General features: G+C 52.0%; 106 protein-coding genes (1 of these 106 running past the window's edge). 53 read left to right on the top strand and 53 right to left on the bottom strand.

Annotation, left to right across the window (positions count from 1 at the left end):
- The 4 genes from napF to DHN43_RS12840 all read right to left on the bottom strand — a co-directional run.
- Positions 1 to 487, bottom strand: partial view of a ferredoxin-type protein NapF gene (napF, locus tag DHN43_RS12855; protein ID WP_108818851.1) — the 5' portion only. It extends 23 nt beyond the left edge of the window; only the first 487 of its 510 coding nucleotides appear in the window; its start codon is at positions 485 to 487; its stop codon lies beyond the left edge, outside the window.
- 9 nt (positions 488 to 496) lie between these two features.
- On the bottom strand, positions 497 to 676 hold the full coding sequence (gene napE / locus DHN43_RS12850; protein WP_057462105.1) for a periplasmic nitrate reductase, NapE protein: 180 nt from the start codon (positions 674 to 676) through the stop codon (positions 497 to 499).
- A 372-nt stretch (positions 677 to 1048) separates the two neighbouring features.
- Complete coding sequence (locus DHN43_RS12845; protein ID WP_108818850.1) at positions 1049 to 4279, bottom strand: efflux RND transporter permease subunit; 3231 nt, start codon at positions 4277 to 4279, stop codon at positions 1049 to 1051.
- 3 nt (positions 4280 to 4282) lie between these two features.
- The gene (locus DHN43_RS12840) at positions 4283 to 5413 is read right to left on the bottom strand and encodes an efflux RND transporter periplasmic adaptor subunit (protein WP_108818849.1); all 1131 of its coding nucleotides are present in this window, start codon (positions 5411 to 5413) and stop codon (positions 4283 to 4285) included.
- Between the two features lie 180 nt (positions 5414 to 5593).
- Here DHN43_RS12840 and DHN43_RS12835 point away from each other — a divergent pair, with 180 nt between their 5' ends.
- Complete coding sequence (locus tag DHN43_RS12835; RefSeq protein ID WP_063318143.1) at positions 5594 to 6178, top strand: TetR/AcrR family transcriptional regulator; 585 nt, start codon at positions 5594 to 5596, stop codon at positions 6176 to 6178.
- Here DHN43_RS12835 and DHN43_RS12830 read toward each other — a convergent pair.
- The 8 genes from DHN43_RS12830 to DHN43_RS12795 form a co-directional block, all read right to left on the bottom strand.
- Positions 6169 to 6624: a PaaI family thioesterase gene (locus DHN43_RS12830; protein WP_208995357.1), complete on the bottom strand. Its 456-nt coding sequence runs from the start codon at positions 6622 to 6624 to the stop codon at positions 6169 to 6171. The two genes, DHN43_RS12835 and DHN43_RS12830, sit on opposite strands and share 10 nt — an antisense overlap.
- A gap of 68 nt (positions 6625 to 6692) precedes the next feature.
- Complete coding sequence (locus DHN43_RS12825; protein WP_208995349.1) at positions 6693 to 7190, bottom strand: invasion associated locus B family protein; 498 nt, start codon at positions 7188 to 7190, stop codon at positions 6693 to 6695.
- Between the two features lie 18 nt (positions 7191 to 7208).
- Complete coding sequence (locus DHN43_RS12820) at positions 7209 to 8414, bottom strand: YadA C-terminal domain-containing protein (RefSeq protein ID WP_108818848.1); 1206 nt, start codon at positions 8412 to 8414, stop codon at positions 7209 to 7211.
- A gap of 559 nt (positions 8415 to 8973) precedes the next feature.
- On the bottom strand, positions 8974 to 9867 hold the full coding sequence (locus DHN43_RS12815) for a sugar kinase (protein WP_063292963.1): 894 nt from the start codon (positions 9865 to 9867) through the stop codon (positions 8974 to 8976).
- Between the two features lie 57 nt (positions 9868 to 9924).
- Entirely contained in the window at positions 9925 to 10995 is a 1071-nt protein-coding gene (fbaA, locus tag DHN43_RS12810) for a class II fructose-bisphosphate aldolase (protein WP_063287890.1), read from the bottom strand.
- 586 nt (positions 10996 to 11581) lie between these two features.
- Positions 11582 to 12349: a hypothetical protein gene (locus DHN43_RS12805; RefSeq protein WP_108818847.1), complete on the bottom strand. Its 768-nt coding sequence runs from the start codon at positions 12347 to 12349 to the stop codon at positions 11582 to 11584.
- Positions 12350 to 12360: 11 nt separating this feature from the next.
- Positions 12361 to 13086: a HupE/UreJ family protein gene (locus tag DHN43_RS12800; RefSeq protein ID WP_108818846.1), complete on the bottom strand. Its 726-nt coding sequence runs from the start codon at positions 13084 to 13086 to the stop codon at positions 12361 to 12363.
- 32 nt (positions 13087 to 13118) lie between these two features.
- Positions 13119 to 13505 carry a hypothetical protein gene (locus DHN43_RS12795; RefSeq protein ID WP_208995347.1) on the bottom strand — a complete coding sequence of 129 codons (387 nt, stop codon included), beginning with the start codon at positions 13503 to 13505 and terminating at the stop codon, positions 13119 to 13121.
- A gap of 286 nt (positions 13506 to 13791) precedes the next feature.
- Here DHN43_RS12795 and betC point away from each other — a divergent pair, with 286 nt between their 5' ends.
- Positions 13792 to 15300 carry a choline-sulfatase gene (gene betC / locus DHN43_RS12790; RefSeq protein ID WP_108818845.1) on the top strand — a complete coding sequence of 503 codons (1509 nt, stop codon included), beginning with the start codon at positions 13792 to 13794 and terminating at the stop codon, positions 15298 to 15300.
- Between the two features lie 41 nt (positions 15301 to 15341).
- On the opposite strand, the gene DHN43_RS12785 is transcribed toward betC, so the two are convergent.
- A complete protein-coding gene (locus tag DHN43_RS12785) occupies positions 15342 to 16538 on the bottom strand; it encodes an MFS transporter (RefSeq protein WP_108818844.1) in 1197 nt (398 codons plus the stop codon).
- Between the two features lie 214 nt (positions 16539 to 16752).
- On the opposite strand from DHN43_RS12785, the gene DHN43_RS12780 reads away from it, so the two are divergent.
- On the top strand, positions 16753 to 17661 hold the full coding sequence (locus tag DHN43_RS12780) for a DMT family transporter (protein ID WP_057462075.1): 909 nt from the start codon (positions 16753 to 16755) through the stop codon (positions 17659 to 17661).
- 6 nt (positions 17662 to 17667) lie between these two features.
- Here the strand turns inward: DHN43_RS12780 and DHN43_RS12775 are convergent, their stop codons facing one another.
- Positions 17668 to 18633 carry a D-2-hydroxyacid dehydrogenase gene (locus DHN43_RS12775; protein ID WP_108818843.1) on the bottom strand — a complete coding sequence of 322 codons (966 nt, stop codon included), beginning with the start codon at positions 18631 to 18633 and terminating at the stop codon, positions 17668 to 17670.
- Positions 18634 to 18637: 4 nt separating this feature from the next.
- Entirely contained in the window at positions 18638 to 19027 is a 390-nt protein-coding gene (locus tag DHN43_RS12770) for a winged helix-turn-helix transcriptional regulator (RefSeq protein WP_057462073.1), read from the bottom strand.
- Positions 19028 to 19287: 260 nt separating this feature from the next.
- Here DHN43_RS12770 and DHN43_RS12765 point away from each other — a divergent pair, with 260 nt between their 5' ends.
- Positions 19288 to 19827, top strand: coding sequence for a histidine phosphatase family protein (locus tag DHN43_RS12765; protein WP_208995345.1), 540 nt, complete (start codon positions 19288 to 19290; stop codon positions 19825 to 19827).
- 11 nt (positions 19828 to 19838) lie between these two features.
- Here DHN43_RS12765 and DHN43_RS12760 read toward each other — a convergent pair whose 3' ends face one another.
- The 3 genes from DHN43_RS12760 to DHN43_RS12750 form a co-directional block, all read right to left on the bottom strand.
- The gene (locus tag DHN43_RS12760) at positions 19839 to 20687 is read right to left on the bottom strand and encodes an NAD-dependent epimerase/dehydratase family protein (protein ID WP_108818842.1); all 849 of its coding nucleotides are present in this window, start codon (positions 20685 to 20687) and stop codon (positions 19839 to 19841) included.
- Between the two features lie 18 nt (positions 20688 to 20705).
- On the bottom strand, positions 20706 to 21143 hold the full coding sequence (locus DHN43_RS12755) for a DMT family transporter (RefSeq protein WP_082596634.1): 438 nt from the start codon (positions 21141 to 21143) through the stop codon (positions 20706 to 20708).
- 94 nt (positions 21144 to 21237) lie between these two features.
- Positions 21238 to 22056, bottom strand: a complete 819-nt coding sequence (locus DHN43_RS12750) for a TerC family protein (protein ID WP_108818841.1) — start codon at positions 22054 to 22056, stop codon at positions 21238 to 21240.
- Positions 22057 to 22404: 348 nt separating this feature from the next.
- Here DHN43_RS12750 and DHN43_RS12745 point away from each other — a divergent pair, with 348 nt between their 5' ends.
- The gene (locus DHN43_RS12745) at positions 22405 to 22905 is read left to right on the top strand and encodes an AAA family ATPase (protein ID WP_057462069.1); all 501 of its coding nucleotides are present in this window, start codon (positions 22405 to 22407) and stop codon (positions 22903 to 22905) included.
- A gap of 115 nt (positions 22906 to 23020) precedes the next feature.
- Here the strand turns inward: DHN43_RS12745 and DHN43_RS12740 are convergent, their stop codons facing one another.
- Entirely contained in the window at positions 23021 to 23638 is a 618-nt protein-coding gene (locus DHN43_RS12740) for a flavodoxin family protein (RefSeq protein WP_108818840.1), read from the bottom strand.
- A gap of 99 nt (positions 23639 to 23737) precedes the next feature.
- Here DHN43_RS12740 and DHN43_RS12735 point away from each other — a divergent pair, with 99 nt between their 5' ends.
- Positions 23738 to 24640, top strand: coding sequence for a LysR family transcriptional regulator (locus DHN43_RS12735; protein ID WP_208995343.1), 903 nt, complete (start codon positions 23738 to 23740; stop codon positions 24638 to 24640).
- Positions 24641 to 24801: 161 nt separating this feature from the next.
- Positions 24802 to 25239, top strand: a complete 438-nt coding sequence (locus DHN43_RS12730) for a DUF488 domain-containing protein (RefSeq protein ID WP_108819032.1) — start codon at positions 24802 to 24804, stop codon at positions 25237 to 25239.
- A 41-nt stretch (positions 25240 to 25280) separates the two neighbouring features.
- On the opposite strand, the gene DHN43_RS12725 is transcribed toward DHN43_RS12730, so the two are convergent.
- The 3 genes from DHN43_RS12725 to DHN43_RS12715 all read right to left on the bottom strand — a co-directional run bounded on the left by DHN43_RS12725 (position 25281) and on the right by DHN43_RS12715 (position 30292).
- On the bottom strand, positions 25281 to 27482 hold the full coding sequence (locus DHN43_RS12725; protein WP_108818838.1) for a TonB-dependent receptor domain-containing protein: 2202 nt from the start codon (positions 27480 to 27482) through the stop codon (positions 25281 to 25283).
- Positions 27483 to 27620: 138 nt separating this feature from the next.
- Positions 27621 to 29216, bottom strand: a complete 1596-nt coding sequence (locus DHN43_RS12720; RefSeq protein WP_108818837.1) for an ABC-F family ATP-binding cassette domain-containing protein — start codon at positions 29214 to 29216, stop codon at positions 27621 to 27623.
- A gap of 137 nt (positions 29217 to 29353) precedes the next feature.
- Positions 29354 to 30292: an MFS transporter gene (locus DHN43_RS12715; protein WP_108818836.1), complete on the bottom strand. Its 939-nt coding sequence runs from the start codon at positions 30290 to 30292 to the stop codon at positions 29354 to 29356.
- Positions 30293 to 30600: 308 nt separating this feature from the next.
- Here DHN43_RS12715 and cysD point away from each other — a divergent pair, with 308 nt between their 5' ends.
- The 5 genes from cysD to DHN43_RS12690 all read left to right on the top strand — a co-directional run bounded on the left by cysD (position 30601) and on the right by DHN43_RS12690 (position 38593).
- A complete protein-coding gene (gene cysD / locus DHN43_RS12710) occupies positions 30601 to 31506 on the top strand; it encodes a sulfate adenylyltransferase subunit CysD (protein WP_063304675.1) in 906 nt (301 codons plus the stop codon).
- Positions 31506 to 33404 carry a sulfate adenylyltransferase subunit CysN gene (cysN, locus tag DHN43_RS12705; RefSeq protein WP_108818835.1) on the top strand — a complete coding sequence of 633 codons (1899 nt, stop codon included), beginning with the start codon at positions 31506 to 31508 and terminating at the stop codon, positions 33402 to 33404. The genes cysD and cysN overlap by 1 nt, the downstream gene beginning before the upstream one ends.
- A 207-nt stretch (positions 33405 to 33611) precedes the next feature.
- Entirely contained in the window at positions 33612 to 36977 is a 3366-nt protein-coding gene (locus DHN43_RS12700; protein ID WP_108818834.1) for an HAD family hydrolase, read from the top strand.
- A 12-nt stretch (positions 36978 to 36989) separates the two neighbouring features.
- Positions 36990 to 37724: a CatB-related O-acetyltransferase gene (locus DHN43_RS12695; RefSeq protein ID WP_108818833.1), complete on the top strand. Its 735-nt coding sequence runs from the start codon at positions 36990 to 36992 to the stop codon at positions 37722 to 37724.
- A gap of 218 nt (positions 37725 to 37942) precedes the next feature.
- Entirely contained in the window at positions 37943 to 38593 is a 651-nt protein-coding gene (locus DHN43_RS12690; protein ID WP_108818832.1) for a sulfotransferase family 2 domain-containing protein, read from the top strand.
- 65 nt (positions 38594 to 38658) lie between these two features.
- Here DHN43_RS12690 and DHN43_RS12685 read toward each other — a convergent pair whose 3' ends face one another.
- Entirely contained in the window at positions 38659 to 38979 is a 321-nt protein-coding gene (locus tag DHN43_RS12685) for a DUF1330 domain-containing protein (RefSeq protein WP_108818831.1), read from the bottom strand.
- Between the two features lie 236 nt (positions 38980 to 39215).
- Between DHN43_RS12685 and DHN43_RS12680 the strand changes: the two genes are divergently transcribed.
- From DHN43_RS12680 to DHN43_RS12670, 3 genes are all read left to right on the top strand, one after another.
- Positions 39216 to 39569 carry a hypothetical protein gene (locus tag DHN43_RS12680; RefSeq protein ID WP_063287908.1) on the top strand — a complete coding sequence of 118 codons (354 nt, stop codon included), beginning with the start codon at positions 39216 to 39218 and terminating at the stop codon, positions 39567 to 39569.
- A gap of 52 nt (positions 39570 to 39621) precedes the next feature.
- Positions 39622 to 40095 (top strand): DUF411 domain-containing protein, encoded by a 474-nt coding sequence (locus tag DHN43_RS12675; RefSeq protein WP_108818830.1) that lies wholly within the window; start codon positions 39622 to 39624, stop codon positions 40093 to 40095.
- Positions 40096 to 40243: 148 nt separating this feature from the next.
- The gene (locus tag DHN43_RS12670) at positions 40244 to 40471 is read left to right on the top strand and encodes a hexameric tyrosine-coordinated heme protein (RefSeq protein ID WP_057462294.1); all 228 of its coding nucleotides are present in this window, start codon (positions 40244 to 40246) and stop codon (positions 40469 to 40471) included.
- A gap of 63 nt (positions 40472 to 40534) precedes the next feature.
- Here DHN43_RS12670 and DHN43_RS12665 read toward each other — a convergent pair whose 3' ends face one another.
- The 6 genes from DHN43_RS12665 to DHN43_RS12640 all read right to left on the bottom strand — a co-directional run bounded on the left by DHN43_RS12665 (position 40535) and on the right by DHN43_RS12640 (position 44712).
- Complete coding sequence (locus tag DHN43_RS12665; protein ID WP_108819031.1) at positions 40535 to 40921, bottom strand: VOC family protein; 387 nt, start codon at positions 40919 to 40921, stop codon at positions 40535 to 40537.
- 169 nt (positions 40922 to 41090) lie between these two features.
- On the bottom strand, positions 41091 to 42005 hold the full coding sequence (locus DHN43_RS12660) for an MBL fold metallo-hydrolase (RefSeq protein WP_208995341.1): 915 nt from the start codon (positions 42003 to 42005) through the stop codon (positions 41091 to 41093).
- 40 nt (positions 42006 to 42045) lie between these two features.
- Positions 42046 to 42621, bottom strand: a complete 576-nt coding sequence (locus tag DHN43_RS12655) for a hypothetical protein (RefSeq protein WP_108818829.1) — start codon at positions 42619 to 42621, stop codon at positions 42046 to 42048.
- Positions 42622 to 42695: 74 nt separating this feature from the next.
- On the bottom strand, positions 42696 to 43466 hold the full coding sequence (locus DHN43_RS12650) for an SDR family oxidoreductase (RefSeq protein ID WP_063318164.1): 771 nt from the start codon (positions 43464 to 43466) through the stop codon (positions 42696 to 42698).
- 156 nt (positions 43467 to 43622) lie between these two features.
- Positions 43623 to 44024 (bottom strand): nuclear transport factor 2 family protein, encoded by a 402-nt coding sequence (locus tag DHN43_RS12645; RefSeq protein WP_108818828.1) that lies wholly within the window; start codon positions 44022 to 44024, stop codon positions 43623 to 43625.
- Between the two features lie 154 nt (positions 44025 to 44178).
- Complete coding sequence (locus tag DHN43_RS12640) at positions 44179 to 44712, bottom strand: redoxin domain-containing protein (RefSeq protein ID WP_108818827.1); 534 nt, start codon at positions 44710 to 44712, stop codon at positions 44179 to 44181.
- An 87-nt stretch (positions 44713 to 44799) separates the two neighbouring features.
- Between DHN43_RS12640 and DHN43_RS12635 the strand changes: the two genes are divergently transcribed.
- On the top strand, positions 44800 to 45390 hold the full coding sequence (locus DHN43_RS12635) for a TetR/AcrR family transcriptional regulator (protein WP_108818826.1): 591 nt from the start codon (positions 44800 to 44802) through the stop codon (positions 45388 to 45390).
- Between the two features lie 19 nt (positions 45391 to 45409).
- Here the strand turns inward: DHN43_RS12635 and DHN43_RS12630 are convergent, their stop codons facing one another.
- Positions 45410 to 46099, bottom strand: coding sequence for a hypothetical protein (locus DHN43_RS12630; protein ID WP_208995339.1), 690 nt, complete (start codon positions 46097 to 46099; stop codon positions 45410 to 45412).
- A gap of 376 nt (positions 46100 to 46475) precedes the next feature.
- Here DHN43_RS12630 and DHN43_RS12625 point away from each other — a divergent pair, with 376 nt between their 5' ends.
- Positions 46476 to 47843: a hypothetical protein gene (locus DHN43_RS12625; protein ID WP_108818824.1), complete on the top strand. Its 1368-nt coding sequence runs from the start codon at positions 46476 to 46478 to the stop codon at positions 47841 to 47843.
- A 1-nt stretch (position 47844) separates the two neighbouring features.
- On the opposite strand, the gene DHN43_RS12620 is transcribed toward DHN43_RS12625, so the two are convergent.
- Positions 47845 to 48708, bottom strand: coding sequence for a LysR family transcriptional regulator (locus DHN43_RS12620; RefSeq protein WP_108818823.1), 864 nt, complete (start codon positions 48706 to 48708; stop codon positions 47845 to 47847).
- Between the two features lie 122 nt (positions 48709 to 48830).
- Here DHN43_RS12620 and DHN43_RS12615 point away from each other — a divergent pair, with 122 nt between their 5' ends.
- The 3 genes from DHN43_RS12615 to DHN43_RS12605 all read left to right on the top strand — a co-directional run bounded on the left by DHN43_RS12615 (position 48831) and on the right by DHN43_RS12605 (position 55640).
- Entirely contained in the window at positions 48831 to 49256 is a 426-nt protein-coding gene (locus DHN43_RS12615) for a cupin domain-containing protein (protein WP_063306787.1), read from the top strand.
- Positions 49257 to 49594: 338 nt separating this feature from the next.
- Positions 49595 to 53047, top strand: a complete 3453-nt coding sequence (locus tag DHN43_RS12610; RefSeq protein ID WP_108818822.1) for an indolepyruvate ferredoxin oxidoreductase family protein — start codon at positions 49595 to 49597, stop codon at positions 53045 to 53047.
- Between the two features lie 562 nt (positions 53048 to 53609).
- Entirely contained in the window at positions 53610 to 55640 is a 2031-nt protein-coding gene (locus tag DHN43_RS12605) for a methyl-accepting chemotaxis protein (RefSeq protein WP_208995337.1), read from the top strand.
- A 111-nt stretch (positions 55641 to 55751) separates the two neighbouring features.
- On the opposite strand, the gene DHN43_RS12600 is transcribed toward DHN43_RS12605, so the two are convergent.
- Together DHN43_RS12600 and DHN43_RS12595 are read right to left on the bottom strand one after the other, a co-directional pair.
- Positions 55752 to 56078 carry a DUF1330 domain-containing protein gene (locus tag DHN43_RS12600; RefSeq protein WP_108818820.1) on the bottom strand — a complete coding sequence of 109 codons (327 nt, stop codon included), beginning with the start codon at positions 56076 to 56078 and terminating at the stop codon, positions 55752 to 55754.
- 70 nt (positions 56079 to 56148) lie between these two features.
- Complete coding sequence (locus DHN43_RS12595) at positions 56149 to 56718, bottom strand: TetR/AcrR family transcriptional regulator (protein ID WP_208995328.1); 570 nt, start codon at positions 56716 to 56718, stop codon at positions 56149 to 56151.
- Between the two features lie 142 nt (positions 56719 to 56860).
- Here DHN43_RS12595 and DHN43_RS12590 point away from each other — a divergent pair, with 142 nt between their 5' ends.
- Entirely contained in the window at positions 56861 to 57361 is a 501-nt protein-coding gene (locus DHN43_RS12590; RefSeq protein ID WP_057462307.1) for a DUF417 family protein, read from the top strand.
- An 86-nt stretch (positions 57362 to 57447) separates the two neighbouring features.
- On the opposite strand, the gene DHN43_RS12585 is transcribed toward DHN43_RS12590, so the two are convergent.
- Positions 57448 to 58068: a TetR/AcrR family transcriptional regulator gene (locus tag DHN43_RS12585; RefSeq protein WP_063292928.1), complete on the bottom strand. Its 621-nt coding sequence runs from the start codon at positions 58066 to 58068 to the stop codon at positions 57448 to 57450.
- Positions 58069 to 58482: 414 nt separating this feature from the next.
- Between DHN43_RS12585 and DHN43_RS12580 the strand changes: the two genes are divergently transcribed.
- From DHN43_RS12580 to DHN43_RS12560, 5 genes are all read left to right on the top strand, one after another.
- Entirely contained in the window at positions 58483 to 59313 is an 831-nt protein-coding gene (locus DHN43_RS12580; RefSeq protein WP_108818818.1) for a universal stress protein, read from the top strand.
- 235 nt (positions 59314 to 59548) lie between these two features.
- A complete protein-coding gene (locus tag DHN43_RS12575; RefSeq protein WP_108818817.1) occupies positions 59549 to 60145 on the top strand; it encodes a HupE/UreJ family protein in 597 nt (198 codons plus the stop codon).
- A 146-nt stretch (positions 60146 to 60291) separates the two neighbouring features.
- Positions 60292 to 61200, top strand: coding sequence for an aminoglycoside phosphotransferase family protein (locus DHN43_RS12570; RefSeq protein ID WP_108818816.1), 909 nt, complete (start codon positions 60292 to 60294; stop codon positions 61198 to 61200).
- A gap of 54 nt (positions 61201 to 61254) precedes the next feature.
- On the top strand, positions 61255 to 61590 hold the full coding sequence (locus tag DHN43_RS12565; RefSeq protein ID WP_108818815.1) for a hypothetical protein: 336 nt from the start codon (positions 61255 to 61257) through the stop codon (positions 61588 to 61590).
- Positions 61587 to 61958, top strand: coding sequence for a nitrile hydratase subunit alpha (locus tag DHN43_RS12560; protein WP_108818814.1), 372 nt, complete (start codon positions 61587 to 61589; stop codon positions 61956 to 61958). Before DHN43_RS12565 ends, DHN43_RS12560 begins: the two co-directional genes overlap by 4 nt.
- A 19-nt stretch (positions 61959 to 61977) precedes the next feature.
- Here DHN43_RS12560 and DHN43_RS12555 read toward each other — a convergent pair whose 3' ends face one another.
- Positions 61978 to 62721: a DUF4344 domain-containing metallopeptidase gene (locus tag DHN43_RS12555; protein ID WP_108818813.1), complete on the bottom strand. Its 744-nt coding sequence runs from the start codon at positions 62719 to 62721 to the stop codon at positions 61978 to 61980.
- Positions 62722 to 62827: 106 nt separating this feature from the next.
- Entirely contained in the window at positions 62828 to 63190 is a 363-nt protein-coding gene (locus tag DHN43_RS12550) for a VOC family protein (protein ID WP_063287930.1), read from the bottom strand.
- Between the two features lie 225 nt (positions 63191 to 63415).
- On the opposite strand from DHN43_RS12550, the gene DHN43_RS12545 reads away from it, so the two are divergent.
- The 3 genes from DHN43_RS12545 to DHN43_RS12535 all read left to right on the top strand — a co-directional run bounded on the left by DHN43_RS12545 (position 63416) and on the right by DHN43_RS12535 (position 66637).
- On the top strand, positions 63416 to 65245 hold the full coding sequence (locus DHN43_RS12545; RefSeq protein WP_108818812.1) for a sensor histidine kinase: 1830 nt from the start codon (positions 63416 to 63418) through the stop codon (positions 65243 to 65245).
- The gene (locus DHN43_RS12540) at positions 65226 to 65906 is read left to right on the top strand and encodes a response regulator transcription factor (RefSeq protein ID WP_108818811.1); all 681 of its coding nucleotides are present in this window, start codon (positions 65226 to 65228) and stop codon (positions 65904 to 65906) included. Before DHN43_RS12545 ends, DHN43_RS12540 begins: the two co-directional genes overlap by 20 nt.
- A 173-nt stretch (positions 65907 to 66079) precedes the next feature.
- Entirely contained in the window at positions 66080 to 66637 is a 558-nt protein-coding gene (locus DHN43_RS12535; protein WP_108818810.1) for a cytochrome b, read from the top strand.
- Between the two features lie 29 nt (positions 66638 to 66666).
- Here DHN43_RS12535 and DHN43_RS12530 read toward each other — a convergent pair whose 3' ends face one another.
- Positions 66667 to 68274, bottom strand: a complete 1608-nt coding sequence (locus tag DHN43_RS12530; RefSeq protein ID WP_108818809.1) for a hypothetical protein — start codon at positions 68272 to 68274, stop codon at positions 66667 to 66669.
- Between the two features lie 134 nt (positions 68275 to 68408).
- Here DHN43_RS12530 and DHN43_RS12525 point away from each other — a divergent pair, with 134 nt between their 5' ends.
- Positions 68409 to 68705: a phosphotransferase-like protein gene (locus DHN43_RS12525; RefSeq protein ID WP_108819029.1), complete on the top strand. Its 297-nt coding sequence runs from the start codon at positions 68409 to 68411 to the stop codon at positions 68703 to 68705.
- On the opposite strand, the gene DHN43_RS12520 is transcribed toward DHN43_RS12525, so the two are convergent.
- The 4 genes from DHN43_RS12520 to DHN43_RS12505 all read right to left on the bottom strand — a co-directional run bounded on the left by DHN43_RS12520 (position 68686) and on the right by DHN43_RS12505 (position 71184).
- Complete coding sequence (locus DHN43_RS12520) at positions 68686 to 69315, bottom strand: LpxA family transferase (RefSeq protein WP_108818808.1); 630 nt, start codon at positions 69313 to 69315, stop codon at positions 68686 to 68688. The two genes, DHN43_RS12525 and DHN43_RS12520, sit on opposite strands and share 20 nt — an antisense overlap.
- Positions 69312 to 70004: a ceramidase domain-containing protein gene (locus DHN43_RS12515; protein WP_108818807.1), complete on the bottom strand. Its 693-nt coding sequence runs from the start codon at positions 70002 to 70004 to the stop codon at positions 69312 to 69314. Before DHN43_RS12515 ends, DHN43_RS12520 begins: the two co-directional genes overlap by 4 nt.
- An 87-nt stretch (positions 70005 to 70091) precedes the next feature.
- Complete coding sequence (locus DHN43_RS12510) at positions 70092 to 70805, bottom strand: sulfite exporter TauE/SafE family protein (protein ID WP_159096844.1); 714 nt, start codon at positions 70803 to 70805, stop codon at positions 70092 to 70094.
- Between the two features lie 127 nt (positions 70806 to 70932).
- Positions 70933 to 71184: a hypothetical protein gene (locus DHN43_RS12505; protein ID WP_063292918.1), complete on the bottom strand. Its 252-nt coding sequence runs from the start codon at positions 71182 to 71184 to the stop codon at positions 70933 to 70935.
- Between the two features lie 231 nt (positions 71185 to 71415).
- Here DHN43_RS12505 and dsrO point away from each other — a divergent pair, with 231 nt between their 5' ends.
- The 5 genes from dsrO (at position 71416) to DHN43_RS12470 (ending at position 81739) form a co-directional block, all read left to right on the top strand.
- A complete protein-coding gene (gene dsrO / locus DHN43_RS12495; protein WP_108818804.1) occupies positions 71416 to 72135 on the top strand; it encodes a sulfate reduction electron transfer complex DsrMKJOP subunit DsrO in 720 nt (239 codons plus the stop codon).
- Between the two features lie 3 nt (positions 72136 to 72138).
- Positions 72139 to 73122 (top strand): NrfD/PsrC family molybdoenzyme membrane anchor subunit, encoded by a 984-nt coding sequence (gene nrfD, locus DHN43_RS12490; protein WP_108818803.1) that lies wholly within the window; start codon positions 72139 to 72141, stop codon positions 73120 to 73122.
- A 12-nt stretch (positions 73123 to 73134) separates the two neighbouring features.
- Positions 73135 to 76215 carry a molybdopterin-dependent oxidoreductase gene (locus tag DHN43_RS12485; protein WP_108818802.1) on the top strand — a complete coding sequence of 1027 codons (3081 nt, stop codon included), beginning with the start codon at positions 73135 to 73137 and terminating at the stop codon, positions 76213 to 76215.
- 454 nt (positions 76216 to 76669) lie between these two features.
- The gene (locus tag DHN43_RS12475) at positions 76670 to 77773 is read left to right on the top strand and encodes a DUF1217 domain-containing protein (protein WP_199914806.1); all 1104 of its coding nucleotides are present in this window, start codon (positions 76670 to 76672) and stop codon (positions 77771 to 77773) included.
- A gap of 573 nt (positions 77774 to 78346) precedes the next feature.
- Positions 78347 to 81739, top strand: a complete 3393-nt coding sequence (locus tag DHN43_RS12470) for a hypothetical protein (protein WP_108818800.1) — start codon at positions 78347 to 78349, stop codon at positions 81737 to 81739.
- 33 nt (positions 81740 to 81772) lie between these two features.
- Here the strand turns inward: DHN43_RS12470 and DHN43_RS12465 are convergent, their stop codons facing one another.
- Positions 81773 to 82864 (bottom strand): glycosyltransferase family 2 protein, encoded by a 1092-nt coding sequence (locus DHN43_RS12465; protein WP_108818799.1) that lies wholly within the window; start codon positions 82862 to 82864, stop codon positions 81773 to 81775.
- 262 nt (positions 82865 to 83126) lie between these two features.
- Here DHN43_RS12465 and DHN43_RS12460 point away from each other — a divergent pair, with 262 nt between their 5' ends.
- A complete protein-coding gene (locus tag DHN43_RS12460) occupies positions 83127 to 84341 on the top strand; it encodes a serine hydrolase (protein WP_108818798.1) in 1215 nt (404 codons plus the stop codon).
- Here DHN43_RS12460 and DHN43_RS12455 read toward each other — a convergent pair.
- The 4 genes from DHN43_RS12455 to DHN43_RS12440 form a co-directional block, all read right to left on the bottom strand.
- Positions 84336 to 84719 (bottom strand): VOC family protein, encoded by a 384-nt coding sequence (locus DHN43_RS12455; protein ID WP_057462329.1) that lies wholly within the window; start codon positions 84717 to 84719, stop codon positions 84336 to 84338. The genes DHN43_RS12460 and DHN43_RS12455 overlap by 6 nt on opposite strands.
- 158 nt (positions 84720 to 84877) lie before the next feature.
- On the bottom strand, positions 84878 to 85243 hold the full coding sequence (locus tag DHN43_RS12450; RefSeq protein WP_108818797.1) for a VOC family protein: 366 nt from the start codon (positions 85241 to 85243) through the stop codon (positions 84878 to 84880).
- A 58-nt stretch (positions 85244 to 85301) separates the two neighbouring features.
- Positions 85302 to 86087, bottom strand: coding sequence for an enoyl-CoA hydratase-related protein (locus DHN43_RS12445; RefSeq protein ID WP_108818796.1), 786 nt, complete (start codon positions 86085 to 86087; stop codon positions 85302 to 85304).
- An 86-nt stretch (positions 86088 to 86173) separates the two neighbouring features.
- Positions 86174 to 87019: a LysR family transcriptional regulator gene (locus DHN43_RS12440; protein WP_108818795.1), complete on the bottom strand. Its 846-nt coding sequence runs from the start codon at positions 87017 to 87019 to the stop codon at positions 86174 to 86176.
- A 97-nt stretch (positions 87020 to 87116) separates the two neighbouring features.
- Here DHN43_RS12440 and DHN43_RS12435 point away from each other — a divergent pair, with 97 nt between their 5' ends.
- From DHN43_RS12435 to DHN43_RS12425, 3 genes are all read left to right on the top strand, one after another.
- A complete protein-coding gene (locus DHN43_RS12435; RefSeq protein WP_208995326.1) occupies positions 87117 to 88034 on the top strand; it encodes an MBL fold metallo-hydrolase in 918 nt (305 codons plus the stop codon).
- Positions 88035 to 88238: 204 nt separating this feature from the next.
- Positions 88239 to 89081, top strand: a complete 843-nt coding sequence (locus DHN43_RS12430) for a transporter substrate-binding domain-containing protein (RefSeq protein WP_108818793.1) — start codon at positions 88239 to 88241, stop codon at positions 89079 to 89081.
- Between the two features lie 13 nt (positions 89082 to 89094).
- Entirely contained in the window at positions 89095 to 90051 is a 957-nt protein-coding gene (locus tag DHN43_RS12425; RefSeq protein ID WP_108818792.1) for an amino acid ABC transporter permease, read from the top strand.
- Positions 90052 to 90071: 20 nt separating this feature from the next.
- Here DHN43_RS12425 and DHN43_RS12420 read toward each other — a convergent pair whose 3' ends face one another.
- Together DHN43_RS12420 and DHN43_RS12415 are read right to left on the bottom strand one after the other, a co-directional pair.
- A complete protein-coding gene (locus tag DHN43_RS12420; RefSeq protein ID WP_108818791.1) occupies positions 90072 to 90737 on the bottom strand; it encodes a hypothetical protein in 666 nt (221 codons plus the stop codon).
- 25 nt (positions 90738 to 90762) lie between these two features.
- Entirely contained in the window at positions 90763 to 92343 is a 1581-nt protein-coding gene (locus DHN43_RS12415) for a multicopper oxidase family protein (protein ID WP_063304716.1), read from the bottom strand.
- Between the two features lie 493 nt (positions 92344 to 92836).
- On the opposite strand from DHN43_RS12415, the gene DHN43_RS12410 reads away from it, so the two are divergent.
- From DHN43_RS12410 to DHN43_RS12365, 10 genes are read left to right on the top strand one after another with little or no spacing between them, the layout of a single operon-like run.
- Positions 92837 to 93100 (top strand): hypothetical protein, encoded by a 264-nt coding sequence (locus tag DHN43_RS12410; RefSeq protein ID WP_159096837.1) that lies wholly within the window; start codon positions 92837 to 92839, stop codon positions 93098 to 93100.
- Between the two features lie 10 nt (positions 93101 to 93110).
- Positions 93111 to 93914, top strand: a complete 804-nt coding sequence (gene cobA / locus DHN43_RS12405) for a uroporphyrinogen-III C-methyltransferase (protein ID WP_057463311.1) — start codon at positions 93111 to 93113, stop codon at positions 93912 to 93914.
- Positions 93907 to 94278, top strand: coding sequence for a c-type cytochrome (locus DHN43_RS12400; protein WP_108818789.1), 372 nt, complete (start codon positions 93907 to 93909; stop codon positions 94276 to 94278). Before cobA ends, DHN43_RS12400 begins: the two co-directional genes overlap by 8 nt.
- Positions 94275 to 95456: a cytochrome D1 domain-containing protein gene (locus DHN43_RS12395; RefSeq protein ID WP_108818788.1), complete on the top strand. Its 1182-nt coding sequence runs from the start codon at positions 94275 to 94277 to the stop codon at positions 95454 to 95456. Before DHN43_RS12400 ends, DHN43_RS12395 begins: the two co-directional genes overlap by 4 nt.
- 55 nt (positions 95457 to 95511) lie before the next feature.
- Positions 95512 to 96510 (top strand): siroheme decarboxylase subunit beta, encoded by a 999-nt coding sequence (gene ahbB / locus DHN43_RS12390; RefSeq protein ID WP_108818787.1) that lies wholly within the window; start codon positions 95512 to 95514, stop codon positions 96508 to 96510.
- A complete protein-coding gene (locus DHN43_RS12385; protein WP_108818786.1) occupies positions 96507 to 96995 on the top strand; it encodes an AsnC family transcriptional regulator in 489 nt (162 codons plus the stop codon). The genes ahbB (DHN43_RS12390) and DHN43_RS12385 overlap by 4 nt, the downstream gene beginning before the upstream one ends.
- Positions 96992 to 97567 (top strand): siroheme decarboxylase subunit beta, encoded by a 576-nt coding sequence (gene ahbB, locus DHN43_RS12380; protein ID WP_108818785.1) that lies wholly within the window; start codon positions 96992 to 96994, stop codon positions 97565 to 97567. The genes DHN43_RS12385 and ahbB (DHN43_RS12380) overlap by 4 nt, the downstream gene beginning before the upstream one ends.
- Positions 97503 to 98717, top strand: a complete 1215-nt coding sequence (nirJ, locus tag DHN43_RS12375; RefSeq protein ID WP_108818784.1) for a heme d1 biosynthesis radical SAM protein NirJ — start codon at positions 97503 to 97505, stop codon at positions 98715 to 98717. Before ahbB (DHN43_RS12380) ends, nirJ begins: the two co-directional genes overlap by 65 nt.
- Positions 98692 to 100293 (top strand): nitrite reductase, encoded by a 1602-nt coding sequence (locus DHN43_RS12370; RefSeq protein WP_244272095.1) that lies wholly within the window; start codon positions 98692 to 98694, stop codon positions 100291 to 100293. The genes nirJ and DHN43_RS12370 overlap by 26 nt, the downstream gene beginning before the upstream one ends.
- A complete protein-coding gene (locus tag DHN43_RS12365; protein ID WP_082831168.1) occupies positions 100250 to 101140 on the top strand; it encodes a CbiX/SirB N-terminal domain-containing protein in 891 nt (296 codons plus the stop codon). Before DHN43_RS12370 ends, DHN43_RS12365 begins: the two co-directional genes overlap by 44 nt.
- Positions 101141 to 101203: 63 nt before the next feature.
- Here DHN43_RS12365 and DHN43_RS12360 read toward each other — a convergent pair whose 3' ends face one another.
- A complete protein-coding gene (locus DHN43_RS12360) occupies positions 101204 to 101854 on the bottom strand; it encodes a peroxiredoxin (RefSeq protein ID WP_063304719.1) in 651 nt (216 codons plus the stop codon).
- Between the two features lie 98 nt (positions 101855 to 101952).
- Between DHN43_RS12360 and DHN43_RS12355 the strand changes: the two genes are divergently transcribed.
- Positions 101953 to 102852 (top strand): LysR substrate-binding domain-containing protein, encoded by a 900-nt coding sequence (locus DHN43_RS12355; RefSeq protein WP_108818783.1) that lies wholly within the window; start codon positions 101953 to 101955, stop codon positions 102850 to 102852.
- 46 nt (positions 102853 to 102898) lie between these two features.
- Here the strand turns inward: DHN43_RS12355 and DHN43_RS12350 are convergent, their stop codons facing one another.
- The gene (locus DHN43_RS12350) at positions 102899 to 103618 is read right to left on the bottom strand and encodes a Crp/Fnr family transcriptional regulator (protein WP_208995324.1); all 720 of its coding nucleotides are present in this window, start codon (positions 103616 to 103618) and stop codon (positions 102899 to 102901) included.
- Positions 103619 to 104267: 649 nt separating this feature from the next.
- On the opposite strand from DHN43_RS12350, the gene DHN43_RS12340 reads away from it, so the two are divergent.
- Entirely contained in the window at positions 104268 to 104699 is a 432-nt protein-coding gene (locus DHN43_RS12340) for a GNAT family N-acetyltransferase (protein WP_063318236.1), read from the top strand.
- A 47-nt stretch (positions 104700 to 104746) separates the two neighbouring features.
- Here the strand turns inward: DHN43_RS12340 and DHN43_RS12335 are convergent, their stop codons facing one another.
- Positions 104747 to 105232 (bottom strand): hypothetical protein, encoded by a 486-nt coding sequence (locus DHN43_RS12335; RefSeq protein WP_108818781.1) that lies wholly within the window; start codon positions 105230 to 105232, stop codon positions 104747 to 104749.
- 502 nt (positions 105233 to 105734) lie between these two features.
- On the opposite strand from DHN43_RS12335, the gene DHN43_RS12330 reads away from it, so the two are divergent.
- Positions 105735 to 106673, top strand: coding sequence for a helix-turn-helix domain-containing protein (locus DHN43_RS12330; protein ID WP_208995322.1), 939 nt, complete (start codon positions 105735 to 105737; stop codon positions 106671 to 106673).
- 43 nt (positions 106674 to 106716) lie between these two features.
- Here DHN43_RS12330 and DHN43_RS12325 read toward each other — a convergent pair whose 3' ends face one another.
- Positions 106717 to 108381 (bottom strand): aminotransferase class V-fold PLP-dependent enzyme, encoded by a 1665-nt coding sequence (locus DHN43_RS12325; protein ID WP_108818779.1) that lies wholly within the window; start codon positions 108379 to 108381, stop codon positions 106717 to 106719.
- 601 nt (positions 108382 to 108982) lie between these two features.
- Between DHN43_RS12325 and DHN43_RS12320 the strand changes: the two genes are divergently transcribed.
- Complete coding sequence (locus DHN43_RS12320; RefSeq protein WP_108818778.1) at positions 108983 to 113644, top strand: ExeM/NucH family extracellular endonuclease; 4662 nt, start codon at positions 108983 to 108985, stop codon at positions 113642 to 113644.
- A 440-nt stretch (positions 113645 to 114084) separates the two neighbouring features.
- On the opposite strand, the gene DHN43_RS12315 is transcribed toward DHN43_RS12320, so the two are convergent.
- A partial coding sequence (locus DHN43_RS12315; protein WP_208995320.1) for an HlyD family type I secretion periplasmic adaptor subunit occupies positions 114085 to 115343 on the bottom strand: 1259 nt, incomplete at its 5' end.

The raw sequence follows: 115343 nt of genomic DNA, 5'->3' as shown, positions 1-115343 counted from the left end.
GGCTCTGGTCGTTCATGGCGATCGCATCTACGGGGCAGGAAATGAGACAAGCTCCGCAGCCATTGCATTGGTCTGCATCCAGTTGAATCTTTCCTGTAGGTGCGACACGCATATCGAACCGGAGGGCTCTTGGGTCACAGCTGTCGGTGCAGGTCTGGCAGGAAACGCCCTTTCCAAGCAGACATGCCTCTTGCTGAATTTCTGCTGTGAGCCTCCAGGGTGCCGCAGTCAGATCAAACAGATCTTCCTCTGGGCACGCTTTTGCGCACTCTTCGCAGAACGTGCATTCTCCAACGCCGGTTTTGAGGTAAGGCCGATTATCCGCGCTGAACAAAATGGCTTCCGGGCAGGCTTTGACGCATTCAAAACAGCCGGTGCATTTGTCTTCAATCCGCTGTTCCGTTGTCCAAGGCGGACGAACCGGAGACACCACCTCTGGGGTAGCGCTTAAGCGGGTAAAGAATGCTCTGCGGGATAAGTTGGCCACGACTACCTCTTAGAAGGACGGTGGGCCAAACAGGATCTGCGACATCCAGATAAGGAAGCCGTATCCGCCAACAGCTGCAGTCATCAGAACTGGCGCAAGAACAACTGCCAGAAACAGGAATGCTACTCTCTCGCGGCCTTTGCTCACTGCTGGAGTGGTGGTCTGGGTATTTTGGCTTAAGCCAGCCATGTGCGTACTCCGTACTAACAGCCGCCTCTTGCAGCTATTTGATTGGAGCAGACACCGTAACGTTATACGTGCCCGCTCGTACGCGCAGGAACCTAGAGTAAATGTAAAAAGCACAAATTGAGTGCAATCAATTCCGGATTAGTAGATTTTTTCTCTTTGATATTCCGCAATATATAAGTGCATGCTGTATTTCTAATATATAATCTATATTAGAATATTCAAATATTACGAAATTCAATACTTAAGTGATTTCTTATATATATTTAGTGCTGGAATTCTGCGGATTCACAGTGGGTTAACTAGCAGATTTCGTTAGGGCAGTCCTCAACAAAAAACGGCCTCCGCAAGGGGAGACCGTGTCGTAAGGTCCGTTTAGGCCTTTTCTAGAGGAAAACCCTCAGGTTTTGTATCTTTGTCATTCTCTGGGGATTTTTCTGAAATCGCGTGTTTTTCCTCTGCTTCCAGGGCCTCTTTTCGCTCCATTTGCGCATATTCCAATGCCTTATCGCGTTTACCGAAGAGAAAGACGCGAATATCTTCCGCAATTGCGACCAGTACTGGAATCAGGATTAAAGTAATAAGTGTCCCGAAAATCTCCCCGTATGCCAGAGAGACGGCTGCTGGTATCAGGTACATGGCCTGCTCGGAAGTTTCGCTCATGAGCGGCATCAAGCCGGCGACCGTTGTTGCCGTTGTCAGGAAGATCGCCTGGAAGCGATCCACGCCGCTGCGCTCCGTTGCGTCAATATGCTCTACATCGTCCTCACGCAGGTGAAGGTAGTGCGTGACCATGACGAGAGAGTCATTGACGATCACGCCGATCAAAGCCAACAAGCCGAAGATCGACATCATGCTGAACGGGATGCCCATGATGGCATGGCCTAGGATTGCCCCGACCACTCCAAACGGAACCACGGACATGATGATCAGCGGCTTGAAGTAGGACTTCAGCGGGATCGCCAATAGAACAAAGATGAGGAAACAGGTGATGAGAAGGGCGCGGTTCATATTGCCCTTAACTTCACCCATTTCCTCCAGCTCGCCACCCTGCTTGATTTTAACACCGGGATACTTCTGTTGTAGTTGGGGCACAACGGAGGTGAAGATATCCTGACCCAGCTCAGCAGGAGCAACGATCTGTTTATTGATGTCAGCTTCGATTGTGGCGACCTGATCGCCGTTTCTGCGGTGCACGTATCCGGGCACATAACGCGCTTCGATGTTGGCAACTGATTGCAGCGTGACCCAGTTGTCGTTGGCCCCGCGCAGACGGGACTGCAACAGGTCCTCAATGGCATCACGAGCATCCAGTGTATTGCGAACAATCACGCGAACCTCTGAATCTCCACGTTGGATGCGCTGTGCCTCCCCGCCACCAAACTGGTGCGCCACCTGACTTGCCAGTCGCTCTGGTGTGAAACCGAGATGACGTGCTTCCGGTTTTAGGGTCAGGCGAAGTTCTGGCTGGCCGGCTTTGAACGTGTCGCGCAGGTTGCTGACGCCCGCTCGTTTGCCAAGCTCTGCCATGAGCTCTTCACTTGCCAGCTGCAACTGCTCAGAGTTTTCACCGAACAAACGGATCTTGAACCCACCACCGATCTCTTCAAAGCCCGAGAAGGTGAGTTTGGAAACACCTTCCAAAGTACCGGTGCGGTTCTGCCAGTCGCGCAAAATGTCACTTGTCTTTGCATCCCCGCGCTCGTCCAACGGGCGCAGCTCAGCATAAATGGTGGCATTTGTGCTGTCGGATACGATGCGGAAGATGTTTTGGAACACACCGCCCACGTCCGGCTGCTGCTCGGCATATTGCCGGTCAACAGCATTTGCGATGTTTTCAATCGTGGAGATGTTGTTCTGTGTCAGATCGAACGGTGCGCGTGGATCCATCTCCATGTTCACCACGATGTACTGACCGGGAATCTCCGGAAAGAAGACAGAGTGGATTTTACCCTTCCACATCAGGCCAAACACGAGCACTGCCACAGAAATGAAGCCAACCAGAACCGCATAGCGCTGTCGGATGGCCCATCTAAGCACCGGGAAATAGATGGTGTCGCGGAACCAGAACAAGCCACCGCGCGCCACACCCTGCACCTTGCCCCAGCTCCGTGAGAAGATGTTCTGCTTCTTCTCTTCCAACGAGATGTAAGCGAGGTGAGCGGGCAGAATGAACTTGCTCTCGAACAGAGAGAACAGCAGCGCCAGAATAACAATGCCTGAGAAGCTGCCGAGGATCTTACCCAGCTCACTGTTCATCAGAAGCATAGGGAAGAATGCTGCCGTGGTTGTCAGCACGCCAAATATCGTGGCAACGGCCACTTTATGCACGCCTGCCGCCGTACATTTGCGCGGGTCTGCATAGCGTTTGCGCTGCTCAAAGACGCTTTCACCGACCACCACGGCATCATCAACGAGAATACCGAGTGCGATGATGAGACCGAACGTGGTGATGTCGTTGAGTGAATAATCGACCCAGCCAGTCGTCGCCACAGCAAACGCACCGGCCAATGAAATTGGAATGCCCATGGCGACCCAGAAGGCCAGCTTGATGTTGAGGAACAGCGACAGGATCAACACCACCAGAGCCAGACCCTGAAACGCGTTGGAGCTGAGCAGGCTCAGGCGATCCTCGATGTAATCACTGGAGTTGCCCCAAATCCCCACCTGTACACCAGTCGGCAGAGTTGTGCGGAAGTCAGCTATGATGGCCTGCACATCCTCTGAGACATGAATAAGGTTGTCTTTGCGGCCAATCAGCACTTCCAGTCCAACGGACTCTTTGCCGTTGAAGCGTGCTTCCATATCAATGTCAGCAAAGGCGTCTTCCACCTTGGCAATATCGCCAAGAGTGGTTGTGGTGCCGTCGTCCCACTCAATGATCGGAATGCGCTCAAAGTCGGCTTTATAATAGGCCTGAGTATCTGCGCGCAAAGAGATATAGCCGCCTTCGGTCTTCAGCGTTCCGCCCTGATAGTAAAGAGAAGACTCGCGGATACGGTTCATGACCTGCTCAGGGGTCAGGTTCAGACGTTCCAGCGTATATGGTTCTAAACCGATCTTGATCTGTTCGGTCTGCAAACCCCATTGTTTGAGGCGAGAAACCTCCGGGCTGGCCAGCAGCTTGTTGCGCAGTTGACGAGCGATACGCTGTAGGGTTTTGAAATCCGCATCTCCGTAGACCTGCACAAACATGGCAGGCATATCCATGCTCTGTTTTTCAATGACAGGTCGTTCCGCTTTCTTCGGCAGATTGTAAATGCCATCGATCTTCAAGCGGATGTCATCGAGCAAGGTGGAGAGTTTGGTGTCGCTTGTCTTTTGAACGGAGACAACAGACGAACCCGGTTGTGAAATTGAGCTGATGTTTTTGACACCGCTCAGACCTTCCAGCGCCTTTTCCACCTTGCGGGTGATTTGCTTATCAACCTGCTCCGTGTAGCCGTTGGGCAGTTCGGTCGTGATTGTCACGGTATCCGCAGGCAGCTTGGGAAAGCCCTCAATGCGGATGTTCATGAGAGAGGACACCCCAACAATCAGGATGAACGCCATGATGAGGTTTGCTGCGACCGGGTTTCGAATAAACCAGTTTGTGAGCCACGCCATGTGTTAGTGCCCCGCTGGAGTTGGGGCGACGTGCTGACCCGGTAAGAACGCGGCCATCGGCAGCTGAACAACGCGCTTCTCATCCATCTCTTGCAGCTCATTCGGCATCTTCATGATGATGTCTGTGTCATTGCGGAACACGACAGAAGCTTCAAAGCGCTGCAGCTCGTCCTTGTTGTTTAAGAACCAGATGAACCCTTCTTGAGTGAGCACAGTCGCAGGCAATTTCAGGCTGTCGTTGACAGTTCTACTCTGCAGTTCAACTTTCACGAACTCGCCCGGTAAAACAGTGGTTTCCGGTGATTTTACGATCTCGAGGAAGAGCTGATAACGTCGCGATTTAGGGTCAAGGAAGCCGCCACCGCGCTGGATTCTGGCAAGCCCGACCAGCTCCTTGTCAGCATTATAGATCTTCGCCGGAAATTCCTGCCACGCCTTTTCCAGCAGGTTCCATTGGGCTTGGTCCAGAGAGACGGTGATGTCCAACTGCTCAGCGTCCAACAGGGTGAACAAGGTATCGCCTACAGAGATGCTTTGGCCGATGCTCACATGGCGTTTTGTCACAAACCCGCTGAAGGGGGCCTTGATGGTGGTCGCGTTCACATCATACTGCGCGACTTTTACCTTCTGGACAGCAGCTTCCAGCGCTTTTTCTGCAACGCGCAGCTCCGGAATATGGACGGCCATTTCCGGTGGGGCTTCCTTCGGGTTCACTGCACGCCAGTTTTTCAGCGCAAGCACATGCTTGTTCTGCTTTTTCTTCAGATTGAATTCTGCAGTCGACTGCTGGTATTTGGCATCTTCCAGCTGGGCTTCGTAAGTGTGCTTTTCCAGCTGCGCCATCACCTCATTCTTGGAGACTTTCTTACCTTCAAGGGCCTGAGGAGCCACGGATAGTAGTTTGCCAGAGACCTGCGCTTTTAGATCCGCAGTCCAACGTGGGCGCACTTCGGCAAAAACAGAAATATGTCCGGCGTTATCGGCTGCTTGCGAGGTCACATAGCTGACCACAGGCAGAACAACGTCCTTTTCTCCGATGTCGACATCACTTGTGTCTTCAAGCGAAAGAACATAGGTACCGACAGTTCCCAGTAGCACCAATGCTGCTGATAACCACACAATCCGTTTGGACATTCAGTGCTCCTGAGCAATATGTTTTATTGAGGCAGGTTTCAGAGTTTGGTTTAGGCCTACGGAATGCCCGATTATCGCTGAGTGAACGCCTCTAGATCATCTCAGATCTTGATTTATGAGACGATTGTGTATCATAATAATCATATGTGAGACAAGTGCGTCTCATAAAATGAGGGTGAAATGTTATTGCGTGATAAAAGGGCTGTTAAGTCCCGCAGGGCCCTGATTGAAGCTGGCTTGGCAGAATTGCCAGTAAATCCAATGGCTTCACTAACGGAGATCGCTGAGATCGCCGGGATTGGGCGCGCCACGCTGTATCGACACTTCGCGTCTCGCGAAGCGTTGATTGAGGAGGTCCTGAAGGTCAGCTTTGAGGATATTATTCAAGCGCTGACGCCTATGGAGAAAGAAAACCTTCGCGGGAAGCAAGCGATGATGCGGGCTGTTGAGCTGATGCTCCCGCTCGCTGACCGGCTGCGTTTCCTCTCATCCTTCTGGCTGGATGGGGAACGCGTTTTGAGCAAAGATCCACGCTATGCCTTTATGGAAAAAGAGACAATCATTACGGTTGAGCAGGCGAAAGAAGATGGTGACATTCGCAAGGAACTGCCGACGCGGTGGGTGATGAACACCTACGACGCACTGCTTTTTTCTGCCTGGGATATGATTGTGAAAGAAGAGGCGGATATCCGCGACGTCACGGCATTGCTCATGACGACCTTTTTTGACGGTGTCGGACCAAAGCCTCGCGAGACTCAGGAGTGATCAAGCCGCATCTCGCGTTGTGGTGCGCGTTTGAAAGGGCCGGTGGCCGTTGCGATTAGTTGATCGTTTTCGTCAAACAACTGTGCCTCTGCAAAGAGTGTTGATTTGCCGCCCCCAACAACTTTGCCCTTCGCAACCAACCGCTTGCAGATGGCAGGTGCGATGAAGTTGACTGTCAGTGACAGCGTCACAAACGGTTGCTTCCCGGTGGGATCCACCGTTGCGCTGCAAGATCCACCGCAGGCATTGTCCAGCAACATGGTCACAATCGCCCCATGCACAACCCCGCTGCGATTGGCAAACCTGGCATCAATATCCAACGCACATGTCGCCGTGCCATCCTTAGGGAAAAGCTCCAGCTCATACCCAATAAACCGCTGAAATTCGGTCTCATCACGAATGGATATGGAGTTGTCGGTATTGGATGAGTACGTCACAGCGGCCATGTTCCTCCCTACAGGTGCAAGGCATATCAGTAACTTACTCCTCCCAAGAAATCTATTTGGCCTTCTGGCTACGGTGTCAGCATTTCCATACGCTTATGGAAGGCGTTCCAGTTGCGGGTGAAGCCAATCAGAGAATAGTTGAGGGCCAGCTGTTTTCTATCGCCTGCTTTGCGGACGAGGATCGACATTTTGTCTCCCCGCTTCAGAAAATCCACCACCGTTTGATTTGCTGTAAAGGCAGCTTCGCACCCATCAGGATTGCAGGTGATCAACTTGGCCTGAATGATTGCCGCTTCATCAATGCCGATGTTGATGCCGCTTGGGATGTGAATACCGAGGGGCAGATTAAGGATGCCCGCGTATGTGGTGGCATTGAGTTTGCGAAATGCGATGTTGTTAAACAAGGTGCCGTTTTGTAGCCGGATCTCGGCGTACATCTGGCATTGTTGCCGGCTGCATTGAACGGACCATTCCTCTTTTGCCTGAGCAGAAGTAGGTGCGAGAACACCCCCGCCATGGAAAACCATGGCGAAGGCTACGAAGAAAAATGAAAGAAGTCGGCTCATGTGCCTCTCCTTGAAAACTTAGAATGAGAAACCGAGACCCGCGCCAGCGGCGACGTTGTCGTCAAAGTCGGTCGCGACGGAGGCGGTGATCGCCATGTTGTCCATTGGCATGAAGGCGGCTTTCATAGAACCAGCAGACTTGCCTTTGAAGTGCCCGAAACCACCAGAGAGGGAGAGGCCGTTGTAACCGCCCTGAATGATCGGCGCGTTGGCAATCGCGATTGCCATGGCAACACCGGACTGCAGCTCATCAACGTCCTCTTCCAATGAAACGATGCGGGAGCTGTTGTCGGAAATGGCTGCGCTGTTGGCGGTAATGCGCTCAGCATTGCTGTTGACTGCTGCCACAACACTGTTGCGGGCAGTGCCGGTAAAGGTGGAGTTCAGATCAGCCAGAGAGCCGACCTTCTCGTTGAGCTTGGTCACAGCCGAAACAACGGTGGTGTCTGCTGGAGTTGGTGCCTGCAGATCGCTTGGCAGTGTGCTGATGTCGCCAATCTTAGCATCTACCGCGTTGAAGGATGCCAGAATGCCATTCGCCAGACCTTCGCCGCTTTCCAGTGCCTGAGCTGTTGCACGGCCAGATGCATTGGCGCCATTGGCCGTGGTGAAAGTGCTGTAGTTCTCGTGTGGCAACTGCTCCGCCGCGTAGTTGTCTACCGCAGTATCAAGCGTACCCAGATCTGCCGCCATGTTCGCAGGCAGAGCGCCGCTCGTGAAGTCGCCCGCCACTGGATCTGTCGGAGCATCCATAGTAATCTCTTCGCCAGCAGCAGCTTTTGCCTCTACGTGGTCCAGGTAAGCTTTCCACTCGGTTTTGGCTGTTGTGCCATCTTTGAGCGCAGCTTCAATATCGCGGACTTCCTCCAGAGGCGTGCCTGTGTTGTTCTTCAGCGGATCTTTAACACCATCAGAGATTGCCGCTGGTGCTGTTGTCTGCACTGTTCCAAACAGGGTCTCAAAGTCGGAAATAGTTTGGCTGTTACTAGCAATATCTGCGGCGTTGCCATTGATCTCACTTGCAAAAATGCGGTCGACTTTTTGGTGTTGTGTGAGGCCTGCCGCAGTGCTTTCATCAAAGGCTGTTGTAGCGTTGTCTGAGGAGCCTGTGTAATGAGTCACCACATCGCTGCCATCTGTGGAGATGGTGATGGTGCCTGCGTGTGCCATGCCTGCACTCGCCAGCAAGGCGACCAGAGCACATGAATATTTGAGATGAGTCATAGTATAAACCCTGTTTTAAACAATAGAAACTGAGCTAAATACTGCTGCCGGAAACTGTGTAATTGGCATGCAGAAATTGTTCTGTCGCGTCAGGCGAGCAGTTGTTTGTATGCAATTTGTGTTTGTGTGAAAGAAGCCTGCGATCAGTTGGCTTCATCATGTGCTTACTTATATTCTCTAGAACTCGTGAAGAATATTAGTGAAACTGAGCCCGTAATATTCAAAGTTATTAAAAATCGGGAATGAGAAGCCAGAGATATCTTGGTTTTCACTAGTGTGATCCTGCAGAAAATATCTGCAGACTGGGGCTTTCCGCCTTTTCTAATCCGCCTGAATCAAGGGGGTATAGCTGACAATAACTAAGGGAAGCTGGTCCGGATCTTTGGCGCTACATATGAAAAAGACAAAATAAAAACCCCGCCTCATTAAGAGACGGGGCTTTTTGAGTGTGCGAGCGCCACATGAACATGTGCCCGTGTGGGGCCTATTATTGTTATTGTTCGTTCTTATTGTTTTTATTTGGCTCTAAATGGCTTCACCCATGGCAAAGCCGCTTAGATTAGTCGCTCGCAGGAAAGTTTTTCTGCACGTTGTCCAAGTCCAGGACGGTTGGCAGAGAGGCCTCGTTGCCGAGGAACTGAATGGCGTGTGCGGAAGCCGCACGAGCCAGTTTGAAATGGTCTTCCCAGGTTCCCTGAGGGTCTGCCAGGTAGCCGTAAACATAAGCGCCGTGGAAGGTATCACCCGCACCGTTGGTGTCGATGACGCGTTCTTTTGGCACTTTCAGAGCTGGCAAACGCTTGATCGGGCACTTGTCTTCGTACCACAGCAGGCCTTTTTCGCCCTGAGTGACACCGCCAACCTTCACGCCCTTGGCACGCAGGTATTCCAGTGTGTCTTCCGGGGATTTTTCCAGCTGCTCACAGAACAACTCAGAAACGATCGCTACATCAATGTAGTCGAGCAGCTCCTCGGTGTTCTCACGAACGGCACCGCCATCCAGTGATGTCAGAATACCGTGCTTGCGGCACAGCTTTGCGTAATGCAGAGCAGCGTGTGGGATGTGACCATCTACGTGCAGCGCCTGACAACCTGCAAGGTTGAGTTCAGGAACCGGATGCAGGAAGTCGTTGTCACGGCAACGCACGATGGCACGCTTGCCATCCTTTGGCATGATGAAAGAGAGGGAGCTTTCCTTCACTTTAGCGCCGTGGATCGGAATGGAATACTTGGCCGCCATGTCGCGGAACATGCGAGACAGCCAGTCGTCTGCCATGGAGCACAGCAGGTCTGGTGAGATGCCCAGCTTTGCGCAGACGAAAGCCGCGGTGACAGCGTTGCCACCAAAGCTGACAGCGTAATCCTGCGCAATTGCCTTCTCATCACCTTCCGGCATGGTCTCTGACAAAAAGGTCACGTCAATATAGGACTGGCCAATAAATAGCGCTTTCATCCTGTACTCCATTAAAGTCCAGGCCACACCCCCAACGTGTGGCCTGTGAGGTCATTCTTACTGCGCCAGGGATTTACCAGTGCTGCGAAGGTCTTCAAAGGCTTCTGTCAAACGAGTAACGATTCCTTTTTCACCTTCACGCAGCAACTTGCGCGGATCGTAGACCTTCTTATAAGGGACACCGGTCTCTGGGTCGATCTGGTGTTTGAACGCATTTGGCGTTTCGAACACATAAGCGCCCGCCTGTTCGGAGAATGCGAACTGGGTGTCGGTGTCGATGTTCATTTTGAACACGCCGTAGCCCAGGCTTTCTGCGATTTTTGCTTTTTCAGAGCCGGAACCACCGTGGAACACGAGTGGCAGTGGGTTTTCACCCAGACCGTGGGTTTCGCGAACCAGTTTCTGGCTTTCACGAAGAATCTCAGGGCGCAGCTTCACGTTGCCTGGCTTGTACACGCCGTGCACGTTGCCGAAGGATGCTGCCACAGAGAAGTGGCCCAGTGGGTCGAGGCGGTTGTACGCTTCCAGCACGTCTTCTGGCTGGGTGTACAGCTTTGGATTGTCAGATCCGATGTCGTCGTCGGAACCAACGCCATCTTCTTCACCACCGGTGCAGCCGAGTTCAATCTCAAGGCTCATCTGCAGTGGAGCCATGCGCTTCAGCAGGCGTTCACTTTCAGACAGGTTGTCTTCCAGAGTTTCCTCAGAAAGGTCCAGCATGTGAGACGTGAAGAGTGGACGACCATTTGCACGGAAGTAGTCTTCACCGTGCGAGATAAGAGCTTCCAGCCAAGGCACTAGCTTACGGTTTGCGTGGTCTGTGTGGAGCACAACGCAAACACCGTAGTGTTTTGCCAGCAGGTGCACGTGTTGGGCTGCGGAAACCGCGCCAAGAACACGGGCCTGGAAGCTATCCGGCATGGCTGCTCCAGCATAGAACTGTGCGCCGCCGTTTGAGAGCTGTACGATTACGTCGGACTTGTTGGCTGCTGCAGCTTCGAGCACTGCGTTGATTGAGTTGGAGCCAACTACGTTTACTGCTGGAAGAGCGTACTGCCCTTCGCGTGCTGCCTGAATGAGGGTTTTGTATTCTTCGCCAAAAATGACGCCTGGACGCAGCTTCGTCACCTTAAAGGTCTCCCGATCGCATGTTGAGTGAGTAAAAAGCGAAGCCCGGGAGGAGGGAATGCTGTCTATAACAGCAGGGAACGGACTTCGCTTTTACTCATGTGGTTCGGTTGTTACGCACCAGCTAAAAGGGGGGATAGCTGGCAGTAAGGCCCCGAATTAGGCTTGCCGAGGGTGGCGGCAAACCTTGCAGGTGAAAAACTTTTCACCGGGTGCAAAAAGATTTGAAGGGAAAGTGCATCGAAACGCGTTGGAATGAAATAAGTAGGAATACGTAGTTGATGCAATCGCACGAAAGCGTGGTTTGACCACGTTATAACGATTTAAAATTCCCTCAAATGACAAATCACAAACTAACTGAGGGGAACGTGCGGGTTAGTTGCAATATTATTTGTACCAAAGCGCTTTGGCGAGACATATATCAGTATTACCTCGAGTAATAGGTATTGAACCCCATGACAGATTGTCGCCGAATATTGTGCGCTTAAGGGGAAAACCCGGGTGATTTTTCGGTTTTGCAGGCATTTTGCCGGGACACTACAGAAAAACCACCCGAATTGACGATTAGGTTAACTTGATGAGTCGCTTACTTTACTCGTTTAAACGACTCGTATTCTCCGCGTGTTTGCAGTGATAAAGTAACAGGGCTGTTAGTTCTGTTACGCCAGAACCAACCATGGTTGCCATCAAATGCCGCTGTAATCTGTCCTTCATCCTGCGGCACGCCGCGTCCTTTCACATAGGAGATGGAGCGACCACCCCCATCTCCATGTGTGTCGAAGTTCAATGTGCCTCCGTTTGCCGTCCAGCGAAACGCTGCACTCTTGCCGGCCTTCATCACCAGCTTCACCTCAACACCCTGACCGGGATCAAGTTGAATGGTGGTCTGATCGCTTTTGATGGCAGGTGTCGGGGCAACAGGTTGAGCCGCGGGTACTGCAGCAACAGTTTTCGCTGGTGCAACAGTCTTTGTGTCAACTCGGCGGGAGGTGGCAGTCACACGCTCGCGCAACTGCTGTTTCAGCATCACCTCAGCCAGCTTGCGTTCAATCTCGTCAACGCGGTTGGTCAGTTCCGGTGAAGCGGTTGCTGCTGGCTGAGTGAAGGCTGTCGGTGCAGAAGCCGCAGTAGCCGCTGCATCGGTTGCACTTTCCTCTGCCAGCTGGGTTTTAATCTCACCCATCTCTGTCAGGCCCAGAACGCGGCCCATGCCGGTGGCATCTACCCCATATTCAGAGGGCAGGATAACCACGATGAGGAGGGCCAGAGCAGACAAAGCTGCAATGATGGTGGAGCGTTTCAGTTGTGCGGAAGACGGCAGCTCAGAGCGTTTTGGTGGAGTTGTATTGTGCATGGGGCCTCGCATTACAAAGATAGGATGAGGCCCGTGAGCTGGTATCCTACCAGCGCAAAGCCTGCTGTCATCATGGTGGTGTTCATGGAATAGGCGTAGCGCCAGAAGGTCTGCGTGCGCCGCCAGTAGCCCATAACAATGAGAATGCCGCTCAAGGCCAGCAGTTGGCCAAGTTCGACACCCACGTTAAAGGCGAGAAGGTTTGGCACCAGCCCATCCGGTGAGATCTCGTATTCGAGGATCTTGGTGGACAGGCCAAAGCCATGAAAGAACCCGAAGACCAGTGTGGTGAGGCGGGTGTTGGGCTGATACTTAAACCAGACCCGGAAGGCGCCCATATTATCAAGCGCTTTATAGACCACCGAGAAGCCAATGATGGCGTCAATGATGTAGGCGTTGATGCCAATGTTGAAGTAGACCCCAAGCAGCATCGTGGTGGAATGGCCGATCGCGAACAGGCTCACATAAACGCCGATGTCTTTGGTCTTGTAGAGGAAGAACACGATCCCAAGCAGGAACAGGATGTGGTCGTACCCCGTGACCATGTGCTTGGCCCCCAGATACATGAAGGGGATGATGTTGATCCCGGAGATCTCTTGAATATAGCCCTTGTCACCGGTCGCGATGCCATGGGCTGCCGCAGGCAACGTGAGTGCCAGCAGCAGGATGCAGGAAAGCAGCAGCAAACGCGCGGGCGTCCACCGCTCAGCGCCTGAGCGCTGAAGAGGAAATGTCATGGAAAATCCATCTGTAGTTTATAGGATTGGTGCTACAGAAGGAATGGTCGGGGAGGGCGCTCCAGCCTTGAAGCAAGGTCATATCGCAAGCTTTTGACAGGCTGCGCCACGTGCTTGCCGACCTCAGCGGAAATCACAGGACGCGTGAAATGTGCTTCAGCTGGTGCTTCATGAGAATGATCAGCAGAATTATGTCCGTGCAGATGTCCGGAGATTTGCAGGTCATCTTCAAGCACGTCGTGGCTGTGGCCTGCTTCCTGATCATGCGTGTCCGCAACCACATGCTGCTGATAGGTGGTTTGCGCCAGAGCACCCAGATCATGCGAAGGCGTTGGCCGGCCCATGACAGAAAACACGAGCATCAGAGTGATGCACGTGAGCAGGGCAGATCTCAGCAATGTCACAACACGAAACGGCATGCAGCTGTCGGTCAACTCTCAAACATGGAATGCGCTGAATAGTCAGAGGACTATGGCAATACCATGGACCTTGGCAGAGAAAAAGACAGGAAAGTTGAGTGCCTTGGAAAACCCCTGTTGTCGCTGCAGCTTACCAACGTTTCCCGTATTCATCGCCTGACTGACGTTGTATGCATAGGGGGTATTACTGACTCGTGTTTCAGTTCTTGCGCTTTGCGATGATGCCAGAGCGCAGGTGATTGAGCGTGCAGGTCACTCCTTCTCACCAGATTTCAGCCGGTACCCAATGAGCAAACCAAACATTCTGATATTTATGGTCGATCAGTTGAACGGAACTCTGTTTCCTGATGGTCCGGCTGATTGGCTGCATGCGCCGAACCTTAAGAAGCTGGCGGAACGTTCGACACGCTTCAAGAATGCCTATACGGCGTCTCCGCTGTGTGCGCCGGGACGGGCCTCGTTTATGTCAGGTCAGTTGCCAAGTGCGACTGGTGTTTATGATAATGCGGCAGAGTTTGCATCCTCCTTGCCGACGTATGCGCATCACCTGCGCCGGGCAGGGTATCAGACCTGTTTGTCGGGCAAGATGCACTTTGTTGGCCCCGATCAGCTTCATGGATTTGAAGAGCGGTTGACCACAGATGTTTATCCGCCTGACTTTGGTTGGACGCCGGACTACCGCAAGCCAGGTGAGCGGATTGACTGGTGGTATCACAACATGGGGTCTGTGACTGGATCTGGCACCGCCGAGATCACCAATCAGCTGGAATATGATGATGAGGTCGCCTACAACGCCACGCGTAAGGTCTACGATCTGGCGCGGGGCAATGATGAGCGGCCATGGTGCCTGACGGTATCATTCACTCATCCGCATGACCCTTATGTGGCGCGGAAGAAATATTGGGATCTCTATGAGGATTGTGAGCATCTTCTGCCAGAGGTTCCTGCAATGCCTTACGAGGAGCACGATGCGCATTCAAAGCGTATCTTTGATGCCAATGACTGGCGTTCCTTTGATATCAAAGAGGAAGACATCCGCCGGTCCCGCCGCGCTTATTTTGCGAATATCTCGTATATCGACGATAAAATCGGTGAGGTGATGACTGCGCTGGAGAGCACACGGCAAGAAGCGATCATCCTGTTTGTTTCAGACCATGGCGATATGCTGGGTGAGCGCGGTTTGTGGTTCAAAATGTCGTTCTTTGAAGGCTCCGCACGCGTGCCCTTGATGGTTTCTGCTCCACAGATGGAACCCGGTTTGGTGACGACACCCGTAAGCAACATTGATGTGTGCCCGACGCTGTGTGACTTGGCGGGCATCAGCATGGCAGAGGTGATGCCGTGGACCACCGGAGAAACGCTGGTTGGCTTGGGGCAGGGTGAAACACGCACCTCACCTGTTGCGATGGAATATGCGGCGGAAGCGTCTTATGCACCCATGGTGTCACTGCGCGAGGGTCGTTGGAAGTTCAACAAATGCCTGTTGGATGAAGATCAGTTGTTTGATCTGGAAGCAGACCCACATGAGCTTCATAATCTGGCTCAAGACCCTGAACATCAGAATGTTGCAGACGAGTTTCGCACAAAAGCCGCTGCACGCTGGGATCTGGACCGTTTTGATGCAGATGTTCGTGCCAGTCAGGCGCGTCGATGGGTCGTTTATGAAGCGCTTCGTCAGGGCGGACATTACCCTTGGGATTACCAGCCCCTGCAAAAAGCCTCCGAACGCTACATGCGCAACCACATGGATTTGAATATTTTAGAAGAAAGCCAGCGCTTCCCTAGAGGCGAATAGTTTTGGTTGGAGGGGTTGATTGAGGTCCCACAGAAACGACCTCAATTGACTTCAATAGTTTCGCTGAGCTCCAGCTTTTGCGTAGAAGCAAGTACAGCATGTATTTGCAGCAAGAGAAGCCCGAAGCAACTGATGGCGAAGACGAACCAATAGTAGTTTGAGGCAGGAAACCCCACGATGAGCAGGGAGAGCAGGAAACCGAAGAGGGTTCGCTGGACGTAGGTCAGGGAGCTGATGACGGAGAGGTAGCTGCCAAAAATATCCTTTTCAACCTTGCTCATAATGTAGGTGTTGAAGGCAACACGCTCAGCTGATCCCATTGCGCCAAGGATTCCTGCACCGATCACAATGGTTGGAAGAGTTGGGAACAGGCTGATTGTGAGCAGCGCAAGACTGAAGACCGTTAGGCAAATGCGCATGATCCTTATGGCGGACCCTGTTGAAACGAGCCGGCTGATGAGAAAGCCGGAGAGGGCTGCTCCTAAGCCATATGAAATAGAGAGTTTTGCAAGGGCGGATACATCCAGTTTGAGTACACCGCTCAAATAGATGGGATGCACTAGGTTGAGCATCATAACAGCCACGAATGTAATGTTGGCGCAAACTCCCAGCAGTACCAAATCCTTCCGTTTGAAGATACTGCGGAAGACGGTGCGGGAAACGCGTGCACGGGCCGGTCTTGCTTGCTGTGTGTAAGGAATGAAGCAAAACAGTAGGGCGGAAAGCAGCATCAGGCCGCTGTTCAACTGCAAGAGGAACTGGAAGTCATCGCTGTTCACAGCGTAGATCATCAACAGACCCACCACAAAGGTGGAGGCCTGCATTTCCACCTGCATCCAGCCATTAACTTTTCCGCGCTCACCTTCCGTAAACACTTCCTGAATGAACGCTGTCAGGGCGTTGTAGAAGAACAGAAAGAAGACCTGAGAGGCGAAGTAGAACGCGCTTAAACTGGCGATTTTAAGAAATGAGTTGCTATAGGCGACGGATGCAATCTGTAAGACACCTGCCATTATCGCGATGCAAATCATCAGGGTTGAGCGACGTGAGAACCTGTCCACCACTCTGCCGGAGACTGGTGCAAGAAAGATCAGCAAAGCAGTGGCATAGGTTGCTGTAAAGGCGAGGACTTTCTCACCGCCAAGAGACCTTGACAGTTCCCAGGGGACGATGGTCAGCGCGATCCCCATGGCAATGGATGCAATAAAATTTGCGAACACTAAAACAGACAGTTTCATCCCGTTTCCCCCTTGCAGTTCAATGGAGCACATTTAGAAAGAAAAAACTATCTTTATTTAATTGGGCAGGTATCACGCCGCTAATATCACCCGAATAACTGTTCTATATTTCTCAAGAGTTGGTGAGTTCGCAGACTGTTCAGCCTCAAGAAACCTATGGAGCATATAGGGCTTTGTCCGTATGCTGGATGTGTTGGATTGAGGATAAATCAAAATGGAACTCTGGATTCCAATCACCATTGCAGCGGCGTTTAGCCAGAACCTGCGGTCGGCACTGCAAAAGCACCTTAAAGGCAAAATTGGAACTACAGGAGCCACGTTTATTCGTTTCGGCTTTGGCTTCCCTATTGCGGTGTTTTACCTTGCTGTGATCCTCAAGCTGACAGGAGAATCCGTTCCCGATGTGGGAACAACATTCTACTGGGCTGCTGCGTTTGGCGGTTTGGCGCAGATAATTGCCACCTTCCTGCTCGTACACTTGTTCTCTTACCGCAATTTTGCTGTCGGTACGGCTTATTCCAAAACTGAGCCGGTTCAGGCGGCACTCTTTGGCTTTATCCTGCTGGGAGAGCAACTGACACCGCTTGGCATGGGCGCGATTGCGCTGGGGATCATCGGGGTGTTGTTCATCAGCTTTGGGAAGCAACGTCCAACAGGGGCTATGGTGCTGTCCACTCTGGTTGGGAAGCCAGCGTTGATTGGCTTGGCATCGGCAGCGTTCTTTGGGGCATCCGCCGCGTTCTACCGCACAGCTTCGCTTTCCGTTGAGGCCGACTCTTTCTTGCTGCAGGCGGCGTTTACGCTGGTGTGTGTGACGGCCTTTCAGACCGTTGTCATGGGCAGCTGGATGACAGTGACTTGCCCCGCAGAGTTACGCGCAGCAATCCGGAACTGGCGTTTGTCCGGTCTGGTTGGGCTTGCGGGTATTGCCGGGTCCATCGGCTGGTTTACGGCAATGACATTGCAGCAAGTGGCGTATGTGCGTGCACTGGCTCAGATTGAGCTGGTGTTTACGCTGGCTGCATCATGGATGTTCTTCCGCGAGAAGATTACGCCGATTGAGCTGGCAGGGTGCGTGCTTGTTGCCCTTGGTGGGGTAGGCATCGTCATGGCTGCCAGCTAAGAGGCTTTAACTGCCTGTACGACCAACAGCGTTGGTTGGTGTACCCTTCTGGAAGCTTTCCATGTGAGAGATCAGCTGATCCCAAAGGGTCTGCATGGCTTCTTCTGATGCCCAGGCCACATGCGGGGTTACGATCACGTTTGGGCGCTCCAGAATGCTGAGAAGGGGATTATCCTCCTGCGGTGGTTCTGTGGTGAGCACGTCAAATCCCGCTGCTGCGATCTGGCCGTTGTTGAGTGCCTCCACGAGTGCAGCCTCGTCCACCAGCCCACCACGAGACGTGTTGATGAGGATTGGCTTTTGATGCATCGCCTCAAACTCAGGCGTGGAGATAATACCGCGTGTTTCTGGAGTTAGCGGCGTGTGCAGGGAGATGACATCACTGGTGGTGATCACTTCCTGCCAGGCGGTGTAACCAGAGCGAACCTCCGTCACGCCCTTGCGTTCGGCAAACACAACGTCCATGCCCAGAGCCTCGCCAATGCGTGCGGTGCCCTTGCCCAATGTCCCCGAGCCGATGATGCCCAGGCGAGAGCCTGCGAGATCCTTGATAGGGTGATTGAAGAAGCAGAACTTACCGGACTTCTGCCATTCGCCGTTGATCACGTCCTCGCGGTATCCCACCAGCGAGCGCCGCAAAGCGAAGATGAGAGCGAAGGCGTGTTCCGGCACTGTGTTCACCGCATAGCCGCGTACGTTGGACACTACGATGCCCTGCTCGTCGCAAGTTGCGATGTCCACCTTGTCATAACCGGTTGCCGCAATGCAGATCAGCTTCAGATCCGGCAATTGCTTAAGCACGTCGGCTGAAAGAGGCACCTTGTTGGTGATGCAGATCTGAACCCCGCGCAGCTTCTCCAGCACCTCCTCAGGGGAGGTGTTGTCATACTCCACCCAGTCATGCGGGAAGGAGGGTTTGGAGATGTGGACGCTTGGTCCAATAGTGCTGCGGTCCAGAAAAGCAATCTTCATAAGGTTACCCTGAAAATGTTGGAAGCAATGCGTCAAAGATGGAGGATGGTTCGGCACTCTCATCATCCACGCCATTGCGGGCCTGCCCCCAATCGCTCAGGGCATTGAGAACCGGAATAAGCGACAATCCGTCCTTGGTCAGCGAATATTCCACGCGCACGGGCACTTCAGCAAACACCTCACGGCGAACGATGAAGTGCTCTTCCAGTTCTCGAAGAGAACGGGTCAGCATCCTGTCGGAGGCGCCGGGCATCAGTTTTTTCAACTCGGAAAAACGCTTGGAACCGGTTACGAGATGGTAGAGCAGGATCGGTTTCCACTTGCCGCCGATGATTGCTACGGTGGTGGCGACTGCTTCTATTGAGCCGATATGAGCTGCACTGTCACTTGTCATTTTTGCTTACACGCTTGTTCGTATCACTCGTGATGCGGGTAGGACGCACACTTACAGGTGCTATATCAGCTTTTAATCAAAATCAAACGAAGTTTCAGTGAGCTAGAGCTGAATATGCTCAGCCTAACAGTTAGCCTTGCGTAAGGCTTGAGCCCTCTCAAAACGCGCTGGACACGCCTTCAGGTTCCCGTCAATATCTGGAGCTTCGATTTATATGATTTGAGTTGGATGGTCCTTTGGCGAGATACCCGGAAATTTTCGTGCTTCGGCATGGTCAAACAGAATGGAACGTAGCGGGCAGATTTCAGGGGCACCAGAATTCTCCACTCACGGAGAAGGGCAAGGAGCAAGCTCTGCTGCAAAACAAGCTGCTCTCATGTGTCGAAGTCCTGCCAGGCACTGCGTTCGTCAGTCCGCAGCCCCGTACGGTGCATACAGCACAGCTTGCTCTGGGGCCTCAGGTTGAGCAGAAGCTGGATGATCGACTGAAAGAAATCAACTTCGGCGCTTGGGAAGGGCTGACCAAGCAAGAAGTAAAAAATCTGGTCGGAGATGACTACGAAAGCGGCCTCTGGCATTTTCAGAGCCCGCAAGGTGAAACCTTTGAGGCGATCTCAGGCCGCGTTCAGCACTTTCTGGAAGAGCTGAACGAGCCTGCCGTTGTTGTCACACACGGCATCACCTCCATCATCCTGCGCGGGCTCTATATGGGACTCAACACACTGGAACTCCTGCAACTCCCCCGCAAACAAGGCTGCATCTATCACCTTTCCAACGGGTCAGAGCAGGTGTTGGAATAAGACCCTGCTTATCAGAGAGCGTTATGCATGGCAGCGAAATCGAAGCTGTCGTGCTTGCTCTCCCAGTTCAGCGCTTGCTTTGCATAGCTGGGGTCGTAAACACGGTCGATTGATTTGGGCAATTTCCAGCCTTGTGATTGAAACAGCTTTACAATTGCGGGACACCTTCGTTCGATAACGGCAGGCGCGTTCACCTTCAACTCCTCCGCATCTTGAGGCAGGAAGGGCGTTTGACCGGAGATGATGAAGCGGTCAAAATCTTTTCCGTCATCAGTGAGTGCAGCCACGTGCGCTGCGGCAACGTCGCGTTTATCGATACCTCTGTGAAGCCGATAGGCTGCCATCAGGGCGGGGTCCTCTGGAAAGCATCGTGACATGCGCAGGGCTCTCACCTTGAACCTATCGCTTGCCAGTGGTGCCAAGTGGTTTTCTGCTTCTAGTTTGGTGCGGTGATAGATCGTGCGTGGCTGTGGTTCCACCTGCTCTGTGATCCAGGCTGCTTTGTCTGCAAGCGTGTTGGCCTGACCGTAAAGAGCTGTGGTGCTGGTGAAAATGAAACGCTGAACACCTTCCGCACGCGCCATGCGAGCCAGCGCGACTGTACTCTTTACATTGATCTGGTGAAATTCATCCTCCGAGAACACGCCTACATGCGGTGCATGGAGAGCGGCTGAGTGGATCACCGCGAACGCACCCTGACAGAGGCGCTGCAGAGTGTCTGCATCAGAAATGTCAGCAATGTGTGTTGTTGTTGATGCAACGACGCGATCTATGCCGATAACATCGTAAGTTGGCTTGAGAGCTAAGACGATCTCGCTGCCAATGCGACCAGAACTTCCTGTGACAATGACCTTCTGCATTTCTGAGGCTCCTGAGACTTACCGCACCATCAAATAAGCGCCGGAGATTAGCAGCATGGCGGCGAGGGCGCGGCTGAGGTCTATGGAGCGAATGGGCAGATTGAAGAGGCCGAAGTGGTCGATCACCATGCCAGCCATTAACTGCCCGACGATGATGAGCAGCACAGCAGAGGTTGCGCCCAGCTTTGGCAGGGTTTGCGTGATGGTGAGGTAGAGGATGAGGCCAAAGACACCGCTGGCCAGCATGTACCACGGAATGGTGCGCCACTCGCTGATCTGCTCACCCTTGCGCGCAAACAGCAGGGCAAGCGAAGCGATCAATCCGCCTGCATGAATGATGACACTGGCGGCAGCTCCGCCAACGCGTTGGCCCATAATACCGCCCATAGGCGCTTGCAGGCCAACGGCGACACCGCCGAGCAGACCGATAAAGCAAATCGCGAGTAATTCCAGCACAGACAGAGATCCGATTCTTATAGAGATTAGAGCAGCTAATCCCCTCTGTATCGGTCTCCACCTGCTCTGCCTATGCAGAAATGCTGATCAAACCCTATAGGTTCGCTAAACTGCCGAAGCGGGTTGCTTGCCTGTTTTCCACGCGGCCCGGCCTTGAAGGCTTGGTCAGGTACCGGATGTTGGACTTCCGGCGTACCTGAACAGCCTTTATCTTCTTGCTCAACTGAATGTGAACGATCTCCAACAGCAAACCAAAGGCCATCGCAAAGTAGACATAGCCCTTGTTGATGTGGATCTCGAAGCCCTCAGCCATGAGAAGACCACCGAGCAAAATAAGGAACAGCAGGGCCAGCGCTTTCAGGCCCGGGTGCTTTGTGACGAGCTGGTTGATTGCACCAGCTGTCAGCACCATGACAACAGCAGATGCCAGAATTGCGGCGACCATGATTGGCAAATCATCCGTCAAACCAACAGCGGTGATCACCGAGTCCATGGAGAACACGGCGTCCATCGCCACGATTTGCAGCAGCACGACCGTCATGCCGTTTGCCAGGTGAGGTGCGTGTTCAGTATCGCTCGCCACCAACAGGTGTTTCAACTCCGCCACGCTCTTGGCCAGCAGGAATGCGCCGCCGCCAATAAGGATCAGGTCACGACCGCTGATATCAACGGTGCTGATCTGAAACAGCGAGTAGGTGAGGGACATCACCCAGCTGATGGAGAAGACAAGACCCACACGAGCAAGCACGGCCAGTCCGATACCAAGGTTTCGGGCAATCGCGCGTTGGTGTGCGGGAAGGCGCTCACATAGGACCGAAATGAACACGACGTTATCAACGCCCAAAATCAGCTCTAGTCCAAACAGGGTCAGAAAGATTAGCCAAACCTGTGGCTCAAGGAGAAGCTCTATCATTGGTAAGGCTCCCTGATCAGAACCTCACCGGTGATCGGTCGACAACCAGAAGCGTCGTCCATTGTTTTTTGTACCTCGACAAAGGAAGATAGCCGTATCCGCTGGCATTGGGGGCTATCACCTTATGCTTCACTTGCCAGCGGCGGGCATTTTGACGGAAATTTACTCACTCATAAATAGGTGTAAATACTTATTTTACAAGATGTGATGCATGTAAAGGCTCCGTATAAATGGCAGAAATGCTTAAGATTTTTATGGATTCGGGGTGCTATGTCACATTGTGCAACCTGAGGTGAATATGAGTATGATAGATCTATAATTTTGGAATAGATTTTTACGGAGGTAATTATGACTGCTCAGGAAACAAAACTGCTTCTGGTATGCGGAAAGATTGCATCCGGCAAATCCACTCTTCTCACGCATCTGGTGAATGATCATCATGCGGTGTTGATCAGCGAAGATCATTGGAACGCGACGCTCTTTCCCGATGAGTTGAATACGTTGGAAGACTACGTGAAGTATTCTGCCCGCGTGAAAAAAGCGCTTGGCCCGCACATTGTGGGTCTGCTGCAGCACGGTGTTTCTGTCGCGTTGGACTTTCAGGCCAACACGGTGCGGGATCGCAAGTGGATGAAGAGCTTGTTCGAAGCTGCTAATGTCGCCCACGAGCTGCATTATCTCTCCGTGCCCGATGAGGTGTGTAAGGAACGCCTTTGGGTGCGCAATGAGGCAGGCGAGCATCAGTTTACGGTCAGTGAAGCTCAGTTTGAGCAGTTCACCAAATACTTTCAGGCGCCAACCGTTGATGAAGGTTTCAATGTCATCCTGCACGACTTTCAGGCCGCCTGACGAAAAAGGCCCCTCGGCAAAGAGGGGCCAGTTTTGCAAAAGTCGTTTGCCGCAATGAGTTTCTCTCATCGTTTAATGTTGCTGTAGGGCCGACTTTTACGTTTTGCGAATGTTTTTAGGCTGTTGCTTCCAACTCTTGCGGTTGGGTGGCAGGTGCCTTACCCCAGCGCAGGGAAGCTTCTGCAATGCGCTTGCCAAAAGCTTCTGCGGTGCGATGGTCCGCGTTTGGTGGTGCGACCTCCGGCCCTTCGTCCACGTTGGCCTGCGCCATCATGCCCTGATAAGCGCCGAGGCGGTTGATGGAATCCGCTGTGCTGGTGCTGGAGTTGTTGCCCGGTGCATCATTCGCACCCACCCAGATCATACCGTGCTGAGCTGCAAAAACAGACATCTGGATGATTGTGCTCTGCTTATCACCCGCTGGGGAGGCTGAGACAGTAAAACCCGCTGCCAGCTTGTTCTGCCAGCCGCGGTGCATCCAGATCTGACCGGTCGCATCCATGAACATCTTAAAAGGTCCGCTGACAGAGCCCAGATAGGTTGGCGAGCCGAAGATGATGGCATCGGCGTTGTTTAGAACTGTGAAATCGTCATTTAAGGCATTCACGTCAACCAAAACACCATCTGCGGCTTCAACCGAGTTGATGCCGTTTACGACAGATTTCGCCAGCGTTTCGGTGTGACCAAAACCAGAGTGGTAGGCAACAGCGACAGAAACTCTCTTATCCTGCATATTTTGTTCCTTTGAAATTGAGAGTGTGCGTTCTGCCGATACATGAGGGGCTGGCTTAATGAATACAAATGCATTAATTCAATAAGAACTATGCAGAAAATGAATTATTTAGGTCTTGATGGCCGCGCCCTGATGATGTTGAAGCTGATCCATGAAAGCGGATCAGTGACGCAGGCTGCGCAGATGATGGGCGTAAACCAGTCCACCGTCAGCCATGGATTAGAGCGGGTGCGCGGTCTTTTAGGAGACCCGCTGTTCGTCAAAGCAGGCCGCAATGTGGTGCCGACAAAGCGTATGGATGCTCTGATGCCCATGGTGGAAGAGCTGCTGCAAACGCTGGCGTTGATCGGTGAACCGTCAAGGTTTGATCCGTCCACCGCAACCAACCGCTTTGTGATTGACTGCCGTGATGAAGACCATAACCTGCTGATCCCCTCAGTAATCAAGCGCTTACGGCAGGAGGCTCCTGGCGTAACTCTCCGTTGTCGCCTGTCTCATCGTCACGAGGTCGCCTCTCTGGTGGATGGCGATGCCGATTTGCTGTTCACCCCGCTGCCACCACCAGACTCCCATGAGTTTGTTGCGCAAACGCTGTTTGATGATGAGTTTGTGGTGTTCTACGATCCTAAAACGCGAGATGCTCCGGACACGCTGGAAAAGTATGTCGCGGCACCGCATGCCAACATGCTGGTGACCGCCGATGAAGTGACATTCATTGACCGCGCATTGGCTGAGTTGGGACACAAACGCCAAACGGTTTATTCCGCCCCCAGCTTCAACGCCCTTGCTGCGACATTGCCAGGCACAGACCTGATTGCCACCATGCCTCGCAAGCTGATATGTGGTGGCATAAAATCCGGCCTCGCCTCCTGCAAATGCCCAGCCCCTGTCGTCGACGTTGGCATCAGCGCCATCTGGCACATCCGCAACCGCACCTCCCCCGCCCACAAATGGTTCCGAGACCTCATCCTGTCTCAGGCACATGCGCTGTTTGGAGGTTGAATTCTCCCACCGTTCTGCTGAAACGCGCCCGAACCAATCGCGAGGCGTTTGAGGGGAAGCTGGAGAAGGAGGGCATGGCCCTGCTTTTGATCACCAGCATGGCGCGCGTGTTGCGGATGCACTAAAACAGACTTGCTTGGCTGAGAGATAAAGTGATTGATATGACCCTGACAACAATCGGTTTCACCAAAACAACAGCAGAGAACTTCTTTGGCCGCTTGCAAAGTGCGGGCGTCAAGAAGGTGATTGATGTGCGCCTCAATAACACTTCTCAGCTGGCTGGTTTTGCCAAGTCCAATGATCTGGCCTTCTTTCTGGAGGCCATTGGCGGCATCGGCTATGAGCACGAGCCATTGCTGGCACCGGATCAGGATATGTTCAAAGCCTTCAAGAAAGAGAAGGGCGACTGGACCATCTTCAAAGAACGTTTCATGGGCCTGCTCTCCCAGCGCAAGGTGGAGAGCAAGTTCAAGGCAGATATGTTCGAAGGCGCCTGCCTCCTCTGCTCCGAACACCTCCCCCACCAATGCCACCGCTCCCTCGTCGCCAACTACCTCAACAGCCGCTGGGGCGGAGCACTGAAGGTGACGCATTTGTAAGAAAAAAGAGCAGCCACAAAACTGAGACTGCTCTGTTCCTGTTAGAATTTGTAGCTGAGAGACGCCTTGTAGTTACGAGATTTTCCATAAGTATCACTGAAGTGATTTATGTACTTTCGATCCAAAATATTTTCGATCGAGGCCCGAGCTTCAAGACCTTCAAAACGGCCCTCTGGTGGTATCCAACTTAAGAAAACATCATGCAGGCTGTAGCCCTTGGAGGCGTAATATTTGTTATCCTGAAAGCGGGTTATACGATCTTGTTCAGAATAGAAGCTACCTTTCCATCCAAACGTAATTCCATGTTCGGGTATTTTATAGCCAAGTGATGCTATCAATTTAGTAGGAGCGATTTCTGAGACATACTGGTCAGTATCTGCATTTACGTTATACAAAGTCCCATTGAACTCCCCTTCTCCAGCTGAGAATGCCAAACTACCGATGAAGTTGTCACTGTCGTAATAGAGCTCTGCTTCAATGCCTTGCGTGTAGTAACCTTTTAGGTTTGCATAAGTTGGATAATCATCAGATGGTACGAGATGTTTATTTCTGCTGTAGAGCCGATGAATGTTGTCGCTGATGTCGTTTCGATAAACAGAAATACGTGTTTTGATTGTGTCGTTGCTCTGTAAAACATCTGAATGAGATGTCGTGATTCCAATACGTTTGGAGTGGACGCGCTCGATATTGAGTTGATCTGATGTTGCACGGCTGGTGCCCACATCATACAGTTCGTCGATCAGAGGGGCTCTGAGTTTATATGCCCAATCACCAAAGATGCGTAGATTGTCCGTAAGCGGGAACATTGCGTTAACGCTTGGAGAAAAGCCAGAGTGCTCAACTCTCCCATAATCATGCCCCACGGATGGATTGTTGTATCTCGAGCCTAAGTTGGGATCACCTTCAGACACGATGTAGTCGAAGCGTAAACCTGGCCTGAATTCTAGTCCATTCTCAAAGTTTAACGTTAGATCTGACCAAGTGGAATAAACAGTCTGCTTTCCTCCAGGTTGTGTAGGCGACTGTAGGTTTCCATAATTGTAATCATCTTTATCTTTGTATTTTGGAGCATACACCATGACATCTCTCAGGTGATGAGAAAACTGCAGACCAGTTGTCAACTTTGCATCTATTCCCAAAAAGTCAAACAGAGCTGAATTCTTCAGAGATGCTTTATAGTTAGTATAGTCAAGCCAACTCTCTTTGCCACCAAGTAAGAGTGAGTACTCTCTATCTTTATACGGTCTATAATCATGTTGATTTGTGTTTGAATAATTCGCCTCAAACGTTGTATTTACGAGTTCGCTGTCAGGATCAAACTCATATTTAAATGCAAGTGAGCGATCTTTTAGTTCCCTTTTTGTTGAAATTCGTGCAATGGCATCTTCATAGCTCTGCCGGTCTGGATAAGTTTTACCGAGTACTTTGTATGTACCTTTTGCGGCCCAAGGCTGGAGGTCATTGCTATAATAAGCAGCACCAGAAAGCTCGAAGAAATGGTCACCTCGCTCAAGACTTCCTTTGAAAAAACCGGTCGGTTGCGAGATCGCTGACAGTATCAGTTCATGACCATCACTAAGGTCATAATTTTCGTTCTTTCGATGCGTAGCAGAAACAATTAATTCTGCACCGTACTTCTCTGAACGTCCGTAAGCAGCAATCGTCTTTGCAAACTCATTTCCATTCGAAGCAAAGCCTAGTTTGGAAAATAGCCCAATGCTTTGTCCGGGTTTAAGCATGTCGCTAGCAGATTTGGTCGTCATATTGACTGTGCCGCCGAATGAACCAAATATTTCAGCTGAATAAGACCCTTTCTCAACGCTAATTGTTTTGAGCAATTCAGGTTCAATAAAAACAGTACCTTGGCGGTATTTCTCAAATTCCTTCTGAGCTCCGTCAAGTAAGAATTTGACGTCTTCCTGGTCAGCAAAGCCCCAAATATTTACCGATTGGCCTTGCGCGCGCGCTGTGCCAGCTAGATCAGTGCCCGGTATTCCATGTAAAATTTCAGGAACAGTTGTTGCTTGAAGTCGTTGTAGCAGTTCCTCGTCTACTTCTGAGTTCGCTATAGTCTCTACTGTTTCGCTGCTACCAATTACAACGATGGGATCGAAATGGTTTTCTTCTTCCTTGGTTTTTGCCGTTTCTTTTGCATTTGTCGCTGAAGAAAATGAAGCAAATAGCAATGGCAGGAACAAGGCACACAAAGCCTTATCCCTGTTCCGTCGTGTAACACGCAACATGATTATCTCATTCTTAATAGTGGGATATGGCTTTTGGCTGTGTGCTACATATTTAACTTGAGTATAAAACTCAAGTTAAAATGACATTTAGAACGCATTCTATTTTTGTACGCTTTTGGTTCTTGAGTTTCACCACCCTCACACACCCACCGTTTCCCCCAACACCACCTCTCTCGTCACCCCAATACTCTCCAGAAACGTGGCATCGTGGCTTACTAGAAGGAGGGCGCCGTTGTAGGTGGTGAGGGCGGATTCGATGGCCTCAATGGCGGTGAGGTCGAGGTGGTTGGTGGGTTCGTCCAGGATGAGCAGTTTGGGGGGCTGGGCTGCACCGAGCACGCAGGCGAGGCCGGCGCGGAGCATCATGCCACCGCTGAGGGTTTTGACCTGCTGAGTGGAAGCGTCGCCGCGGAAGAGGAAGCGGGCAAGGATGGCGCGGCAGGTGTTTTCATCCTGCTCCGGGTTCAACACGCGGAAGTTTTCCAGCACCGAAAGGTCCGGGTTCAGCAGACTAACGGTCTGGTCCAGCACACGGGCAGACGGGTGCAGCTGGCACGTGCCGGACAGGGGCGGGAGCTTACCCGTCAACGTCTTCAGCAGCGTGGTCTTGCCAGTTCCATTCGCGCCTTTGATGGCAATGCGTTCTGGCCCCGTTATCACGAGCGAAAAATCGTGAAGCAAAGGCTGATCTTTCTCATAACCCACGCTCAGGCCCTCAGCTGTCAGCACCCGCTGGCCGCTGGCAATACCAGAGGAGGCGATGCTGATGCTGAGCTGTTCCAGAACCTCGATCTTTTCGCGGGCGGCTTTGGAGTGCTGTTCCGCCTCCTCGCTCAGTCGGGATGCTTGATTGGCGTTCTCCCCAAGGCTGTTTTCAGCCTTGTTGCGCATGGCGTTGAGAAGGATCTTGGTCTGGTCGCGCTTGGCGCGGGCGCGTTGGCCAGCTCCATCCTTGCGGGCTTTGCGCTCGGCAACACTCTGGATCTTGCGGTTCAGGTCGCCAATACGCTTTTCAGCAGATGCCAGATCTTGCTCAGCGGCAGCCAGTTCCTGAGCTTTTTGCGCTTTGTAGAAGCTGTAGTTGCCGCCAAACACGGAGGCTCCCAGTGTGTTCAGTTCAACAATGCAGTCCATCTGCTCCAGCAAGGCACGGTCATGACTGACGATGATCGCACCCTTGCGCCACTTGGCGAGGAAGGTGCCTAGAGCCTCCCGCCCATCTGCATCCAAATTGTTGGTGGGCTCATCCAGCAGCAGAAAATCTGCATCATGAAACTGAAGTGCCGCCAACCTGCAACGGGTGATTTGCCCACCGGAGAGAGCGGAGAGTGGGTGATCAGTGGAGATTTCCAGCCCCATCTGGGCAAGGGCCGCTTCCATGCGACTTTCCAGCGTCCAGTCTGCGTGAGCCAACTCGTCCATACTGGCAGTTCCTGCCTCTGCCTTTTGCAGGACACCCAGAGCTTCGGTGATGCCAAACAGGTCTGCGAGTGTTTCTTGTGGCCCGCTTTGCAGCTGCTGCTTTAGCAAGCCGATGGACCCTTGCACGGAAACTGAGCCGGAAGCAGGTGTCAGCGCACCGCTGATGAGGTTCAGCAGTGTTGTTTTGCCAGTGCCGTTGCGGCCAATCAGGCCGGTGCGGTGTTGAGCAAACTGAAGATTGAGATCAGAAAAAAGTGCAGTACCGTCAGGACGTGCGCAAGACAGATGATTGAGTGAGATAGATAAAGGCATGGTGATGAACTCTTACAGAAACAGGGCAGGTTGAATGTGTTGTCCTGTTCTTGTTCATCGGTTTATCTCCTCGCGTTTTGATCGGGGCAGAGATTATGCGGTTTGCACGGGAAGTCAAGGCACATACAGCTTGCCCGTCATTGCCCCACATCCTGTGTTGCTTTTGCCTCACTCCTCTGTGCGCTTAGCACAAGCAACAGGAGGAGGGAGATGAGGAGCACCACAACGCCGGGAATGATGGAGGCACTGGAGAGGCTGAAGGTGGTGATCAACACGCCGGTTATAAGACTGCCAACAGGAGCACCGCCTTCATCACCCAGATACATGACGCTGAGCACGCGGGATTTGTGGGTTGAGGGCGCTTGTTCCTGCAAGATGGTGCGGCTCATGTTGAGGCAGATACCGCCGCCAACGCCCCAAAAGAAGATGCTGCCAAGAAAAGCCCAGTAAGGTGGAGACATCGCCCAAAACAGCAGTGCAAAGCTGCCCATACTGTAACCCACAACAAGCAGTGGGACTGGATTTCTGATTGCTCCCAGTTTGAGGAGCATGCCGCTGGAACATGCGCCGCCAACCATGAAAACAGCGAAGGCAAACGCAAAGTCAAAACCTGTGGCGTGATAGGTGTCCCGTAACATAAGCGGCACCAGAACGGCATAGGGGCCGCCCAGTATGAGGCCGGCTGAACTCATCAAAAACACAGGTAATCTCAGAGTTTTGGAAGACAGCACCAAAGCCAGCCCCTCAGGAATTTCGCTGAGGATGCTGGGTCTGTCTTTTGCCGTAAGTGCTGGCGTGTCTGGCAAACGCAGGCTTGTTGTAATGCCAACCAGAAAGAGCGTGCTGGAGATGCCGAGCAGCTTACGCTTGTTCAGGCGATCAGCAAGGGCCCCGGCAAACAACAGCACAAACAGGTTGGGCAGCATAGAAGCCGTCATTGCATAGCTCACCCGTTTCGGGCTCTCAGCCAGGTAGACAGTTACAAGATAGGGAAACAGCACACCCAGCATGGCACGGGGAAAGTGAAAGCTGGTGAGGCTGAGTTGATAAAACAGGATGGGGCGTGCAACAGACATCAATGAAATCTCAAGGAAGCAATCTTTGAAGACTATCGCAGATCATGGCTCTGTTAGGAATTTTCCACGCTACGCTGAGTATTCCTCGAGAGGTGATATTTCAAATTGAGTCACTCAATATCAGTATCAAAAAAATGACCCTGAGCAAAGAATCGTTAAGCTTCACGGTAGGCCCGCAGAGTATTTGTTTTAAACTTGGAGAATGGTGTTTTCGTAGAAGAGAAAAAACATGTATGAAGCGTAGTTCCTCTTCAAATTTGTGAATGAAAATAATATTTTCCCTGAAAGAACAACTGTAGGTTACTGAAATGAATTTTAGAACAGACCACTTGTATCGACTCGAGGCAGAATCTATTGATATCCTTCGGGAAGTGGCAGCTGAATTCAATAATCCGGTGATGTTGTATTCCATCGGTAAAGACTCCTCCGTAATGCTTCATCTTGCACGTAAAGCCTTTTACCCAGCTCCCCCACCATTTCCTCTTTTACATGTAGATACGACTTGGAAATTTCGTGAAATGATCGAGTTTCGAGACCGTATGGCCAAAGAAGCTGGGATGGAGCTTATAACGCACACTAACCCAAATGGATTGAAGGATAATGTAAATCCATTTGATCATGGTTCCAGCTTGTATACGCATGTGATGAAAACTGAAGCACTCAAGCAAGCATTGGATATGCATGGTTTCGATGCGGCATTTGGTGGTGCACGACGAGATGAAGAAAAATCTCGCGCAAAAGAACGTATATTTTCATTTCGGACAAAAACGCATGGATGGGACCCAAAAAATCAACGGCCTGAGCTTTGGTCAATATTCAATACGCGAGTTAAGTCTGGTGAATCTATACGTGTGTTTCCGCTTTCCAATTGGACAGAACTTGATATCTGGCAATACATTCTTTCAGAAAGTATTTCGATGGTACCTCTATATTTTGCGAAAGAGCGTCCAGTCGTAACACGTGATGGGCAGTTAATCTTGGTAGATGATGAGAGATTGCCACTGAACGATGGGGAGATTCCTGAAAAGCGCATGGTACGTTTCCGTACGTTGGGTTGTTACCCGCTTACTAGTGCATTTGAATCATCCGCAGCAACACTCGAGGATATTGTTGAAGAAATGTTGATCGCGCGGACTAGCGAACGTGCGGGACGTTTGATCGATCACGATGAAGCTGCTTCTATGGAAAAGAAGAAAAAAGAGGGGTATTTTTGATGGAACAGGTATTAATTACCCCCCAAAAAACTGTATCAGAATACTTGCAACAGCAGAGTAATAAATCGTTACTTAGATTCATAACATGCGGTAGTGTAGATGATGGTAAATCAACACTTATCGGGCGATTACTTTATGATTCAAAGCTGTTGTTTGATGATCAACTTGCTACGCTGGAGCGTGAGTCGAAAAGACGAAGCTCAGGTGGTGAAGATATTGATTTTTCACTACTCGTAGATGGATTGGAAGCCGAGAGAGAGCAGGGCATTACGATTGATGTTGCTTACCGTTTTTTTACAACGGACAAGCGGAAATTTATCGTTGCAGATACGCCAGGGCACGAGCAATACACTCGAAACATGGCAACCGGAGCGTCATCAGCTGACCTTGCCGTTATTTTGGTTGACGCTCGCAAGGGTATTTTGCAACAAACTAGACGACATTCATTTATTGCATCCCTTCTCGGCGTTCAACACGTAGTGCTTGCAATAAACAAAATTGATCTTGTTGATTTTTCTGAGCGACGGTTCGCAGAAATCCTCGAGGATTACAAGACATTTAGTTCTGGATTCGACTTCTCCACGTTTCAAGCGATTCCAATTTCCGCTAAGTGCGGAGACAATGTGACTTTGCCTTCTGAGAACATGCATTGGTATTCTGGTCCCACATTACTAGACCATCTGGAGCACGTGTCAGTTGATATGAATCGTAATGCAGGACCATTCCGGATGCCTGTGCAATGGGTGAATCGTCCCAACTTAGATTTCCGTGGGTTTGCAGGTACCGTTGCTGGTGGAACAGTGCGGCCAGGAGATGAAATCGTTGTCGCTAAGTCTGGAAAAACCTCACGAATAGCTTCAATTGTTTCGATGGATGGCGATTTACCGGTTGCGGTCGCCGGTGACGCCGTCACACTCACATTAGTAGATGAAATTGATGCCAGTCGAGGCGATATGTTTGCTTCTCCTCAGCATCGTCCGGAGGTCGCTGATCAATTTGCAGCGCATCTTATCTGGATGGAAGAACAGGCCATGCATCCTGGCAGGTCATATTTGTTGAAGATTGGCCGTAAAACAGTTACTGCAACCGTTACTGAGATTAAACATAAAGTTGATGTCAACACCTTCCAAAATCTGGCTGCTAAGAATTTGGAGTTAAATGAAATAGCTTTTTGCTCGTTTTCTCTATCGGAACCAGTAGCGTTTGATCCGTATGAAGCCAACAAGCAGACTGGTTCTTTTATTTTGATTGACCGCTTCACTAATCAGACTGTGGGAGCGGGGATGATTTGGTTTGCACTGCGGCGCTCGTCCAATATTCATTGGCAAGCGCTAGATGTAGACAAGCAAGCTCGCTCAATGCAAAAGCAACAAAAACCTGTAGTCCTTTGGTTTACAGGCCTGAGTGGTTCAGGAAAGTCTACAGTCGCCAATCTGGTTGAAAAACGGCTGTGCGAAATGGATAAACACACGATGTTGCTTGATGGCGACAACGTGCGGCACGGTTTAAATCGTGATCTCGGATTTACTGACAGTGATCGTGTGGAAAACATCCGGCGAGTTGCAGAAGTCTCTAAGTTGTTTGTTGAAGCAGGCTTAATAACACTTGTGTCTTTCATCTCTCCTTTTAAGTCAGAGCGGAAAATGGCTCGAGAGATACTTGAAGCTGGCGAGTTTGTAGAAATTTTCGTCAATACTTCAATCGAGGAATGCCGTAAGCGTGATCCGAAGGGTCTTTACGCAAAAGCTGACCGAGGCGAGTTGAAAAATTTCACTGGCGTTGATGCTATGTATGAACGTCCGGAGAGTGCTGAAGTCGTACTATATGGCGATGAAGGAAGACCAGAAGCGCTAGCAGACCAAGTTTTCAATTATCTAGAGCAAAAGGGTTACTTGTAGTTTGGATGTTGGTTAAGAGGATGAGTTAATGTTCGTATAGTTGTAAGAACTAGATGAACTTAGAACTGATGTCCCTTCCAGCTATCCGCTAATAAAATTACTCTCAATTCGGCTTTTTGTGATGCCTTTTTCTTTTAAGCCATCCAATGAGCGAAGTGGGTAGATGCTCTCAAGCCATAAGAATAAAATAGCTTACGAAGGTGTGAAATGAGAATTTTGATTTGGACCTCTCCTTGGATTTTGCAGGGCGGTACTGTTTTTTTTGCCAAAAATTCTTACGAAAATCATTTATTGAAACAAGCAAATACACTTGCCCAATTTGGGCACGATGTCTATTTGCTCGTACCAGATGCGTACAAGCCCCTTCGTACAGTTATTAATTCTAAAGTGAAAATGATTGACGTTTCTGTACAGGATGGCATTCGTAAAGTAGGAGGGTGGTTCGACCCTTCTCAAAGTTTGTATGAAGGTAATGATGAACTCTCACAGAAGCTGCAAAATTGGGTTGAGAGTATTTTACCTGAGAGCTTAGATGTTGTTCTTACTTGGGAAACGCCGGTTCCCTTTCTGAGGTCATTGTACCCAGATGCGCTAGTTGTTGAACAGATGCCTGGTGCATTTGCACGTTCTCCGTACCCTCACACGGTTGTCTTTGATCCAAATGGTCTATATCGAAAATCAAGTCTTAGTGCCTTTACTGATCAGTTGGTGTCACGTGAAGAATATAACCAAGAGCTAGTTTCAGATTTTAGAAGAAAAACAATTCAATCATTCAAAGAGATGACGTATAGGTCAAAGGATGATCTGAGAGTTGCAACGAGGTCAGATAAAGTTTGCTTGTTGCCATTGCAAATATCAGATCATTACGCCTTTAAAGCTGACACAAAGTTAAACAGTCAACGTGAATACATCTTCAAAGTTTTGGAAAATACACCTGAAGATATTGGTATATACTTTACTGAATACAGCTCTAAGCATGCATCTGAATTGTTGTTTGATGATGAATATATATCGTTTTTAAAGCGTTATAAAGAAAATATAGCATTTGAGAGAACTTCACGAGAACTGTCTGCTGTATCCCAGCACCTTCTTCAAAGCGTAGATATGCTAACTGTTGCGACTAGTGGTTTAGCGCTTCAAGGTTTGATTTGGGATTTGGATATTTGCTCCTTTGGAAACACAAATTATCAAAAATTAGATTACCGAAATGAGCTTACTAGAAGGTGCAAAGATAAAGTGTTGTCATTTGCTCTCGAGCGAAATCAGCCTCTAGCATCAAAGGTTACTCTAGATGGTACTTTCATCACATCTATGTTGGAAGAGCTTGTTTCGAGGCGTTCAAAAATTCAAGATCTTGAACTACCCAGATTTTCAGACATTGAGCAAGATTATAACTCAGAATTATTGGGCAGCTTTAAGCATAAAGAAGCAAAGGGTATCTTTTTGCGTAAAGGATTTACATCGAAGCAAACTAAAGCGGATCAGTTTTCTGATCATATTGAACAACGTAAGCCTAAATTAATTTCCTTTGATCTTTTTGATACGTTGATATCGAGGCCTTTTGAGCAACCAGCTGATGTCTATCGATATCTTGAGAAACGCATTTCTGGAACTGAACTTCAGCAATTTAATTTTGCTGAAAAACGGTTACTAGCAGAAGTTGAAGCTCGGAAAAAATCATCCAGGGATGAGATTACGCTTGATGATATCTACGATGAGCTTCGCCCAATAACGGGATTGTCCTACCAGCAATTGAACTTAATTAAAGAAGTTGAGATTGAGATCGAAATTGAAATTTCGATGCCTCGTAAAATCGGTAGGCAATTGTGGGATGCCGCTGTCGCATCCGGATCGACGATTGTAATTACAAGTGACATGTATTTGCCTGAACATGCGATCTTGAAGCTTATCGAGAAACATAGATACACTCGTTTTGATCAGCTTTTGTTGTCATCTTCTCTTATGAAAACTAAGAAGTCTGGGACTTTGTTTACTCATCTCCTAGCAGAATACAATCTTAGCGGTTCTGATGTTATTCATGTTGGAGATAATCCTAAAACTGATGTTAAGCCAGCCCAGGACAAGGGTATAACAGCATTTCACCTTCCTAGATCTGAAACGTACCTTTGGGAAAATACCCAATATAAAAAGTTATTTAGAGGTCGGAAACCGATTGAATCTCTAGCGAGAAGCACGATGTGCTCAATGGTTGCAAAACGAGCATTCGCAGATCCTAAAAATGTTTCAAAAGACACCCTCTTTAACTCGGATCCATTCAACATAGGATATTGCGCACTCGGACCGCTGATGTTCTCCTTCACGCATTGGATTAGAGAAGAGTGCATTAAAAACGATCAAAATGACGTCTACTTCCTTTCAAGGGAAGGGAAAATAATTTCGGACTTGTTCGAAATTATGGAAGATTATCAAAATACAGGAATTAAGCATACCTACCTCTACGCGTCGAGGAGAGCGACACGCATACCGCAATTATTTGGATTCGAAGACATCCATGATGTAGCGAAAGCCGTTGTTGATCGAAGCGCCACAGTTCGGAGCTTGTTGGAAAATCGTTTCGGCTTATTTGTTGATGCAGAGACTGTTAAAAAGGCACGCACTTGTGGTTTAGCTAGTACAGATAGTCGCATTTCCGAAAGAAACATGTCAAATGTCATGGCTCTTCTTAAGTTGTTGCAGGACGATATACTTTCAAACGCTGAGATAGAACGTGAAAACTATCAGGCCTATTTGAAATCTGTCGGTTTTGGGCATCACGGCGATCCTACAGTAGTAGATGTAGGTTGGAATGCAAATATGCAGGGTGCGCTTTCGAAAATCTCTGGTGGAGTTGTTAATGGGCTATATTTTGCGACCCTAGATAAAGCGCAGCTCTGGAGCTTCGCTGGCCTGAAGGTCAATGCCTTTCTTCGGAATTTTGCGAATATCACAAAGGATAGCCCTATTTTGTCAAATAGGCTTCTTTTTGAATACATGCTGTGTGACACAACGCCTTCAGTTAAAAATGTTACAAAAAATGACGAAGGGATGTTTGACCCTGTATTCGTAGATTCCACTGAAGCAGCATCACGTAATAGCTATGTATCCCAACTCCATAAGGGGATTTTGGAGTATGCGTTGGACTATTTAGAAATCTTTGGAACTGAAGCATTTGAATTGTGCAACGACAAGGAAGTTTCGCAAAGTATCTTGAATTTATTTCTTTCTGATCCGGCAAGAGGCGATGCTACCCTTTTTGAAGGACATAGCGTGGAAGATTTGTTTTCCGGATCCGAAGGCATCCCGTTGGTTAAAAATAGTATTTCCAGCCCGGGTTATTGGCGAGCAGGCAGTGCGACACTAGCGAACCCGCGTCCTAAAAAGAAAATTGCGAAGATTCAAAAAGTAAAACCGCTACGGACTAAACTTGTACTTGCAGTTGCCACGCCAGTACTTTCTCGATATCTCGCGCCGAAGCAAGCGAGCGAATTAAGAGAAGATCCTGACGCGTTCTTTGAAAATGCCCGTCATCCAGTAAATATAAATATTGGCAAGTTGGCTGGAATTATATCGTAGGGTGAAGACGTTTTGGAAGAAAAAATCACAGATACAACGCGTCTGGTTGAAGAAGGTATCGAACTTCAAAAGCTATCGCGCATTGAAGATAGATTGACTACAGAGGCGCCGGTCCGTCTGACAAACGCAGGTATTCAGGGCTCTTGCAGTGTCGGTGCGTTCACTTACTTCTGCCCCGATGGGGAGTTCAGAAATACTGATATCGGTCGTTTCTGCTCTATTGCGCGTAATGTCGCCATCGCTCCTTCGGAACATCCATTGGATTGGGTCTCCACACATCCATTCCAATACAACGGAATACCTTGGTTTGATAAGCATCCTAATTGGCCAGCCTATGCAGGGAGCAACCTTGAGTGGGACGGAAGATGCCTGAGAACAACCATTGGCAATGATGTTTGGATAGGCCGCAACGTTGTTATTCGAGAAGGTGTTACAATTGGCGATGGTGCTGTGATTGGTGCTAATAGTTTCGTTAACGAGGATATCGGCCCTTATTGCATCGCAGTAGGTCAACCAGCAAAAGTTGTTCGAAAACGCTTTAGTGACTCTTTGATTTCTGAATTGCTGAGGATTGGATGGTGGAACTTGGTTCCGCCAGAAAATATCAAGAATTCATATAACAACATCAGAAGCTTCATTGATACATTTGATAGAGATCACCGAGATGGAAACAATTGGCCAATTCTATCTGTAATGCGTTATGAAATTTTGCGGAGCGCTAATGGTTATCATCTTAATTCGGTGTAAAAATAGATGATTCCGTAGTTATTTCTTGCGTGTGCTCCAATTTCTTAGTTGAAGGCACAACCGTATAAAGAGAGCACGAGTTTTGATGGTCTTCCGGATGACTATGTCAACACGGCTTTCCTGCAACTAAATGACAAAAACTTTGCATAAAGGATGCATGCTGCTGAGCTTATCAGCGATTGATCAAGCTGAACTTATGCGTACATAAGGAACCATGAATGCAACCCCTTTATTACGACATCCCTGCTTATAAAATTTCTGTCATCGCGACACCAAAATGCGCGAATAGCTCGATTTTGGATCTTTTACGACCATTGTTGCCAAGTGAGCTTCCGCATAAGAGTAATCCTCACCACATGTGGGGTCCTATGAAGATCTCAAAAGAACGGATTGCTGAAGTTAAGCTAGATAGATTTGTCTTGGCGATAGGTAGGAATCCTTGGGCTCGAACGGTTTCTCACTATGAAGACAAGGTGAACAAAACTCTCCACGAAAGATTGCGCCAATACGGGTTCTATCAAGGAATGAAGTTCGAGGAGTATCTCAAAGTTTTAAGCGACAAGTTCAACAAAATTAATGATCTGCATGTCGCATCTCAAAAAGAGATGTTCCACAGTGGTGAGATGCTCTTACCGGACTTAATTCTTCGACAAGAACGCCTTAAGCAGGATGTTGACTTACTTCGTTCTATGGTCCTTAGCCGGTATCAAATTGAGCTTCCATCTCTAGCGCACATCAATAAGAAAACAAAACGCCACTATAGTGAATACTATTCCAGAGAAAACCGGCTTGTCGTGAGAAAACTCTACAGCAAGGATATTGATTTTCTTGGTTACAATTTTGAAAACAAAGAAAAAGTAGGGAAGTGATAAAGTGGCGCTCTGTCGTATTCTTGGGGAGGACAGAGCGCCCTAATGCCTTTTGGGGATGTGATTTAGATGCTGGATTCCACAGCAATCGTGAAGTTTGGCGGGATTACGTCTGTGCGAAGGTGTTTGATTGCCTGGTATTCAGGGGAGTTCCAGAGCGTCATGAGCGCGTCCATGCTTGGGAACCGGAAAAGCGTCAGTTGCGCGTTTGTGTTCCATACGCCTTCCAGATGTTCAAAAGGCTGATCGGGTCCGCCAAAGATGATGCATTCCCCGCCTGCCGCTTCAAATAGTGGGACGGCTTTTTCGCCATATGCGTCTATTGAGCCATGATCTTTTGGCATAAAGCTGCTGGCAACAAGGTAGGCGGCTTTTGGTTCACTCATGTCAGTACTCCAGTTTAGTCAGGTGAGGCAAAAGCGCAAAATTGCGCCAATTGGGGGGAACAGCCTCAGCCCGCTTGTGATGAGATGACACTCAAGTACTTCCTCAAGTTAAGTTGAGGTCAAGCGCTTTTCGGGAGAATTGAAAAATCTGGTGCGCATAAATGTCACGCTGTCCTACGCAGGAGATTACAACAGTTTAACTTGAAACTGCCGTAATGTGCCCTTAGGTTGCAGCCATGTTTCGTGTGCTGATCATATTATTGACGCTGTTCGTCACCACGCCCTATGCCATGAGCATGCAGGGCGAAATGGCGTCTAACAGTGCAGCACAAAAACTCGCTCTGGCTGAGCAGAATGCAGCAGCCATGGAGCATATGATCTCTGACAAATCGTCTTGTTGCTGCTGTGAAACAGAGACAGCCATGGCAACAGGTATGACTGCCTGTATGGCGACACTTGGCCTGCTGGATCAGACCAATGCAATCTCTCCTTTATACCGCAGCTCCAGCATGTCTGTGCCGGTTTTGTTACCGGTGTACTCTGCTCAAACCAGCGGTATAGACAGGCCTCCAATCCATTCAGTTGCTTAGACCTCAAAACTCTAACTAATTGAAATAAATAATAAACTGGATTGGATAGACGATGATCTCCAAAAAGACTTTGCTGGCTGGCGCTTTCGCAGCTGTTCTCACCACTGGTGCATTCTCCTTCGCGGCTCATGCTGAGGACGACAAAGACTTGACCATTTACAAATCGCCTTACTGCGGCTGCTGCACCCAGTGGTCTGATGCACTTGAGGATGCGGGCTTTAACGTGACGGTTCGCAACACCGAAGATTTGGATGCCGTGAAACGTCAGGTAGGCGTTCCGGCAAATATGCAGAGCTGCCACACCGCTATGGTTGATGGTTATGTGATGGAAGGTCATGTGCCGCTGGAAGCGGTAAAGCGTGTGCTGGCTGAGCGTCCTGATATCAAGGGCCTGAGCGTACCGGGTATGCCAATGGGCTCTCTGGGTATGGGTGAACCGGATGCGGACACAAACTACACCGTTTACACTCTGCCAAAAGCTGCGGGTGGTGAACCAACTGTGTATCAACAGGTCTCTGGCAAGTAATCGCTGGATTTCTCGGGCAGAAGCGGCGTGCTTCTGCCTGTTTCTTTGAGGGTACCCTCCTACAAATCCCAATGGAAATTGGGGAGATTGCGCTTGTCTCTTGCCTGTTTGACTCTTCCAAAATCGCCAAATCAAAAGGATGCGAATTATGGATGAGAACTGGCTCCCAACGCTGCAAACAGCCAACCCGCAAGAGGGCTATGAGCTTGCAGTCAAACTGTCCCGTATGGCTATCAAATTCATGCAGCCGGATGCCGAAGTCCGCTCTGCCATGCGCTTGATGTATGAATATGATTCAGAGTCTCTGATCGCGGCTTCACAAACCATTGCTGAGCACTTCAGCACTGTCGCTGCGGCCAACAACTACTGGAAATAAGCTCAGCTTTCCTGCGCTGAAACACATCCCCGATGACCCTGCGGTTTTCGGGGAGATGCTCTGTTACGCTCCCACGAGGGCCGGGGATTTCAGCTCACACAGGTTTCCATCCGGATCGGTAAAGGCTGCGATTGTGCCCCAGTCGAATGTTTGAGGCTGAACATCCAGTCCGTTAGCGTTCAGGAGCTCAATGGCTGTGTCCATGTCGTCTGTGTTGAACCGCAGGACGCAGGGGTTCTGCCTCCGCGGTTTTTGCGTGGGGCTGCTGTGCCCGCCGCGCTCAACCACAAGATAGCTGCCGCCAAAGCGAAAACTGATCAGATCCGGCGTGCGTTCAATAACTTGCAGGCCCAGAGTGTGCTCATAGAACTGCACACAGGCCTCAAAGTTTTCCGTAAACAGGATCACGCCAAACTCTGCTGTCAGCTCAGAAATGCTGGTGGGTTTCATCTCAAAATCACCTTGCTCAAACAACTTGCCGGCGCATGATGCGCCTGAAAATACAGGCGGTCATGCTAAGCCAGCTGATGATCCTGAGCAAGAAAACCGATTGCACACCGCTTGAAGAGGTGCGTGCAACCGGCTGAACTGCTGCCAAAGTGAGGCGCGATCCAAGCGATTAGCTCAGGGGCTTGAAGATGAAGCCATCGCCGTCCTGCGTGACATGGCCCATGCCGGGATAGCTCAGGTGTGTGGCTGCCAGTGGGGTGCCGCTTTCCGCGAGGCGAGTGAGCAGGTCCCTGCGTGTTTTGATGGCTTGCTGCGGATCGATATCGAGACCGTATGTGATCTCAGGGTTCCTGAACTGCAAAACCTCCGAGATGATGGCGTCGCCGATGATCCAGAGTTCCTTGCCGCCACCAGCAATGCGCAGCCCGCTGTGTCCTGGTGTGTGGCCGGGAAGTGGCACAAGCACCAGTCCGTCCCCTAAGTCTGTTTCGCCTTGATAGGTCATAACGCGATCTTTGAGAGGCGCTGCGATCGCTTGGGCGACTTCGACGAGGGGTTTCATTTCATCTGGAACGCGCTCTACCAATGCCGGGTCTGTCCAGAAGGTCCATTCAGCCTCTGCCATATGGATTTTTGCATTGCTGAAACCACCGGCATTTGGACCCAGCAATCCACCAATATGATCAGCGTGCATGTGGGTGATGACGATATCTGTGATTTCATCCTGCTTGATGCCCTGTGCGGCGAGCAAGGCATCCAATTTGCCAACATTTGGATCTGTCTCAGCAAAAACGACACCTGACCCCGTATCAACCAGCACCAGCCGTTTTTCCGCACGGATCAGCCAGACATTGGCGCCAACAACAACAGGGTCACCCGCTGTTGCAAGAATTTCCGCATTCGCATTGCCAAACCAGTTGTTGGGCAGGTTGAAGTAACCATCTGAGAAGGTGGAAAGTTCCAGCTCGCCAAGCTTCATGGTGGCCAACTCACCTGCAAAACTGATGGGTGGCAGCATGGTGCTGGCAGCCGTGGCAGCCAATGTCAGCATCACGCGTCGGCGGGTCATTGTGTACGGTGTCATTTTGATCTCCTGTTGTCTTGTGGGGTGAGATGAGTGGCGGTTACGCCCGCCAGCTTTCTGAAAAGGCCAGAGCGCCGGTGGTGAAGGGGTGACCATCCAGATCCATAGGCCAGATTTGGCCGCGGGCCTGTTGTCCATTGACCGTGAGCACTGCCTTTTCCGCCGGGATCATCACCGCGCTCACGCCATAAGGGCGGAGCGGCAGATCGCTGACAGTCTCGTCGCTGACGAGCAGAGGCTGGTGCATATCGAACCATGACATCACGATCTCATCCTCTGCGCTGCGGATGGTCTGGCTCCATGCTTTTTGGGTGTCTCCGCTTCGGTCAAACTCGGCGTTGATGGTTGGGATGCTCTGGTCTTTGGTGTCTGGCCCCAGCATGCCCTGCACGGTGGATTGCAGCCAGCGGGTCATCTCCACATTGTCGGTGTAGATGCGCCATTCATTGTTGGTCAGTTCACTCTTGATGAACAGAGCGTGGCCAGCCCCTTTGGGGGAATAAGTGATGGTCCAGAGACTTGCCTCGGATGTGCGCGGGCCGTCTTTGGTCTCGCTCAGCCAGATGAAAGGATTTTCGCCGTTGAGTATGACAGTGCCGGGATTGACTGATGGCATGATGTAAAACCTTGAGAATGTTGAATGAGAAGCCCACCCCGCTTGCGGGATGGGCGAGCATGTCTAAGCCGCGATCAGGATGCGCGAGGCAGCCTGATCTGGTTCATGCCTCCATCTGCCTGCACATCTGCGCCGCGCATGAAGGAAGACTCTGAGGAGGCGAGGAATACGGCGACGGCTGCCATCTCCTCTGGCTGTCCAACGCGGCCTGCGGCCAGAAGATTGCCAAAGGCTTCGTTTGTGGCCTTCACCTGCTCGTCAGTAAGCCCGCCGTTGGAAAGAGCAGGCGTATCAATGGGGCCGGGGCTGAGAACGTTGATGCGTGCGCCGATTTCAAAAAGGTCTGGCGTCAGCGTGCGGGCGAGGGAACGCACCGCAGCTTTGGAGGCGGCATAGGCTGAGTAACCCGCTGTGCCCATTTCGCTGATGCAGGAGCCCACGAGCACCACGGAGGCCTCAGGTGCCAAAAGCGGCAGTGCGTATTGCACGGTGAAGAAAGCGCCTTTGAAGTTGACGTCAAACACACGGTCCAGCTGTTCCGCGCCGGTTTCAATCAGCGGGGTGGCCGGTGCAACACCCGCATTGGCAAAGACAACATCAATTCTGCCATAGACTTCTTTGACTTGCTCAAAGGCTCTGCGCAAAGAAGGTAAATCGGCTACATCACCAACAACACCCATTGCGTTTTTACCAATTTTGGCGACTGCCTGATCCACTTTTGCCTGTGAGCGGGCCAAAATGACGACGTTTGCACCTTCAGCCACAAAGGCCTTCGCGGTGGCAAGCCCTATTCCGCTGTTGCCTCCGGTGATGAAGGCAACTTTGTTTGCCAGACGATTGCTCATAAGAATTCTCCAGTGAGGTTCAAAAAGAAGGCGAAACCGCCATGAGTGCATGCTTTCAGGCTCCGGCGCGACCAGAGAGCGGAGGAACCTCAGCTCCGCCACGGTGTTGACTTAGGGGGGTCCCCTAAGTCGCTCATTGGAAGGGAAGTCTTACTATCAGCTGTCCAGCGGCTGCATGAAGATTGCTTCGCGCAGCACTTGCCAGCGGCCATCTTCAAAGCGCCATTCAATGTTGCAGAGCAGCTTCATTTCTTCGTCGTTCATGCCGCTGTGTTTGCGGGTCAGCACAGAAACACCGGTGTCACCGAGAATATGGAAATCGTGCCATTCCGCCCAAGTGTTCAGCTGGTGCTTGCCTGCTTCAGCCTGTTTGCGGAAGTGCTCGATAAACTCTTGCTTGTTGAAGGTGGTCACGCTGCTGTCTGGCGCAACAAGCGTGGTGTGGAAGTCATCGTGATAGATGGTTTGCAAGGCGTCAATGTCATAGTTGGTGGCGCGGTCGATCAGGTGATCCATTGCTGCGCGGATGCCTTCTGCAGTGTGCGTTGCCTTTGTCATTCTATTGTCTTTCTTCGTCTTTTCGCGAGTATTAGGGTGTTGTCGAGCGGTCTCAGCTCATGTCGTGGCTGAGTTTGGTCGTCCTATGGGGCGATGTGTTATTTGGGTTTTACGAGGTGCGCAGTTACAGAAAACTGCTCAAAAAACCTCGGATTTACTTAAACGTGCCACGCACTGGATAGTTGTTATCCGGGTTGCGGATAAACCCCAATCCACCAAGCAACGATCCAAGATCTGGCCGTGTAAACGGGGCGTTGGAGATGTCTACCAACTGCAACGCCTGCTTGTCGTTCACCACAAAAAGGGCAGGCTCCGCAAAGGGGGCTTCAGCTTCCAAAGGTGAGCGAGGCTTGGAGATGTAAACGCCCAGTTCCTGCATCTGCTCAAGGCTCAGACCATACCCGACCGGAAACTCCGGCTGCACATCTGCCAGTTGGTGTTGTGCTATTTCAAGGCTGTCTGCCGAAACCGCCAGCGCCTCAATGCCAAGGCGATGCAAGTCACTCAGCTTTTCGTTGAGCTGCTTCAGGTAACGGGTGCAAAGTGGGCAATGAGCCCCGCGATACACCACAATCAGCTGCCAGTCGAAGCCAGCATCAGGTGTGCCAAGCGAGAGTTCGCCGCCACCAACAGCCTTCACTGTAAGCTGCGGAAACGGCTGTCCCGCTGCTAATGCTGTATGGTTCACAAAAGCCTCCTTGAGTTTTGTAATGAACGTTATTAAACTCGAATTCAAACAAGAGTCAATCGTTTTGTAATGAATGGTACAAAATAAATGGGACGCCCAAGAAACTTTAACCGAGACGAAGCCCTGCAAGCTGCCATCAATGTGTTCTGGAGAAAAGGCTACGACGGAGCCTCCATGAAGGACCTGACGACAGCCATGGGCATCAACAGTCCAAGCCTGTATTCGGTGTTTGGAGACAAGCATCAGCTCTATCTGGAAGCGATCGACCGTTACTCTAACGATGACGGATGCGCACCGCTGGTCGCGTTTGAAACCGAGCCGGATATTAAAAAGGCAGTGGTCGCCTTCATGCGCTCAACCATTGATTACGCCAGCAACCACGAAAGCGGCAGCAAGGGCTGTTTTCTGGGTAACTGCGTTTCAACAACAGTGGGGCAGGTGGAAGGCACCACCGAGCGACTTCAAGGGGCGATCACCGGAGCAGATGAGCGTCTCGCCTCCCGCTTTGACAAGGAAAAAGAGCTGGGCAACCTGCCCGCTGACTTTCCCTCATTAGAACGTGCCCGCCTTATGTTCGACCTGCGCCAGGGCCAGGTCCTCCGCGCCCGCGCCGAACTCGACCAGGACACCACAGAAGCCGGCCTCGCCTTCCGCGCAAAGATGATATTGGCGGTGTGAAGAAGACTGAGCGCAGCGGCTAGAGTGCTGCTGCGCGTTTCTTTACTTGCTGTTTCAGGCGTTTATCAAGAATACCGGGCAAGAAGATCATCGCGAGCACACTAAGAAGCGCTGATTGAATGAGCAGGCGGAGTGGGGCGCCGAGCTCGGCTTTCAGACCGATTGCCACTGTGAGAAGGTCAACACTGCCATGAATAACGAGAAACGAGACTGCCAACAGGATCGAAACAATCTTGGTTTTTTCTCTGATGAACTGACCGTAGGCAATGTTTTGGAGGCGCTTGTCCTCTGATTTCTTGAAGACCCAAAGCCGTGAAGAAAAATAGAGAGCCCCGAAAAGTGATACCGTAGCTACTGCGAGGGAGAGGTAACCGCCAGTTCCTGTAAGATTTATCTGGAGTTTGGTTGCTGTGAAGCCAAGCGCAGCGAAAAGCACTAGTAAAGCTAAGTAACAAATAGAGAATTTCAGCAGGAATTTGATCAGAACTGCTGTGCTGTTTGCAGCCATTTCCTTTGTTGTTTTAGCCGTCGAAATCGCAAGCAAATAAGTTGGCAGACGCTTTGAGCCCTTGTCTGTGATTTGCCAGCACCTAAAGGCGCCATTGGCGGTCATTTCGGGTTCAACTTCAACAGGTCTCGCCCAACCTCGCTGTGAGATTTCATCCAGAAAACGGTCTTTTGGGAAGCCTCTGGGGACAATTTGGCTCACTGTTGGTTCCATTATCATGGAATACAAAATTGCTCTGTCATGACCTGACAATGCTTCGTACGAACTGGAAGCACCCTGAAGTTTCTGCTCTGACCTGTTCAGTTCGATTTCCATAAAGTGTCTTTACAAATGCCGGGTGTCGTTGTTTCGAAATTCTGAGCTTTAACAGATAAAGTTTAGTTTGCGGGGCGTTGTCATGAAAGCTTTGGAAACTGAGGGTATGGTTTTTGAAGTGCTGCCGAGTCTCTTTTCAAGAGCTATACTGTGAATTATAAAAAACATAAATATCACAACACGTTACCGCATAACTGTGCCGTTACCTAGCTTATGAGATTTTACCGCTAATATACCTTCCTCTCCGGGCCAACGAGATCTTATGTTATCTGCCAAAAAGCCATTTACGCTTGTTATTTTTTTGTCTGTTTCGGCCTGTGCCAGTCATCAGGATAAGCATGGGTTGTTTGATAGTCCTTCGCACAATGAAGTTGCTGCCAGCGATGTGATGCCGGAGCAATCAGCGAAGCGTCCGGCTGCGTTGAAAAAGCTCGAAGAGCCGCCGAAGTACTTTGCTGCGGCAGATGTTTTGTCTGTGCCGCTACGGAGCGAAAACTACACAATCAGCGAGGCGGCGCCGAGCAATGGGCGGTATCTGACCTTTGCAATCAAAACGGAAGATGGTGCCTACACTGTGCAGGGCAAGCAGTTTATGGAAGACCATGTCCATGAGCTGAACGCACTGGCAGCACTGCGCGAAAAAAACAAGGCAGTCGCCTTTGCCAGAAGCGCGGGAACAGCCGTCATTACGCCAATCAAGTCGGTCTACACAACGGTGACCGCCCCAGTCACCGCAGCCAAGAACGTTTATGGCAATGCCAAGGGCATGGTGAAATCCGTGCGCAAGGGCGTGGGCAAAGCGGCGACCTTTGTGAAAACGCGCGGGAACATGCCACCGGAAACAGCGGAGCGTGAAGAAGACGGGTTCATCAGCGGCTTCTTTGGTCGTCCGGAGGCGATCCGCAAGCTGGCCTTTGAGATGAAGGTGGATCCGTACACTCACTTCACCCCGTTGCGTGATGAGTTGACGGAGCTGGCGAACTATCATGCCGCGGGACAGTTTGGCGTGGATCAGGGCCTGAGCTTTGTGCCCGGCGTGGGCAGCATCATTATCAGCAGCCTTAAGACGGCGGACAGTCTGACCAGAAAAACGCTGCTGAAGACACCCGACGAGATGGCCGATATCAACCGCGAGCGTCTGGCGGAAGCTGGCATCTCCAAGGAAAGCACTGAGGGCGTTCTGCTGAACGCACACTTTACGCCAACAGAAAAGACCATTTTCACGGGCCTTGTGATTGAGGCGAAAGACCTTGAGGGCATTGAAGTTCTCATGAAGCATGCCTCCGGTGCGCAGTCCCGCCCGCAAGCGTTCTCCGCGCTGATGCTGGTGGAGATGCTGGGGCGTTTACATGATGACAGCAAGATTGAGAAGGTGGAAGTGCATCACGATGTGGTGGTGGCTTACCAGGCTGACAGCACGGCGAACATCGTTCTGCCCTACGACTATCTGAGCTGGACCTCCTACAACGCAAAGACCGTCTGGAACGTGACCAGAAGCCTTGCGGCCAAGGATGTTAAGACCAGAAACGTGCGGTTTGTGCTGGCGGGCGATCTTTCTGAAAACAGCCGCAAAGCTTTGGAGACTCGCAAATGGGGTGTGCGGAGAAATCTGATGGCAGACGTCCTTTGACCTAAGCCCCCAATGCCCCTCTCACAAATCCATCAAACGCGGTGATCTTGAGATTGCCGCGATTTGAGGGGTGGTAGAGCAGCCACAAGTCGGTCTGGTAGATGGCGGGTTGCTCTCCGACATCGCGCAGGCCATCAAGAAGCGTGGGTATGTCGGGCAAGATGCCAACGCCCAGACCACTGCGGATACCATCCGCCAGCAGACTCATGCTGTCATAGCGGATGAGGCTGGCTGGTGAGGGGACTTTGTCGCGAAACCAGTCATTCGCCGGGTGTGCTTGCAGGCTGTCACCGGGGATCAGCCATGTGAACTCCTGAAAATCAAGCTCACCCAACCCATCCAGATATTCCGGTGCACCAACAAGCTTATAATCGATGGTGCCCAGCCTGAGACCGATCATATCATCCGGCGGCTGACTGGTGGGGCGCAGGGCCACATCATAGCGCCGCTCGCTCAGGTTCTCGAAGCTGTTGGTGACGTTGAATTCCAGCTGCAGGTTCGGGTGGGCCTCGCGAAACGCCGCAAGACGGGGGTGGATCACGCTTTGCAGCAGCAGGTCGGTGGTTGTTACCCGCAGTGGACCAGTTAGCCCGACATCTTCACCACCCAGCAGGGCATCAGCGGCGGAAAGTCCTGCATGGATCTGCTCGGCCTGCTCACATAGTGCCAAACCCATAGGCAGGGGTTTGAAACCGGCGCGGGAGCGGGTGAACAGCGGCTCGCCCACCTTGGCTTCTATGCGCTTGATCCCGCGAAAAACAGAGGAGCTGTCCTTGCCAAGCGCGAGGGCGGCGTTCTCCAGCGTTCGCTCGCGGGTCAGGTGCATAATCACCAGAAGATCGTCTGCGCTCAGTTTCATATGCATGTCCGCCCTTGTTCGCTGCAACTATGCATATTTCACAGGATCAGGGCAATCGCTAGTCTCAGCCTCACACCGAGAGCACATCTCTTTGCGCTCATGAAAACAGAGAGTTACAAGGATTAGCCATGTTTAAGACAGCCCTGAAAGCCATTAGCACCGCAGCCTTGATTGCCATGTCCACCGCCGCGTTTGCTGGTGGAGATGATGACCACATGACCCAGCTGAAAGACATTGAGTGGACCCAGTTTGGCAACACGCCGATCCACATTTCTGTGTTGTGGGGCGACCGTGATACCGGCCCTTACGGCATGTACCTGAAGATGCCAGGCGGCTTCCACGTAGGGGAACATGGCCACTCCAACGACTACAACGCCATCACCGTGCAGGGACAGTGGGAACACACCCGCGCTGGCAAAAAAGAAGTGCTGCCGGTGGGCTCACACGTGATGCAGCCGGGGCAGGAGTTCCACGATGACGCCTGCGTCGGCCCAAAAGACTGCATCCTGCTGGTCGTCCAAAACGGCAAAGGCGACGTCCTGCTGCCGCAGTAAGGCGGACTATGCTGTAAATGCTTGAATTTTCGATCAGAAATGGGGCCTTTCGGGCTCCATTTTTGTGTGTTGGCCGGTGTGCTGAACCTCGTCGAAACTGCCGTAGCGGATTGCTGAAGTCTCAAGGAAATCAGAGGCTTCAGGGCGTTCAGTTTGGGTATCTGTTGTATTCAAAGGGATTATTGTACATCCGCTGATATTTCATGCAGTATGGGTCTACGTAATATTGCGAGTAGGCCGCACCTCATAATCAAATCTCCAAAAAATCTTGGGTCTTTTCATCGCAGATAATTTCCTGCCGCACCCCGGCAACGCCAGACATTTGTGAGAGTTACCTGATGGTTTCTGAAGAAAAAAGCAGTGTGCCGACCCCGTCCAAGAGCCACAACGCCCCGTCGCTGGATGACAAGTACACCCAGACCAGCGGTGTTGTCTTTCTCACAGGCAATCAGGCACTGGTGCGCCTTCCGTTGCAGCAGCGTATGCGTGATGAGCTGGCGGGGCTGAATACAGGTGCTTTTATCTCCGGTTACCGCGGCTCTCCGCTTGGGCGTTACGATATGGAGCTGTGGCGGGCGCAGTTGCATCTGGATAAGCACAGCATTGTATTCCAGCCGGGCGTGAATGAGGATCTGGCGGCAACGGCGATCTGGGGCTCACAGCACGTGGGCAACATGAAGATGCGCAACAAGGATGGTGTGGTTGGCTTCTGGTACGGCAAAACGCCGGGGGTGGACCGCTCTGGCGATGCCTTCCGTCATGCCAACTTTGCAGGCACCCACCCCAAGGGCGGTGTTGTGGCGCTGTGTGGGGATGACCACGCGGCCAAGTCCTCCACCGTGGCAGGCCAATCGGACCATGCGTTGATTGCTTCTGGCATGCCGGTGCTTTACCCCGCCAACCCGCAGGACATTCTGGACTATGGCATCCTGGCCGTGGAGATGAGCCGCTACAGCGGATGCTGGGTGGGCGTGAAACTGGTGACGGATGTGGTGGAAAGCGCCTCCACCGTGGAGGTGGATCTGGACCGCATTGAGGTGGTGAAGCCAGACCTGAAGGACCCGCAGGGTGGTGTCTGGATTCGTGAGATTGACCTGCCCGTGCAGCAGGAAAAGCGGTTGCTGGAAGAGAAGATTCCACGCGCGCTGGCCTTTGCGCAGGCTAACAACATCAACCAGATCACCCACGATGCCCATGAGCCGGAGGTCGGCATCATCGCCTCAGGCAAATCTTATTCTGATCTGCGTCAGGCCATGAATGAGCTGGGCCTTACGTCTCTGGAAACAGAAAAGCGCCGAATCCGCATTTTGAAAATTGGCATGGTGTGGCCGCTGGACCCGAAGATCATCGAGGCGTTCTCCAAAGGCCTCAAGAAGATCCTCGTGGTGGAAGAAAAGCGTCCTGTTGTTGAGGACCAGCTGAAAACCATCCTGTTTGATGCGGGCATTTCGCTGAAGGTGCAGGGCAAGGGTCTGTTGCCGAATTCTGGCGTGCTTGCTGCCAATCAGGTGGCCTCTGCCATTGCGGAGTTTTTGGAGGATGAGGAGCTTAAGGCCAAAGTGCCGGTGCCGATCAAGCTGAAGCCGGGGCCGGTGCGTCGTCCCTCGTTCTGCTCCGGTTGCCCGCACAACACTTCCACCAAAGTACCGGATGGAAGCCGTGCGCTGGCAGGCATTGGCTGCCACACCATTGCGTATTTCAATGACCCGGTGAAGACCAAGGCCCCCTCCCAAATGGGCGGCGAGGGTATGCACTGGGTGGGGCAGGCACCGTTTACCGATGAGCCGCACGTGTTCGCCAATATGGGCGATGGCACCTACTTCCACTCGGGCTTTCTGGCCATGCGTCAAGCTGTGGCTGCTGATGCGACCATGACCTACAAACTGCTGGTCAACGGGTTTGTTTCCATGACGGGCGGACAGCCCGTTGACGGCGAGCAATCCGTACCTCAGCTCATCACCGCCGCGCTCAATGAGGGCGTGAAGAAGGTGGTTGTGGTGACCGAGGATGTGGAGCGGGTGCAGGCTCAATCCATTCCGGCTGGCGTTGAGGTACACCACCGCCGAGAGCTGGAGGCGGTGCAGCGAGACCTGCGTGAGATACCAGGCGTGACGGTGCTGATTTACGATCAGGCTTGCGCTACCGAGCGCCGCCGCTTGCGCAAGCGCGGCAAGTGGGAGGACCCGAAGGTCCGCACCTACATTCACCCGGATATCTGCGAGGGATGTGGCGATTGTGGTGAGAAGTCGGGCTGCCTTTCCATTGAGCCGCTGGAAACGCCACTGGGCCGCAAACGCCAGATCAACCAATCCAGCTGCAACAAGGATTTCTCCTGTGTTGAGGGCTTCTGCCCAAGCTTCGTGACCATTCACGGCGCGGAGCCGAAGAAGGCCACCACGCCTGCGGAGCGTCAGGTGGAAAGCGTGGGCGATGAGTTGTTGGCAGAGCCGGAACTGCCCGTCATCAACGGCGCGACTGGGCTGCTGGTCACTGGTATTGGCGGCACAGGCGTTGTCACCATTGGCGCGATCCTCTCCATGGCTGCGCATTTGGATGGCAGCCGTGTTTCCACGTTAGACCTGACGGGCCTTGCGCAAAAGTACGGGGCGGTGATGACGCATATGCGCATCGCCAAATCCGTGGATGGGCTGCAAAGCGCACGATTGGCGGTTGGCGAAGCGGATGTGGTGATCGGCTGTGATCTGGTGGTGACAGCAGGTGACGAGACGCTGACAACCCTGCGCCAGGGTTCCGCTCAGGTGGTGGTGAACACGGAAGAAGTGCCGACCATCGACTTTTCCAAGAACCCGGATTGGGACATCAACACGCCCAACCTGCAGGCACGGCTGAGCGAGGCTGTTGGTGACCGGCTGGATTACTTCGACACCACGCAAGCGGCGAAAGACCTGTGCGGTGATGCGGTGATGGCAAACATGATGCTGTTTGGTGCCGCCTGGCAGCGCGGTCTCATTCCGGTGACACTCGGTTCCATCCGTCAGGCCATTGAGCTGAACGGTGTGGCCCGCGACAAAAACTTCGAGGCCTTCAACTGGGGCCGCCTGATGGTGCTGGACCCGGAGCGGGTTGCCAAAGCACGGGCGCCGGTTGGGCAAGTGGTGAAGCTGGATCGTCCGCTGCCGCTGGAAGAGCTGATTGAGGACCGGGTGAACCGCCTCAAGGAGTATCAAGGCAGCAGCCTTGGCAGGTTTTACCGTCAAAAGCTGGTTGCGCTGAAAAAGGCCGGAGCGGGCGAACAGATACTTCGCACCGCCGCGACGCAATATTTCCGTCTGCTGGCGCATAAGGACGAGTTTGAAGTCGCGCGCTTGTTCTCACAGCCACAGTTCAAGCAGAGCCTTGCGGAAACTTTCGAGGGCGATCTGGAAGTGCGCTTCCATATCGGCGGCGGTCCCTTTGCGAAAAAGGACCGTGTGACCGGCCTGCCAGTGAAGACTGAGTTTGGGCCATGGATGATGAAGTTATTCTCGGTCCTCTCCAGCCTCAAAGGCCTACGCGGCTCGTTCCTTGATCCGTTCCGCAACAATGAGGAGCGCGTTCTGGCAAATGAACTGCGCTCATCATATGAGGCAGACATGGATCTGGTCTGCACTCATCTGGTGGAGGCTGGTGAGAAAGCTGCGCATGATCTGCTGAGTTGGCCAGTGAAAGTGCGCGGGTACGGCCACGTACGAGCGGGCAATGCGGAAAAAGCGCTGAAGCTTCGCGAGCGACGCAAAACAGCGCTTAGCAACGCACAAAACAACGCAAAGCTGGAGAAGGTGCCTGCATAAGCGTAACATAATGATATGTTTGATGGAATTGGGGTGAGATCTGCGGGTTTCACCCCGTTTTGGTTTTAGGGCTTACATAGCAACGCAAACAGGCTCAGCGATTTTTTGTAGAAAATTGGCCCCCTCTGCAGGATCGCACAAGATCATGCAGTTACTCCCTCAGTTCAAGACATGCAGCGGAGTTGTGGCGGCAACCTGCCGTTGATGAGATGCCCTGAGTGAAAGATATAGGTACTAGTACCGCCTTAGTTTTGAGTTTTTCCAAGATTAATTCCAAAATGTGTATTATGCACTTATGGATAAACCCTAATAGTGATCCCATTTCTATTTTAGTAGTGTCCAATAAAACGGGTTCTCTGTCAGGGATGTAAACTGATTTAAGCTTGTCTCTATTATGTATTGTGATGATAAATTCAGTTAAATATTAACAAAACTATAATAATAGTGGTTGTTGTATTTACGCAGGGAGAGGGTTAATCAACCAGAGGTGGTTGAAACCAACATCATATGAGTGAGAGATGGCGGAACCCGTACTGATTTCTACAGTATGGCGAAGCAGAAAATGAAACTAAGTCATCGCATTGTCAGCGCATCAGCAGCGGTTCTTCTCGTTGCCTCATCGCTCGTAATTTCGATCGGAACCTACCTCAGCATGCAAACGGCTGAGCAAGACAGCCGGGCCTTGTTCAACTCGGTTGCATCCGGACTGGCTGTCACAGCGCAGGATCTTTTAAAAGAGTCGCAGGTAATTTCCACAACACTTGCACGCACTTACGGCGCTGAAATCGACAGCGGAGACGCTTCGCGCACCAACATCGCGCTCATGACAGAAGCAGCTTTGCGCGGCACAACCGACATCCTCGGCATCGCCGTCTTCCTGCAGCCGGATGTTGCAGGCAAAGATGCTGATTACGTTGGCAAGAAGTACGCTTCTGACACTGGCCAGTTCGTTCCCTACTTCTACATAGAAAATGGCAGTGTTCAGTCCCTGACAGCAGACATTGGCCGCGCTGATGTTCAGCGGCGTATGCGCAGGACGATACAGCAGAAAAGCCAATTTGTGACCGAGCCTTACACCTTTGATGTTGAGGGTAAAACGATCCTCTCCGCCTCGGTTCTGGACCCGATCCTGAACGCAAAAGGCGAGGCCGTTGGTGTTGTGGTGATCGATGTTGATTTCGACAAGCTGCAAGAAAAAATGGGTGCCGCCAACTTCTATGACACTGGCCGTCTGGCAGTGGTCAGCGAAGACGGGCTCTGGGTCAGCCACAGTGACCGCTCTATTTTAGGCGAGAAAGTCCGCCCGGTTATCGAGAGCATCATGAATGGCGTCCGCGACAAAGCGAACGTGCAAGAAGTCGGTGACCGCTTGTTTATTCTGGAGAAATTCCAGCTCGGGACCACAGACCAGTACTGGTTTGCCGGCATGTCCGTCACCACTGAGGAGCTGACAGCTGGTGCTCGCAACACCCGCGATATGGCATTGATTGCAGCAGTGGTTTCCGGCCTGATTGGTTGCATCATCTTATGGTTCATCGGCAATTCCATCGCCCGCCCAATCGTCAACCTGACACACCGCATGCAGTCTCTTGCTGATGGCAATGTTTCCGATGAGGTGCAGTACACTGGCCGCTCTGACGAAATCGGACAGATGGCTAACGCCTTGAAAGTGTTTGTAACTGCGGTTTCTGAACGCCAGAGCTTGCAGTCCGAAGCGGAAAAAGAGCACTTGCGCGAGGCGGAGCGGCAGAAGCAATCAGCCAAGCTGATTGAGGCGTTCTCCGGCACTGCAGAAAACGCTTTGACGGTCATTCATGGCCAGTTTGACGAGCTGGAGCAGACATCTAAAGAACTGGCGGATATTGCAGAGAACACAACCGTCCAAACCACAGCAACCTCTGCTGCCTCAGAAGAAGCAACGGCGAATGTGCAAACGGTGGCCTCTGCTTCTGAGGAGCTTTCAACCTCCATTGAAGAGATCGCGCAGCAGATCGCCCGCACCAACAAGGTGATCACCCAAACCAACGATGCAGTACAGGCCACCAACACCAAAGTGCTGGATCTGGACGGCACGGCGCAGCGCATTGGCGAGGTGGTCAATCTCATTCAGGACATTGCCGAGCAAACCAACTTGCTAGCGCTCAACGCGACTATTGAAGCGGCCCGAGCAGGTGAGATGGGCAAAGGCTTTGCCGTTGTGGCAACCGAGGTGAAGGAGCTGGCGAGCCAGACCTCCAAGGCGACTGAAGAAATCTCTCAGCAGATTGCGGAGATTCAGGGTTCTTCCAAGGATGCTGTTGAAGCCATTCAGGAAATCACCTCCAGCATCAGGCAGGTTAACGAGTTTGCATCCAACATTGCGGCCTCTGTTGAACAACAGGGCGCGGCCACTGCCGAGATCACTGAAAACGTGCATCAGGCAGCGACGGGCACGCAGAACGTTTCTGAAAACATGGTGCTGGTGGCGCAAGCAGCTGAAAAGACCAACCAGTCCTCTGATCTGGTCTCCAAAACCGCCTCTTCCGTGCGGCAAGAGGTTGTTGACCTTCGCGAGCAGATCGACGACTTCCTGTACAAGGTACAGTCCGTATAAGGCTGTAACCTAACGATAAATCAGGCTGGTGAAGTGATAAGCTTTGCCAGCCTTTTCTATGCTTGGATGTAGCGGCTTACACTTATCCGTCGCTTCATCTGCGATATGAAGTCATCTCGTGAAATAACCTGACTTCACAACGCTTTCAGTTTCCGAATGACCTGGAACCACAGTCGCAAATCCCTCGATAACCTGACTGCTGAACTTTCTAAGCTCGATCATTTCTTCTGAATTGTAGAATGTCACAGCAGCCTCAAAACTCTCGAATCTGTACATCACCAAATTCGTGTAGGATGTTGACCCCGCAAGGGTTTTCATTGGGCTTGCGACAATCAACTCGCCGCCATATTTTTCGATAATAGGAAGGGATCTGGGGCCGAGTTCCTCAATGCGTGACCTGTCGATAATATTGTAGTGGTGAAGAACATAACCAGCCATTTAAAGTGTCCTGAATTTATAAACTAAGGCGACGCCTACATCACTGCGCCTGCTAAGCAAACCGGTCTGCCTAAATGGTGCTGACCAGAACGGTGACTGTCTCTTCCAGCTCTGCCAGGGGCGTGCCGCCGCGCACCATGACCCGCAGGCCGAAGTAACCTGCAGCCAGTAGATTGGCTTTCTGCTTTCGCAAAGCATCATCACTCTTGTAGGGCTCGGAGACAGCAAGGGCGGTGTTGAACAGGTCCTGCGTGCTCTGGATACCTTCCTGCGCGTTGAGCTGGATCTGCTGATCATCATGGGCGTGCTCAATGGCGGAGTTACACAGGAAGCAACCGCTGCGGTCGCCGCTGCGCACTGGCTCCAGCACTGCTGCAAACAGATCCACAAATCGCTGTTTTGCGTTGGGTGCCCGGCAGATGACCTGTGCCAGATGGGTGATGTCCCGCTCGTGATAGAGCTTCAGCGCGCGCGCGTACATGGCGTCTTTATTACCAAACTCCCGGTAGAGCGACTGCTTCTTCAGCTCGGTTATCCTCTCCAAGTCCTGCATGGAGGTGCCGTGATAGCCTTTTTCCCAAAAAGCTCTCTGTATTCTGTCCAACGCAGTTTGGGGGTCAAATTCCCGAGGTCTCGCCATCACATTAATTCCCGCTCACAACAATGTTACCGATCAGTCCGTAATTCATTATGGACACATCGGTCCGTAATACATATACCTAAGTGCACAGGCTGGCAAGACCCGCCGCAACACACTACCAAATTCAACACAGGAGGTTGAAATGACTGATCTTACTCACGCGTCTGCCACTCAATCAGATGACAACGCCGCCCTGGGTGCTTTGTTCTCCGATATCGCGAAAAACGGAATCTTCGCCGCCCTTATTCTCGTGTTCCTTTGGTTTGGTGGCATGAAGTTTACGGCTTATGAGGCCGGAGCAATTCGCGGACTGGTCGAGAATTCTCCCTTTCTTGGATGGCTTTACTCATTCCTGTCCGAAGGAGCTGTGTCCAAACTCATCGGACTTACAGAGCTGACCATCGCGGCTTTACTCACCACCCGCTTCTTCGCGCCTAAATTCGCGGTCTTCGGTGCGCTTGGTGCAATCGGTACGTTTCTGTTGACCTTCAGCTTCTTCTTTTCCACGCCGGGCGTGTTCATTCCGGACACTGGCGTGCTGGCGATCTCCGTTATTCCGGGGCAGTTCCTTTTGAAAGATATTGTCCTGCTGTTCGCATCCGTGTTCGCCCTGGGCAATGCCCTCAGTGCAACTGCAAAATAAAGATACACTCCTCACTGTGCACTGAAATGGGGGCGTCTATGGCGCCTCCATTGGGCTACCCGCAAAACGCTGGCAAGTACCGGCTTTTACCGCCCACCTGTCTTCATTCTACTCCCGAGCGCTTCCAGTGAAACCTCGATTAATTTGAAGATCTTCTCCTCGGGCATGCCGAACTTTACCATCTCGTAGAGCCCTTCAAAAATGAGCATAAAGTACCCGGTTAGCAGCTCGATCTCGCCCGGGTCTTTGAGTTCATTCTGGCATTGAACGAGCTTGTCGCGGATCTGATCTTCCCAATTGAACTGCAGCCCCTGAAACTGCTCCCAGAGCTCTTTATCCACGTAACCAAGATCGATAAGTGTCAGCCAGAAGAGGCCTTTCTCCGCTTTGATCTCATCGCAGCACAGCTCGGTAAATTCCATGAAAGCTGCTTGCATGGCGGAGTAGATATCGGAATGCAGAGCCATAACCGATTGCATTTGCTGGCTATATTTGAGGTAGTACCAACTGAGTGCTGCGACGACCAGGCCCTGTTTCGATGTGAATCTGCCTTCCAGAGTGTCAAGAGATACGCCCACCGCCTCCGACACGTCTTTCATCGTGGCAGCTTTAATCCCCTTTTCCAAAAACACACGAATGCTCGTATCAAAAAGACTTTCGAGTTCGGGAATTGGAATGTCCGGTTTAACTGGTTCGTCCGAGCTCATTTTGAAACTATAGATTATTCAAAAATGCCCTCAACACAGATGCTCGGCTTTAGAAAAAGAAACGCAAATCCAATGAGTTGGATACATTTCAATTTATGCCAATTCCGTTGAACTCCGCCAGGCGGATAGCACAATAAGGCAGTTTTGTGCTGTTCTCCTTCAAATATTAAAAATGTAAAAATCAGCCTGTTGTTCTGTTTGTCTATGTCTATCATAGGTTGACTTAAGGTTATAGCGCGTACGTAGGGTTATAATATTTCGTAGGAGGCTAAGTATAGCACCCAATTTACTTGTGGCTGTTTGGGGCCAACTATCACTCTATGAGGCGGGAAGGGTATTCTTGGCAACTCGATCTACAGGTGGGTGCTTTTCGCATTCTGCGCTTCATGAATTGGGTCAATTGGAGGTTCAGATATGTCTATCAAAACAGTCGTCACCCTTACCGACACGTCCGGTGATCAGGTCGCATCCCGCGTTGCCGTGGAACTCTCCAAGCTGACAGATGCCTATCTGATTGGCGTCGTGCCCAACTACGAGACCTCCTATTACCTGTGCACCGCCGGGCCAATGCCGCCAGACTATGAACTGCGCTTGCAGGAGCAGTCCGCCGCGACACTCAATAAGTCATTGGAGGGCTTCGCAAAACACTTTGACGGTGCGGGCATAGATGGTGAAACGCGCGTCACAGACATCACCCTTGGCGGCACGTTTGACGAGTTGATGCATCTGGGGCGTTTGAGTGATGTTACCGTGATACGACAGGACGATCCTGCCAAGCCGGAACCGATGCGTGCTGCCATGATTGAGGCGATGGTGTTTGACACCGGTGTCGCGACGCTCATTGTGCCGCACGCCTATGAAAAAGCGTTTGCGCCCAGAAACATAGCTGTGGCATGGGATGGCTCCGGCCCTGCCTCCAACGCAGCGCATGCATCTATGTCCATGTTGCAAAATGCAGACACTGTTTCCGTGGTGATGATCACGCCGCATGACGAGCCAAAGCATTCAGAACTAACGGATATTCGTAGTTACTTCGAGCGCCATGGTGTCAACATCCATCTGGAAGTGATGAGCAACGTCTCCGGCTCCGTTTCAGCAGCTCTGCTAAGCACGATAGAACGTCTCAACGCGGATATGCTGGTGATGGGCGGATACGGCCACAGCCGGTTGGCGCAATACCTGTTTGGCGGGGCAACGCGCCGCGTGCTGCACGATATGAAGATCCCGGTTCTGATGACCCATTAAGACACTCACCAAGGGGGCCTCACAGGCTCCCTTTTTTACTGCTGCATTCTCACTGAGTAGTTCCAATGATGTTTTCTACAAGCAATCCGGTGTGATTTTCCCAAAAGAACGCGGTTTGATTGCTTGATCACCGAAAACAAGTCAGTTTGGCGTCACCTTGTGCGGTCACCCTGCACCATACCTGACGACATAGACTGCGCGTGGCGTCGCGCGCTCAATATTGGAAATTACACTGATGAAATTGAGAGAAACTGCCGGTTTAACGGGTCTTCTGGCAGTATTGATATTGATTGCTCTGCCCGCTCAGGCTGCCGCATTTTCCACGGCACAGGCCAAAGCGGACTTCCTTCACGGCCTCTGGCACCCGCTTGGCGGGCTGGACCACATCCTCACCATGGTTGGTGTTGGTGTTTGGGCTGCGTTGGTTCTGCTTAAGAAGCGCCTTGTCTGGCCGCTGGTGTTCACGCTGGTCATGTTCATGGCGTTCTGGGCTCGTTACATGGGCGTTGTTGTGCCGTATGTAGAGACGGGTATTCTGGCGTCTGTCATCGTGACCGGCCTGCTGGTGGCGTTCGCTCTGAAACTGCCTTTGGTGGTGGGTGCGCTGATTGTTGGCGTGTTTGCTGTGTTCCACGGTGCGGCGCATGCCACTGAGGCCAATGCGAGCAGCCTGTTGATCTATGCGCTCGGCTTTTCCGTTTCCTCTTTCGCGCTTGGTTTGTCCGGCATCGGGCTTGGCTCGTTGACCGAATGGAACAGCGGACGCATGTTCCTGCGCGCGCTTGGTGCGGTTACAGCGCTGTTTGGCCTTTATTTGATGTTCGTCGCTTAGTGTTTCTTTAAAGCGACAGTTTTCAAGGGATTACTCCGGTTTTGTGGCTTTCCCTTCGCAAACACACTCAGTTCTGCTTTCTTGAAGGTGCGGTTCCGACCGCGCCTTTTTTAATGCTGATTTTTTATGTGTGATTGCGAGTTTCAATGAGTGATGGCCGTTTGACGATAGCGCCCGAGATGGTGCGCAAGATGCTTGATGAGCAGTTCCCCGCGTGGGCCGCTCTGCCTCTCAGGCGTGTTGAGAAGGATGGCTGGGACAACAACACGTTCCGCCTGGGCGATGAGCTGAAGGTTCGTTTGCCGTCTGCTGCGGGCTATGTTCCGCAGGTCGAGAAGGAGTTCAACTGGCTACCAAAACTGGCAAAACACCTGCCTGTGGCGGTTCCTGAACCTGTTGCCCTTGGCAAACCAAATGCAGATTACCCATATCCGTGGTCGGTCTATCGCTGGATTGAGGGAGAGACAGCCTCTGCAGAATCTATCCGTGATATGAACGAGTTTGCGAGAGATCTCGCGGCCTTCCTGCATGCGCTGTGGGCTGCTGATACCACAGGGGCGCCGGAAGCCGGAGATCACAACTGCCACCGTGGCGGTGATCTCAGTGTCTATGATGAGGAGACCCGTTTTTGCCTCTCCGGTGTGACTGACCTGATTGATGCCGACGCAGCGCTGATGATCTGGGAGCAAGCGCTTCGGTCTAAATGGGAGAAACCTGCAGTTTGGGTACAGGGAGACCTCTCAAACGGGAATATCCTCACACGGGATGGCCGACTCAGCACCGTCATTGATTTTGGCTTATGCACGGTTGGCGATCCCGCCTGCGACTTAGTTATCACCTGGAAATTCTTTTCCGGCGTCAATCGCGAGATTTTCAAAACCGCGGTCAACATCGACCAAAATACCTGGGATCGCGCCATAGGCTGGGCTCTCTGGAAGGCAGTTCGCACGCTCTACTACGCCAGAAAAGACAATATCGCTGAGGAACAAAGAGAAGCAAAAGCAGTGATTGAAGCCATCCTCTTAGATGCAAAACTTGTTACCACGAAGACTTAAGGTCCTGCCCTTAGGCTCTCTCTGATCTTGTGCAGTCAAACAGGAAGAGCAGCAATGGAAAGAGACTTTGAGTTGTTGTTGACCCAGCGCATGTGGGAGGATCTGGCATTCGCGAAACTGGCGCAGCGCGATGCAGCTGCTGCGCTTAAGGAGCTAGGAGTGGAGGTTGATCCCAGCGTTAAAGTCCGGATCATCCAGCAGCGCAAAGACACGCTTTATCTGACTATTCCACCTGCCAAACAAGAGGGTGCACTTGATACAACATTGGATCTCAACCAGATGGATTTGTGGTCCAGCGGAGATATGTTTGTTTGGGTTGCTTCGGTTTACAACAAGGTCAAGCTGCTTGGCATCCGCTCTTCCATCGCGAAAGGGGAGAGGGAAGCATGACAGACCGCGACAACAGCGATTTTGCGGAGCAAGACTACCGACGGATGATCAACGATCCTGCGTATCGCCAGCGTCTGATTGCAGATCCGAAAGGAACGCTTGTCGAAACAACGGGTTATGAGTTTGATGCAGGCGTACGCGTTGAGGTGATTGAGCAAGAGCCCGATACCATCTGCATGATGATCCCCATCAAGCCGGAGGGCTCAGCTGAAGAGGTTGAGCAGGCGCTGCACAAATCTACCGAGCGCACGTATGACCTGCTGTTTTCCTCTGGCATCGGCGGGTATTTCATCCCGAATGATGAGCTGAAATGGACTCTTCGAGATATGCGTCGCAGTTGGATCAGCAAACTGGGGCTCAAGTTATGATCCTCAGTGTAAGAGTGCATCAGTTCTGCAAGTTGGACTGATAGAGGGATCTCAGATGCGGGATGAACTCGGTGCAAAAGGAGATGGAGACCTCCTCAGGATCGTAAAACGCATTCGGCTCGCCACAGCTTTCCACCTTTACGATGACCTCGTTGGGCAGAGACATGTCGTCTTTCAAGCTTTTGATTTCCTCAGAAAGCACGTGATTGATGACTTCTGCGTCCGCGCCAGTCCCGGCTTGAAAAGTCATCGCAACGCCGGAGCCCGGCTTCATCTCATCAAACACAGCGCCCCAACTGCTGGCAGCTTGCTCGTACTCAAACGGGCACATTTCTGCCCGGTCTTCCGGCAGGTCCAGGTCTGTCGCCAACTCAGCGCGTTTGTCCGGATCTGCTCCATAAAACAGGCAGATATGGTTGTAGTAGCGCTGCTTATCAGGTCCATGCAGATCCCACCACGCCACCTCTTCTTCCCCATTGGGATCGTTGATGTAACCAAACGCGCTGTCAAAGGCGAGCTCCTGCGCGGCCTCTTCCTCATAGAGCCAGTCAATCATCAGCACGGAGAGCACATCTGCGGCGTCTTCCTCCTGCCCGAAGATTGGTACCTGCATTTGGTCAATCACCGCATGGCCAACCTCGTGGTAAAAGATCGACAGGATGTTGGCCTCCACAAAGGCGTTCTCTGCTTCATCAGCCTGTGCACCAAGAGGAGACAGCAGCGAAACTGCGCAAGTCGCGGTGAGAAGAAGAGAACGTAGCATTGGCGGCCTTCCGTATGAGCACTTGAAATCTCTGAATAATCATTCCAATGCCATGTTTACGCAGGTTCGCCAAATCCTTTGTGCTTTGTGATACATCTGAAGGCTGTTAGCAGTGGAAGTTGAGCTTGTTGCCATCCAGATCGCGGCAGTAAGCCCCATAAAATGCTTCGCCGCGCGGGCCGGGAGGGCCTTCATCTTTACCACCCAGTTGCAGGGCGAGTGTATGCAGGGTCTCGACGGTTTCGCGATCCTCCACCCGCAACGCCACCATGGTGCCGTTGCCAACGGATGCGTCTTCGCCATCATAAGGTGTGTTGAGGACGATGAGCGGTTTGCCCTCGCCAAAGCTCCAGGCATAGAGCCGGTTGTTTTCAAAGACCCGTGTTGCACCCATCTTCCCAAAAATGGCGTCGTAAAATGCACAGGCACGGTCTAAGTCGTTGGTACCTAAAGTGATATAGCCGATCATATGGTGTTCTGGTCCTAATAGATTGCAGTAAATGACAGAGTGTTCAAAGTCAGCAGAGGTGAATGTTTTGTTCCCCAGAGTAAACTACAGGGCAGGCCCCAAGTAAATGCAGAAGCGGTACAACCTGCCGCGCTTCGTCGCCCTAGGTGAAATACCTATTGTAATTCGGCAGGATCGCTGTTTGTTTCGGATTATCTAATATACGTTGAGCCTGGGAACTGCTGCATGCGAGGCTTTCTTCAGCGCATTGTTTGTGTTGTACTTTTTCTTGCCGGGCTGGTTGTACTCCAACTGACGGCCAGTCCGGTGTTTGCGCGCTCTGACATGGTGCGTGTGGGCATCCTGTCCTATCGCGGGAGTTTGGAAACACAGCGCACATGGGCACCGACTATTGAGCATTTACAACGTGAACTGCCGGATGTGGAGTTCTCCTATCTGCCTCTGACCCTTCAACAAATCGCTGAACAGGCAGACCAGCTGGACTTCATCATCACCAATCCCGGCCACTCGTTTCAGTTGGAACGGATTGCGGGCGTCAGCCGCATCGCCAGTGCACGCTCTCACGTCAATAAAAATGAAATGCACGACCTCGGGTCGGTGATTTTTACGCGAACGGACAGTGACATCACGGGGCTGACAGAGCTGAAAGGCGCCAGCGCGGGCGTGGTCTCGACAGAAGCTTTTGGCGGATATCTTGCTGCCAAACACAGCCTGCAGCAAAGTCTTGGTGATGAGCCTGACCTGCGCGTTAAACCACTGGGGTTTCCGCAGCAAACGGTGGTGGAAGCGGTGGTCAAGGGAGACGTGCAGATCGGCATTGTCCGCGCCTGTCTGTTGGAGAGCATGAGCGCTGCTGGCAAGCTGGACAAAACGCAAATTCGCGTGTTGGGTCAGCAGTATGACCCGGAGTTTGCCTGTGCCAGAACCACGGAACTTTATCCGGGTTGGGCGTTTTTGAAGGTGCCCGGCGTTTCGCCTCAGCTGGCAACGCGCATTACGCAGGCCCTGCTTTCTATGCCAGATGGCGCCTGCACGGATGAATGGCTCGGCCACGCCAACTGGATTGCGCCGGTTTCCTATGCTGCGGTTGAGCGCGTTTACCGCGATCTGGCGCTCTACCCCTACAACAAGGACTTGCGACAGATCCTGAAGGACTGGGTGGAGCGGAACTACTTTTTGCTTGGCGTGATTATCCTGCTTAGCGGAGCCTTTCTTCTGCATGTGGGGCACGTGGAATTTCTGGTCCGCCGCCGCTCGCGCCAGTTGGAAACAGCAAGTGACAAGCTGGCGAACGCACTGCAACGCAACCTGATGCTGGAAAGCGAACTGGCCCATGCCGGGCGTGTTTCTTCCATGAACATCCTCGCGGGCAGTCTGGCGCATGATCTCAAGCAACCGCTTGGGGCCATCTCCACCTTCGCCCACAGTCTGCGGCAGCGGTTGGACCGTGGCACGGCGGATGAAGAAACGCTGCAAAAACAACTGACCCGCATCTCAGAGCAAGCCAATCGGGCCTCCGACTTCATCAACTCCATGCGCAGCTTCCTCAACAAGCAGCCAGAGGCGCGGCAGCATGTGGACCTGCGCGATTTGGTGGATGAAACGGTGATGCTGATGCGCACCTTCGCCGCCAAGCATGCCTGTCAGCTGCAATGGAACCCACCCCATGAGCCGGTGTTCGTCTGCTGTGATGATGTGCAATTGCGGCAGGTCATGGTGGTCCTGCTGCAAAACGCGCTTGATGCTACGGTGGAAGCTGGCCTTGAGGATGGAGTGATCTCCATTAAGTTGGAACAGACCGCAGAAGCCTGTGAGCTTAGTGTGTGCGACCAAGGGGTTGGCATTCCAAAAGAGCTGGAAGAGAAGGTGTTTGAGCCGTTTTATTCCAGCAAGGGCAGTCTGGGCTTGGGGCTGGCCACCGCGCTTAGCATTGTAGACAGCCACGAAGGGGAGTTGACCCTGAAACCGATGCTTGATGCAGGCACATGCGCAACAGTGAGGCTGCCATTGAGCCGCTCACAAACTGAGGGAAACCATGACACAACAACCAGTTAAACCGCTTTATGGACCAGAGGCTGAGCCTGTGATCATCATTATTGATGATGATGACGCCATGCGGGAAGCGCTGGTGTGTCTGGTGGAGTCTGTCGGGTTGAAGGCTGTTGATTTTGAGCGTGCTGATGATTTTCTGAGCTCTGATCTACGCCCTTGCGTTGGCGTCATCATCACCGACATGCGTATCCCCGGCACCAGTGGCCTCGGGCTTTTAGAGAAGCTGCGTGCCTCGGGCCAGCACTTGCCGGTGATCGTCATCTCCGCCTTTGCGAACCTGCGTGATGGTGTGCGTGCCATGAGCCTTGGTGCCGTCGATGTGCTGGAAAAACCGTTTGATGAGCAGGGCTTGCTCGACAAACTGCAAGACCTGATAACAGAGACCCGAAACCGCGCCAGCCAATGCTGCCTGACAGCGCAAGCCAAAGTGAAGGTAGACCGCCTCACCAACCGCGAACGCGAGGTGATGGGTTATCTGGCACAAGGCCTGCAAAACAAAAGCATTGCCAATGCATTAGGCCTTAGCGTCAAAACCGTAGAAATCCACCGCCACAACGTCCTCGCCAAACTGGAAGTGCAAACCCTCGTTGACGTTTACCAGCTCACCCAAAGTGCCGACCGCGCAACAGGGTCTGGCCGGTGTTGCGGTGTGGAAGAGACTTAAAAGCGGATTTCGGAGGCTTTGCGGTGCAAACTTTACTCAAAGTTTCAGGTTAACTTCAGGATAGCATGGTGAGGTGCCGGGGTTACGAGGCGGCAACCAGGCGGCGTTTAAGACGCGCCTGAAGCACAACTGCAAACAACACGTTGCTGCCATAAGAAGAACTGGCAGAAACTATGACTGATCAACAATATGTGCGCTCCGCCCGGATCCTTCACTGGCTAATGGCCCTTGGCTTTTTATCCATGTGGGTGACCGGCTACATCATGAAGCTGGACTCTCTGGAAGATACCCCCTTGGAAGAAAGCCTGTTTGACCTCCACATCTCTATGGGTGTGACCTTGCTGGGCCTGTTGTTGCTGCGCGTGGCTATCCGCTTGGTCAACAAACCGCCTGCATTGCTTGCGGGCCTGACTTCATGGGAAAAAATCGGCTCCCATCTGGGTCACCTGGGCCTGTACCTTCTGCCGCTCGTCACCATGCTGGTGGCTTGGGCCGAGGTTGATTTTGGCGGCCACGGTGTGAAGTGGTTCACCATTGGTATGCCAAAGATCTTCCCAACCATGGAAACCTTCGCCGGTATCAATCTGGAAGACACGACTGCAACAGCACATGAGCTGCTGGCTTGGTCTTTGCTGGCACTGGTCGCTGTGCACGTGGCCGCTGTTCTCAAGCACAAATACTGGGATGGTCACGACGTCATGGGCCGCATGAGCTTGCTCAGCAAAAAATAACAGGACGCGGGGGAGGGCTGATCGCAGCCCTAACGCCGAGGGCGCATTGGGGGCAGTCCCTCGGCATCCGCCTGAGCTTGCGTTTTGGCTTCTTTGAGCAGCGCATCCAGCGTGAACATGGCGGTCTTCATATCCTGTAATCTGGCGGAGGCTTCTGCCAGATTGTCTTGTTTTATGGCCTCTTCCACCCGCGCGATTGAATCGTCCGCCATGGCTTTGTAACTCAGAAAGTCCGCCAGCTCGCCTTTGTACTTGGCGCTTTTGCGCAGCACCATCATGGCGACGATATCTTTCTTTGCCTTGCCCACCTGCGCTGTGTATCTGGCAGCTTCTTCCTCTCGTTTTGAAAGCTTTGCTGACCGTGGACGCTGTACAGGTTCATCCTCGATAATCTGTTCACTTGGCGGTGCTTCTGCGGTTGGCTCTGGTTTAACCTTTTCAGGCGGCGGGTTGAGACGGTCTAGCGCAATTTTCATGTTGGCGATGGTTGCGTTCAGGTCCTCCAGCATATAGCGGGCGTCCTTCACACGTCCGGTGGTTAGAAGCCGCTCAATCTGGATGGTGAGTGTTGAGGCGGTGGCGCTATAGCCTTCATAGTGGCGGAGCTGCTCCGGATTCAGGATCGTGGCTTTTTGCGCATCCAGCCCTTCGATTTCTTTGCGAGCCTCTTTCACATCCTGCAGGAACCCTTCCACCTGAGCGGCAGTGTTGATGCCACGGGTAAAGGCAATTTCCAGTCCGGTCATGGTGATGTTGGCATTATCAAGCATGTCCTCAGCGCGGCGGTATTCGCGTTTGGCGTAGAGTTTCTCTGCCTCCACAATGTAGGCGCTCGCCCTGTTATGCAGTTTTTCAAAGATCACCAGTTCCTCGGTGTCTTTGAACGAGCCGGAGCGGATGTGAAACGCACGCAAGTCTGAACGGGCTTTGGTGATCTTCTTGCCAAACTTGAGCGAAGCCTCCAGCTCCGGTGCCGCAGACTGGATCGCGGGTGCTTCCTGCAACCACGCGACTACCGCCTTCATCTTCAGCAGGCTCTTTTCAAAACTGGCAATTGCCTTGTTGGCATCGTCCACGTGAGATGCGCGGTGGTGGGTGGTGATCTGGTCAAAGTGCTTTTGCACCTCCTGATCAGCACTCTCAAAGCTGCGCAGTTTTTTCTGGTAGTTCTTATGCTTGCCCGCCAATTCCATGAACTGGAAACGATGCTCCTGAAGCTGGCCATGGGCGTTTTGTAACAGTGGGATCTGGTCGCCAATCACAGCAAGCGCGTCCTCAAACTCACTTACATAAAAACTAAGCGATGTGATGCCTGCGTTTATCTCCGCAACAAATGGCTGGATATCGCGCGTTTTTTTGGACTTGGCAGAGGTGATTGCCTGACGCGCGGCCTTATGTGCTTTCTTGAAGCCACCAAAGAGGGCACGGCAGAACTTGATAAGGTTGCCCTGCGCATAAAGCTCATCGACTTTCTTCTCCAGCATTGCAATCTGCTCGAAGTCAGTGACAGCAGGATCCGGGGCATCCGTTTCCTCGTCTCCATCAACCAGATCATCCTCCGGAAATGTCCATGACATATGCCGATAGAAATCTTCAGCCCATCTCTGCTGCTCAACACTCAGCTTCTCAACCGGCATCAGCCTCTCCAACCCAAAGCAATCCACGCGCCGGATAATGCCTTGATTGCGCTGGTTTTCGGGCAAATTTCACGAGCTGAGTGAAGGAGGAGTTGATAGGTGGAACGGGTTTTGTCTTAATCTATAGGTTTGTTATGCTCTCCGAAAAGGGGAGGCTGGATGTGATGATCGTCGGCGTCTTTTGCCCACTGGCAGAGATTATGCAGCGCCGAGCTGGCAGTGATGGGAATTATCTCACGGCCAATGAGGAAGGCGAAATCCCGTTACCCGTCCTTCGCTGGCAGGAAGAGGTTCATAAGCCGGGGATTTATGATCTGGAACTGGACACTTCGATGTTGAGTGCAGAGGAGTGTGCGGAAAGAATTCTGAATGTGATTGCGTCAGGCGCAAAGTTTAATGCCAGAGACAAGCTTATAGCATCGCAGGTATGAGCTGCTTCGCCTGTTGATCGATCGAGGTCAAGCGGGGGATGGCACTATCTGGTTTCAGCAGGGTGCCGGGTGCGAGAACGGAGTTTGCGCCGACCTTGCTGTTGTCACCGATCAGGGAGCCGAATTTTCTCACGCCTGTCGGTATCTCGTTGTCATCCTGAAGGAGCGTAATCTCTTTCCCAGCCCATTCATTGCGGTGATTGGCGACCACAACGCCGGCTTCCAGATTGACGTTTTCGCCTAAAATGGAATCTCCCAGAAACCCGAGATGGGCGAGTTTGGAGCCTTTGAGCATGAAGCTGGACTTCGCCTCACAAAACGGGCCAACCGCGCAGCCTTCATCCAGAAACACGCCTCCGCGCAGATAACTGCGGGAGGACACAAAGGCGTTTGGTCCGATGATCACTGCGTCTTTCAGCGTCGCCCCATCTTCCACCACGGCGCTTTCGTGAATAGCGATGCTGTTGGTGATGCGGTACGAGCTATCAAGGCGAGAGATCATGCCCTGAATGATGCTTGCAGCGTTCGTCGTCATTGCCCACGGTGTGTGTTCAAGTCCTGCGAGTGGTGAGTTCTCCCAGTTTGCAATGTAGTCACGCAACCGGATCATTGAGCCTTTCCTTGTGGCGGCATCTTGAGAACCAGCGCTGCGAGGAGGAAGCCGATCATCAGGCCGTTGAGCAGGTGCCACATGAAGTGGGTGCCGAAAGCGACGGAGAAGCAGAGGGCCATGTCCACGGTTCGGAACATCAAAGAGACCGCAAAGGTTGCCGTGGCGAGCGTGATATAGGCCCGAGCCGGGTGCTTGCGCAGGTGCATCAGCAGGGTTGCGATGAGCAGGGCGACCATTGCGGGCAGGTATTGCAGGGAGCCGTTGAAGGGATCAGGACCAGCATCGATATCCGTCAGTACAGCATCCGAGCTGAACCAAAAGATAGCGGCTGTGATGCCCACTGCAATGGCACTGGCGCGCAAAGTGCGGAACAGGTTTTCGCCGGTTGCACGGTAGATCACCATGATGATGTAAAAGGCCACAAAGCTCCAGATCGGGATGACGTCAGCCATCTCTGACCAAGTGTTTGCAAATGTATGAAACAGGAATGAGCCAATACCAATAGCAGCCGCAAGCGCGATCAGCACCAGCTCTGCGATGCTCGGGTTGCCCCGTTTGCGCACCAGATAAAGCGCGATCAGAGCAGCCACAATAAAGCTGAGATTGCTGAGCGCATTCAGCGGTTCATTCCAGAACCCCGGCGCGGTTCGCTCGCAGTAAAGGTCAATATAGTCAGCAGGAAGCATCGCAATGTCTCAATGGAAGTCAGAGGCTGACAGAGCAGAAAGACTAAATCTGTAATTCTGCCGATTGTAGGGTGCGACCTGTAATATTCAAGGCATAATCATGGAGATGCCGGAGCCTGCCAGAACCAGATCAATCACCCTATCATGATGCTTTGAGCTGAGCTTGTTCAGGATCGCTTTGGCTGCATAGGTGCCAAGGGTGATTGACCCGCCCACCAGTGCCCCGCCAATGAGGATGTCCGTGCTTATGACATTGAGATAGCTGAAGGTCGCGGCCTTGGAGCCGAACACGAACAGAGATGCGGCGGCTTCAGTTGCGATCAACGCGCTTTTGACGAGGCCGAAAGAAGAAAACACCGCCAGACTCAACGGGCCAGAGGAGGCGACCAGTCCGGTGATGAACCCGATGAGCGTTCCGCCAAACACAAGGTGGATTGGTTTGGAACCGATGTTCTTGGAGCGCAGCAGATAGCGCACGGGAATGAGTACCAGAAAGAACAGGCCAAGGATGGTGCTGCCAACGGATTCCGGTATGGCAATCAGCAGGTTCGCGCCCAGAGCAGCCATGGGAATGCTCGGCAGCGCGTAATAAAACACCGCGCGCCAGTTGATCTCACTCCACCACACAATCACGCGCCCGCAATTGGCGATGAGTGCGGCAATCGCCATGATGGGAATGGCCGCTTTGGTGCCAAACACAGCCACCAGAATAGGCAGCAGGATGATGGATGACCCCGTGCCAACAATGCCGGACAATACCCCGGCAAACACGCCTGAAACGGCAATAATCAATATGCTCAAATGAGGAACCCTTGGAGAAAAGAACATTCTGAAAAATCTTCTGATCTGTATAAGAGTGACTGCCTCATGATGCAATTTGCTTGAAGAGAAGCTGCATTAAAAAATACAGCTTCGCTCCTCTAAACGGTTAAACAGAGTTTAGGCGGACAGGGTTGGGCGAGAGCGGAGAGACGCGCGCCTGATAGGTGGAATGAACTGGCACAGTAAAACGACCAGAAATCGGGCGGTCACCAGCTCCCGGTGCGGACCGCACCAACGGTATTGAGGCAATTGATGTTTCGCGATCGATGTCTCTCCAAACACCAGCGACCTGATGTTGAGGTTGCCAGACGCCTGATGGCACGGCCTGCCAGGCAGCGGTAAGATTGATAGCGGGCATTATTGTTTTCCTTTATTCACCACGATCATTTGTTCGTGCAGCATGCTTATGTGCTGCTCTCCTATGGACGAATGAGACGCGCATCTGTGATGACTAAGGGTTTGTTCTCTGGTGTTGCCCCGCCCATCTAGGGGAACTCCCCTAAGCCCGCAGATAACCTCCCCAATATTTTTGTTGCTGGCCTCCCGGTAGCTTGGGAACAACCCAAACCGTGACACTCCGGGGGGAGACATGAATTCAAGACGTGAGTTCCTCAAACTGGCCATGGCAGGCTCAACAGCTGCAGTGGCGACGCCGGCAGCTGCAAGCGCACAGGCAAAGCCCAAGCGCTGGGGCATGCTGGTGGATCTGCGCAAATGCATCGGCTGTCAGGCCTGCACCGTGGCCTGTACCATTGAAAACGACGTGCCCGCAGGCCAGCACCGTACCGCTGTCCCCATATATGAGCTGGATGGCCCGGATGGTCCAAGTCAGGCCGTGTTACCGCGCTTGTGCAACCATTGTGACGAGCCGCCGTGCATTCCGGTGTGTCCGGTCAATGCCACCTATAAAACAGATGAGGGCGCTGTGGTGGTGGATGCCGAGCAATGCGTGGCCTGCGGCTACTGCGTGCAGGCGTGCCCTTATGAAGCGCGCTTCATCAACCACAAAACCGGCGTTGCGGACAAGTGCACGTTTTGTGTGCATCGCACGTCTGTTGGCTTGCTGCCGGCCTGCGTTGAAACCTGCGTTGGCAACGCCCGCGTGTTTGGCGATCTGAACGATCCGGAAAGCGAAATCCGCAAGCTGATGGCGGAGCATGAAACCAAGGGCCTGCGACCTGAGTTCAAGACAGGACCAAACGTCTATTACATCGGGCTGGATGACAGGCTTGCCTCAACCGTTGCAGTTGGCGGGGGTGCCCGTGATTTGCGCCAAGGTCTTGAAACGCCTGCACATGGGGAGGTGTGAGTTATGCCTGCTGTTGATCTGATGTCTTTTGATCATGAAGCCGTCTGGCGGCCCTGGGCGGTCGCTTACTTCCTGCTGGTGGGTACGGGGGCAGGTGCTGCGTTGCTGCTGGCTTATGCTCGTCTTGTGCGCGTTGCAGAAGCCAAAGGCGCGTTGATTGTAGCTGCCAGTTTTGCATTGGCCTCCGGTTTGCCATTGCTGGCGGACTTGCACCAGCCTGCACGTTTTATGCACTTCTACAGTGGCTCTGCGCCCGCTTCCATCATGTGGTGGGGCAGCTGGTTCCTGCCGCTGTTTATCGCCTCTACGCTTTTGCTGGCGTTCATGACAGGCCGTCGCGGCAACGCGCCCATGTGCGGCGGTGAACGTATGCTGACCATGAGTGTCGGCGCTCTGGCCCTCTGCATTTTAGGGTACACGGCTGGTGAAATGAGCGTGGTTGCCGCGCGTCCTGTATGGAACACACTCGGCTTCCCCATTGTGCTTATTCTGACCGCCCTTATGAGCGGTGCCGGTGCCACCATGACCATTGACAGCCTCAATGGTGAGAAGGGGGAAGGCCGCTACATGCTGGTGGTGACAGGTGCCGCCACTCTGGTCGCGTTTGGCCTTTGGATGCTGACTGACTCCAACCTCTCAACTCTGGCGGCAGACTATGCGCCTGTTGGCTTGTTCGGTGCATTCATCATCGCAGGTGTCGTGGTTCCGGTGGTTCTGGCTGTGAGTGCAAAGGCCTCTTTGTTGCTGCGCGGTGTAAGCGGGGCGCTGGCCGTGTTTGGCGCATTGGCTTTCCGCTGGTCCACCTTCAACGGCGCGCAACTCATGTCCAAAACCGAGACCGCATTTTACGGCTATGAAGCCGCCCTGTCTCAGGACGCTCTGCGCACGCTGGCCGGGTCTGCGGGCCTGCTGATCCTCAGCCTGATCTTTGTCACGCTTCTCATCAACCTGCTGGCCGTGCGTGCCAGCAAGCAAACTCAAGCCTAAGGAGAGCCAGTTATGACTATTTCTCGCCGTGGTGTTCTTCAAGGTGCAACCGCTCTTGGCGCAGCTGGCGCTGCCTTCTGGGGCTTTGCTGAAACGGGCAAAAACTTCTATCAGGGCGTGCTGGGGGATGCGAAAGCCAAAGGCATCGCCGGAGGGGCTCTGCCACCGGAATATAAGGTTGATCCAACAACCGGAGAGGTGATCCTCAACCCTGATCAACGGGTCGGCTACACAATGTGCATGGGCTGCACCAGCGTTTGCGGCATCCGTGTGCGGGTGGACAAAGCCTCTGGCGATATTCTGCGCGCCACCGGCAACCCGTACAGCCCACTCTCCACCAATCCGCACATTCCATACGACACGCCAATTAAAGAGGCGATCACCGGCCTGTCTGCCTATGGTGAGCAAGGCCTCGCCGGACGCTCCACCGCCTGCGGGCGCGGCAATGCTGCCATCGCCAAGCAAAACAGCAAGGAGCGTATTGTCAAGCCAATGAAACGCGTTGGCGAACGCGGTAGCGGCCAGTGGAAGGAGATTTCCTGGGACCAGCTGATTGAGGAAACCGTTGAGGGTGGTGACTTGTTTGGTGAAGGCCACGTGGAAGGCCTGCGTGCGATCCGCGACCTGAAGACACCGCTTGATCCGGAAAATCCGGAATATGGCCCTAAAGCCAACCAGCTGGTGGTGATCCCGGTGTTCAAAAACGGTCGCCTGATGATGGCTGCCCGCTTCGCCAAAATGGCTTACGGCACCCGCAACTTTGTGGGGCATCGGTCCTATTGTGGCCTGTCCATGCGGGCTGGTTATGCGGCCATGCTGGACAATCTGAAAAAGCAGCCACACCTGAAGCCGGACTATCGCCATGCCAAGTACATGCTGTTCATAGGCACGGCCCCGGGCAATGCAGGCAACCCTTACAAGCTGCAGGGCACACTGATGGGCGCTGCCCGTGGGCGTGATGGGGTCAAATATGCAGTGGTGGACCCTGTTCTCACCAACTCTCAAAACCATGCGTTTGGCAAGGACAATACATGGGTTCCTATCAGGCCGGGCACCGATGGGGCACTGGTGATGGGCATGATCCGCTGGATCATGGAAAACGAACGATACGATGCCAAGTTTCTGGCTCAACCGTCCGGCGCAGCAGCTCAGACGGCAGGGGAGGCCAGTTGGTCCAATGCAACGCATCTGGTCATTGATGATCCAGAGCATCCAAAAGGCGGCTCATTCCTGCGGCAAGGAATGGTAACAGCTGATCTGGAAGAAGATGCTCAAAAAGCACCAATGTGCCTTGATGCGCAAACGGGAGAGCTTTCTCCTGCAAAGGGCCGCCCTGCCACACTGTTCCACCAGGGAACCGTGAGACTTCTGGATGGTTCTACTGTGCCCGTAGCCACCAGCCTGAGCTTGCTGCGCCGGGAGGCACTGCGCAAAACGCTTGCTGAATATTCAGCAGATTGCGGTGTGCCGGAAGAGCGCATCATCTCTCTGGCCCGCGACTTCACCAGCGTTGGCAAACAGGCAGCTGCCGATTGCCACGGCGGCACCATGCATGCAGCAGGCTTTTACACCGCCTACGCCATCGTCATGCTCAACGCACTGGTTGGCAACCTCAACGCCAAAGGCGGCACCACAGCTGGTGGCGGTCGTTTCAAGGATGTGCAGAAAGGCCCACGCTATAACCTGCTTGCCTTCCCCGGCAAGGTGAAGGTGAAAGGCGTGGATGCAGGCCGCGGTGGCTTCGCCTACGAGAGAACCAGCGAATTCAAGCGTCTGACTGCGGAAGGCAAAAACCCATATCCGGCACAGGCGCCATGGCATTCTTTCACCCAACCCATGGGCGCGCAATGGCTCACCTCTGTGTTGGAGGGGTATCCCTACAAAGCCAAGGCCGTGATCACATGGTCCTCCAATCCGGTTTACGGTGTTGCGGGCATGGAGAACGACGTCAAAGAGAAGATCAAAGACACCAAGCGCTTGCCGCTGTTCATCGCCATTGATCCGTTCATCAACGAAACTTCACGTTTCGCCGATTACATCGTGCCGGACCGTGTGTTCTACGAAGCATGGGGCTGGGCCTCTGCATGGGGCGGTGTGCCAACCAAGGTCTCCACGGCCCGCTGGCCGGTGGTGGATTGTCAGACCGGCAAAACACCGGATGGCCGCCACATGGATATGGACAACTTCTTCATTGATGTGGCCAAACGCATGGATCTGCCGGGCTTTGGCGACAAAGCCATACCGGATGCGGACGGCAACCTGCACCCGCTGCACCGCTCTGAGGATTTCTGGATGCGTGCTGGGGCTAACGTGGCGTTTGATGGCGGCGCTGTGCCGGAAAGTGATGACGCCGACATGACGATCACTGGCGTGGATCGTATCCGCGTGGACTTGGAAAGCACGTTAAAGCCAGATGAATGGCGCCGTGTTGCCTATGTTTACAACAGAGGTGGTCGCTATGAGGATGCGGCGAAAACCTACAAGGGCGAGACATTTGCTCGCTCCTACAAAAAAGGCATTCAGGTCTGGAACGAGACTGTCGGCACCGCGCGAAACTCCATGACGGGCAAGAAGTTTGTTGGCTGCCCAACATGGCAGGCCCCAAGCTTTGCTGATGGAACTCAAGTGGACAAAGCCTTCCCGCCAGATCTATGGCCCTTCCGCGTTGTCAGCACCAAATCCCAGCTGCGCTCTTCCAGCACCGGAGGCAATCCGTATCTGGATGATCTCAAGCTCTCCAACGCCATCGCCATCAACACGGTGGATGCGGACCAGCTCTCAATCAAAACCGGAGACTGGATCACCGTCATCTCCCCAAGCAACCGCATCAGCGGGCAGGCTTTGGTTCGCCAGGGCATCGCACGGGGCGCCATCGGCATTGAGCACGGCTACGGCCACCGCGAGCTGGGCGCGCGTACCCACAAGATCGGAAAGGTCATTTTGGAAGGACATTCTGAGCGGGGCCTCGGCACCAACAGCAATGACCTGGGCTACACCGACCCAACCAGCAAACGCCCGGCCCTGCTCGCCGACCCCGTCGTCGGCAGCATAGCCCGTCAGGCTCTCCCCGCGCGTATAGAAAAAATGAGCTAATCGAACTCTGGAGAATACCTAGGGTTCTCGTAAAAAGAATACGCCAACAAAAACATCAGGCACTGCCCCCAGCGGTGCCTGATTGCAACAAACAGCCAAAGCCAAACGCCCCACCAACCCGGTATGAGGCACATCTCTCGCAGAAAAACTCCCACGACCCTCGCCCAAAGTGGCGGGGGTCTTTTTTGTGGGGGAAGGGGGGCGAAGTTAAGTGAGGCGATTCTCCAGCAATTGTTTAAACACCTCGAGAAGGTCCAGAAACTCAAGTTACAAGGCTGGATAACGGGCAGGACCAAACTCTGCATGGCTTGAATTCTCTGCCCGAAGTCCAATCATTACAATGGCTTAAATAAACCAGTCAGTAGAAAAGATCAGCGCCAAAGTTCATCAGGTTCAGACAAGACAACCGAGTCAGACTACCCCAAACTGTTTTTATGTAATCAGGTTCAATTCAATGGATACTCATCTTCGATTTTCAGTGCTTAATCGCGACTTGCCTGCTGCAAAAGATCGAACAGCAAAAGATCCAGAAATTGCACGCGAGATTCAGTACTACGAAGAAAATTTTAAGAACGTAGAGACCGTTGACGATCTTCTAAACGATTATCGCTTGTATAATTTCATGATGAAAACGATGGGCCTTGAAGACATGGCCTACGCGAAGGGCATGGTCCGAAAAGTTCTGACTGAAGGAACGTCAGACGAAAAAGCGCTAGCGAACACACTAAGCGATGGTCGATTTAAGGTATTGGCTGAAGTATTTCCCTTTAATAAAGACGGAACCATCGAAGGTACTTTCGATTGGTCGACTAAAAATGAAGCTCTGGATAGGAAAATCGTTCGATATACAAATGTACCAGGTGAAAAAGTTGAGGATATTGATCGACTTGCCGATTATTACCAGCAAAAGATGCCGCGAGACGTCATTTTTACAGTTCAACTTTTGGCAGATCCAGCACTCTATAGAGTGATAACCACTGCCTATGATGTTCCTGATGAGATCATTCGTGGTCCAAAAGATGAGCGGGTTGAATGGTTCGAAGAAAACTTTGATATAGATGAGTTGAAAAAACCTGCTGAACTCAAAGATGCAGTTGAGAAATATAAAGACAAGGTAGAAGCGCAACGAGTCGAGAACACAAAAAACATCGTTGAAAAGTATATTCAAGCCAACTTTGAAGAAGATGAAGGCGAGAAGAACGAAGGCGTAAGACTTGCACTCAACTTTCAAAGAACAGCAGCAGACATCTCGGATGCATATGAAATTCTAGGATCCCCGGCTTTGTACCAGGTCGTGCGAACCGTACTTGGTATGCCTGAGTCGATGGTTGGCACCGATGTCGACAACCAGGCCGCAGCAATCAATGAGAAGTTCGACATTGAGAAGTTTCAGGACCAGAGGGAAGTAGACAAATTTGTCAAGAAATTTGTGGTTCTGTATGATGCTCAAACTGGCGCTGGTGCTGTTCCGACCGTTCAGCTGTTTGCAGGAAATTCTAATGCTAGGATATCCGAGGGCATACTTACTGCTGTTAACGCTCTAAAGTTCGGTGGCTAACTTCGGTTTTGATAGTGGGAACATCTTCTCTTGTTTGAACAGCGTATAGCACTGCGAGCTAAATTACATTGTAAAATGTTAGCGAACGTCTCGCAGCGGTCCTAGTATGTGTGTTGGCTAGGTCAACCTATCCTTTGTTCCCCCGTTCCTTCAATTGGTTCATTTTTGTTTGTTTGATGCGGGCTGCTCAGTTGTTGAGCGGCTTAGGGAGAAGAAGATCAGACTGAATATGACGCGCAGTATCAATTAAGGCGTGCTGGAATTGGTGGCAGCCAGAATAGGCATCACAATCACACCAGATCGTTCCGAGGAGACCAATACAGCTTCGTGCCTCCCGTCTACTAATTCAAGCATCAGGGATAAGATCTTCTTTCCAAAGTACAAGCAGACCAAGCAATTAGTAAACGACTGATTACAAACCTTGGCTGAGGCTCTGGCGTAGCGGCTTCGTCAATTTCACGATGTCTTCTTTTTAATAAATATTCGCTCGATAGAGGGGGAATAGTGAAACATAATCTCATGGCGTAAGTGATATCCCGCATTAACTTATTTTAGTGCGCCAAGAGGTCCGTTATGGCTGGTTCCGATATCCCTTCCGGTTCAAATGAAACTGCTGGTACTCCAAAACAGTCCAGTCAGGTTGATGCATGGGCGAATGCTATGCTCAAAATTTGCAGTATTGATCCTTCTGAGGCCGATACTGTTTCCTCCTATGGAGATGAAGTGCCCGAGGCGCTTGAGGTATCGCTTGATACCGCGGAAGGCATTCAGAATGCAGTAGCGCAGTCCTATGTAGAATTCGGAAGTCTTACGGAAAAGGCCCATCTGATCATCGACAAGGAACAGCGCAAAATCTTCGATAATTTTGAGCAGAAAACCGATGATTACCTGAATGAAGCTGAACGTGCTGCTGAAGGGGAAGACATCGATGTGGCAAATGATTTCCTTGATAATGCAAAGCTCAGCATGAAGGGCATGAGCGAGGCACTTGATCGTGGTGTTTCAACTGCTCTCAAACTGGACGGCTACGTGCAGGAAGTCACTGCTCTACTCAAGGAAGCAGGGACCTATTACAAACAGCGTAACAAGATCCCTTACGAAGAACAGCTTTCTGACCTTTTAAGCTACCAGACCATGGTGGAAACACTGGGGCAGGAAGCAAAGTTGCTCGTCTCGGAAAACCGTATTGCTGATGCTAAAACAGCCATCGAGCAGATGAAAGCCGCTATCGGCAACATGCCGAAGTGCTTTGAAACGCCAAAGAATGCCAAGACTGCGAAGAAAGCCACTGCGGATGATGTGGAATTCGGTCTGGTTTCCAAGGGCGCGCATGCGATGGAGGATGTTGAGTTCCTTGATGATGTGTTTGGTGAAGAGATCGCACTTGCTGAACGACAGGATGCGATTTTTGCCCTGCACCAAAAGGTGGAAGAAGAGCACAAACAGGATCAGACAGGTTGGTCTAAAAAGTCTGTGACAGAATTTGAAGATGCCTATCAAGTCGCGAAAAATGCTCTGGATGGCGGGCATAAAATGGCGACAGATCTCTGGCTTGACTCAGACGTCAAAAAAGCCCTACCCAAGATTGATAGTTTGGTTGAAACTGGCCGAACCATGCACATGCGCATGAAGAAAATCAGCTTGGCGGCGCAAGGGCACAATGATGCGGAAACCGCCGAAATTATTTCAGCAGATCAGGAAACTGCGGGCGACGTCTTCGAGAACCGTCTGGCACGCCTGAGAGAAGACCTGAACAGTTTGAAAACTGGCATCAACACAAGCAATGCCAATTGGCGTCCGATTTGTCAGCACGTGAATGGACCTGAATTCGAGACGATCTATCAGGGAGCGCTGGCAAGTTATGAGGATGGCATGGCTTGTGCTCAGGAGGATATGGAAGATAAAGAAGCGCATTGCGAACAACTTCAGCAATACGTTTCCTCTGCCAAATCTTATTTAGTACAGATGCAGCAACTCTTTGCCAAAGCTCAGGAAATCCGTAAGAACGATATTACCGGCATTGATATCAAGGCAAAAGAAGCGACTGCGAGATTGCAGAATCTGGTGAAGCGTCGGCCTGAGATTCAGGCTTGGAGCGTTGATCTTGGAGCCTTCGATCAAGCCCGTACGCTCGCCGCAAAGGCGCTTGAAGCGCTCAATGTGGCCATGGCTGATAACAGCACGGCTGTAAGTGTTGCTGCGTTGAACGCGTTCAACAGCCAAATTGCTGATATGCAGGAAGCGTTTGATGTCGCAACCGCTGAAATTGAACGGACCAGCGCGGACATGAAGTTCCGTCTCAAGAACGTGAAAAGTGTGTTTGCCAATCTTGCGGCCCGCAAAGAAGAGCTGAAGAAAAAGCCCAAGGAGTTTGCAGAGTTCTATAAGGCAAATAACGACGCCTTCACACTGATCACCCAGGATCAGGTTGTTCTGTCCAACCGTGATAAGAAGGGGGTCGACGATCTGCTGGCAGGTGTCGAAGTCGCTCTTGGCAAAATGCGGGTCTTACTTGGTATGCCGGATGCTGGAGAAGGTGGCGTCCAGACTGATGCCTCTGGCCGTAGAGATGAGTTGCTTCAGGCCGTGCGAGACAGGTTTGGCCAACTGAAGCAGGTTGAAAAGTGGGCCAGAGAGAACCCTGAGGTCGAAGGCCACTATGCGGATATCGCAGACGCTCATGCCGATGCTCAGGAGCAAGCAGACACCTTTAAGGTCGGTCTCATCGAGCTTGGCAATATGGATCCAAAAGTGGTTGAAAACGCCTTGCGTGCTATCGATCAGGATCTGGATGATATGGACAACATCTTCCAGGCAGCCAGAGAGCAGATGGAGCAGTTGAACGGGGCTGAGGCGATTGAAGGCGAACTCAACGCGAAATCTGACCTTCTGGAACGCATCAAAGCGCATAATCCTCGTATTACCAAATATGAAGACAAAACAGGTCTGTTCCAGGACTTGGGTGAAAAGGATTTCTACAAAGGCATCATCGCCAATCTCAGAGACTGTCTGCTAACTGCCTCTGATTTCTATTTTCAGGATGAAGAGGCCAAGGGTGAAGCGGAACTGGAGAAGGTTGAGGTCTACTATGACAGCCTTGAAGAAGCACTCAAGCAAGCTGCTGCAACCCGAAAGGAAGTTGCAGGTTTTGAGCATATTCTCGACATGGCAAGCCAGTCACTTGCTGATTTGAATGCAAAAGAAGAGAACCTGAAAACCCGACCACAGCGCAATGCCTTTGTTGTGAATAGCGCTGAAGTGAAGAAGTTCATGGCGGATGTTTCCAAACATATCGGCCAGCAGGATATCAAGCCAATTCGCGAAATTATTCCAGCGCTTGAAGCTGCAGTTCAGAAGATGGAAGAAGAGTTCCCAAAATCCAGAGGCGAGAAGTTGAAAGCCGCTTTGGGGAAGAAAAAGAAGGGAACCTTCGAAGACGAGTTGATTGCTATGCAGCAGCGGCAAGCAGCGGCTGAAGCAGAAAGAGCGGCTGAAGAAGAACGCCGCGCAAACTCTGATGAACATCTGAGCGCAGAAGAAAAACAAGCCAAGGCCAATAAGAAAGAAATCTGGGAAATGGAGCAGATTGTCTTCAAAGCTTGTGAGTTGATGGTGGGGCTGGATAAAAAGTTTGAAGCAGCGCAAAAAGAGTTGAGCCCAAAAGAGAATGCGGCTCGCAGTTCACGAGAGAAGCAAAAGCTGGCGAAAGAAAGAGCGCCGCTGACCCAATACTACACCAATAGAGAAGCCTTTAAGGCGCTCATTGTAGAGATTGGCGAGCTGCACCGTAACCTGAAGCTCGAGGAAGCCTGGAAGCTCATTCCTAAGATCAAGGCAGCCGCTTTGAAGATGGAAGAAGAGTATCCAAAAACACGATCTGAAAAAGCAAAAGCCGCACTCGGTAAAAAGAAGAAGAAAGACTTCTTCGGTGATGATGTGGAACCTAAGAGTGGCAAGAAGAAGTAGTCAGGCAGGTCTCAAAGAGGAGGCGTAGTGAGACTATGCCTCTTCCTCCAGTCGCTTTCGTAGGGCGTATTTGACGAGTTTGTTGGGTTTGGAGAGCAGGGACTTGAGGTGCCTGCTCTTTGAGATTTCGCGCTGGAGTTTGTAAAGAACCTCTGCACTTTCAGTGTCTTCAATCCGCATGGCCTGATCAAACAGAAGCCCGAAGGCCTGGCCCAGGGCTTTTTTGTTGAACTTTTCCTTATTGTTGAGCAGGAAGGCTTTGACCTGATCGATATCCATTGAGTTCAATGATTTGCGATCCACAAAGGCTTTTTTGTTGCAGTAATAATCCTGCCGTGCGGAGATGAGGCGTTCGCGCACCAGCCGTTCATCAACGGCTTCCAGATCAAACTCATCTGCCATCTGGTCCACCGGATCACGGTGCCCGGCGCGGCGTTGCTGCACGCTGATTTCTGCAAGGCGGGTGATGTAAAAATGCTTCCAGAACCTGTTGGTCAAATCACGCTTATCCGGAAACCCGCGATAGGCAACAAGCCTCTCTGGTAAGTTGGCAAAGGAGTACCTGTCCTGCGCGCGTAACCAGAGGTCATAATCCTGACAGATCGTGAAGATCTCGCGATAGCCTCCAAGGTCCACAAGTGCGCGGCGTCGCATCATCATGGAGGGGTGAACGAAGGTGTTCTGGCCGCGATCCAATTGCGCTTTAATCTCGAAATCATCCTCTGGGAACTCAAAGGCCCCCATGACCCTGTCATGATCGTTGATATGATCTGCGAAGGTGCCGAGAAACGAAATGTCCGGGTTTTCTTTAAGGAATTCAATCTGCTTGGCAAACCGCTCTGGTCTGCACAGATCATCGCCATCCATACGGGCGATGTAAACACCGCTGGCCTGTGAGATGCCAAAGTTGAGGGCGCCAGCCATGCCGAAATGGGGGGAATGCAACAGCTTGAACCGGTCATCAACAGAGGCGATGTCTGCACACACGTCTTCCGATCCATCAGAAGAGTGATCGTTGATCATGAGCACTTCGAAGTGAGGGAAGCTCTGGTACTTTATGCTCTGCAATGCAGGCAGCAGATATTTGCCGCAATTGTGAACCGGAAGAACGACACTGATCTCCACAATACCAACCTCATAGAGTGCTCGGGAATCTTCGAAAGGGCATGCGGGCCAAACCTAACAGCTTCCGCACCCGGTTTATTCCGGCAGATCTGGTTGGTTATAGACCGAGGTATGAATTGTTCTGAGGTGGCTAAGCATCAACCTCTCACTTCGCCCAACTGTGGCTTATTGCAGAAGAGGGAAGACAGGCTTTGCCAATCTCACAGGCTCACTTTAAGAGAAGAGAGACGATTCCAGCTGGTTTGACCTGAGGCGATTTGAAATGCGCACCCTGAAAGAGATGTTTCTTGATCCAATCCTGAGCCTAAAGGATGCGTTGGAGAACCTCTCTCCCGCCAAGCGGATCACGCCAGAGATGATTGCGCTGCGCAACACGTCTGATATGGACCTGCTGTTTCTACTCTGGAATGGCAACGGCGATGACCTTTCCATGTTCTCGACCGGCTTCCTTTCTCTGGTTGGAGAACAGGGGCTGAGGCGGTCTTTGGAGGATGCACTTGCCGCTTACGGAGCAGCGCAAGAAATCAGCAAAAAAACGCAAAAAAACGCATTTCTCGTCAAAACAACGCACTTTAAGATCGTCGTCTTGTTGGAGCGGGAAAGATCCGGCAAAATCAAAGGCTTATTTATTAAGCCCGCGCTGTATCAGGTCGAAAACCTTGATGAGTGCCTGTCTCTGATGCAAGAGATCGTTGGAACGTCCAGCCTTCTCATTCGCAAAGATGGTGTAGAATTTTTCAGCAAAAATGCAGATCAACCCTTGGCGATTGGCCCAGCTTACAAGCTGTTTGTGATGCAGGAACTGGTGCGCCGTGTGAAAAGCGGTGAGCTGAAGTGGAACCAGAAGGTTCGACTGGAAAAAGACTTGGAATCCCATCCAGTTAGCAGTCTTTACGCTAAAATGAGCGGCGGATTGGTGACCCTACAGGTGGTTGCACAGCATATGATGGCGGCCTCTGACAATTCCGCTGCTGATGTTGTTCTCAACCTCATCGGCACTAAGCCACTGGAAACGCGGGAAGAACGGACGCCGTTCCTGACATCTCGTCAGTTTTATCAACTCAAGGCGGATCGTGATCTTGCCGAGAAATATGGTCAGGCGGGTGTTGCTAAGCGCCGGAAAATTCTGGAGAAAATCGAGGAACGTTCACTGCCCGTGATTGAGGATGTGGCCGACCCATATCTCAGCGGAGTGGAATGGTATGCAAGCGCGGAAGAACTCTGCGATGTGATCGGCGAAATAGCAGATGACAAGGCGATGCAGTTCAACCCTGGCCTGGCGGAAAAGACCGACTGGCAACGCATTGCTTTCAAAGCTGGAAGCGAGATCGGTGTTCTTAATTTTACCTATGATCTCAAAGGTTTGAATGGGACGCATTGGCAGGTTGCGGTGACGTGGAACCACGAGGATATTCTGCCGGAGGGCAAGTTGCTCGGCCTCACCAACGCGTTGTTGCAGGAGCTGAAAAAGCTATAGTTTGTGCTGCACCATGTCCTCGGGCTGCATCAGTTCAACGCGGTTGCCGAAGGGGTCATGGGTGGTTCTTCTCAGGAAACCAATGAAGGTCGGGTCCTCCGAAACCTCATAGCCCGCATCCCGCAGGTGCTCTGTGAGCTTCATGATATCATCCACCACGAAGGCCGGATGCCCCACCTTGTTGGCGACAAACGGGTCTTGAACGCTCAGGTGCAGATTGACAGAACCTACTGAAAACCAACCACCTTGTTGGTGCCGCGCTATCTCAGGCCGCTCAATTTCTTCAAAACCCAACAGGTCCACGTAAAACTCGCGGGCGAGCTTATCCCCGTCAGGCGCGATGGGAAGGTTGATGTGTTGCAAACCGAGAATGGTCATCTGCCGAGGCTCCTGTGCCGAGGTGAGCTTGCTTGATTAACTCACCCTCTAACACACACAGGATATCGTGAGGTTTTCGAAAACTCGAAGATTTTCTGTTTATTTATCAATGTCTAAAGCAGAAATTTGAATTCTATTCTGGCGTGCAGCGCCAGCAGTCAGGCCGTCTTCTGCATCAACTCGATGCGGTTGCCAAACGGGTCTTCGGTGAACTTGCGGATATAGCCCGGCAATGGCTTGTCGTCCTTCAACACAGCGCCTGCTGCGGCCAGACGATCAACCGTTTCCTGAAGGCTATCAAACAAAAAGGCGGGATGGGCTTTCTTGTTTGGGGTGAACGGATCTTCCACGCCAACATGCAGGTTAACGCTGCTTGCGGTGAACCATGCTCCGCCACGGCCTTGTAAAGACGCAGGTTTTTCGACTTCGGTAAAACCGAGCAGCCCGATGAAGAAAGCGCGGGCCGCCTCTTCCTGCCCTGCTGGCATGGTCATCTGGACGTGATCAAGTGCAATAATGCCCATATGTATCCTCAATTATGATTTTGGGAGGCGCCGCAACCACACGAGAAGAATACGGGCGCTATTTGAAAACAGGTGAGCGTTTTTCAAGAAACGCGTTCAGGCCCTCGGTATGGTTTTCCGAATTTCCAGCCCGACGCTGCATCTCCGCTTCCCGCACAAGCTGGTCTTCCAACGTGCTATCAGCTGATGCATGAATGAGGTGTTTGGTCATGGCATACGCCGATGTTGGGCCTTTTGCAAGATTAGTTGCAATATCTAGTACCTCACCCTGAAGTTGGTCATCTTCAATGGCTTCCCAGATCAGGCCCCAATCTGCTGCGCGGTCCGCAGTCAGCGGCATACCAGTCAGCATCAACCCCTTGGCACGCACCTCGCCCACCATCCGCGGCAAGTGAAAGGATGCACCAGCACCCGGGACAAGTCCTAACTTGCTGAAAGCGTGTATGAATTTAGCGCTCTTGGCGGCAAAAACCATGTCGCAGGCAAAGGCGAGACCAGCCCCGGCACCCGTTGCAACGCCGTTCACAGCGCACAAAACCGGCTTTTCCATCTGTCGGATTGCATGAATAATCGGGCTGTAGTGTTGTGTAAGAACATCACCCAAATCCGGCTTTTCGCCAGTGCTATCGGGCAGGATGTCGTTGAGGTCCTGTCCGGTGCAAAAGGCGCGGCCTGAACCGGTGAGGATAACCGTGCGCACCTCAGAGCTGGTGTGGGCTTCGTTCAACGCGGAGAGCAGATCCTGACGCATCTCTGGTGAGAGGGCATTGAGTTTGTCTGGGCGGTTGAGCGTTATTCTCAAAACACCACCAAGCTGTTCTTTTAAAAGGGTATCCTGCGCCATACTCTCTCGTCCCATGCAATCACAGTCACTAAAATCTGCGGGGATACTACCGAATTGCTCAGCCTACGCCCATAAGCCATTTGGTCTTACCGGCGGGCCTTTGCGCACTCTATGATGTGTTGGATAAAAGCCCGTGTGCGTTTCGGTCTGTGCTTTCGGGCTGGGGTTACAATGTAAAGCGGCACCTCAGGAATCTGCAGCGTGGTTTTTAGGTGATGTAACCGGCCTTGTTCCACGTCATGCTCACAAAGAGAAATCGGCAACACAACAACGTAATCCGTTGATAATGCGAGTTGTTTGGTCAAACGGAAGTTGGTGGTCTCTATCGTATGAGTGGAGGTTGTACCCACCGAGAACTCAGCTAGAAAGCCTCCCGGATCTCGGAGAGCAAAGGAGGCAATGTTGTCTTCTGTGATGAGTTTGTGCGGTTTGCGAGAGAATAGTCCAACAGGGTCATAAGTGTAGCGCTGCGCGATCAGGGTTTCGTCTCCTGGATGCCGCGCGCGGATGGCAAGATCGAAGTGATCTGCCACGAGATCCACCGGACTGTCGCTCATATCAACGTAAAATAAGACCTTGGGATGTAGTGTGCCAAAGCTGGTCAGCAGCGCTTCCAGCGTTTCTGCCGGATAATCTGTGGGGACGGAAAGGCGAATGTTTCCAGAGAGTTCGTCTTTCTCTAGCAGGTCACTTTCAGCTTGTAAAAGCGCCTCCAAAGCTGGCTCGCACTGCTGCAAAAACCGTTCCCCCTCCAGCGTCAAAGAAACCCGCCGTGTGGTGCGGTGAAGCAATTGCACGCCGAGCCGTTCCTCCAACGCTTGCACGCGAGCTGTGACCGTTGAACGGGGAATACTCAGTTGCTCTGCGGCCTCAGTGAAGGAGTTCAGGCGAGCGACGTCAACGAAGGTTTGCAACTGGATGATGTTCGTCATTATGCAACTATATCGTTTAATGATGATAGTATTATCTGAATACTCCAGCCGCTCAGAGTTTGCTAGCCCTATGCTCCATATAGAGATAGGTGACAAGATGGACAGACGGAAATTTCTTGGTTTGAGTGGAACAACAGCACTGGTTTCTGCCGTTGGTTTGCCCGTACTGGCGCATGCCACAGTGAATGACTCGCCAGAGGAAACGCTGCAGATACAGTGGCTTGGCGGCGCTACAATGCTCATCAGTTTTGATGGAGTGACGTTCCTCACAGATCCAGCCTTTGGCGTTGGGAAGCAGGCAATTGTGATGCCGAACCCGAATGAGATGTTTGATCTCGCCAAGGGACCCAACATCAAACCGCAGCCAAGATTTGGGGCGTTACCTGCGTTTGATCTTGGAGCGGTGACTGCAACACTGATCAGTCATTCCCATCCAGACCATTTTGATGCAGCAGCAGAAGCGAAAATCGCTTCTGACATGGCGATGATCACGACAGAGCACGACAAACAAGTGCTTGTAAAGAAGGGCTTTTCCAATATCACCGCTCTGCCATGGGGCGAGCAAATGGTGTTCCCGACTAAGTCTGGTCAGATCACCATCACGGCAGTTCCCGCTGAGCATTCTGAGAATGCGGAGATCCTGAAGATCCTCGGACCGGGCAATGGGTACTTCTTTGAGTTCGTGGCCGGTGATTATCGCAGGACCATGTACTGGACTGGCGATACCTTCCCGGTAGATAATGTGATGGCCAAAGTCCAAGCCCTTGGTGCCATTGATGTTCTTGTGCCACATGTTGGCGGGGTGGGTGTGACGGGCGCTCTTGGGAAGATTAGCATGGATGCCGCAGATGTGGTGGAGATGGTGGATCGCCTGAAGCCGAAACGTGTCCTGCCCATTCATCATTCCACGTTTGGGCTGTTCCTTGAACCGGTCTGGAAACTGGTGCAGGCGATGGAGAGGCATGAAGCTGGTCTTGATGTCATCGCAGAAGGCAGCACGGTTCAATACCAATAGATGAAGATGTATGTGCGATGAATATTATGAGTCATCGCGCATACTATCTAATAAATGGGCAATCAGAAGAATAAATAGATTAGCCTTATAGATTTCACTCAATGAAACTGAAATGTATTCATATATGAATAAATGAGAATCTCTTGTTTACCTTGGTTCTGTTGCCTAGGATCACCCGGATAATATTATTATTTGGAGGGGTAAATGAATATTATTAAATCAATCGCGAGTATTGGCTCGGTTGTCAGCGTGTCTTTGCTGGCCTTATCTCAACCCGCATTTTCCGGTGAAGTGATGGACCGCGTCATGGAGAGCAAGGTGATCCGCGTCGCCACCAACTCCGGATATCCGCCAGCTTCATTCCTGAATGCTAATGGTGTGTTTGAAGGTTATGACATTGATGTTTCAAAAGAAGTCGCCAAACGTATGGGCGCAAAGGCAGAGTTCCTGAACCCGGCTTGGGAGGCCATTACATCCGGCAAGTGGGGCGGGCGCTGGGAGATGTCCATCGGCTCCATGACGCCTACACCCGCTCGTGCGAAAGTGCTCGATTTTCCAGCGGTTTACTATTACACGCCTGCTGCGTTTTACGTGCACAAGGACTCGTCTTATGAAACGGTTTCGGAGCTGAACGGCAAGCGCATCGGGGCCAGCACTGGTTCAACCTTCGAGTACTATCTTCAGCACGAGTTGGAGCTGGACGCTGCTTATTCTCCTGCGTTCGAGTTCGCCGTGACACCGGGTGAGGTCCGCACCTATGAGGCTGACAGCAACGTTTTGGATGACCTGCGTTTGGGAGATGGCAAGCGTCTGGATGCTGGCATCACTTCGGTCCCAACCATTCTGGAAGCGATCAAGGCCAACTATCCGATCCGTATTCTGGGAGAAGCGGTGTTCTTTGAGCCTTTGGCCGTTGTGACGTCTCGTGATGACCCTGAGTTTTCCAAGAAAATCGGTGAAATCATTGAGGAAATGCGGGCTGATGGCACTTTGGTTGAGCTTTCACAAAAGTGGTTCGGGGCTGACCTTGTAACCACGACGCACTAGTGCGGTTGGTCCTATGACACTGCTCGTGAACCTGTTTAGCCATGCGCCCTCTCGGCGCCTGGTTTTCTTCGCGGTACTGGCGGCGTTGCTCATGGCGTTTGATCTGAGCAGCGTTGGGCAATACCTGACGACCCTTCTGAACCTTGATGTGGCTCCTGATACCGCTTCCGTGCTGGCCGCATTCGCGATTTCTGCCGTGATCACAGCAGACGTAGTGTTCGTCTCCAAACTGCCAATGAAGGTGCAAGTGCCGATCTATTGGGCGCAGCTTCTGGCGCTGTTTTTGGGGTTTTTCTACTCGTTTGACCTGTCGTTTCCGTTCATTATCGAGCGGTTGCCGATCCTGCTTTACAAGGGGCTGTTCTACACGCTCTTTGTCTCGTTTGCGTCCATCATTTGCGCCAGCTTACTGGCATTTGTTGGGGCACTTGCCCGTCTGTCCAACTCAGGTCCAGCCTATGCGGCTTCAACGTTCTACGTTTCGTTTTTTCGCGGTACGCCGTTGTTGTTGCAGGTTTATCTGATTTATCTGGGCTTGCCGCAACTTGGCATTACGCTGGATGCAATCCCGTCAGGTATTCTGGCTTTGTCGCTCAGTTACGGCGCCTATATGACGGAGATTTTCCGAGGTGGCATACAGGCGGTTCCACGGCAACAGTCAGAAGCCGCCGCCGCTCTGGGCTTGCAGCCCTGGCAGGTCATGTGGAAGGTGGTTTTGCCTCAGGCAATCCGCATCATCATTCCGCCAACGGGCAACAATTTCATCTCTATGCTCAAGGACAGCTCGCTGGTGTCTGCCATGGGCATTATGGAACTCATGTATCTGGCACGGACGCTTGGGCGCTCCGAGTTCAAACACTTTGAAATGTTGATCAGCGCTGCGCTCATCTATTGGGCGGTGAGTTTTGTCTTTGAGATGATACAGGCACAGCTGGAGAAGCGGTATTCCGCGCCGCAAAAAGTTGGGTAAGCAAAAGGAAAGAGGGCCACTCAGGCCTTCTTTCTGTCGTGAAGCAAGTCATGACACTTGAGAGCGCAGTAATAGCCGATGGTGAAGAAGATGCTCATGGCAAGGACTTGTAGATAGAACCGGTCAAACGTGTTCCGGTGCAGTATCAGGTTGAGTGCATGGCCTACGTAAACGCCAAACATCATCATGGAAATTGCGAAGACGTGTATGAAGGTTTTTGCGCTTTTGGAAGCCGGATGCCCTTTGCAGTGATCCGCGAAAAAGCAGGTTACAATACAAGCGCCCACCATGATGAGGGTCATCCAGTTCAGATAAACAGCAGCCAGTGTCAGGCTGTTCATCTGTTGCATTGCCAGGTTCTGATCAATGGACAAATCGATCTGGTGGCCCAAAATCATACCGAACCCGCCATAAACAAACCCACTCCAGAAATACGTGAAGAGGTAGCTGGGCATACCTGCGTTTTGCAGGCTGACCATGCCTGCAAAGAATATGGCGAGAACGAAAGCAACTTCAAATACATGAAGGGTATCTGGACGCGTGATCATCGCTACCACAGCCAGCTGAAGTACGAGCATCACTCCATAACCAATGGGGTTGGTAAGCAGAAAATGGCTCAGAGAAAAGCTGCGCATTCGTTTTGGCTTCCGCTCGTTGTCAGGGCTGATGCCGTGTACCTCAGTCATGTGAACCTGATGTTGTCTCGGGCCGCTATTGGTTGTTGTTCCAGTCGTCTTTTTCTTTCAGATCTCTGACGACTTTTACGTGCTGCATCATGCCGCCATCTTCATGGTAGAGCAGGTGGCAGTGCAAAGGATACTTGCCGACGAAGTCCTTGAACCGCATGCGGAATTTGACATGCCCATGAGGTGGAACCTGAATGGTGTCCGCCCAGAACGGAAGCTCCAGCGTGTAATCCAAGGGGTCTTCGCCCTGAATCTCAAAGACATACATGGGGTTCACATGGATATGGATGGGATGCGGAAACTCGCTTTCGTTTTCCAGCGTCCATTCTTCCACGGCGTCCAGTTCAACCCAATGATTGACCACCTCACAGCCGCCAAACTGGCCGTGGTCGATGGTAACGTTCACCCCGCGGTAGTACTTGTCGGGATTGTCCAGCGTATTCGCCTGGAAGGTCAGCGTGCGTTTGTTCGTTACTTCTTCGGGGCCAATTGGTTCCAGCAGTCCACCACGCAGGCTTTCCGGGAAAGGCGGTGGAGTGGTGCGCTCAGCTGTTTCGCTCGGCATGTAGATCGCTGCCCCGATCTCCTCGCCGCGCTCCACCTCAATGGCAAAGAGTGGCGGGTTGTTGTGGTACTTATAATGCGGAATAAACTGGTATTCGACCGAGTCATTTTGCACGTAATAGAACGCACCGGGCGTGGCTGCCTCGCTGATTTTCAGCAGGATAGAGGCGCGGTTCGCCGGGGCCAGGCTGATGCCCCCTTGTCTGCGGTAGTTGTCAGTGGGGTTGCCATCATACCCGTAGATAAACATCTGCCCGAAGAACGGGCACTCGAAGTTGATCGAGGAGCGTGTGGTCGCGTTCAACAGGCGCAGATTGATCAGCTCTCCCGGTTTTACTTTGATGATCGGGCAATACTGGCTGTTGACGGTGATGTTGTATTCACTGTTGGGGAACTTGGCGACCTGCTTCTGGTCTTCCACCTTGCCCTCAGCGTTGACGGCAATGTTCTGGAACACCATGCAGTATTCCTTCACACCCATCTCTTTGAGCTGATCATCAAACGCGCCACGCACGATAATCATACCGGCCATGCCGCTGCCAACCTGCAAGGCCACGGACCCGTGCTTGTGCGGGTGATACCAGTAGACCCCCGGAGGGTGATCCGCCGGAATATCGTACTCGTAGTCATAGGCTTCGCCGGGGCGAATGGTCATGCAGACGTTATCTCCGGGCGACTCCGGCGTCACGTGCAGGCCGTGTGTGTGGATGTTGTAGTTGTTGAACCCGTAAGGGAAGTTGATGTCATCCGGCTCGGTCTGGTCCTGTTCCGGTAATTTGTTGTGTGTGTGGATCTGCAGCTTTGAACCCGGCCTGACCTCAATGGTTGGGCCGGTCAGAGTGTTTCCAGCCTCTTTGGTAAGATCGCTTGTGAAGACCCGGGTGTAGGTTGGGACGTTGTGAGGCTTTTCAAAGCTGAAAACATTGTTGGTGTCGTATTCAACATCCAGAGTAATTTCCAGATGCTTCTTTTCAGGATCCATTACGTAAGCTGGCGGATTTTTGATAGGGCTCAGGAAGGAAAAGGGCTTCGCCTCACTCATGTAGCGGTTCCTCACGTCGGCAGCACTCAAGTGCTTGTTGGTTTTGATTTCAACCTACTGAGGATGGGGGAGTGGTGGAAACGTTGCTTGGCAACGGGGTTAAGGTTCCGTTAGGTAAAAAGGTCGGTTCCAATCTGACCTTACGTTTATTCCCTAAACGCGCACTCCGTGCAGTTCTGGTCGGGCGCCAACTTGCCGTTGCCGGGAAGTAAATGCCTGAAACGGAATCTCTTTCTCCAATTTAGAACGATTATTTATTGTGGGAAGTCTACGTATTTTTTGCCTTCGCGTGACCTATGTCAATTTAGCTGGGATATCACCACATGCGGTTGCATTTCTGTGAAATTTCTACACACATCAACCCATTGAAATATATTCGAATAATAGCCTTTCATGAGGCGCTCACAATAACTTGACGATGGTCAATGTAAGAAGCTCGAGGGCAAGCTTACATAACGATGCCGGGTAAGGTTCGTTTCTATTGGAGTTTATGGTGTCGTTTAAATCAATTCTCCGTTTTTTGGCCAGTATCGCGCAGGAATGCGCAGTCAGCGCCGTGGCTGTAAGCGCTCGTAAGAAGCCAGCAGCATTTGATGACAACACTCTCAATTGTGAAAGTGCCATCAAAGACGAACCCCTGATTGCTCCTTGGGGCAAGTTCTATGTCTCTAACACCTTAAAAGACATCGGTTCGGCAACACTCCAGATCACCAGAGGGGCGCGGATTGCCCCTCTATTTTCGCCAGTTTCGATTTGAGGAATGAGTTATGAGAGGCATTGGTAAGGTCAGTCTGATTGGCGCAGGACCGGGTGATCCGGATCTCCTGACAGTGAAAGCTCTGAAGCGCATTCAGGACGCTGAAGTCGTTGTTTACGATCGTCTGGTCTCTCAGGAAATTATGGATCTGGTTCCGCCTAAGACAGCTCTTTATCCTGTCGGGAAGAAGCCGAAGAGCCATCCTATTCCTCAGGAAGAAATCAACCAGTTACTCGTTGATCTCGCCAAAGAAGGTAAGCGCGTTGTGCGCCTTAAAGGTGGGGATCCGTTTATTTTTGGCCGCGGCAGTGAAGAAGCTGCTGAACTGGTCATTGCCGGCGTCGACTATGAAGTCGTGCCAGGCATCACAGCTGCGCAAGGCTGTGCCTCAAGCCTAAACCTGCCACTCACGCATCGCGGCCTTGCAACGGGGCTAAGATACGTAACCGGGCATTGCCAGAAAGATGTACCCCTCGATCTGGATTGGGCCAGCCTTGCGGACCCTAACACCACCCTTGTGATCTACATGGGCCTTGCCGCCATCGCCGAGATTTCTACCAAGCTGGTAGAGCACGGCATGCCTGCTGATATGCCTGCTGTTGCGATATCGAAGGGCACCACATCGGAAGAGCAGAAAGTGTTCGGCACGCTTACCACAATTGGTGAGCAGGCCAAGGCAGCTAAGCTACCAGCGCCGACACTGTTCATGATTGGTGATGTTGTGGGTCTGAAAGACTCTCTGGAGCTGCCGTCCTTCTCCGGCAGTGAGGCAAAATGGGGCGATAGACCTCATCTGGAGGTTATCAATGGCTAAGACAGAGCGGAGTGCGCAAAACCCGCTGCGTTCTTTTCTGAAGGCTGGGGTGCTGGCGCTTCCGTTGCTGACTGGGGCGCCCCTTGGGGCTCTTGCCGACGAAGAGGCCCTCAAGATCATTGATCGCGAAAAACTGACAGACTTCGTGCAGCAGGACTGCGGGTCCTGCCACGGTCTGACGCTTGAGGGCGGTCTTGGAGGGCCAATCCTTCCAGAAAATCTGGAGCATATGGACTCTGATGTCATTCAGGAAGTGATCCTTGGCGGGTTGCCAGGAACGGCAATGCCACCATGGCGCGGCTTCCTCACCGAAACTGAAGCGGCCTTCATTGCGGAAGGTCTTAAAACAGGAGCATTCAAGTGAAGACGTTTTTTGCTGCCGCAGCCTTAGGTGCGGGTCTTTTATTTGCTTCTGCAGCCAGTTCTGAAGACCTGCGCGCCACGGGCGATCTGGGTCTGATTATCGAACGAGCCACAGGAACAGCCCTGATTGTCGAAAGCACAGACCGTACTGTGTTGGCTCAGGTAGAGGGTCTGGGCAACCTCTCGCACGCCTCTGTCGTTTACTCGCGAGACGAGCGCTACGCCTATGTGTTTGGCCGCGATGGTGGTTTGTCCAAAGTGGATATGCTCACTGGCAAGCTTGTTGGCCGCGTTATGCAGGCTGGTAACTCCATCGGCGGTGCTATTTCTGATGATGGCAAGCTGATTGCAGTCGCCAACTACAAACCGGGCGGCGTGAATGTATTTGACGCGGAAACTCTGGAGCTGGTCTCCGAAGTACCTGCGATTTATGACGAAGTTGGCAACCAGTCCAAAACGATTGGACTTGTGGATCTGCCCGGTCGCCGCTTTGCTTTCTCCCTTTGGGATGGTGAGCAAATATGGATTTTGGACTATTCCAAGAGCCTGAAGCCTGAGATCACCAAACTGGAAGACATCGGCGTCTTCCCATACGATGCGCTGGTTACGGGCGATGGCCGCCACTACATCGTTGGCCTGTTTGGTGAAGATGGTCTGGCCCATGTGGACCTTTGGAAAGAGCCTCTGACAGTTGAGCGCATTATGGATGGCTACGGCAAGGGGGAAGAGCCTCTTCCGGTCTACAAGATGCCCCATCTGGAAGGCTGGGCGAAAGCCAACGGCATGTACGCATTGCCAGCCATAGGTCGCCACGAAGTGCTGTTCATGGATGAGCGTGACTTCACTGAAGTCGATCGCGTGAAGGTACATGGTCAGCCGGTGTTTGCCATGGCGCGTCCTGATGGTCGTCAGATCTGGGTGAACTTTGCGCCTCCACACAACGATACCATTCAGGTGATCGATATTCTGGAACGCAAGATCATCAAAACGATGAAGCCGGGACCGGGCGTGTTGCATATGGAGTTCACTCCGCGCGGCAACGAAGTCTGGATGTCCGTTCGTGACAAGAATGAAATTCATGTCTACGACACAACGGATTTCTCCCTGAAAGAGGTTCTGCCAGCAGAAAAACCAAGCGGCATCTTCTTTACTTCACGTGCACACCAGCTGGGGCTTTAGGTCCCGGCTTTCCCAGGGCGGCACTGGCCGCCCGAGCGATTGGGGAGTTTGCGATATGAGCGCACAGCTGAGTGATATTGATCTCGTATTGGTGGACAAGTGGCAGCATAATTTTCCGCTTGTCCCTAAGCCATTCAATCTCATAGCCCGGGAAACCGGGGTGGACGCTTTAGACGCGATCAGCAGTTACGAACGGCTGGTCGCAAATGGCGTCATTTCGCGCATTGGCGCGGTACTGGCTCCAAATACAGTGAGCGCAAGTTGTCTGGCCGCGGTGTCAGCGCCTCCACACTTTGTGGAAACGGCAGCGCAGCTCATCAACGATGAGCCGGGGGTCAACCACAACTACCTGCGTGAGAATGATCTCAACATCTGGTTCGTGGTTGTTGAACGGGATCGGGCGACGTTAGAGGCCACGCTCGCCCGTATTGAGCAGAACACCAATCTGGTGGTTCATGCTTTTCGGATGGAAAAGGCTTTCCACCTGGATCTGGGGTTTTCTTTGACAGAGCAGCGGCTGGAAAAGAAGACCCCTGTACTCCCGCCGGTTGATATGTCGGTTCTGGAGCCCGGTGACATTAACCTGCTGGAAAAACTGTCTGATGGCATTCCTCTCTCGGACCGCCCGTTCCTGCGCATTGCGCTGAAGTTGGGGCGCTCGGAAACCACCGTGCTTGAACGGCTGAAGGTGCTGCAGGATGCTGGCATCATTCGCCGGTTTGGTGTGGTCGTGCGGCATCGGTCCATCGGTTACAAGGCGAATGCGATGATGGTCTGGAATGTTCGTGATGAGCATATTGATGACGTGGGAGCGATATTTTCTGCTGACCCGATGGTGAGCCTTTGCTACCAGCGCAACAGAGAGATGCCGCTTTGGCCGTACAACCTGTACACCATGACCCACGCGAACAGCCGTGAAGAGGCGCTGGAGGTCATCAACCGGCTTTCCACCACGGCCACGCAGCACGTGATGAGCAGCGACGTGCTGTTCTCCACCAAGTGCTTCAAGCAGCGTGGTGCCCGTCTGTCTCGCAGTGTTGGAGTAAGTGCATGAGCACAGATATCGCCCACCTGAATGAACCTGCCAAGGTGCATCTGGATGATCTGGACCGCAAGCTGATCAACCGCTTGCAAGATGGTTTGCCAGTTGTCTCCAAGCCGTATGCAGCAGTTGCAGAGGAACTGGGCATTGCGGAAGACTTGCTACTTGAGCGCCTGCAATGGCTGCTTAAGACGCGTATCCTCACTCGTTTCGGGCCTATGTTCGACATTGCTCAAATGGGCGGGGCGTTCTGCCTGTGTGCCATGGCTGTGCCGGAAGAGCGCTATAACGAGGTGACCGAACAGGTGAACTCGTTGGAGGAGGTGGCACACAATTATGCCCGTGATCACGAGCTGAACATGTGGTTTGTGCTTGCCACGGAAACCCCTGAAGAAATTGAGAGTTGCGGGAAACGCATTGAAGAGCTGACCGGAATCCCAGTCCGGCTGTTCCCGAAAGAACGCGAGTTTTTCATTGAGTTTAAGGTTCCAGTATGAGCACGCATAGTATCGAAGAATTCTCTGAATTTGACCGTGCTCTGGTGGCTGCGCTGCAAGAAGGTTTGCCGCTAGTTTCCGAGCCATATGCGCAGATTGCCCACCAGCTTGGCGTGAGTGAAGAACTGGTGCTGGAGCGCGTTGCTTCCATGAAAGAAAACGGTGCAATTCGTCGTATTGCGGCTGTGCCAAATCATCGCGCCCTTGGCATGCGTGCCAACGGCATGTCCGTCTGGAATATCGTTGATGAGGACGTTGAGCGCGTTGGACAAATGATGGGTTCTCTGGACTTTGTGTCCCACTGCTATCAACGCCCAAGATGGCTACCCACATGGCCGTACAATGTCTTTGCCATGGTGCATGGAAAGACTCGCGAAGAGTGTCTGACTTTAGTCAAGGAAATAGAGGCGCTCATAGGGACATCATGCAATGGAAATGATGTCCTGTTTTCGACAAAAACCCTGAAAAAAACAGGACTTAGACTTCGTCGCAGAGGGGAGAGCCCGCGTGTTTCGTCTGACCCATTATCTCAAAGCTCTAGCGGATCCGTATCCACTTCCACCAGCGCGTAAACCTGCTGGTCCGGTTGTTATCTGGAACTTGATCCGCCGTTGTAATTTGAAGTGCAAGCACTGTTATACAACCTCAGGCGATGTAGATTTTCCCGGCGAGCTTTCAACCAAGCAGGCCTATGAGGTTATTGATGACCTGAAGGGCTTCCGCGTCCCGGTCATCATCTTCTCTGGTGGTGAACCGCTGATGCGTCCGGATATGCTGGAGCTGTCGGCCCACGCCAAGCAGCTTGGCTTCTATACCGCCTTGTCCACCAACGGCACGCTTATCGACAAAGATATGGCGCGTAAGATTGGTGAGATCGGTTACGACTATGTCGGCATCTCACTGGATGGCATTGGCAAGGTGCATGATGACTTCCGCGGCATGGATGGCGCGTTTGACCTGTCCTTGCAAGCCGTGCGTTACCTGCGCGAGGAAAACGTGAAAGTTGGCCTGCGCTTTACGCTGACAGAAGAAAATGCCGATACGCTGGATGACTATCTGGACCTGTGCGCCCGCGAGAACGTGGACAAGATCTACCTGTCTCACCTTGTGTATGCAGGCCGCGGCAATAAGAACCGTGGTGAAGATGCGCACCTGAACGTGACCCGCAAAGCCATGACCCACCTGATTGAAAAGGCCTGGGAAGATGTGTTGGCTGGCAAGTCCAACGAATACGTGACCGGCAACAACGATGCGGATGGCATCTACCTGTTGCAGTGGGTGCGTGAGAACATGCCGGAAAAAGCTGGTTATCTGGAAGATATGCTGGAGCGCTGGGGTGGCAACGCCTCTGGTGTAAACATCGGCAACATCGATAACACCGGCAAAGTGCATCCGGACAGCTTCTGGTGGCACTACACAATCGGCAACGTAAAAGAGCGCAAGTTCTCGGAGATTTGGCAGGATGTATCCGATCCGGTCATGGCTGGTTTGAAGCAGACCCCGCGCCAGATCAAAGGCCGCTGCGGATCTTGCCAATACTTCAACATCTGTAATGGCAACACGCGCGTGCGCGCGCTGCAGCTAACGGGTGACCCTTGGGCGGAAGATCCATCCTGTTACCTGACGGATGAAGAGATCGGTCTTGGGGATGCAAACCACCAGCGCGTTGAAACAACACCATTCCGGGGAGCTCGTCATGAAGCCAAACACGTTTATGCCTAAACTCGCCGGAGTTTTGCTGGCAACCTGCATGTTGGCAGGCGCTGCGGAAGCACGCGGTAAAAAGCTTGAGCTCTATCCGGTCTCTGATGCCACAAAGGGCACCTATCAGGAGCTTTGTGCGGAGTGTCATGGTGGTGACCGCTTAGGCGGCATTGGCCCTGCGCTCATTCCGGAAAGCCTGAAGCGTCTGCGCGTAAGTGCTGCGACATCGACCATCAAGGATGGTCGTGTCCACACCCAGATGCCAGCTTTTGGGGATCAGCTCAACGATCAGCAGGTTGCTGATCTGGTGAATCTGGTAAAGACCCCATTGGGTGCGATGCCGGTTTGGGGTGAAAAAGAAATCAACGCGACCCGAGTGTTCAACGAGGACTACAAGCCCGTTGAAAAGCCGGTTTATGAATCCGATCCGCTGAACCTGTTTGTGGTCGTGGAGACTGGTGATCACTACGCCACCGTCATGGATGGCGATACGTTTGAACCGCTCACCCGCTTCAAAACCCAGTTTGCACTGCATGGCGGCCCTAAGTTTACACCGGACGGACACTACGTGTTCTTCATGTCCCGTGATGGCTGGATCACCAAGTACGATATGTGGGCGCTGAAAGTGGTTGGCGAAGTGCGCGGCGGCATCAATGCCCGCAACATCGCGCTTTCCCGCGATGGCAAGCACATCGCACTGGCAAACTACCTGCCGCATTCTCTGGTGATGTTGTCTGCTGAGGACCTCACCGTTGAGAAGATCTTTGATGCAGAGTCTTTGGGCGGCGAAACCACACGTGTTTCTGCTGTTTATCAAGCACCAGAACGTGACAGCTTCGTTGTTGCCATGAAGGATGTGCCTGAAGTCTGGGAAGTAGCGACCAATCCAAAGGCAGAGCCTGAGTTTGATGCCTATGTTGATGCTGAAAACTACGGCAAGGATGGTGCGAAACCAACATCCGAAGGGTTGTTCGCCCTGCGCCGTATTCAGGTTGATGCACCGATGGACGATTTCTTCTTCGACCAGTCCTACAAACACCTGATGGGCTCGTCTCGTGACGGGAAGAGCGGTGTTGTGGTGGACATGGATGAAGGCGCGACCATTGCCAAAATCGATCTGCCCGGCTTCCCGCATCTAGGCTCCGGCATCAGCTGGGAGTGGCAGGGCAAGCCAGTGATGGTGACGCCGCACCTGAGCGAGAGCAAGATTTCTGTGATCGACATGTCCAACTGGTCCGTCTTGAAGACACTTGATACGGCGGGTCCGGGCTTCTTCATGCGATCTCACGAAAATTCCAAGTACGCTTGGGCGGATGTGTTCTTTGGTCCAAACAAGGACCAGATGTACGTGATCGATAAAGAAACGCTTGAGATCGTAAAGACGCTGAAACCGCTGCCGGGTAAAACCGCTGCTCATATCGAGTTTGACCGCGATGGTAGCCACGCCATTCTCTCTATCTGGGAAAATGACGGCATGATCATCATTTACGATGCGAAAACGCTTGAAGAAGTGAAGCGCATTCCAATGAGTAAGCCATCTGGAAAGTACAATGTCTGGAACAAGATCACCTTCTCCGCTGGTACGAGCCACTAGCGATCTGGCACTTGTTCTTGCTGCTCATGGAGATCTGGGCGGCAAGGGCGCCGACAATACACCAGGCCACGTTCGCCTGAAAAATGCTCTGGCGCCCTTACTGCCCGAACTGGATGTGGTGAGTGGGGTGATGAAAGGAACCCCGCCGCTACAGGAAGTAGTCGAAAGCCTCCCGCACGAGCGCGTGCTTGTGCTTCCTCTCCTCTTAAGTAACGGCTACTTCTGCAAAACAGTCCTGCCTCGCCGATTGGGGCTGGACCCAAACCTGCAACAACAGAAAGAAGGTGCATGGCAAAATCTGAACCGAGACGGGCAGTATATCAAGCTGTTACCCCCGCTTGGTGTATTGCCCTTCCTACCTGATCTGGTTTCACAGAGTATTCAAAGTACTCTGGCGCCAAACAGCAAAAGCACGTTGTTAAAGCCGGAACTCGACCGGGAAGTGCTGATCGTTGCCCATGGCTCGACAGTCGGACCGGAATCACGGCTTTGCGCGCTTCAACTCAAAGAGCATCTGGAAAATCGTTACGATTACAAGCAACTTCGCGTGGCATTCCTCTCCGAGGAACCCTTTGTCGAAAAGGCTGTCCTGACACTTTCCGAAGATGCAATCGTTGTTCCGCTGTTTGCTAGTGGAGGCTTACACGGCCAGGAAGATATCTCCAAAATTATGGAGAGCGCTCCTGCGGGATGTAAACTTGCACCGGTAATTGGCTGTGAGCATGCTCTTGCGCAGCACTTGGTCAGCTATCTGCAAGAAATTAGCTTAACTCGTGGCTTCGCCAACCAAAGAGTTTCAGTGCTACGAGATTTGCCCACACAGCCTACAAGGGCTGCTCTGAGATAATTCTGATTTTTGAGTGAGAAGTTCAGGCACTTTAATCACCTGAACTCCGTCTCAGGTTTCGTATTAAGCAGGCACATCTTTCGTAGAGAAGTACCAGTCAACGTATTCATAACCAGCTGATTTACGTGATTCAGCCAGATCCGCTGTTGCTGGTGGTGGCACGATTACTTTGTCACCAGGCTGCCAGTTTTCTGGAGTCGCAACACCGTGTTCGGTAGATGTTTGCAAGGCTTTGATCAAGCGTAGGAACTCATCAACTGAACGCCCGTTGGTCATTGGGTAGTAAACCATCGCCCGCAGAATTCCTTCAGGATCAATAATGAAAGTTGCGCGAACAGCAGAAGTGTCTGAGGCTCCGGGTTGGATCATGCCGTAGGCTTTGGCGACTTCCATTGAGAGGTCCGCAATGATCGGGAAGGGTATGTGAACGCCAAACTTCTCCTCGATGTTTCGCATCCACGCGATGTGTGAGTAGTGACTGTCGATAGACAGGCCAAGCAATGCTGTATTGAGCTTGCCAAAATCTTCTGCTGCATTCGCAAAAGCAATGAATTCGGTTGTGCAGACAGGCGTAAAATCAGCTGGATGTGAAAAGAGAACCAGCCATTGACCTTTGTAATCACTCAATGATTTGGTGCCATCAGTCGTCGGAGCAGTAAAATCTGGTGCTGGTGTGTTCAGCTGCGGCAATGTGATGATAGTTTCTTCTGACATTTATTTTCCTCGGGCTCAATTGATTTGATAAATGCACAATATCGATCTATATTAATTAGTGAAATTGATTAATAATAATACAGTGATCTATAAAACATATGAGTCATCTACCAAGCCTTCGCCAGCTGGAATTTCTGGTGGCACTTGTTGAAGAGCAACATTTTGGCAGGGCAGCAGAAAAATGTAATGTGAGCCAGTCGGCTCTGAGCACAGCGCTCAAAGAGCTGGAACAGAATCTTGGTGTTCATTTGGCGGAGCGAACCAAGCGTTCTGTCACGATTACATCTCTGGGCAACTCACTGGCTGATCGTGCACGTCATATCCTGCTCGATACAAAAGCCTTTGTAGATTTTGCTGCGGCAAACTCTAAGTTCCTGTCTGGAGACATGAAACTGGGTGTGATTTCTACAGTTGGACCTTATCTGCTTCCTGGGATAATGCCGCAGCTTCGGAAGAAGTTTCCGGAACTTCGCCTCTTTGTCAAAGAGGGCATTACTCATGACCTGCTGGCTGCATTACAGAGCGGGCATCTGGATGCCATGTTGCTGGCACTTCCATTTGAGATTGGCGACCTTGTTCAGTTTCCATTGTTTGAAGATGGATACAAACTGGCTGTCACACCTCAACATCCGCTTGCAAACCGGCGACATGTAGAAGGGCAGGACCTGACAGATACCAAGATGATGTTGCTGGAAAAAGGGCATTGTTTACAACAGCATGCCCTGTCTGCATTTTTGCCCGACGGCCCGGTTCAAGACAGTTCATTTGAGGCGACTAGCCTCTCCACTTTGGTGGGTATGGTGGCAGAAGGGCTGGGAACAACACTTCTGCCAGACGTCGCGATTACTGCAGGACTGACGGATAATTATGATGTGTGCCTCATCGATGTAGATAAGGCACTGCCAAGAGAAATAGCGCTTGTATGGCGAAAAAGCTCACCACGGGGAGAGGAACTACAACATCTTGGCGAGTTCATCAAACAAGCCTATGAGGGATGAAAACCCAGGCGCGGACAAGCGAATAAAATCATTTTAACGCACCATCTTAGCCGTGGCTTGAATGCATAACCACTGTGCGTTCCTGCTCTACCAATGTGCGCAGAACCTGAACGTTGGAAATGATTGCCCGGTTTTGTTTGACCTCGACGCCATAGCTTTTCAGCTTCTGGAATGCACGAGACAGGCTTTCCGGTTTCATACCCAGACGACCCGCGATGAGTGCTTTGTCGTAAGGCAGCACCAATGTGCAGGAACCAGCAGGTTCTGTGCTGAGGTTCAGCAAGAATTCGGCAACACGCTGTGCACCGGTATGCGTCTTCAACCCTTCAATCTGCAACACGAGTTGATGCAGGTGCATGGACAACGACGACATCATTGCCAGCGCGATGTTTGGATCTGCTGCAATTGAGTTGGCCAGGTGGGCCACTGGAATGCAAAGCACCACACTATCCGTAACCGCTTCACCAGAGGCTGGATAGTTTGAGTTTGTAAAGGCAGCACCTTCAGCGAAGGTTTGCCCACGGGTGAAAACCCCTACAACGGCTTCATCACCGCTGCTTGTCGCGCGAAAAACTTTGACCCATCCTTCCAGAACGATAAAGAACGCATCTGCCTCATCATCCTGAAAAAAAATCATCTCACCGCGCGAGACAGATTTTTTGGTGGCACCCCGAAGCAGCTGTTCTCTTGCCTCGGTACTCAACCGTTTAAGCAAGGGAATTTCAGCGAGCTTCTCCACTTCACTGCTAACTATTGTAGTAGACATTTTTACAGACCTCTCCCACGATCAACCCAATCGTACTGTTGCGTAGATGAAGGACGTTGATCTAACGCAAGTGTTTTTGCGCAATTGGCACCTTGCAGTTGTCCTTTTGAAAGCAAAAAGGACCTAACGAAAATCAAGGAAGTAGAGAACTCAGAGGATTAGGGTCCACTATAGGGAAGGTTTTCACTCAGTTCACTGAGCGAATAAACTTGCCTTTTTGGCTCAATAATATGTTTAAAACTGTCCTCTGGAATGTTTTTTACCTGTTTTTGACGGTGAAACGAGCCTGTTCGGTGGCGAAGACGCGTCCGGAATAGGAAACGGGCAACGGTTGGTTCTTCACCATCAAGTCCCGAAGCCGGCTAATATTTTTCGGAAATCATGAGATGGTAAGACGCAGATATTTGCAGCTTTAGCAGCACGTCGAACTTGGAAATCTGAGTTGCCTTGACATTGCGCCCCTGAGGTTTAGGTTGCGTATTCCTAATGTGTTTCAGAGGAGATTTGATGTCCCGGATCTGAGGGTTCAAACGAAGAACCCCTATGCATGTTTTCAACCTTAAGACCGTGCCATTTGCACGGCTGGTTTCGCATGCCTTCATTTTCCGAACATCAAGCGCCGATTAACGGCACTCTTCAGGACATAGAAATGATCCGCAAATTTGAAACTCGCGATACCGAGTCCATTGTTGACGTCTGGCTTGAGGCCAGCAAACTCGCTCACCCTTTTCTGAGCGACAGCTTTTTAGCTCATGAAACCGACAACATCCGAAACATGTATCTGCCCAATGCAGAGACATGGGTTGCTGAAATGAACGGCGCTGTCGTCGGGTTTATTTCATTACTTGGCAATGAAGTGGGCGGACTGTTTGTGCATCCAGATTTTCACGGGCGCAAGCTCGGGAAGGCTTTGATGGACAAGGCGACATCGCTTCATGACAGTGTTGAACTGGAAGTCTTCAAGCACAATCCCATCGGGCGTGGCTTTTATGCTCGCTACGGCTTTGAGGAAATGCATGAAGACTTTAATGAGGATACGCAGCAGTTGGTCATTCGGCTGAAGTACTCCGCCGCGGTTTAGGTGGAGCAGAAGGAGAGAGTGCCTTGCACTCTCTCCAAGTCTTGGTGTTAGCGATGGCTTTTGCGGCCTTCAGACACCTTCATGAAAACCAAAGCCATCACAACGGCCATGCCCACATGTCCGAGGAATGAGGACTGCGTATAAGCGCCAAAGTCCATCATGAAGCTTCTGCCAATAAAGGGCGCGAGCATGCCTTGTGCGATGTACCAGAGGAGCACACCAGCAACCACGCCAGAAATCCAAAACCGAAGTCTGGTCACTTGATGCACTGCAAGCACAGCAAGCGGAAAGACAATTGCGCCAACGGAAAAGTGGATCAGGAAGGCAAGGCCGTATGGAATGGAGAGCCCGAACAACTTGTTCGCCAGTGCTGTAACGAGATACGCAGGTTCCAGAACCGGCCCAAATAGAAGCGGTGAGACAAACCAGGCATAAGCTTCAAAGGCGGTTTCGCCAATGACACCGGCCAGCAGCAACGTGGGCAATAAGGTTACGAGCGAGGAGGCAGTAGGAACAGATGTATCCAGGGCCATTGGGAGATCCTTAAGAAGCTCGATGGGGAAACGCACAAATCGAGATATGTGCAGTGAGCACTTCTTTAGGTGTGAGTTTGGAAAGGGGAATACAAGACAGCTCCGTTCCCAGTTTAATCACATTACGTTCACCTGAATGAGAGCCATTGGGCCGGAAACTAATGCCTGCGTCTTCCCCGCTCGTTGTGCTCGCTTCATGCATCAATGCAAGATTCTCAGGAAAAAACTCAGTTTTCAGGAGGTTCCAAACAAAATGCACAATGATCTGGACGCCACGTCATTGTTCGGGGGGCTCTTGGAGATGTATATAATTGCTATAAGATTTTAGTAAAAGCACGTATAAATTGAGTTGATTTTACGAGGACATATTTTGAGTGAGGTGGATCTCATTGACGGAGCGCCAAGAGCGGAGATTTCTCAGCCTATTCCTCAGACTGTGTTTTCCGTTGATGGCGTTGCGCCAGATGAGCGCTTCTCTCTCTGGAAGGAAAGTATCTCCTTCATGTTTCAGGTGGAAGCAGATCATGCCGTCAGGTCTGATGAATTCACCGCAGAAGTAGATGCGCATATGTTCGGGCAAATTATTCTGGCCCGGACAAAAAGCAGAAAGCAGTTTTGGGAGAGGAGTGAGCTGACTATCGCAAAAGATGGGATGGACCACTTCATGACCCAACTGTTTGAAACGGGAGACATGATTTTCGAGCATGACGGTGCACAACATTCTGTTGCACAGGATGGCCTCATCATTTTTGATTTAGCCAGGACGTCAAAATCCTGGACCAATACATTTTCAAACCTATCCCTGATTATTCCCAGGGAGTTGCTCGAACCTAAGCTGGTTTATCCAGATGGGCAGCATATGCGGAGATTGCCTGCCGCGCAGCCCATGGTTCAGCTTCTTTATAGTCATATTAAGACGTTGAAAGAGTTGTCGGGTCAACTGAGCTTGTCACAAGCTGCAGATATTAACCCGGCAACGATTTCACTCGTTACGGCTTGCCTGAACAGCACGTCTGAAGGCGTGGCTCTGGTCGAAGCAAACAGCCATGCCGCACAGATTATGCTGGCAAAACGAACAATCAGCGAGCACCTGTCGAACCCAGATCTTTCACCCGAAACTGTGGCCATAAAAGCAGGTATCTCACGTTCAAAGCTATATGAGATGTTCCGCAATTACGGCGGTGTGAAAAGTTTCATTCTGGAGCAACGTCTCAAGGGCGCAATGATCGCACTCATCAGCAACAGCAATGCCCACCGCTCCAACTCGGAAATCGCGTTTTCCTTCGGTTTTACCTACGAGAGCACCTTCAGCCGTGCTTTCAAAAAACGCTTCTCCATGACCCCATCCGAAGCCCGAAACTCCGCCGGCATCGCCTGGACCAGGGCCATGAGCACCCCAAATGTAGACCGCCGCTACGAAGACTGGGTGAAGTATTTGTGAGAAGTAACCGGCGACGGGTTGTCTCCGCCGCCTCGGCTTACTCTTATGCGACGGCGACGTCTTGTGGGCGGACGAACCAGCGGAGATCTTCCACTTTTTGCGGCTGAATGACGTTGTAGCGTTCTTCGGTGCAGTGGTTGCGTAGGAGCTCTGCTTCAGCTGCTTTCATGGTCTCTGCCAGAGAAGGGCGCTCTGATTTTACGGTGGCTTCCGGCAATGCGTTGAAATCGAGTGTTTCGAGCGAGGCGGCCAGTTCTGTTTTGTGGTTTTGGTAGCGCCAGACAGCGCCGTTTTGGTCGAAGCGGTAAAATGGCAGTAGCTTCCAGCCGTGCTCTGCGACCAACTCAATGGCGCGGACCAGATACTCGAAGGTTTCTTCATCAATGAAGTAGTTGAAGTTGAGGCGGATCCAGCCCGGACGCAGGATCATGTGACCTTCCACCAGCTGCTCTTCCAGTGCCTTGCTGTAGTGCATGTCCATGCCAAGCAATGCGTGGCCGTATGGACCAGCGCAGGAGCACCCACCACGGGCCTGAATGCCGAACAGATCGTTGAGCAGCGCCACAACAAAGCTGTAGTGCAGGTCTTTGCCTTTATGAGTGATCTTCAGCGAGGTGATAGACAGACGAGGCGCCTCGGTGTTGCCAAGGATTTCTATGTTCTCGCAGTTTGACCAGCGGGCTACGGCTCGGGAGACAAAGCTCTCTTCCCGGCGTTCAATCTCATCAGTACCGACGGCTTGCTGAAGCTTGAACACCAGCCCTGCTCGCACGGATTCAATGATCGCTGGTGTGCCGCCTTCTTCGCGCCGTTCTGCGTTTGCCACGTAACGATGGTCTTCTGGCGTCACGTACATGACGGTGCCGCCGCCTGGCATCGCTGGTACACGGTTTTGAAGGATGGCATTGTTTACGATCAATACGCCCGGTGTGCCCGGTCCGCCAACAAATTTGTGTGGTGACAGGAAGATAGCGTCTTTGGTGCTGTCGCCCTGTTCATCCTGAGCACCAGCCATATCGATGCCCACATATGGAGCCGCCGCGGCGTAGTCCCAAAAGGAGAGTGCGCCGTGCTTGTGAAGCAGGCGGGCGACGGTGTCGACGTCGGTTTTGACGCCGGTGACATTTGAGGCCGCCGAGAAGCTGCCAATCTTGAGGGGACGGTCTGCGTATTTGATCAGCTGTTTCTCAAGATCATCCAGACAGACCTGACCGCCTTCGCAAAGGGGAATGGAAACCACGTCTGCAATGCTCTCGCGCCATGGCAGTTCGTTGGAATGATGCTCATAAGGGCCGATGAAAACGACGGGGCGCTCTTTCTCGGGGATCTGCTGCTCAAACTTGTAGCGTGCGCTCAGGTCTGCAGGCAGTTTCAGGTTGAGAATATCGATGAGTTTATGGATCGCGGAGGTTGCACCGGAGCCGCAAAAGATCACGGAATGATCGTCGGTGGCGTTAACTGACGAACGGATCTGCTGACGGGCCTGCTCGCGTAGTGCGGTGGTTTGTGCACCTGTGTAGGAGGTCTCTGTATGGGTGTTGGCATAGTAAGGCAGAACGTGATCGCGGATGTAATCCTCAATCATGCTCAGCGAACGGCCTGAGGCTGTGTAATCCGCATAAACCAATGGCTTAGGACCAAATGCCGTGGCGATGGCTGCGTCTTCACCAATCACTGATTTTCTGATTTTATCGATCAAATTACACATGCTTGCCCCGTCCCTTTATTCCGTCTCATCAGATTCTTGTTATGGCGAACACACTCTAAATTCGCCTAGTTTGCTGAAAAGATTGAATATAAGAAACTACATACTACAAAGATAAGTCAAGTTAGAAAATGATACTCTAAATGAGATAAAATATAGAATTGGTATGATTTTGCTCAAGCAGGTGCCTGCCCCTCGCCATGAACCCGCAAAAATCGTGATTTTGATAATTAAATTTTAATTGTATCTATGGATTCGCAGTGCGCCTTTGTGAAATATGAGTCGCGCAGGAGCCAAACTGTGTTTAAAAGCATCCCGAGTTATGCACAGCACTGGGTAACTTCCTGTCGCCTTGACATTGATATGCAACGCGAAGTTGAAAAAAATTTCACAAAAGAAAATATTATTCGAAATAATATGCGAAAAGTGAAAAATTGATCAATACGTCCTTTACGTCACCCTCTACATCGAGAAAACTGTCGATGCATGCTGCAGAAAATCTTTCGGGCATCTAGCAAAAAATAATCGTTCGTCTTGGCTCCCGGCTCAAAACTGGGAGGGGAGTGACGGACTCGGATAAGATGAACTGTAACGGGGTTGATACATGTTCAATTTCTTTCCTCGATTTAACTTCTACTCGATCAGCGTAAACTTTGGCACGTGGTGGGATGACGTCATCACGGGTACCGACGGTATTGATTGGGTCTGGGGTTTCAACGGTAACGATACCATCTCCACATATGCTGGAAATGACTGGATCCGGGCAGGTAAGGGCAATGACCTTATCTTTGCTGGTGAAGGCAACGATCGCATCAGCGCAGCTGGTGGCGACGATGTCATCCATGGTGGTGCAGGCAATGACAGCATCAATGGTGGTCGTGGTTTCGATACAGCCGTTTATGAAGGCTCAATCGATGACTATTCATTCCAGCAGCGTGGTCGCTGGTGGAATCCAAAGACCAAAGTCATCGCAAATGACGGCTCTGAAAAAGACACCTTGATGAATGTCGAGGCAGTTCACTTCGCAGCTGACGACTACACTTACTATCTGGATGGTCGCAACAATGAGATCCGCGCTGGCGAAGATGCTGTTGCATCCGGCGATGAAGGTCTTGTGATTGAGGCTGCCACTCTGCTGGAAAACGACAAGGATTATGACGGCGATACGCTGACAATCACTGAAGTTTCCGCAAGCAGCGCATCTGGCGCAACCGTCTCTCTTGAGAACGGTCAGGTCTCCTACAACCCAGGCAGTGTGTTTGACAGCCTGCGTGAAGGCGAGACTGCAGAAGATACCTTTACTTACACAGTCACCGACGGCAATGGCAGCACCAAAGACGTCACCGTTACTGTTACTGTGACTGGTTCTAATCAGGCTCCGGTTCTGTCTGTCGCTTCTGATGTTTCCGTTGCAGAAAACACCACTGAGTTGGCAACTGCATCTGCAACCGACGTAGACAACACAGACCTGTCCTATTCCGTTTCTGGTACTGATGCTGGCCTGTTCGAGATCGACGCTGAAACTGGTCAGCTGAGCTTTAAGACAGCTCCTGACTTTGAAGCACCAGCAGATGCTGATGGCGACAACGTTTATCAGGTTGAAGTCACTGTCACCGATGCTGACGGCGGTTCTGACACTCAAAGTGTTTCCGTCACTGTTGAAGACGAAAACGAAGTTGTGCGTGACGTAATCGCGTTCGACATGGTTGACTCTCAAAATCAGGGCCTGGTGAGCTTCACCAACACTGCGCCTGATTTCTCCAGCGTTGCTGATGGCTTCGGCAAGTTCACTGCAGACAGCGCGCCGTTCTCACTGGTCGATTCCACAAATGGCGGCTTTGAGAATGACGTTCTGGGTATCATCGATGAAGCCACCAACTCTGGTGAGTTCTTCGGCGTAACCGACAGCATCAACAATGACAATGATGGCGAACTGACAGCGTCCTGGACCTTCGACATTGCAGGCTACAAAGATCTGGGTCTTTCCCTTGATCTTGGTGCAATGGGTGACTTTGAAGGCACAGACACCTTTGTGATCCGCTACTCCATTGATGGTGGCGAAGAGCAGGTTCTGTACTCCTTCACCTCTGACAATGACGGTGCACAGACCTACACCCTTGCCAGCGGCAAGACTGTTGATTTGGATGATCCGCTCACTGATGCAGACGCAGGCATTGTGCTGACCAACCAGCTGCAGACCCTCGTGTCTGATCTGGAAGGCACTGGCTCTGAGCTGACCATCAGCGTTGAAGGCAAGTCAGACGGAAGTTCTGAAGCGTTTGCGTTGCAGAACCTGAAGATCCTGGGCAACCCGGCTGTTGTGCGCGAAACCTTCGCGTTTGACATGGTGGACTCACAGAATGATCGTCTGATCGAGTACACCAGCACTGCACCAGACTTCACCAGTCCTGCAGACGGCTTTGGCAAGTACACTGCTGCCGACGCTCCGTTCTCGCTGGTCGATTCCACCAATGGCAGCTTCGAGAATGATGCAGTCGGCGTTATCGATGAAGTCTCCAACACTGGTGAGTTCTTCGGTCTGACCGATACTGTCAACGACGACAATCCTAATGGTGACCCGCTGGTCGCGACCTGGCGCTTCGACATCTCAGATTACAGCAATATCAGCCTGTCTCTGGATGCTGGTGCAATGGGTGATTTCGAGTCTGATGACACCATTTCCATCCGCTATTCCATTGATGGTGGCGAAGAGCAAACTCTGTTCGCCTTCACCTCTGACAATGATGGCGCTCAGTCTTACACCCTTGCCAGCGGTAAGGTTGTTGATCTGAACGATCCGATGGTTGAAACCAACTCTGGCCTTGTTCTTACCAACCAGTTGCAAACACTTGTTGCTGATCTGGAAGGTTCAGGCTCCGAGCTAACCATCATCGTTGAAGGCTCTGCAAACGGCAGCAATGAAGCATTCGTTCTGCAAAACCTGCAGCTGGAAGGCGATACCACAGGCGGTGGCGGTACGTCCACAACCTACGCTATCGCAGCGGAAGCTGACTCCAAAGCTGAAGGCGACAGCGGCGTAACCTCCTTCGAGTTCACAGTGACCCGTGATGGTGATCTGTCTGAGGCTGGCACTGTTGACTTTGCTGTTGGCGGCGACGTTGATGCAGCTGACTTCGGTGGCACTCTGCCATCTGGCAGCATCGAGTTTGCAGCTGGTGAAACCACCAAGACCATCACAGTCAACATCACTGGCGATGAAACAACCGAGCTGAGCGAAGCCCTGTCTGTGACCTTGAGCAACCCAACGGGTGGCAAGATCACAACCAAGACAGCAACCAGCACTGTTGTGAACGACGATACCGCGCCTACGCTCATCTCCACCATTCAGGGTGACGGTGCAGAATCCGGCATGGTTGGTGAGTTCGTTTACGTCAGCGCGCTTGTAACAAGCGTGACCAGCAGTGGTTTCTATCTGCAGGAAGAAACAACTGACAGCGACGGCAACTCCGCAACTTCTGAAGGTATCTTCGTTTACACCGGCGCGGCTCCAACCGTTGCAGTTGGTGATGAAGTGTCCTTCGGTGGTACCGTTGCAGAGTTTGGTGGCCAGACACAGCTGACAAACATTGGTGATTTGAGCATCCTGTCTTCCGGCAATGATCTGCCAGAATACATGCAGGTACTTCTGTCTCCAACAAGCCAGCAGAACCTGGAAGCTCTGGAAGGCATGCGCGTCAGCGTTGGCTCCGGAACAGACGATGCTCTGACAGTCATCGAAAACTTCAATTTCGACCGCTACGGTCAAATTACAGTTTCCGCTGGCGCCCAGTATCAGGCAACCCATCTGTACGATCCTCAGGATGAGCTTGACCAGATCATCGAACATCAGGAAATGAACCAGAACAACCGCATCCTTATCGATGATGGTTCTTCTGAGCAGAACCCTGACGAGTTCACCTACGTGCCAGTTACCGAAGAAAACGGCGACAACGGCAATGGGTATCTGGACAGCGGTGATGACTTCTCTGAAGGGGCAACTCTGCGTCTTGGCACAGAGATCGATGCACCGATCGAAGGCATTCTCACCGAAGGCTTCGATGGTCATACTCTGATCGTTGACGGCCAGATTTCCATCGATGAGAGCACCAACTCCGGTGCACGTCCTGACCAGCCTGCTGATGTGGGCGGTGATCTGAAAGTGTCCAGCTTCAACGTGCTGAACTACTTCACCAGTCTTGGTCAGCGCGGTGCGAGCTCCGAGGCAGATCTTGCGCGTCAAACCGACAAGATCGTCAAGGCAATGCTTGATATCGATGCGGATGTCTTTGGTCTTCAGGAACTGGAGAACAACGGCTTTGATGATGCCTCTGCAATCAGCGCTCTTGTTGATGCACTGAATGCGGAACTGACCGCTCAGGGCCGGACTGATGAGCTTTACACCTTCGTGAACCCGACTGACGGGGCTCCGATCGGGTCTGATGCCATCACCACCGGTATGATCTACCGTCCTGGCAAGCTGACTGTCATTGAGACAGAAACCTACACCTATCAGGAAACAAGTGCGGATGCGACTTACGCGATTGCGGATCGTCTGCAGGACTTTGCTGATCGTTCATATGTAGGTGACTTCCAGCGTAACCGCCCAACCGTTGCAACCACTTTTGAGGATGCAAACGGCGAGCGCTTTACCCTTGCGGTTAACCACTACAAGTCCAAGGGTCCAAGCGGCCTGAGCGATCTGGTGGAAGACATTCAGGGTAAACTGGATGCAGGTACCATTCCGGCAGCTGATGTTGACCAGGTACAGGCAGATCTGGATGCCTTGATCGCTGATCCAAACTACGATCAAGGTGATGGGCAGGCCTTCTGGGCTCAGGCACGTGAAGATGCAGCAAAAGAGCTGCATGAGTGGCTGAGAACGGAATATGCAGGTGCAGGTCTTGATCCGGACATCCTCGTGATCGGTGACTTGAACACCTACGGCAAAGGCGACTCCGTACAGGAACTGGTAGAGGGCGGCGACATGACCGATCTTCTGTCTCAGTACCTGGGCGATGAAGCGTACAGCTTCGTGTTTGATGGTCAGCGCGGTTCTCTGGACCACGCTCTGGCATCCGACAGCCTTGCTGATCAGGTGACCGGCCTTGCTGAGTGGCACATCAATGCTGATGAGCCAGACCTGCTCAGCTACAACAGCCGCTTCACCGATGCTGGTTTCTACACTGACGACCAGTACGGCGCGTCCGACCATGACCCACTCGTCATCGGCCTGGACCTCAGCAGCCCAAGCGAAATGCTCGTTTAAGCAAAAAGAAGGCCCTCGCGAGTTTGCGAGGGCCTTCACAAGAACAGAAAAAGCGGCTCCCAGAGCCGCTTTTTTATTGGCCAAACAAATACCACTCCCAAAATCAGGGAGATAAAGTTCGCGATGTTCGATGGTAAGCTGAGGGCTCTTTGAGGGCGAAAGCAGCTGTGTTGTGCCAGCCAATGCATCGGACAAGATAGGCTTATCCGACTGAGGCAACAGCCTTGCCTTTAAACCGGAGGTGATGGGATGAGGTTATTCCCCATTTCACTCACGCTTAAAATGAAAAAGACTCGGAACAGCTGGCTAATGCAACTCCGAGTCTCTTTCAAATAAGAAAAGGGAAGGGGGCGTAAGCTCCCTTTCCACTCCGGTTATTATTCTAGTCCTCACGACCTCAAAAATCAATGAAGTCGCCTTCCGAAGAAGTAAGGGGTTCCTTACTTCTCCTTGAGCGCATGGGCGATTTGGTCTTGCATGGGTTTTATGAAGTAGGAGAGGACGGTGCGTTCGCCGGTTTGGATGAAGCCTTCGACGGGCATTCCGGGGACGAGGGTCTGGCCATTCAGCTTTGGCATTTCGCTCTCTAAGATCTTCAGACGTGCCAGATAGAAGGGCTCGCCGGTGACTTCATCACGGGTCAGATCCGGGGAGACGTTGAGCACGGCTGCGCCCAGCTCTGGTGTGGTGCGCTGATCGAAAGCGGCAAGGCGCACATAAGCGTCCTGTCCCACTTGCAGCTGATCCACATCGACCGGTTGAACACGGCTTTCAATCACCAGATCGCTGTCTTCCGGCACCACCAGCATAAGCGTATCACCCGGTGCGATCACGCCGCCAACAGTGTGAACGTTGAGTTGGTGCACATAACCGGATTGTGGCGCGCGGATGTCAATGCGCTTCAGGCGGTCCTGTGCAGCCACTTCCTGCTCTTCCAGCTCGGCAATCTGCGAGCGGATGTTTTGCAGGTCAGACAGAACTTTTTCCAAAAACTCTTCGTCCAGCTGCAGGATCTGCACGCGCTTTTCGCTGATGGCTTCCTTGGTCTGAGCGACCTGCGAGATCAACCCGCCGCGATCACCAACCAGCTCGGCCCGTTCCCGCTTGATGGCGGTGACCTGAGAGGCGTTGATCAGGCGCTTTTCCAAAAGAGAAGCAAAGTCGGCGAGTTGCTGGGTGACAAGATCAATGCTTTCAGCTTTCGCATCGCGCTGCACCTGCAAGCCTTCAATCTGCTGCTCCAGCTGAGCAATCTGCTCGCCAAGCTGCTTCTTGCGGCCTTTGATGCCTTGCTGACGGGCAGCAAAGAGAGCTTGCTCACCATCCAGAGCAGTGGCAGCAATCTTGTCGGTCTTTGCCAGCTCAACCAGAACTTCCGGGAAGGTGACCTGAGCGTCATTGCGCCATTCGGCAGAAAGGCGGGCTTCCTGCGCCTGCATCTGATGAAGACGCTTGCGAGTGATGGCCAGATTGGCTTTCACTACCGTTTCATCAAGGCGGAACAGCACATCACCGGCTTTGACTTCATCGCCATCTTTGACGAGGATTTCGCCGACAATGCCGCCTTCCTGATGCTGCACCTTCTTGGCCTGTCCATCGACAGCGATGGAGCCAGAGGTGATCACTGCGCTGTTGATCTTGGCAACGGAGGACCAGCCGCCAAGGCCGAGCACAAGAACGCCCACAAGGACGAGGCCCC

The organism is Pseudovibrio sp. Alg231-02, from assembly GCF_900143565.1.
In the GTDB taxonomy this organism is placed as follows: domain Bacteria; phylum Pseudomonadota; class Alphaproteobacteria; order Rhizobiales; family Stappiaceae; genus Pseudovibrio.
This window is presented reverse-complemented; position numbering and strand designations above follow the sequence as displayed.

Coding starts and splice junctions, on each gene's coding strand:
- napE (WP_057462105.1), bottom strand. CDS start 676: ATGGCTGGCTTAAGCCAAAATACCCAGACCACCACTCCAGCAGTGAGC.
- DHN43_RS12845 (WP_108818850.1), bottom strand. CDS start 4,279: ATGGCGTGGCTCACAAACTGGTTTATTCGAAACCCGGTCGCAGCAAAC.
- DHN43_RS12840 (WP_108818849.1), bottom strand. CDS start 5,413: ATGTCCAAACGGATTGTGTGGTTATCAGCAGCATTGGTGCTACTGGGA.
- DHN43_RS12835 (WP_063318143.1), top strand. CDS start 5,594: ATGTTATTGCGTGATAAAAGGGCTGTTAAGTCCCGCAGGGCCCTGATT.
- DHN43_RS12830 (WP_208995357.1), bottom strand. CDS start 6,624: ATGGCCGCTGTGACGTACTCATCCAATACCGACAACTCCATATCCATT.
- DHN43_RS12825 (WP_208995349.1), bottom strand. CDS start 7,190: ATGAGCCGACTTCTTTCATTTTTCTTCGTAGCCTTCGCCATGGTTTTC.
- DHN43_RS12820 (WP_108818848.1), bottom strand. CDS start 8,414: ATGACTCATCTCAAATATTCATGTGCTCTGGTCGCCTTGCTGGCGAGT.
- DHN43_RS12815 (WP_063292963.1), bottom strand. CDS start 9,867: ATGAAAGCGCTATTTATTGGCCAGTCCTATATTGACGTGACCTTTTTG.
- DHN43_RS12805 (WP_108818847.1), bottom strand. CDS start 12,349: ATGCACAATACAACTCCACCAAAACGCTCTGAGCTGCCGTCTTCCGCA.
- DHN43_RS12800 (WP_108818846.1), bottom strand. CDS start 13,086: ATGACATTTCCTCTTCAGCGCTCAGGCGCTGAGCGGTGGACGCCCGCG.
- DHN43_RS12795 (WP_208995347.1), bottom strand. CDS start 13,505: ATGCCGTTTCGTGTTGTGACATTGCTGAGATCTGCCCTGCTCACGTGC.
- betC (WP_108818845.1), top strand. CDS start 13,792: ATGAGCAAACCAAACATTCTGATATTTATGGTCGATCAGTTGAACGGA.
- DHN43_RS12785 (WP_108818844.1), bottom strand. CDS start 16,538: ATGAAACTGTCTGTTTTAGTGTTCGCAAATTTTATTGCATCCATTGCC.
- DHN43_RS12780 (WP_057462075.1), top strand. CDS start 16,753: ATGGAACTCTGGATTCCAATCACCATTGCAGCGGCGTTTAGCCAGAAC.
- DHN43_RS12775 (WP_108818843.1), bottom strand. CDS start 18,633: ATGAAGATTGCTTTTCTGGACCGCAGCACTATTGGACCAAGCGTCCAC.
- DHN43_RS12770 (WP_057462073.1), bottom strand. CDS start 19,027: ATGACAAGTGACAGTGCAGCTCATATCGGCTCAATAGAAGCAGTCGCC.
- DHN43_RS12760 (WP_108818842.1), bottom strand. CDS start 20,687: ATGCAGAAGGTCATTGTCACAGGAAGTTCTGGTCGCATTGGCAGCGAG.
- DHN43_RS12750 (WP_108818841.1), bottom strand. CDS start 22,056: ATGATAGAGCTTCTCCTTGAGCCACAGGTTTGGCTAATCTTTCTGACC.
- DHN43_RS12745 (WP_057462069.1), top strand. CDS start 22,405: ATGACTGCTCAGGAAACAAAACTGCTTCTGGTATGCGGAAAGATTGCA.
- DHN43_RS12740 (WP_108818840.1), bottom strand. CDS start 23,638: ATGCAGGATAAGAGAGTTTCTGTCGCTGTTGCCTACCACTCTGGTTTT.
- DHN43_RS12735 (WP_208995343.1), top strand. CDS start 23,738: ATGAATTATTTAGGTCTTGATGGCCGCGCCCTGATGATGTTGAAGCTG.
- DHN43_RS12730 (WP_108819032.1), top strand. CDS start 24,802: ATGACCCTGACAACAATCGGTTTCACCAAAACAACAGCAGAGAACTTC.
- DHN43_RS12725 (WP_108818838.1), bottom strand. CDS start 27,482: ATGTTGCGTGTTACACGACGGAACAGGGATAAGGCTTTGTGTGCCTTG.
- DHN43_RS12720 (WP_108818837.1), bottom strand. CDS start 29,216: ATGCCTTTATCTATCTCACTCAATCATCTGTCTTGCGCACGTCCTGAC.
- DHN43_RS12715 (WP_108818836.1), bottom strand. CDS start 30,292: ATGTCTGTTGCACGCCCCATCCTGTTTTATCAACTCAGCCTCACCAGC.
- cysD (WP_063304675.1), top strand. CDS start 30,601: ATGAATTTTAGAACAGACCACTTGTATCGACTCGAGGCAGAATCTATT.
- cysN (WP_108818835.1), top strand. CDS start 31,506: ATGGAACAGGTATTAATTACCCCCCAAAAAACTGTATCAGAATACTTG.
- DHN43_RS12700 (WP_108818834.1), top strand. CDS start 33,612: ATGAGAATTTTGATTTGGACCTCTCCTTGGATTTTGCAGGGCGGTACT.
- DHN43_RS12690 (WP_108818832.1), top strand. CDS start 37,943: ATGCAACCCCTTTATTACGACATCCCTGCTTATAAAATTTCTGTCATC.
- DHN43_RS12685 (WP_108818831.1), bottom strand. CDS start 38,979: ATGAGTGAACCAAAAGCCGCCTACCTTGTTGCCAGCAGCTTTATGCCA.
- DHN43_RS12680 (WP_063287908.1), top strand. CDS start 39,216: ATGTTTCGTGTGCTGATCATATTATTGACGCTGTTCGTCACCACGCCC.
- DHN43_RS12675 (WP_108818830.1), top strand. CDS start 39,622: ATGATCTCCAAAAAGACTTTGCTGGCTGGCGCTTTCGCAGCTGTTCTC.
- DHN43_RS12670 (WP_057462294.1), top strand. CDS start 40,244: ATGGATGAGAACTGGCTCCCAACGCTGCAAACAGCCAACCCGCAAGAG.
- DHN43_RS12665 (WP_108819031.1), bottom strand. CDS start 40,921: ATGAAACCCACCAGCATTTCTGAGCTGACAGCAGAGTTTGGCGTGATC.
- DHN43_RS12660 (WP_208995341.1), bottom strand. CDS start 42,005: ATGACACCGTACACAATGACCCGCCGACGCGTGATGCTGACATTGGCT.
- DHN43_RS12655 (WP_108818829.1), bottom strand. CDS start 42,621: ATGCCATCAGTCAATCCCGGCACTGTCATACTCAACGGCGAAAATCCT.
- DHN43_RS12650 (WP_063318164.1), bottom strand. CDS start 43,466: ATGAGCAATCGTCTGGCAAACAAAGTTGCCTTCATCACCGGAGGCAAC.
- DHN43_RS12645 (WP_108818828.1), bottom strand. CDS start 44,024: ATGACAAAGGCAACGCACACTGCAGAAGGCATCCGCGCAGCAATGGAT.
- DHN43_RS12635 (WP_108818826.1), top strand. CDS start 44,800: ATGGGACGCCCAAGAAACTTTAACCGAGACGAAGCCCTGCAAGCTGCC.
- DHN43_RS12625 (WP_108818824.1), top strand. CDS start 46,476: ATGTTATCTGCCAAAAAGCCATTTACGCTTGTTATTTTTTTGTCTGTT.
- DHN43_RS12620 (WP_108818823.1), bottom strand. CDS start 48,708: ATGCATATGAAACTGAGCGCAGACGATCTTCTGGTGATTATGCACCTG.
- DHN43_RS12615 (WP_063306787.1), top strand. CDS start 48,831: ATGTTTAAGACAGCCCTGAAAGCCATTAGCACCGCAGCCTTGATTGCC.
- DHN43_RS12610 (WP_108818822.1), top strand. CDS start 49,595: ATGGTTTCTGAAGAAAAAAGCAGTGTGCCGACCCCGTCCAAGAGCCAC.
- DHN43_RS12605 (WP_208995337.1), top strand. CDS start 53,610: ATGAAACTAAGTCATCGCATTGTCAGCGCATCAGCAGCGGTTCTTCTC.
- DHN43_RS12600 (WP_108818820.1), bottom strand. CDS start 56,078: ATGGCTGGTTATGTTCTTCACCACTACAATATTATCGACAGGTCACGC.
- DHN43_RS12595 (WP_208995328.1), bottom strand. CDS start 56,718: ATGGCGAGACCTCGGGAATTTGACCCCCAAACTGCGTTGGACAGAATA.
- DHN43_RS12590 (WP_057462307.1), top strand. CDS start 56,861: ATGACTGATCTTACTCACGCGTCTGCCACTCAATCAGATGACAACGCC.
- DHN43_RS12585 (WP_063292928.1), bottom strand. CDS start 58,068: ATGAGCTCGGACGAACCAGTTAAACCGGACATTCCAATTCCCGAACTC.
- DHN43_RS12580 (WP_108818818.1), top strand. CDS start 58,483: ATGTCTATCAAAACAGTCGTCACCCTTACCGACACGTCCGGTGATCAG.
- DHN43_RS12575 (WP_108818817.1), top strand. CDS start 59,549: ATGAAATTGAGAGAAACTGCCGGTTTAACGGGTCTTCTGGCAGTATTG.
- DHN43_RS12570 (WP_108818816.1), top strand. CDS start 60,292: ATGAGTGATGGCCGTTTGACGATAGCGCCCGAGATGGTGCGCAAGATG.
- DHN43_RS12565 (WP_108818815.1), top strand. CDS start 61,255: ATGGAAAGAGACTTTGAGTTGTTGTTGACCCAGCGCATGTGGGAGGAT.
- DHN43_RS12560 (WP_108818814.1), top strand. CDS start 61,587: ATGACAGACCGCGACAACAGCGATTTTGCGGAGCAAGACTACCGACGG.
- DHN43_RS12555 (WP_108818813.1), bottom strand. CDS start 62,721: ATGCTACGTTCTCTTCTTCTCACCGCGACTTGCGCAGTTTCGCTGCTG.
- DHN43_RS12550 (WP_063287930.1), bottom strand. CDS start 63,190: ATGATCGGCTATATCACTTTAGGTACCAACGACTTAGACCGTGCCTGT.
- DHN43_RS12545 (WP_108818812.1), top strand. CDS start 63,416: ATGCGAGGCTTTCTTCAGCGCATTGTTTGTGTTGTACTTTTTCTTGCC.
- DHN43_RS12540 (WP_108818811.1), top strand. CDS start 65,226: ATGACACAACAACCAGTTAAACCGCTTTATGGACCAGAGGCTGAGCCT.
- DHN43_RS12535 (WP_108818810.1), top strand. CDS start 66,080: ATGACTGATCAACAATATGTGCGCTCCGCCCGGATCCTTCACTGGCTA.
- DHN43_RS12530 (WP_108818809.1), bottom strand. CDS start 68,274: ATGCCGGTTGAGAAGCTGAGTGTTGAGCAGCAGAGATGGGCTGAAGAT.
- DHN43_RS12525 (WP_108819029.1), top strand. CDS start 68,409: ATGCTCTCCGAAAAGGGGAGGCTGGATGTGATGATCGTCGGCGTCTTT.
- DHN43_RS12520 (WP_108818808.1), bottom strand. CDS start 69,315: ATGATCCGGTTGCGTGACTACATTGCAAACTGGGAGAACTCACCACTC.
- DHN43_RS12515 (WP_108818807.1), bottom strand. CDS start 70,004: ATGCTTCCTGCTGACTATATTGACCTTTACTGCGAGCGAACCGCGCCG.
- DHN43_RS12505 (WP_063292918.1), bottom strand. CDS start 71,184: ATGCCCGCTATCAATCTTACCGCTGCCTGGCAGGCCGTGCCATCAGGC.
- dsrO (WP_108818804.1), top strand. CDS start 71,416: ATGAATTCAAGACGTGAGTTCCTCAAACTGGCCATGGCAGGCTCAACA.
- nrfD (WP_108818803.1), top strand. CDS start 72,139: ATGCCTGCTGTTGATCTGATGTCTTTTGATCATGAAGCCGTCTGGCGG.
- DHN43_RS12485 (WP_108818802.1), top strand. CDS start 73,135: ATGACTATTTCTCGCCGTGGTGTTCTTCAAGGTGCAACCGCTCTTGGC.
- DHN43_RS12475 (WP_199914806.1), top strand. CDS start 76,670: ATGGATACTCATCTTCGATTTTCAGTGCTTAATCGCGACTTGCCTGCT.
- DHN43_RS12470 (WP_108818800.1), top strand. CDS start 78,347: ATGGCTGGTTCCGATATCCCTTCCGGTTCAAATGAAACTGCTGGTACT.
- DHN43_RS12460 (WP_108818798.1), top strand. CDS start 83,127: ATGCGCACCCTGAAAGAGATGTTTCTTGATCCAATCCTGAGCCTAAAG.
- DHN43_RS12455 (WP_057462329.1), bottom strand. CDS start 84,719: ATGACCATTCTCGGTTTGCAACACATCAACCTTCCCATCGCGCCTGAC.
- DHN43_RS12450 (WP_108818797.1), bottom strand. CDS start 85,243: ATGGGCATTATTGCACTTGATCACGTCCAGATGACCATGCCAGCAGGG.
- DHN43_RS12445 (WP_108818796.1), bottom strand. CDS start 86,087: ATGGCGCAGGATACCCTTTTAAAAGAACAGCTTGGTGGTGTTTTGAGA.
- DHN43_RS12440 (WP_108818795.1), bottom strand. CDS start 87,019: ATGACGAACATCATCCAGTTGCAAACCTTCGTTGACGTCGCTCGCCTG.
- DHN43_RS12435 (WP_208995326.1), top strand. CDS start 87,117: ATGGACAGACGGAAATTTCTTGGTTTGAGTGGAACAACAGCACTGGTT.
- DHN43_RS12430 (WP_108818793.1), top strand. CDS start 88,239: ATGAATATTATTAAATCAATCGCGAGTATTGGCTCGGTTGTCAGCGTG.
- DHN43_RS12425 (WP_108818792.1), top strand. CDS start 89,095: ATGACACTGCTCGTGAACCTGTTTAGCCATGCGCCCTCTCGGCGCCTG.
- DHN43_RS12420 (WP_108818791.1), bottom strand. CDS start 90,737: ATGACTGAGGTACACGGCATCAGCCCTGACAACGAGCGGAAGCCAAAA.
- DHN43_RS12415 (WP_063304716.1), bottom strand. CDS start 92,343: ATGAGTGAGGCGAAGCCCTTTTCCTTCCTGAGCCCTATCAAAAATCCG.
- cobA (WP_057463311.1), top strand. CDS start 93,111: ATGAGAGGCATTGGTAAGGTCAGTCTGATTGGCGCAGGACCGGGTGAT.
- DHN43_RS12400 (WP_108818789.1), top strand. CDS start 93,907: ATGGCTAAGACAGAGCGGAGTGCGCAAAACCCGCTGCGTTCTTTTCTG.
- ahbB (WP_108818787.1), top strand. CDS start 95,512: ATGAGCGCACAGCTGAGTGATATTGATCTCGTATTGGTGGACAAGTGG.
- DHN43_RS12385 (WP_108818786.1), top strand. CDS start 96,507: ATGAGCACAGATATCGCCCACCTGAATGAACCTGCCAAGGTGCATCTG.
- ahbB (WP_108818785.1), top strand. CDS start 96,992: ATGAGCACGCATAGTATCGAAGAATTCTCTGAATTTGACCGTGCTCTG.
- DHN43_RS12370 (WP_244272095.1), top strand. CDS start 98,692: ATGAAGCCAAACACGTTTATGCCTAAACTCGCCGGAGTTTTGCTGGCA.
- DHN43_RS12365 (WP_082831168.1), top strand. CDS start 100,250: ATGTCTGGAACAAGATCACCTTCTCCGCTGGTACGAGCCACTAGCGAT.
- DHN43_RS12360 (WP_063304719.1), bottom strand. CDS start 101,854: ATGTCAGAAGAAACTATCATCACATTGCCGCAGCTGAACACACCAGCA.
- DHN43_RS12355 (WP_108818783.1), top strand. CDS start 101,953: ATGAGTCATCTACCAAGCCTTCGCCAGCTGGAATTTCTGGTGGCACTT.
- DHN43_RS12350 (WP_208995324.1), bottom strand. CDS start 103,618: ATGTCTACTACAATAGTTAGCAGTGAAGTGGAGAAGCTCGCTGAAATT.
- DHN43_RS12340 (WP_063318236.1), top strand. CDS start 104,268: ATGATCCGCAAATTTGAAACTCGCGATACCGAGTCCATTGTTGACGTC.
- DHN43_RS12335 (WP_108818781.1), bottom strand. CDS start 105,232: ATGGCCCTGGATACATCTGTTCCTACTGCCTCCTCGCTCGTAACCTTA.
- DHN43_RS12330 (WP_208995322.1), top strand. CDS start 105,735: ATGTTTCAGGTGGAAGCAGATCATGCCGTCAGGTCTGATGAATTCACC.
- DHN43_RS12325 (WP_108818779.1), bottom strand. CDS start 108,381: ATGTGTAATTTGATCGATAAAATCAGAAAATCAGTGATTGGTGAAGAC.
- DHN43_RS12320 (WP_108818778.1), top strand. CDS start 108,983: ATGTTCAATTTCTTTCCTCGATTTAACTTCTACTCGATCAGCGTAAAC.